This window comes from Streptomyces sp. Pv4-95 (assembly GCF_045782725.1).
Lineage (GTDB): Bacteria > Actinomycetota > Actinomycetes > Streptomycetales > Streptomycetaceae > Streptomyces.
Window position 1 is genome coordinate 2,805,001 of the sequence record NZ_CP127172.1, and the last position, 113,601, is coordinate 2,918,601.

General features: G+C 71.5%; 101 protein-coding genes, 1 tRNA gene, 2 pseudogenes and 1 riboswitch (2 of these 105 cut by a window edge). Of the genes and pseudogenes, 54 read left to right on the forward strand and 50 right to left on the reverse strand.

All coding sequences use genetic code 11. The annotated features are described in order from the left end of the window. From thrB to QOM21_RS12305, 6 genes are all read right to left on the reverse strand, one after another. On the reverse strand, nt 1-569 hold the 5' portion of the coding sequence (gene thrB, locus QOM21_RS12280; protein ID WP_407549946.1) for a homoserine kinase. 349 nt of this gene lie to the left of the window's left edge; only the first 569 of its 918 coding nucleotides appear in the window; it begins with the start codon at nt 567-569; its stop codon lies off the left edge, out of view. A 352-nt stretch (nt 570-921) separates the two neighbouring features. Next, nucleotides 922-2,007 (reverse strand): threonine synthase, encoded by a 1,086-nt coding sequence (thrC, locus tag QOM21_RS12285; protein WP_407549947.1) that lies wholly within the window; start codon nt 2,005-2,007, stop codon nt 922-924. Nucleotides 2,008-2,015: 8 nt separating this feature from the next. Next, a complete protein-coding gene (locus tag QOM21_RS12290) occupies nt 2,016-3,308 on the reverse strand; it encodes a homoserine dehydrogenase (RefSeq protein ID WP_407549948.1) in 1,293 nt (430 codons plus the stop codon). A gap of 139 nt (nt 3,309-3,447) precedes the next feature. Beyond that, on the reverse strand, nt 3,448-4,839 hold the full coding sequence (gene lysA / locus QOM21_RS12295; protein ID WP_407549949.1) for a diaminopimelate decarboxylase: 1,392 nt from the start codon (nt 4,837-4,839) through the stop codon (nt 3,448-3,450). A 24-nt stretch (nt 4,840-4,863) separates the two neighbouring features. Next, nucleotides 4,864-6,069 (reverse strand): ArgS-related anticodon-binding protein NrtL, encoded by a 1,206-nt coding sequence (gene nrtL / locus QOM21_RS12300; protein ID WP_407549950.1) that lies wholly within the window; start codon nt 6,067-6,069, stop codon nt 4,864-4,866. A 312-nt stretch (nt 6,070-6,381) separates the two neighbouring features. Further along, on the reverse strand, nt 6,382-6,873 hold the full coding sequence (locus QOM21_RS12305; protein ID WP_407549951.1) for a response regulator: 492 nt from the start codon (nt 6,871-6,873) through the stop codon (nt 6,382-6,384). Nucleotides 6,874-7,106: 233 nt separating this feature from the next. Here QOM21_RS12305 and QOM21_RS12310 point away from each other — a divergent pair. Continuing rightward, nucleotides 7,107-7,178: transfer RNA gene (locus QOM21_RS12310), tRNA-Arg, on the forward strand. Nucleotides 7,179-7,382: 204 nt separating this feature from the next. On the opposite strand, the gene QOM21_RS12315 is transcribed toward QOM21_RS12310, so the two are convergent. Then, complete coding sequence (locus tag QOM21_RS12315) at nt 7,383-7,730, reverse strand: VOC family protein (RefSeq protein ID WP_407549952.1); 348 nt, start codon at nt 7,728-7,730, stop codon at nt 7,383-7,385. A 242-nt stretch (nt 7,731-7,972) separates the two neighbouring features. Between QOM21_RS12315 and QOM21_RS12320 the strand changes: the two genes are divergently transcribed. After that, nucleotides 7,973-8,341 (forward strand): VOC family protein, encoded by a 369-nt coding sequence (locus tag QOM21_RS12320; RefSeq protein ID WP_407549953.1) that lies wholly within the window; start codon nt 7,973-7,975, stop codon nt 8,339-8,341. 40 nt (nt 8,342-8,381) lie between these two features. On the opposite strand, the gene QOM21_RS12325 is transcribed toward QOM21_RS12320, so the two are convergent. Continuing rightward, on the reverse strand, nt 8,382-9,158 hold the full coding sequence (locus QOM21_RS12325) for an enoyl-CoA hydratase/isomerase family protein (RefSeq protein ID WP_407549954.1): 777 nt from the start codon (nt 9,156-9,158) through the stop codon (nt 8,382-8,384). Then, nucleotides 9,155-10,381: a CaiB/BaiF CoA transferase family protein gene (locus QOM21_RS12330; protein ID WP_407549955.1), complete on the reverse strand. Its 1,227-nt coding sequence runs from the start codon at nt 10,379-10,381 to the stop codon at nt 9,155-9,157. Before QOM21_RS12330 ends, QOM21_RS12325 begins: the two co-directional genes overlap by 4 nt. A gap of 162 nt (nt 10,382-10,543) precedes the next feature. Between QOM21_RS12330 and QOM21_RS12335 the strand changes: the two genes are divergently transcribed. Next, the gene (locus QOM21_RS12335) at nt 10,544-11,257 is read left to right on the forward strand and encodes a FadR/GntR family transcriptional regulator (RefSeq protein WP_407549956.1); all 714 of its coding nucleotides are present in this window, start codon (nt 10,544-10,546) and stop codon (nt 11,255-11,257) included. A 94-nt stretch (nt 11,258-11,351) separates the two neighbouring features. Here the strand turns inward: QOM21_RS12335 and QOM21_RS12340 are convergent, their stop codons facing one another. Continuing rightward, nucleotides 11,352-12,761 (reverse strand): SLC13 family permease, encoded by a 1,410-nt coding sequence (locus QOM21_RS12340; RefSeq protein ID WP_407549957.1) that lies wholly within the window; start codon nt 12,759-12,761, stop codon nt 11,352-11,354. A gap of 620 nt (nt 12,762-13,381) precedes the next feature. Further along, the gene (locus QOM21_RS12345; RefSeq protein WP_407549958.1) at nt 13,382-14,668 is read right to left on the reverse strand and encodes a cytochrome P450; all 1,287 of its coding nucleotides are present in this window, start codon (nt 14,666-14,668) and stop codon (nt 13,382-13,384) included. A gap of 865 nt (nt 14,669-15,533) precedes the next feature. Here QOM21_RS12345 and QOM21_RS12350 point away from each other — a divergent pair. The 5 genes from QOM21_RS12350 to QOM21_RS12370 all read left to right on the forward strand — a co-directional run bounded on the left by QOM21_RS12350 (nt 15,534) and on the right by QOM21_RS12370 (nt 20,651). Beyond that, nucleotides 15,534-15,881, forward strand: coding sequence for an SH3 domain-containing protein (locus QOM21_RS12350; protein ID WP_407549959.1), 348 nt, complete (start codon nt 15,534-15,536; stop codon nt 15,879-15,881). A gap of 229 nt (nt 15,882-16,110) precedes the next feature. Beyond that, nucleotides 16,111-17,634 carry an FtsW/RodA/SpoVE family cell cycle protein gene (locus QOM21_RS12355; protein ID WP_407549960.1) on the forward strand — a complete coding sequence of 508 codons (1,524 nt, stop codon included), beginning with the start codon at nt 16,111-16,113 and terminating at the stop codon, nt 17,632-17,634. Next, the gene (locus QOM21_RS12360; protein ID WP_407549961.1) at nt 17,631-19,103 is read left to right on the forward strand and encodes a penicillin-binding transpeptidase domain-containing protein; all 1,473 of its coding nucleotides are present in this window, start codon (nt 17,631-17,633) and stop codon (nt 19,101-19,103) included. Before QOM21_RS12355 ends, QOM21_RS12360 begins: the two co-directional genes overlap by 4 nt. Before the next feature lie 80 nt (nt 19,104-19,183). Continuing rightward, nucleotides 19,184-19,663 carry an HD domain-containing protein gene (locus QOM21_RS12365; RefSeq protein ID WP_407549962.1) on the forward strand — a complete coding sequence of 160 codons (480 nt, stop codon included), beginning with the start codon at nt 19,184-19,186 and terminating at the stop codon, nt 19,661-19,663. Between the two features lie 205 nt (nt 19,664-19,868). Further along, entirely contained in the window at nt 19,869-20,651 is a 783-nt protein-coding gene (locus QOM21_RS12370) for an ABC transporter ATP-binding protein (RefSeq protein WP_407555643.1), read from the forward strand. Nucleotides 20,652-20,756: 105 nt separating this feature from the next. Here the strand turns inward: QOM21_RS12370 and QOM21_RS12375 are convergent, their stop codons facing one another. After that, nucleotides 20,757-21,866: a ferritin-like domain-containing protein gene (locus tag QOM21_RS12375; RefSeq protein ID WP_407549963.1), complete on the reverse strand. Its 1,110-nt coding sequence runs from the start codon at nt 21,864-21,866 to the stop codon at nt 20,757-20,759. 190 nt (nt 21,867-22,056) lie between these two features. Here QOM21_RS12375 and QOM21_RS12380 point away from each other — a divergent pair, with 190 nt between their 5' ends. The 5 genes and pseudogenes from QOM21_RS12380 to QOM21_RS12400 all read left to right on the forward strand — a co-directional run bounded on the left by QOM21_RS12380 (nt 22,057) and on the right by QOM21_RS12400 (nt 27,183). Next, nucleotides 22,057-22,983, forward strand: a complete 927-nt coding sequence (locus QOM21_RS12380; RefSeq protein WP_407555644.1) for an AurF N-oxygenase family protein — start codon at nt 22,057-22,059, stop codon at nt 22,981-22,983. A 149-nt stretch (nt 22,984-23,132) separates the two neighbouring features. Further along, nucleotides 23,133-23,873: a TetR/AcrR family transcriptional regulator gene (locus QOM21_RS12385; RefSeq protein ID WP_407549964.1), complete on the forward strand. Its 741-nt coding sequence runs from the start codon at nt 23,133-23,135 to the stop codon at nt 23,871-23,873. Between the two features lie 78 nt (nt 23,874-23,951). Beyond that, a complete protein-coding gene (locus QOM21_RS12390; protein ID WP_407549965.1) occupies nt 23,952-24,215 on the forward strand; it encodes a hypothetical protein in 264 nt (87 codons plus the stop codon). Nucleotides 24,216-24,502: 287 nt separating this feature from the next. Beyond that, nucleotides 24,503-25,612, forward strand: a pseudogene (locus QOM21_RS12395) (chitinase); the annotation flags it as partial. A 140-nt stretch (nt 25,613-25,752) separates the two neighbouring features. Next, nucleotides 25,753-27,183 (forward strand): glycoside hydrolase, encoded by a 1,431-nt coding sequence (locus QOM21_RS12400; protein ID WP_407549966.1) that lies wholly within the window; start codon nt 25,753-25,755, stop codon nt 27,181-27,183. A 76-nt stretch (nt 27,184-27,259) separates the two neighbouring features. Here the strand turns inward: QOM21_RS12400 and QOM21_RS12405 are convergent, their stop codons facing one another. The 5 genes from QOM21_RS12405 to QOM21_RS12425 form a co-directional block, all read right to left on the reverse strand. After that, the gene (locus QOM21_RS12405) at nt 27,260-28,513 is read right to left on the reverse strand and encodes a styrene monooxygenase/indole monooxygenase family protein (protein WP_407549967.1); all 1,254 of its coding nucleotides are present in this window, start codon (nt 28,511-28,513) and stop codon (nt 27,260-27,262) included. Between the two features lie 121 nt (nt 28,514-28,634). Continuing rightward, entirely contained in the window at nt 28,635-29,234 is a 600-nt protein-coding gene (locus tag QOM21_RS12410; protein ID WP_407555645.1) for a GTP-binding protein, read from the reverse strand. Nucleotides 29,235-29,289: 55 nt separating this feature from the next. After that, complete coding sequence (locus QOM21_RS12415; RefSeq protein WP_393896579.1) at nt 29,290-29,688, reverse strand: DUF742 domain-containing protein; 399 nt, start codon at nt 29,686-29,688, stop codon at nt 29,290-29,292. Then, nucleotides 29,685-30,179 (reverse strand): roadblock/LC7 domain-containing protein, encoded by a 495-nt coding sequence (locus QOM21_RS12420; RefSeq protein ID WP_407549968.1) that lies wholly within the window; start codon nt 30,177-30,179, stop codon nt 29,685-29,687. Before QOM21_RS12420 ends, QOM21_RS12415 begins: the two co-directional genes overlap by 4 nt. Next, nucleotides 30,176-33,094, reverse strand: a complete 2,919-nt coding sequence (locus QOM21_RS12425) for a nitrate- and nitrite sensing domain-containing protein (RefSeq protein ID WP_407549969.1) — start codon at nt 33,092-33,094, stop codon at nt 30,176-30,178. Before QOM21_RS12425 ends, QOM21_RS12420 begins: the two co-directional genes overlap by 4 nt. Before the next feature lie 596 nt (nt 33,095-33,690). Between QOM21_RS12425 and QOM21_RS12430 the strand changes: the two genes are divergently transcribed. Continuing rightward, the gene (locus QOM21_RS12430; protein ID WP_407549970.1) at nt 33,691-34,536 is read left to right on the forward strand and encodes a hypothetical protein; all 846 of its coding nucleotides are present in this window, start codon (nt 33,691-33,693) and stop codon (nt 34,534-34,536) included. Between the two features lie 69 nt (nt 34,537-34,605). On the opposite strand, the gene QOM21_RS12435 is transcribed toward QOM21_RS12430, so the two are convergent. Then, entirely contained in the window at nt 34,606-35,118 is a 513-nt protein-coding gene (locus QOM21_RS12435; protein WP_407549971.1) for a MarR family winged helix-turn-helix transcriptional regulator, read from the reverse strand. A gap of 333 nt (nt 35,119-35,451) precedes the next feature. Here QOM21_RS12435 and QOM21_RS12440 point away from each other — a divergent pair, with 333 nt between their 5' ends. Next, complete coding sequence (locus tag QOM21_RS12440; protein ID WP_407549972.1) at nt 35,452-36,315, forward strand: lysozyme; 864 nt, start codon at nt 35,452-35,454, stop codon at nt 36,313-36,315. A gap of 102 nt (nt 36,316-36,417) precedes the next feature. On the opposite strand, the gene lon is transcribed toward QOM21_RS12440, so the two are convergent. Beyond that, nucleotides 36,418-38,826 carry an endopeptidase La gene (gene lon / locus QOM21_RS12445; protein WP_407549973.1) on the reverse strand — a complete coding sequence of 803 codons (2,409 nt, stop codon included), beginning with the start codon at nt 38,824-38,826 and terminating at the stop codon, nt 36,418-36,420. A 254-nt stretch (nt 38,827-39,080) separates the two neighbouring features. After that, entirely contained in the window at nt 39,081-39,914 is an 834-nt protein-coding gene (locus tag QOM21_RS12450; protein WP_407549974.1) for a pentapeptide repeat-containing protein, read from the reverse strand. Nucleotides 39,915-40,123: 209 nt separating this feature from the next. Here QOM21_RS12450 and QOM21_RS12455 point away from each other — a divergent pair, with 209 nt between their 5' ends. Then, nucleotides 40,124-40,627 (forward strand): YfbM family protein, encoded by a 504-nt coding sequence (locus tag QOM21_RS12455; protein WP_407549975.1) that lies wholly within the window; start codon nt 40,124-40,126, stop codon nt 40,625-40,627. Nucleotides 40,628-40,961: 334 nt separating this feature from the next. Here the strand turns inward: QOM21_RS12455 and QOM21_RS12460 are convergent, their stop codons facing one another. Continuing rightward, on the reverse strand, nt 40,962-41,747 hold the full coding sequence (locus QOM21_RS12460) for a rhomboid-like protein (protein ID WP_407549976.1): 786 nt from the start codon (nt 41,745-41,747) through the stop codon (nt 40,962-40,964). Nucleotides 41,748-42,294: 547 nt separating this feature from the next. On the opposite strand from QOM21_RS12460, the gene QOM21_RS12465 reads away from it, so the two are divergent. From QOM21_RS12465 to QOM21_RS12500, 8 genes are all read left to right on the forward strand, one after another. Then, nucleotides 42,295-43,041 (forward strand): spermidine synthase, encoded by a 747-nt coding sequence (locus QOM21_RS12465; protein WP_407549977.1) that lies wholly within the window; start codon nt 42,295-42,297, stop codon nt 43,039-43,041. 74 nt (nt 43,042-43,115) lie between these two features. Beyond that, complete coding sequence (locus QOM21_RS12470; RefSeq protein WP_393896589.1) at nt 43,116-43,856, forward strand: response regulator transcription factor; 741 nt, start codon at nt 43,116-43,118, stop codon at nt 43,854-43,856. Beyond that, on the forward strand, nt 43,853-44,977 hold the full coding sequence (locus QOM21_RS12475; protein ID WP_407549978.1) for an ATP-binding protein: 1,125 nt from the start codon (nt 43,853-43,855) through the stop codon (nt 44,975-44,977). The genes QOM21_RS12470 and QOM21_RS12475 overlap by 4 nt, the downstream gene beginning before the upstream one ends. Nucleotides 44,978-45,214: 237 nt before the next feature. Then, complete coding sequence (locus tag QOM21_RS12480; protein WP_407549979.1) at nt 45,215-49,048, forward strand: multifunctional oxoglutarate decarboxylase/oxoglutarate dehydrogenase thiamine pyrophosphate-binding subunit/dihydrolipoyllysine-residue succinyltransferase subunit; 3,834 nt, start codon at nt 45,215-45,217, stop codon at nt 49,046-49,048. Nucleotides 49,049-49,293: 245 nt separating this feature from the next. After that, entirely contained in the window at nt 49,294-49,476 is a 183-nt protein-coding gene (locus QOM21_RS12485; RefSeq protein ID WP_030081126.1) for a DUF6104 family protein, read from the forward strand. Between the two features lie 168 nt (nt 49,477-49,644). Then, nucleotides 49,645-50,565: a DUF4097 family beta strand repeat-containing protein gene (locus QOM21_RS12490; RefSeq protein WP_407549980.1), complete on the forward strand. Its 921-nt coding sequence runs from the start codon at nt 49,645-49,647 to the stop codon at nt 50,563-50,565. Nucleotides 50,566-50,567: 2 nt separating this feature from the next. Then, nucleotides 50,568-51,671 (forward strand): helix-turn-helix transcriptional regulator, encoded by a 1,104-nt coding sequence (locus tag QOM21_RS12495; RefSeq protein WP_407549981.1) that lies wholly within the window; start codon nt 50,568-50,570, stop codon nt 51,669-51,671. A 647-nt stretch (nt 51,672-52,318) separates the two neighbouring features. Then, nucleotides 52,319-53,200, forward strand: a complete 882-nt coding sequence (locus tag QOM21_RS12500) for an SCO6745 family protein (protein ID WP_407549982.1) — start codon at nt 52,319-52,321, stop codon at nt 53,198-53,200. Between the two features lie 5 nt (nt 53,201-53,205). Here QOM21_RS12500 and QOM21_RS12505 read toward each other — a convergent pair whose 3' ends face one another. The 3 genes from QOM21_RS12505 to QOM21_RS12515 form a co-directional block, all read right to left on the reverse strand. After that, nucleotides 53,206-53,856, reverse strand: coding sequence for a HutD family protein (locus QOM21_RS12505; RefSeq protein ID WP_407549983.1), 651 nt, complete (start codon nt 53,854-53,856; stop codon nt 53,206-53,208). Nucleotides 53,857-53,912: 56 nt separating this feature from the next. Next, nucleotides 53,913-54,875: a zinc-binding dehydrogenase gene (locus QOM21_RS12510; RefSeq protein ID WP_407549984.1), complete on the reverse strand. Its 963-nt coding sequence runs from the start codon at nt 54,873-54,875 to the stop codon at nt 53,913-53,915. A gap of 146 nt (nt 54,876-55,021) precedes the next feature. Then, the gene (locus QOM21_RS12515) at nt 55,022-56,245 is read right to left on the reverse strand and encodes an NADP-dependent malic enzyme (protein ID WP_407549985.1); all 1,224 of its coding nucleotides are present in this window, start codon (nt 56,243-56,245) and stop codon (nt 55,022-55,024) included. A gap of 526 nt (nt 56,246-56,771) precedes the next feature. Between QOM21_RS12515 and QOM21_RS12520 the strand changes: the two genes are divergently transcribed. The 3 genes from QOM21_RS12520 to QOM21_RS12530 all read left to right on the forward strand — a co-directional run bounded on the left by QOM21_RS12520 (nt 56,772) and on the right by QOM21_RS12530 (nt 59,555). After that, nucleotides 56,772-57,746 carry an ABC transporter substrate-binding protein gene (locus tag QOM21_RS12520; protein ID WP_407549986.1) on the forward strand — a complete coding sequence of 325 codons (975 nt, stop codon included), beginning with the start codon at nt 56,772-56,774 and terminating at the stop codon, nt 57,744-57,746. Between the two features lie 64 nt (nt 57,747-57,810). After that, nucleotides 57,811-58,755 (forward strand): amino acid ABC transporter permease, encoded by a 945-nt coding sequence (locus tag QOM21_RS12525; RefSeq protein WP_407549987.1) that lies wholly within the window; start codon nt 57,811-57,813, stop codon nt 58,753-58,755. Nucleotides 58,756-58,802: 47 nt separating this feature from the next. Further along, on the forward strand, nt 58,803-59,555 hold the full coding sequence (locus QOM21_RS12530) for an amino acid ABC transporter ATP-binding protein (protein ID WP_393896681.1): 753 nt from the start codon (nt 58,803-58,805) through the stop codon (nt 59,553-59,555). 114 nt (nt 59,556-59,669) lie between these two features. On the opposite strand, the gene QOM21_RS12535 is transcribed toward QOM21_RS12530, so the two are convergent. After that, nucleotides 59,670-60,431, reverse strand: a complete 762-nt coding sequence (locus QOM21_RS12535) for a class I SAM-dependent methyltransferase (RefSeq protein WP_407549988.1) — start codon at nt 60,429-60,431, stop codon at nt 59,670-59,672. Between the two features lie 93 nt (nt 60,432-60,524). Between QOM21_RS12535 and QOM21_RS12540 the strand changes: the two genes are divergently transcribed. Next, nucleotides 60,525-61,154 (forward strand): CGNR zinc finger domain-containing protein, encoded by a 630-nt coding sequence (locus QOM21_RS12540; protein WP_407549989.1) that lies wholly within the window; start codon nt 60,525-60,527, stop codon nt 61,152-61,154. Here QOM21_RS12540 and sodX read toward each other — a convergent pair. Beyond that, nucleotides 61,058-61,534 (reverse strand): nickel-type superoxide dismutase maturation protease, encoded by a 477-nt coding sequence (gene sodX, locus QOM21_RS12545; protein WP_407555646.1) that lies wholly within the window; start codon nt 61,532-61,534, stop codon nt 61,058-61,060. The two genes, QOM21_RS12540 and sodX, sit on opposite strands and share 97 nt — an antisense overlap. Before the next feature lie 156 nt (nt 61,535-61,690). On the opposite strand from sodX, the gene sodN reads away from it, so the two are divergent. After that, nucleotides 61,691-62,086 (forward strand): superoxide dismutase, Ni, encoded by a 396-nt coding sequence (gene sodN, locus QOM21_RS12550; protein ID WP_393896603.1) that lies wholly within the window; start codon nt 61,691-61,693, stop codon nt 62,084-62,086. A 137-nt stretch (nt 62,087-62,223) separates the two neighbouring features. Here sodN and QOM21_RS12555 read toward each other — a convergent pair whose 3' ends face one another. Next, complete coding sequence (locus QOM21_RS12555) at nt 62,224-63,645, reverse strand: hypothetical protein (protein WP_407549990.1); 1,422 nt, start codon at nt 63,643-63,645, stop codon at nt 62,224-62,226. Between the two features lie 57 nt (nt 63,646-63,702). Continuing rightward, a complete protein-coding gene (locus tag QOM21_RS12560) occupies nt 63,703-64,170 on the reverse strand; it encodes a GtrA family protein (RefSeq protein ID WP_407549991.1) in 468 nt (155 codons plus the stop codon). Nucleotides 64,171-64,269: 99 nt separating this feature from the next. Between QOM21_RS12560 and QOM21_RS12565 the strand changes: the two genes are divergently transcribed. Next, the gene (locus QOM21_RS12565; RefSeq protein WP_407549992.1) at nt 64,270-65,313 is read left to right on the forward strand and encodes a glycosyltransferase family 2 protein; all 1,044 of its coding nucleotides are present in this window, start codon (nt 64,270-64,272) and stop codon (nt 65,311-65,313) included. Between the two features lie 98 nt (nt 65,314-65,411). Here the strand turns inward: QOM21_RS12565 and QOM21_RS12570 are convergent, their stop codons facing one another. Beyond that, complete coding sequence (locus QOM21_RS12570; RefSeq protein ID WP_407549993.1) at nt 65,412-65,651, reverse strand: carbohydrate-binding module family 14 protein; 240 nt, start codon at nt 65,649-65,651, stop codon at nt 65,412-65,414. 94 nt (nt 65,652-65,745) lie between these two features. Further along, a complete protein-coding gene (locus QOM21_RS12575) occupies nt 65,746-66,693 on the reverse strand; it encodes a LysR substrate-binding domain-containing protein (RefSeq protein ID WP_407549994.1) in 948 nt (315 codons plus the stop codon). Between the two features lie 229 nt (nt 66,694-66,922). Between QOM21_RS12575 and snpA the strand changes: the two genes are divergently transcribed. Next, nucleotides 66,923-67,588 (forward strand): snapalysin, encoded by a 666-nt coding sequence (gene snpA / locus QOM21_RS12580; RefSeq protein WP_407549995.1) that lies wholly within the window; start codon nt 66,923-66,925, stop codon nt 67,586-67,588. 194 nt (nt 67,589-67,782) lie between these two features. On the opposite strand, the gene QOM21_RS12585 is transcribed toward snpA, so the two are convergent. Both QOM21_RS12585 and QOM21_RS12590 read right to left on the reverse strand, forming a co-directional pair. Beyond that, nucleotides 67,783-68,325: a hypothetical protein gene (locus tag QOM21_RS12585; protein ID WP_407549996.1), complete on the reverse strand. Its 543-nt coding sequence runs from the start codon at nt 68,323-68,325 to the stop codon at nt 67,783-67,785. A 156-nt stretch (nt 68,326-68,481) separates the two neighbouring features. After that, entirely contained in the window at nt 68,482-69,567 is a 1,086-nt protein-coding gene (locus QOM21_RS12590; protein ID WP_407555647.1) for a magnesium and cobalt transport protein CorA, read from the reverse strand. 299 nt (nt 69,568-69,866) lie between these two features. On the opposite strand from QOM21_RS12590, the gene QOM21_RS12595 reads away from it, so the two are divergent. The 4 genes from QOM21_RS12595 (at nt 69,867) to QOM21_RS12610 (ending at nt 74,091) form a co-directional block, all read left to right on the forward strand. Beyond that, nucleotides 69,867-70,067: a hypothetical protein gene (locus QOM21_RS12595; RefSeq protein ID WP_407549997.1), complete on the forward strand. Its 201-nt coding sequence runs from the start codon at nt 69,867-69,869 to the stop codon at nt 70,065-70,067. After that, complete coding sequence (locus QOM21_RS12600; protein ID WP_407549998.1) at nt 70,064-72,385, forward strand: heavy metal translocating P-type ATPase; 2,322 nt, start codon at nt 70,064-70,066, stop codon at nt 72,383-72,385. Before QOM21_RS12595 ends, QOM21_RS12600 begins: the two co-directional genes overlap by 4 nt. Before the next feature lie 252 nt (nt 72,386-72,637). Then, on the forward strand, nt 72,638-73,576 hold the full coding sequence (locus QOM21_RS12605) for a beta-ketoacyl-ACP synthase III (RefSeq protein WP_407549999.1): 939 nt from the start codon (nt 72,638-72,640) through the stop codon (nt 73,574-73,576). Nucleotides 73,577-73,686: 110 nt separating this feature from the next. After that, nucleotides 73,687-74,091: a VOC family protein gene (locus tag QOM21_RS12610; RefSeq protein WP_407550000.1), complete on the forward strand. Its 405-nt coding sequence runs from the start codon at nt 73,687-73,689 to the stop codon at nt 74,089-74,091. Between the two features lie 101 nt (nt 74,092-74,192). Here the strand turns inward: QOM21_RS12610 and QOM21_RS12615 are convergent, their stop codons facing one another. The 3 genes from QOM21_RS12615 to QOM21_RS12625 all read right to left on the reverse strand — a co-directional run bounded on the left by QOM21_RS12615 (nt 74,193) and on the right by QOM21_RS12625 (nt 76,112). Further along, nucleotides 74,193-74,414, reverse strand: a complete 222-nt coding sequence (locus QOM21_RS12615) for a hypothetical protein (RefSeq protein WP_393896614.1) — start codon at nt 74,412-74,414, stop codon at nt 74,193-74,195. 86 nt (nt 74,415-74,500) lie between these two features. Next, the gene (locus QOM21_RS12620) at nt 74,501-75,418 is read right to left on the reverse strand and encodes a glutaminase (RefSeq protein ID WP_407550001.1); all 918 of its coding nucleotides are present in this window, start codon (nt 75,416-75,418) and stop codon (nt 74,501-74,503) included. 10 nt (nt 75,419-75,428) lie between these two features. Continuing rightward, nucleotides 75,429-76,112, reverse strand: a complete 684-nt coding sequence (locus tag QOM21_RS12625; RefSeq protein WP_407555648.1) for a helix-turn-helix domain-containing protein — start codon at nt 76,110-76,112, stop codon at nt 75,429-75,431. A gap of 218 nt (nt 76,113-76,330) precedes the next feature. Between QOM21_RS12625 and QOM21_RS12630 the strand changes: the two genes are divergently transcribed. The 3 genes from QOM21_RS12630 (at nt 76,331) to QOM21_RS12640 (ending at nt 78,392) form a co-directional block, all read left to right on the forward strand. Further along, a complete protein-coding gene (locus QOM21_RS12630) occupies nt 76,331-76,567 on the forward strand; it encodes a hypothetical protein (protein ID WP_407550002.1) in 237 nt (78 codons plus the stop codon). Nucleotides 76,568-76,751: 184 nt separating this feature from the next. Beyond that, a complete protein-coding gene (locus tag QOM21_RS12635) occupies nt 76,752-77,342 on the forward strand; it encodes an N-acetylmuramoyl-L-alanine amidase (protein ID WP_407550003.1) in 591 nt (196 codons plus the stop codon). A 165-nt stretch (nt 77,343-77,507) separates the two neighbouring features. Continuing rightward, nucleotides 77,508-78,392 carry a 1-aminocyclopropane-1-carboxylate deaminase/D-cysteine desulfhydrase gene (locus QOM21_RS12640; RefSeq protein ID WP_407555649.1) on the forward strand — a complete coding sequence of 295 codons (885 nt, stop codon included), beginning with the start codon at nt 77,508-77,510 and terminating at the stop codon, nt 78,390-78,392. Nucleotides 78,393-78,418: 26 nt separating this feature from the next. Here QOM21_RS12640 and QOM21_RS12645 read toward each other — a convergent pair whose 3' ends face one another. Then, nucleotides 78,419-80,020 carry a Na+/H+ antiporter gene (locus QOM21_RS12645; protein ID WP_407550004.1) on the reverse strand — a complete coding sequence of 534 codons (1,602 nt, stop codon included), beginning with the start codon at nt 80,018-80,020 and terminating at the stop codon, nt 78,419-78,421. Between the two features lie 92 nt (nt 80,021-80,112). Here QOM21_RS12645 and QOM21_RS12650 point away from each other — a divergent pair, with 92 nt between their 5' ends. The 4 genes from QOM21_RS12650 (at nt 80,113) to QOM21_RS12665 (ending at nt 82,611) form a co-directional block, all read left to right on the forward strand. After that, complete coding sequence (locus QOM21_RS12650) at nt 80,113-80,373, forward strand: UBP-type zinc finger domain-containing protein (protein ID WP_407550005.1); 261 nt, start codon at nt 80,113-80,115, stop codon at nt 80,371-80,373. Between the two features lie 32 nt (nt 80,374-80,405). Continuing rightward, complete coding sequence (locus QOM21_RS12655) at nt 80,406-80,894, forward strand: GNAT family N-acetyltransferase (protein WP_407550006.1); 489 nt, start codon at nt 80,406-80,408, stop codon at nt 80,892-80,894. A 282-nt stretch (nt 80,895-81,176) separates the two neighbouring features. Then, nucleotides 81,177-81,590, forward strand: a complete 414-nt coding sequence (locus QOM21_RS12660) for an anti-sigma factor (protein WP_003985353.1) — start codon at nt 81,177-81,179, stop codon at nt 81,588-81,590. A gap of 43 nt (nt 81,591-81,633) precedes the next feature. Then, nucleotides 81,634-82,611 (forward strand): RNA polymerase sigma factor SigF, encoded by a 978-nt coding sequence (locus QOM21_RS12665; RefSeq protein WP_407555650.1) that lies wholly within the window; start codon nt 81,634-81,636, stop codon nt 82,609-82,611. A gap of 154 nt (nt 82,612-82,765) precedes the next feature. Here the strand turns inward: QOM21_RS12665 and QOM21_RS12670 are convergent, their stop codons facing one another. Then, on the reverse strand, nt 82,766-83,221 hold the full coding sequence (locus QOM21_RS12670) for a hypothetical protein (RefSeq protein WP_407550007.1): 456 nt from the start codon (nt 83,219-83,221) through the stop codon (nt 82,766-82,768). 96 nt (nt 83,222-83,317) lie between these two features. On the opposite strand from QOM21_RS12670, the gene QOM21_RS12675 reads away from it, so the two are divergent. Both QOM21_RS12675 and QOM21_RS12680 read left to right on the forward strand, forming a co-directional pair. Continuing rightward, nucleotides 83,318-84,301 (forward strand): diacylglycerol/lipid kinase family protein, encoded by a 984-nt coding sequence (locus QOM21_RS12675; protein ID WP_407550008.1) that lies wholly within the window; start codon nt 83,318-83,320, stop codon nt 84,299-84,301. Between the two features lie 319 nt (nt 84,302-84,620). After that, complete coding sequence (locus QOM21_RS12680; protein ID WP_003983230.1) at nt 84,621-84,878, forward strand: WhiB family transcriptional regulator; 258 nt, start codon at nt 84,621-84,623, stop codon at nt 84,876-84,878. 260 nt (nt 84,879-85,138) lie between these two features. On the opposite strand, the gene QOM21_RS12685 is transcribed toward QOM21_RS12680, so the two are convergent. Beyond that, nucleotides 85,139-86,611: a sensor histidine kinase gene (locus QOM21_RS12685; protein ID WP_407555651.1), complete on the reverse strand. Its 1,473-nt coding sequence runs from the start codon at nt 86,609-86,611 to the stop codon at nt 85,139-85,141. Nucleotides 86,612-87,281: 670 nt separating this feature from the next. Here QOM21_RS12685 and nagB point away from each other — a divergent pair. Beyond that, a complete protein-coding gene (gene nagB, locus QOM21_RS12690; protein ID WP_407555652.1) occupies nt 87,282-88,064 on the forward strand; it encodes a glucosamine-6-phosphate deaminase in 783 nt (260 codons plus the stop codon). An 89-nt stretch (nt 88,065-88,153) separates the two neighbouring features. On the opposite strand, the gene QOM21_RS12695 is transcribed toward nagB, so the two are convergent. The 4 genes from QOM21_RS12695 to QOM21_RS12710 all read right to left on the reverse strand — a co-directional run bounded on the left by QOM21_RS12695 (nt 88,154) and on the right by QOM21_RS12710 (nt 92,897). Beyond that, nucleotides 88,154-89,713 (reverse strand): glycoside hydrolase family 3 protein, encoded by a 1,560-nt coding sequence (locus QOM21_RS12695; protein ID WP_407550009.1) that lies wholly within the window; start codon nt 89,711-89,713, stop codon nt 88,154-88,156. A 7-nt stretch (nt 89,714-89,720) separates the two neighbouring features. Continuing rightward, nucleotides 89,721-90,551 (reverse strand): carbohydrate ABC transporter permease, encoded by an 831-nt coding sequence (locus tag QOM21_RS12700; RefSeq protein WP_407550010.1) that lies wholly within the window; start codon nt 90,549-90,551, stop codon nt 89,721-89,723. Next, nucleotides 90,548-91,540 (reverse strand): carbohydrate ABC transporter permease, encoded by a 993-nt coding sequence (locus QOM21_RS12705; protein ID WP_407550011.1) that lies wholly within the window; start codon nt 91,538-91,540, stop codon nt 90,548-90,550. Before QOM21_RS12705 ends, QOM21_RS12700 begins: the two co-directional genes overlap by 4 nt. An 88-nt stretch (nt 91,541-91,628) precedes the next feature. Next, nucleotides 91,629-92,897 (reverse strand): extracellular solute-binding protein, encoded by a 1,269-nt coding sequence (locus QOM21_RS12710; RefSeq protein ID WP_407550012.1) that lies wholly within the window; start codon nt 92,895-92,897, stop codon nt 91,629-91,631. A 242-nt stretch (nt 92,898-93,139) separates the two neighbouring features. Between QOM21_RS12710 and QOM21_RS12715 the strand changes: the two genes are divergently transcribed. From QOM21_RS12715 to QOM21_RS12740, 6 genes are all read left to right on the forward strand, one after another. Continuing rightward, entirely contained in the window at nt 93,140-93,901 is a 762-nt protein-coding gene (locus QOM21_RS12715) for a GntR family transcriptional regulator (RefSeq protein ID WP_393896628.1), read from the forward strand. A 246-nt stretch (nt 93,902-94,147) separates the two neighbouring features. Further along, a complete protein-coding gene (locus QOM21_RS12720) occupies nt 94,148-94,408 on the forward strand; it encodes a DUF3311 domain-containing protein (protein ID WP_407550013.1) in 261 nt (86 codons plus the stop codon). 68 nt (nt 94,409-94,476) lie between these two features. Next, nucleotides 94,477-96,099 carry a monocarboxylate uptake permease MctP gene (mctP, locus tag QOM21_RS12725; RefSeq protein WP_407555653.1) on the forward strand — a complete coding sequence of 541 codons (1,623 nt, stop codon included), beginning with the start codon at nt 94,477-94,479 and terminating at the stop codon, nt 96,097-96,099. A gap of 183 nt (nt 96,100-96,282) precedes the next feature. Then, nucleotides 96,283-96,443: riboswitch (cobalamin riboswitch) on the forward strand. Between the two features lie 160 nt (nt 96,444-96,603). Beyond that, entirely contained in the window at nt 96,604-99,039 is a 2,436-nt protein-coding gene (locus QOM21_RS12730; RefSeq protein ID WP_407550014.1) for a ribonucleoside-diphosphate reductase subunit alpha, read from the forward strand. Further along, a complete protein-coding gene (locus QOM21_RS12735; protein WP_407550015.1) occupies nt 99,039-100,091 on the forward strand; it encodes a ribonucleotide-diphosphate reductase subunit beta in 1,053 nt (350 codons plus the stop codon). Before QOM21_RS12730 ends, QOM21_RS12735 begins: the two co-directional genes overlap by 1 nt. A gap of 110 nt (nt 100,092-100,201) precedes the next feature. Continuing rightward, nucleotides 100,202-102,175, forward strand: a complete 1,974-nt coding sequence (locus QOM21_RS12740) for a transglycosylase domain-containing protein (RefSeq protein ID WP_407550016.1) — start codon at nt 100,202-100,204, stop codon at nt 102,173-102,175. A gap of 64 nt (nt 102,176-102,239) precedes the next feature. Here the strand turns inward: QOM21_RS12740 and def are convergent, their stop codons facing one another. The 8 genes and pseudogenes from def to QOM21_RS12780 form a co-directional block, all read right to left on the reverse strand. Then, nucleotides 102,240-102,884, reverse strand: a complete 645-nt coding sequence (def, locus tag QOM21_RS12745) for a peptide deformylase (RefSeq protein WP_407550017.1) — start codon at nt 102,882-102,884, stop codon at nt 102,240-102,242. A 68-nt stretch (nt 102,885-102,952) separates the two neighbouring features. Then, nucleotides 102,953-103,954, reverse strand: a complete 1,002-nt coding sequence (locus QOM21_RS12750; protein ID WP_393896634.1) for a tetratricopeptide repeat protein — start codon at nt 103,952-103,954, stop codon at nt 102,953-102,955. 560 nt (nt 103,955-104,514) lie between these two features. Continuing rightward, entirely contained in the window at nt 104,515-105,786 is a 1,272-nt protein-coding gene (locus QOM21_RS12755) for an HD-GYP domain-containing protein (RefSeq protein ID WP_407555654.1), read from the reverse strand. Between the two features lie 473 nt (nt 105,787-106,259). Beyond that, nucleotides 106,260-107,561: pseudogene (locus QOM21_RS12760) on the reverse strand (HD-GYP domain-containing protein); the annotation flags it as partial. 157 nt (nt 107,562-107,718) lie between these two features. Further along, nucleotides 107,719-108,129, reverse strand: a complete 411-nt coding sequence (gene rsrA, locus QOM21_RS12765; protein WP_407550018.1) for a mycothiol system anti-sigma-R factor — start codon at nt 108,127-108,129, stop codon at nt 107,719-107,721. Continuing rightward, complete coding sequence (locus QOM21_RS12770; RefSeq protein ID WP_393896636.1) at nt 108,126-108,830, reverse strand: sigma-70 family RNA polymerase sigma factor; 705 nt, start codon at nt 108,828-108,830, stop codon at nt 108,126-108,128. Before QOM21_RS12770 ends, rsrA begins: the two co-directional genes overlap by 4 nt. Nucleotides 108,831-109,153: 323 nt before the next feature. Further along, nucleotides 109,154-109,801, reverse strand: a complete 648-nt coding sequence (locus tag QOM21_RS12775; protein ID WP_407550019.1) for an alpha/beta family hydrolase — start codon at nt 109,799-109,801, stop codon at nt 109,154-109,156. A gap of 58 nt (nt 109,802-109,859) precedes the next feature. Beyond that, nucleotides 109,860-110,705, reverse strand: a complete 846-nt coding sequence (locus QOM21_RS12780) for an SOS response-associated peptidase (RefSeq protein WP_407550020.1) — start codon at nt 110,703-110,705, stop codon at nt 109,860-109,862. A gap of 35 nt (nt 110,706-110,740) precedes the next feature. Between QOM21_RS12780 and QOM21_RS12785 the strand changes: the two genes are divergently transcribed. The 3 genes from QOM21_RS12785 to rsgA form a co-directional block, all read left to right on the forward strand. Next, nucleotides 110,741-111,454 (forward strand): M50 family metallopeptidase, encoded by a 714-nt coding sequence (locus tag QOM21_RS12785; protein WP_407550021.1) that lies wholly within the window; start codon nt 110,741-110,743, stop codon nt 111,452-111,454. Nucleotides 111,455-111,641: 187 nt separating this feature from the next. After that, complete coding sequence (gene aroA / locus QOM21_RS12790) at nt 111,642-113,006, forward strand: 3-phosphoshikimate 1-carboxyvinyltransferase (RefSeq protein ID WP_407550022.1); 1,365 nt, start codon at nt 111,642-111,644, stop codon at nt 113,004-113,006. A gap of 14 nt (nt 113,007-113,020) precedes the next feature. Next, nucleotides 113,021-113,601, forward strand: partial view of a ribosome small subunit-dependent GTPase A gene (rsgA, locus tag QOM21_RS12795; protein ID WP_407550023.1) — the 5' portion only. 427 nt of this gene lie beyond the right edge of the window; 581 of the gene's 1,008 nt are visible here — the first part of the coding sequence; the start codon lies at nt 113,021-113,023; its stop codon lies beyond the right edge, outside the window.

Sequence of the window (113,601 nt, forward strand, 5' to 3'; positions counted from 1 at the left end):
CGGGCGGTCTCGGTGAGCACCGGCTTTCCGGGCACGAAGACCACCGGAACGATGGAATCAGCGGGATCCATCCGGATGGCCCGGGCGGTGCCGGTGTCCATCCAGGCGAGGGTGAATCCGCCCATCAGGCAGGCGGCGACATTGTCGGGGTGGCCCTCGATCTCGGTGGCCAGCTCCAGCAGCGCGGTGTCGTCGAGCTTCTGCTCGCCGCCTATCGTCACGGCGCGGGCGGCGACGATGCCGGCGCAGATGGCGGCCGAGGAGGAGCCCAGGCCGCGGCCGTGCGGGATGCGGTTGGCGCAGACGATCTCCAGGCCGCGCGGCTGCCCGCCGAGCAGCTCGAAGGCGGTGCGCAGGGAGCGTACGAGCAGGTGGCTCTCGTCGCGCGGGAGGGTCTCGGCCCCCTCACCTGCGATGTCGACGTGCAGACCGGAGTCGGCGACGCGCACCACGACATCGTCGTACAGGCCCAGGGAAAGACCCAGGGCATCGAAGCCGGGACCGAGGTTGGCGCTGGTAGCGGGGGTGCGCACCCGGACGGCGGCGGCGCGGAACGCGGGACCGGCCATCGCTCGATGACTCTCCTTGATTGATGCTGCGGTACTGCCCCTGAGCACCGCGGCACCGAGGTGCCCGGCCGGCTCATGGGGTCCGTTCTGACCTGCCCTGCACACCACTGCGTTATGCCGTGGGGAGGGGAGTTGACTGCCAGCCTATCGAAGGAAGGTTCTGTGGCGACATAGGGCGCACAGGAGGCGCACGATGCGTGTCGCGCGCCATCCCATGCCCCGAGGACGCCTTTGCAGCCTTTGCAGTCTTTGCAGGCGCTGCCCGTTGCTCCGCACGGGGGGGGCGACGGGACGATGACCGTCCCGTACGCCGTATCCGTTGCGGCGCACCGGGCGCGCCGGACCGCGTGTGTTACGCGAGGCCGAGCCGCTCGGCGGCGGCGTCGGCGTCGATCGGGACCGTGACCGGCTGCGGCGCTCCGGCCACCGCCCAGTCCGGGTCCTTGAGGCCGTTGCCGGTGACCGTGCAGACGATCCGCTGGCCCGGATCGACCTTGCCCTCCTCGGCCGCCTTGAGCAGACCGGCGACCGAAGCGGCCGACGCGGGCTCCACGAAGACACCCTCCTGGGCGGCCAGAAGGCGGTACGCCGCAAGGATTTGACGGTCCGTCACGTCATCGATGAAGCCGCCCGACTCGTCCCGCGCCTGCTCGGCGAACGACCAGGAGGCGGGGTTGCCGATGCGGATCGCGGTGGCGATGGTGTGCGGGTCCTTGACGATCTCGCCGCGCACGATCGGCGCGCTGCCGGACGCCTGGAAGCCCCACATGCGCGGGGTGCGCGAGGAGATGCCGTCGGCGGCGTACTCCTTGTAGCCCCGCCAGTACGCCGTGATGTTGCCGGCGTTGCCGACCGGCAGCACGTGGATGTCGGGCGCGTCGCGCAGCATGTCGACGATTTCGAAGGCGGCGGTCTTCTGGCCCTCGATGCGCACCGGGTTAACCGAGTTCACAAGTGCGACCGGGTACTTCTCGGAAAGACCCCGGGCGAGCGTCAGGCAGTCGTCGAAATTGCCGTCGATCTGCAGGATCTTCGCGCCGTGGACCAGCGCCTGGCCCATCTTGCCGAGCGCGATCTTGCCCTGCGGGACGAGCACGGCGCAGACCATGCCGGCGCGCACCGCGTAGGCGGCGGCCGAGGCGGAGGTGTTGCCGGTGGAGGCGCAGATGACCGCCTTGGCGCCCTCCTCCTTCGCCCGGGTGATCGCCATCGTCATCCCGCGGTCCTTGAAGGATCCGGTGGGGTTGGCACCCTCGACCTTGAGGTGCACCTCGCAGCCGGTGCGCTCGGAGAGCACCTGGGCCGGCACGAGGGGCGTGCCGCCCTCCCGGAGGGTGACCGCCTCGGTCGTGTCGCTGACCGGCAGCCGGTCACGGTATTCCTCGATGATTCCGCGCCACTGGCTGCTCGCCGTGGTCACAGTGGAATTGGCAGACATGGGTTCCTTTACTCCCCTTCGACCCGCATGATGCTGGCGACACCGCGGACGGTGTCCAGCTCGCGCAGTGCCCCGACGGTCGACGACAGGGCCGCGTCGGCCGCTCGGTGGGTGACGACGACGAGGGATGCCTCGCCGTCCTTGCCCTGCTGACGGACCGTATCGATCGATACGCCGTGTTCGGCGAAGACCGTGGCCACCTGCGCAAGAACGCCGGGCTTGTCGGCCACGTCGAGACTGATGTGGTACCGCGTGACGACCTCGCCCATGGGGCTGACCGGCAGCCGCGTGTATGCGGACTCCCCCGGTCCGGTGGCGCCGGCGAGCTTGTTGCGGCAGACCGCGACGAGGTCGCCGAGAACGGCGGAGGCGGTCGGCGAGCCGCCCGCACCCGGCCCGTAGAACATCAGCTGGCCCGCGGCGTCGGACTCGATGAAGACCGCGTTGTATGCCTCGCGGACCGAGGCCAGCGGGTGGCTGAGCGGGATCATCGCGGGGTGCACGCGGGCGGTGACGGACGCGCCGTCCGCGGCCCGCTCGCAGATGGCGAGCAGCTTGACCGTGCAGCCCATCCGCTGGGCGGACGCGATGTCGGCGGCGGTGACCTCGGTGATGCCCTCGCGGTGCACATCGTCGAGGCGCACACGGGTGTGGAAGGCGATACCGGCCAGGATCGCGGCCTTCGCGGCGGCGTCGAAGCCCTCGACGTCGGCGGTCGGGTCGGCCTCGGCGTATCCGAGCGCGGTGGCCTCGTCCAGCGCCTCGCTGTAGCCGGCCCCGCTGCCGTCCATCTTGTCGAGGATGAAGTTGGTGGTGCCGTTCACGATGCCGAGGACGCGGTTGACCTTGTCGCCGGCCAGCGACTCGCGCAGCGGCCGCACCAGCGGGATCGCCCCGGCGACCGCGGCCTCGTAGTAGAGGTCCGCGTCGTGCTGCTGGGCCGCGGCGTGCAGCGCGGCACCGTCCGCGGCCACCAGGGCCTTGTTGGCGGACACCACGCTGGCGCCGTGCTCGAAGGCGGTGGTGATCAGCCCCCGCGCCGGCTCGATGCCGCCGATGACCTCGACGACGACGTCGATGTCGCCCCGTTTGACCAGGGCCGTCGCGTCGGTGGTGACCAGCTCGGCCGGGACGCCGTCGCGCACCTTGTCGGGGCGGCGGACGGCGATGCCGGCCAGCTCCACCGGCGCACCGATGCGCGCGGCGAGGTCGTCGGCGTGCGTCGTCATGATGCGCGCCACCTCTGAGCCGACAACACCACAGCCCAGCAGCGCCACCTTCAGCGGACGCGTACGCATCATTCGACCTCTGCTTTTCATCGATCCAGCGGTTTTCATGCTTGCTAATGCACCAGTCTCACGCACCGGAAGGCCATTTCCGTCCGTCGTCCAGATGCCGAGACATTTATTTCATCCGGGGCCGTGCCCCGTGGATCCGGCCCTAGCCGACATCCAATCGCAGGAGATCTTCCTCCGTCTCGCGGCGGACGATCACCCTGGCAGCACCGTCCTTGACCGCCACGACCGGCGGCCGCAGCGCGTGGTTGTAGTTGTTCGCCATGGACCGGCAGTACGCCCCCGTGGCCGGCACCGCGAGCAGGTCCCCCGGCGCCACATCGGCCGGCAGGAACGCGTCGCGGACGACGATGTCGCCGCTCTCGCAGTGCTTGCCGACCACCCGCGAGAGCATCGGCTCGGCGTCGGAGGTACGGGAGGCCAGCGTGACGCTGTATTCCGCGTCGTACAAGGCCGTGCGGATGTTGTCCGACATCCCGCCGTCCACGGACACGTACGTCCGCAGCCCCTCCAGCTCCTTGACCGTCCCCACCTCGTACAGCGTGAAGGCCGTCGGACCGACGATCGCACGCCCCGGCTCGACCGAAAGGCGGGGGACGGCCAGCCCGGCGGACTCGCACTCCTTGCGCACGATGTCGCCGAGCGCCTTCGCGATCTCGTGCGGCTCACGCGGGTCGTCGTCGGAGGTGTAGGCGATGCCGAGGCCGCCACCGAGGTCGATCTCCGGCAGCTCGACGCCGTGCTCGTCGCGCACCTCGGTCAGCAGCTGCACGACGCGGCGGGCGGACACCTCGAAACCGGCCATGTCGAAGATCTGCGAGCCGATGTGCGAGTGGATGCCGATGAGCTCCAGGCCGTCCAGCTTCAGCACCCGCCGCACGGCCTCCGCGGCCTGCCCGTCGGCCAGCGCGATACCGAACTTCTGGTCCTCGTGGGCGGTCGCGATGAACTCGTGCGTGTGCGCCTCGACGCCGACCGTGACCCGGATCTGCACCCGCTGCCGCTTGCCCAGCCGGTCGGCGATGTGCGCCACCCGCACGATCTCCTGGAAGGAGTCCAGCACGATCCGCCCGACCCCGGCCTCGACGGCCCGGGTGATCTCTTCGGTGCTCTTGTTGTTGCCGTGCAGCGCGATCCGCTCGGCCGGCATCCCCGCCGCGAGCGCGGTGGCCAGCTCGCCACCGGAGCAGACGTCGAGATTCAGCCCTTCCTCGCTCAGCCAGCGCACGACGGCACGGGAGAGGAACGCCTTGCCCGCGTAGAAAACGTCGGCCCCCGGCCCGAAGGCGTCCTTCCAGGCACGGCAGCGCGCCCGGAAGTCGTCCTCGTCCAGGAAGTAGGCCGGCGTGCCGAACTCCTCGGCGAGCGCGGAGACGTCGAGCCCGCCGACGGTCACCGCGCCGTCGGCGTTGCGCCGGACGGTACGGGACCACACACGCGGGTCGAGAGTGTTGAGGTTCGAGGGCGGACCGGCGTAGTGGCCCTCGGGCAGCACATCGGCGTGACGGGGCCCTGCGGGGTGGGCGGAACGGCTCATGACGGTGAAGATCCCCTCAAGGGTTCAGAGGTGTTCGGGCACGGAGATGCCGAGCAGACGCAGGCCGTTGGCGAGCACCGTCCCGGTGGCCTCGGCAAGGGCCAGACGGGCGCGGTGAACGGCCAAGGGTTTCTGCTCCCCGACCGGCAGCGGCGGACACGCGTCATGCCACCGGAAGAACGCATCGGCCGTCCCCTCCAGATGCCGCACCAGCCGGTCCGGCGCCCGATACCGCGCAGCGGCCTCGACGACGGAGGGATAGGTGGCGAGGAGGGTGTGCAGGGCTTGGGTGGTGGTGGCGGGGGTCGCGGAGGGCGACGCGGCGAGCGGGTGCGGGGCCGTGTGCGAGGCCGTGGCTGGCGACGTGGGTGCGGCGGGCTCCAGCACCTCCCCCGGCTCGCTCCCGAAGCCCAGGTCCCCCGCGTTGCACAGCAGCGCACGCGTTCTGGCGTACGCGTACTGCACCCGGAACCGCGGATTCTCCTCGCGCTGGACCGGCCGCTCGGGCATCCGCACCGGGTCGTGCGCCGCGGGCCGCAGCAGAGCCCAGCGCACCTCATCGGCTCCCAGGCGCGCGACCAGCCCGGCGAACTCGTCCTCATCCGCGGCACCTCGACCGCCGACGACCGCGCCCTCGGGCACCCCTTGCGCGGCGGGCACACGCACCCCGGCAGCAGCCGCAATCCGCTCGCCCGCCTCCGCCACAACAAGCCCACGAGCTCCTGCGCCACCCCGCCCACCGGCCGAGCGCACACCGGGCTCCCGGGGCTCGTACGACTCTCGGGGCTCATGCGCGTCGTGTGGCCCATGCGCGTCGTGGGGACCGTGCGCGTCCTGGGACTCATCGGGCCCATGGGGCTCCCCGGGCATCGCGCCCGGCCGCGGGCCGCGGTCCCCGTACGACGCGCCCTGCGCAAGTACTTCCCGGACGAGCGCGGCCTGCGCCCCGCCGCCCAGGGTGAAGTTCAAAAAGCCGGGCCCTGCGACCTCCACACGGGCGATCCCGGTGCTCCCGACCAGCCGCCTCCGCAGAATCTCGGCGACCTCACGCGCCGGCTTGCCCGCCGGCTTGGCGAGCTGCAACGCGACGTTCGAGGCGTAGTCCCCACACCCGGGCCGCGGCGGCGGCTGCACCACGATCCGTGCCGGCACGGGCACGGAGAGCTCCTGCTCGTCCACCGCGCCACGCACGGAGCGCAGGACGGTACGGGAGAGCTCAGCGGGGGTCACGAGACAAGCGTATGGGAGAAGGGGGGCACCCACGCGACCCGGTTTCGCCCTGTGGACATCCCGCCCCACCGCCACACCCACGGCCCGGACCACCGAGAACGCCCCCAACGCCCCGACGCACTCAAGGCCGTGCCCCGGTCACCCACTACCCACTCGGCCACGAGCACGGGCCGACAGAGACGGCCCCTACTAATCCCGGCACCCCAGAGTCACACCAGGGACGCGGACCACACCAGGGACGCGGGCCACAGGGCCAGAAGGGGCGAGCCCCCTCCCCAGCCCGGCGGCCGCCCCTCCGGGAGGCGGCCCCGCTCAAGCCCCGGGCTGCGGCGCAGGCTCCGCATCGCCGCCGGCGTCGACCATCCCGCTCTCCGTCGCGTCCACGGTCACCTCAGGGGCCCGACCCTCGGAGCCAAGATCCCGGCGACGCCCCTCGGCGGCAAGGGTCCGCACCGTCCGCACGAGCTCACTCGGCTCGAAGGGCTTCGCGAGGAAGGCATCCACCCCCACGGTCTCGCCGCCGTCCACCTCGACCGGGGTGCAGGCACTGACGATGGCGATGGGGATGTCCCACGTCCGCGGGTCGGAGCGCAGCCGCGCCGCGGTGTGCAGACCGTTGAGCCGCGGCATCACGACATCGAGGGTCACCACATCAGGTCTCACGTGGTGCACGACATCCAGACATTCGGCACCATCAGCCGCGGTCACGACCTCGAAGCCCTCCAGCTCGAGGTTGACCCTGATCAACTGCCGGATCACCTTGTTGTCATCGACAACAAGGATCCGACCGGACAAGCCAGGCACACCATGAGACTAGGGGCGCACCTGCGGCTGCGTCCCGGTTTTGCCCACTTCCGCCCCCATGCGAGGGACCTTTCCCCGACCACCGCCGACCCGCTCCCCACATGCGCTAAGGCCACCCCCACGCCCTCCTCACCCACGCCTCATCCGGTCCCGCATCCCCCTCAAAACCCTGTTCATGGACACCCCGTCAGAGCTGGTAGGGTTCTACCCGTCGCCGCACAACACGGCGCAACGCCCCCGTAGCTCAGGGGATAGAGCAACGGCCTCCGGAGCCGTGTGCGCAGGTTCGAATCCTGCCGGGGGCACTCCAGCAAGAACAGCGTGAAATACCCGCTGACCTGCTGAAGTGCCAGACTTTGAGAGCCGGGCCCAGTTCCACTGGGTCCGGCTCTTTGTCGTTGTGTCCTGCCTCGCGCCTCGTAGCCCCGGGGTGCCATTCGCGTTTCCTGGAGGGCCTCAATCCCGTAATCCACGGCGGTGTTGATCGCCGAGTCGTGGCGAGGCCCGGGCTACGACACCGGGTTCTCGATGAGTGTGATGCGGTTGCCGTCGGGGTCGTGGACGGCGGCGAACCGTACGTTCTGGCCGCCCGGCTGGACCTCGCCGGCCGTGATGCCGCGGGCGGCGAGGTCCGTCAAGGTCCGGTCCAGGTCGTCCACCACGAGGTTGAGCAGGGTCGCTCCGGCATGCTCGGCTGACTGGAAGACCTGGACCCAGCCGGACGGTGCGACGTGCCAGTCGGCGAGCCCGGGCATCGGCCTCTTGTCAGCAGGACGTCCCAGGAGCTGCTCGTACCAAGCCACCGCGGAGTCGATGTCACGCACCGGGGCGACCGCGAGAACCTGTGTGAAGCCCATGGCGCCATCCTTTCGCCGGGAACGCTCTGCACGTGCCTCTAGGACTACGCGTATAGGCCCCCCGGCGCGCGGACAACTCATCGCGGCGCCCGTGGTCGTTTGTGGCCTGCCGGACGACCCGGCTGCGGGAGTGTTCGTCCGGGGGGACGATGGCAGTGGTGGTGGCTGGTGCAGCCCACCCGTCGGCACAGCATTCCTGTGGGCGCCGGCAGCTGCGTCCCCTAACTGCGCGAGGCACGGTCATGGTGAGCAAACCGACCTTCTTCGAACTGGGCGTCGCCGATCCCGAGCGTGGTCGGGCCTTCTACGGGGCCTTGTTCGGCTGGGCCTTCGAGCCTGGGCCGACGGGTGGCGGGTTTGCGATCACCACCGATGGCCTGCCGGGCGGCATGCACGGCGGCGACAAGGGCGCCTCGCCCTATCTCTTCTTCCGGGTCGACGACATGGACGCCGCAGTCGCCAGGGTGACCGAGCTGGGCGGCACCGTCGAAGACCTCGGTGAGAAAGGCGAGGAGGACGAGGAGACGGTCGCCCGGTTCGGCCGCTTCAAGCTGTGTCGCGATGACCAGGGCTCGGCCTTTGGCCTGCATCAGCCGCCCGAAGGCCGTTAGTCCTGATGGGGGGGGCGGAGGGTGCGTACCCCCGCCCGGGTCAGCCCAGGAAGGTCGCGATGCCGAGCCGGAAGTCGTCCAGGGAGACCGCCGGCCGGTCGTTGTGCCTGGTGGCGTCCCGTATCGGTGCGAGGGTCGCGGATACAGCGCTCTTCACGGCGCGCACCGCGGCCGGCGGCTGTTCGGCGATACGGCCGACGGTGCGTTGGGTGAACGTGGTCAGCATGGTGCCGGGAAGGTGCCAGTCGGCGAGTCCGGCCTTCACGGCGGCGGGACCGTCCAACAACCGCCCGGTGTAGAGGAGTTGGCGAGTGGTCGACGGTCCTGCCAGGGCGACCATGCGTGCCGCGAAGGACGGGCTGGCCATGATTCCCAGGCGTGCGATCGGCATCCCCAGGCGGGCCGAGTCGGCGATGAAGCGCAGGTCGCAGGCCAGGGCGAGTTGGCAGCCTGCGCCGGCGGCGACGCCGTGGATCTCGGCGACCACGGGAACGGGGCATTCCTCCACGGCGCGGAACGCCGCCTCCATGCGGGCGAAGGAGTCCTCTATCGTCTCCGGCTCCGCGTCCGGCCACTCGGTCATGTCCGACCCGGCGCAGAAGGTGTCGCCCCGCCCCCGGACGATGACCGCCCGTACGGCGTCGTTGTCGCCGAGTTCCCGGATGGAGCGCTCCACCTGCGTCCAGCCCTCGCCGGTCAGGGCGTTGCGCTTGGCTCCGCTGCCGAGGGTGATCTCGGCGATCGGCCCGTCGGCGCGTGCTTCGACGAGCGGGGGCGTGTGCGCGGGCGGATCGGCGTGCTGGAGTTCGGCCGTCATCGTGCCGCTCCCCGCGTCCGCAGGTCGGCGATCCCGGCGGCGTCCACACCCAGCGCGGCCAGGATGTCGTCGGTGTGTTCGCCGTGCCGGGGCGGGGCGGTGCGGACCTGCGGGGGGCTGGCGGACAGTTTGACCGGCGAGGCCACGGTGCGCACGGTGCCTGCGGTGGTGTGCTCGCTCTCGGCGACCATGCCGCGGGCGACGACCTGCGGGTGGGCCAGCGCCTGGTCGACGGTGTTGATGCGGCCTGCCGGCACGCCCGCCTTCGCCAGCACCTCGGTCCACTCGGCTGCGCCGCGGGCCGCGAGGGCTTCCTCGATGAGGGGCAGCAGCTCGTCACGGTGGCGCACGCGATCGGGATTGGTGGCGTACCGGGCGTCCTCCACCAGGTCGCCGAGCCCGACCGCCGGGGCGAATCGGCGCCACAGACCGTCGTTGCCCACCGCGATCATGATGTGGCCGTCGGCGGTGGGGAACGCCTGGTACGGGACGATCGTCGGATGCGCCGAGCCGTAGCGGCCCGGTACCCGGCCGGTGGCGAAGTAGCCGGAGGAGATGTAGGTGAGCCAGGCAATCTGGCCGTCCAGGAGCGAGACGTCCACCCACTGGCCGTGGCCGGTCCGCTTCCGCTCGTGCAGGGCGGCGAGTATCCCGATCGTGGCCCACATCCCGGCGGTCAGGTCCGCGCCGGCGACCCCGAACCGCACGGGAGGCCCGTCCGGCTCACCGGTCACGCTCATCATCCCGGACAGGGCCTGGGCGATCGCGTCGTATCCGGGCTCCTCCCGGTACGGCCCGGTCTGCCCGTAACCGCTGATGGAGGCATAGACGATGCCGGGGTTGCCGGCGGAGACGTCCTCGTAGCCGAGGCCGAGCCGGGCCGCCGTCCCCGGCCGGAAGTTCTCGACGATGACGTCGGCGGTGCGGGCCAGCTCGGCCACCAGCTCCCGGCACTCGGGGTCCTTGAGGTCGACCGCGAGGCTGCGCTTGTTGCGGTTGACGCTGAGGAAGTACGCGGCCTGGTCGCCCTGGTACGGGGGAGCCCATGCGCGGGTGTCGTCCCCGGCCCGGTGGTCCTCGATCTTGATCACGTCCGCACCGAGATCGGCCAGGGTCATCGTGGCGAACGGGCCGGACATGATCCGCGAGAGATCGAGTACGCGGAGCCCGGACAGGGCACCGTCGTGCGCCAGCCAGCTCGCGGGCCGTGCTGATGTGTCCATGAGGGTTCTGCCTCCAGGTACCGGAAGGGGATGAGCGGCCCGAAAGGGGTGGACTGGATAATTGGCTGGGTGGCTCACTGGAAAAGTGGATAGGCCACTTAGCCATTAGGCCGCTCGCGGCGCATCCTGTTATGTTTGCCGTTGGCCTGTCAAGGGGGTTGGGTGTCCACTTCTGATTCGCTGCGTCCGGTAACCCGGTCACGCCTGTACGAGCAAGTGGTCGCCCAGTTGCGGGAGTACGCCGAGACGGCCGGGCTCAAGCGCGGGGACCGGCTCCCGTCCGAGCGGGACCTCGCCGAGCGGCTGGGCGTCAGCCGGGCGTCGATCAAGCAGGCCATCGTGGTGCTCGAAGTGCAGCAGCTGGTGGAGATCCGCCACGGCGGCGGGACCTTCCTGCGCCGGGACAGCCTCAGTGCCGAACCGGTCGACGTCCTGGTCGAGCGGCGTCGCCGGCTGCCCGATGTTCTCGACGCCCGCGAGGCACTGGAGACGAAGCTGGCCGAGCTCGCCGCGCGACGCCGGACCGCGGACGACCTCGCCGCCATCGATGCCGCTCTGGAGACCATGCGCGCCGAGGTCGAGAGCGGCACCCTGGGCGAGGAGGGCGACCGGCTGTTCCATGCCGCCGTGACGGCCGCCGCGCACAGCGACCTCCTGGCCGAATTCATGCGCGAGATCGCCGAGCAGATCGCCGAGAGCCGCCACGAGTCGCTGCAGCAGCCCGACCGCCCCGCGCAGTCGCTCGCCCAGCACGCGCGGATCGCCGATGCCATCCACACGGAGGACCCCGAGGCGGCCGTGGCCGCCATGCGCGACCACCTGGAGACGGTGCGCACGGTGCGGCTGCTGAACTGGAAGCCTGACGCGGACAGTTGAGGGCAGGGGCCTGCTCGCGTGACGCGCGCGAGGTCGCGGCCGCGTTGCCAGGGTGCCGACCGGCCGGTCCGCGCCGGGCTCCGAAGAGGAGCCGTCAGCCCAGGTTCGGGACCACGAAGGCGAGCCACATGGCCAGAGGCACCACGGCCACGATCACGCCGCCGTAAGCGAGCAACCGCCGGTAGAACACCTCCCGGTCGACCCCCTTTGCGTTGGCCATGACGATCGCGCCGTTCGTGGAGAACGGGCTGACGTCGACCACCGTGGCTGACACGGCCAGTGCGGTGACCATGCCGATCGCTCCGATACTGCCCTGCAGAAGGAAGGGCACGGACAGGGGGATGAGGGCCCCCATCAGAGCGGTGGAGGAGGCGAAGGCCGACACGATGGCGCCGATGTAGCACAGCAGCAGCGCCGCCAGCAGTGGGATGCCGACGCCCGCGACCGCCTTGCCCGCGTAGTCGATGGTGCCCATCTCTTCAAGCACACCGACGTACGTCAGCACGCCGCAGATGAGCAGCACGGTGGGCCAGGCGACTTCGGAAGGGGCCTTGCGGCCGGCCTTCGGCGAGATCACGCTCAGGACGACGGCGACGGTGATCGCCACCAGGCCGACGTTCAGGTCGAAGGCCAGGGTGCTCACGGCCAACGCCGCCAGGCCGAGCAGTGTCAGGCCCCGGTCCCGGTCGAGGGTCACGGCTTCGGGCTCGCGGACGGCAGCATCGGAATCTTCGGCAGCTTCGATGGCTGCGTCGGCTCCCTCGACTTCTGACCGCGCCGGGATGACACCACCGGGGCCTCCCGCCCTCCCCTGCGTCCCACCCGCACCGCCAAGGGACACGGCACCTGCCGAGGACATCTCGCGGTCGCGGATCTCGGCCGCCGTGCTCCGGCCGGCGCGCGCCAGCCGCAGACCGCCGAGGAGGACGAACACGACACCGGCGATCAGGGTGTTGACCACGAGGCTTCCGAGGAAGAGCACCAGCGGGCTGCCGGGCAGGTGGTACTTGTCGACGACGCCGTTGACGATCGTGCCGTAGATGCTGATCGGCGAGAAGGACCCGGCCTGGGTGCCGTGCACCACCATCGTGCCCATCAGCAACGGGTTGATCCGGTAACGGGCCGCGAGGCCGAGGGCGATGGGCGCCACGATCGCGCAGGCGGCCGGGCTGACCGCGCCGATCGCGGTGAGCAGCGCACCGATGCCGAACATCATCCAGGGGATGAGCGCGATCCGGCCCCCGACCAGCCGCACCGCGCGGTGCACCAGCCAATCCGTCGTGCCGTTGGCCCGGGCGATGGCGAAGAGATACGTGACGCCGACGAGCACCACGAACAGGTCACCGGGGAACCCCGCGAAGATGTCGTCCTCGGAGAGGCCGCCCACCAGTCTCCCGACCAGGAAGGCGGCGGCGAACGCCAGCACGCCCATGTTGATCGACAGCAGCGTGGCGACCGCGAAGGCGATCGCCAGTACCGCGATGGACATCAACTCGGGTGACATCTTGCCTCCTTGAACTCCCCTGCGGGCCGCTCCTTCGGGCGGCCCGCAGCAGGCATACAGAGCGGCTCCCCGTGGACGTCCTCCACGGATTGGCCCAGTGGCCTGACCACATTGATGTCGCGGAAGGGTGAAGTCAATGGGTGGGGAACGGCGGAGTCGACGGGGCGAAGGGCCTGCTCCTCGTGGCTCCCGCCGCCGGACTTGGCCGCGTTGTGCGCCTGCCACGTACCGCTCTCGCTTACCCGACCAGGGCAAGGGGTCGGCTCCTCACCACGGCGAGCGGGTCCGTTCCTCACCGCAGATCGGCCGTCAGGCCGTCCTTGGTCACGGCAATGCCCTTCGGCACCTCGACCCTGAACTCGGCGCCGCAAAAGCGATACCGCTGCATCCGGGCTCGATGTCGAGGGTGTCGCCGCTGAGGTCGGCGGACCCCGAGCTGCGGCTACGCGGCCTGGGTGATCGTCCGTTGCTGGTCGGATTGCGCTGTACGGCAGCGTCGTTGGAGTGTGCTCCCGGCCCTCGCGGCGCCTGCGCCCAGATCCCCTCGCCCCACAAACGAAGACCGGGCACTCGGCCGGATGGCCAGGTGCCCGGTCAGGGGGTGAGGGGGCTGGGGGTGGTCAGCCGTCGAGGCGGACCGGCAGGGAATCGATTCCGTAGACGATCGACAGCTTTCGGAATTCCAGCTCCTCCGGTTCGACGACCAGCCGCATATTGGGGAACCTTCGCACAAGTGCCGGATAGGCGGCCCGCAGTTCCATGCGGGCCAACTCCGCGCCGACGCAACGATGTATTCCGTAGCCGAACGCGAGGTGCGAGGGGACATTGCGCGCGGGGTCGAACTGCTCCATCTCCGGCCCCAGTTTGCCGTCCCGGTCCGCGCCGCTCAGAGAGCACAGCACCACATCCCCGGTGGCGATGTGCACGCCCCCGATCTCCAGGTCCTCGCGCGCGAAGCGCGGGAACGCGACCTGCACGACGGTGAGGTAGCGCAGCAGCTCCTCGACATAGCGGTCGACGACCTCGTCGCCGTCGTTCAGGGCCGCGAAATGCTTCGGGTCCTGAAGGAGGACCAGGGTGCCGAGGGCCAGCATGCTGGCCGTGGTCTCGAAGCCGCCGGTCAGCACGCCGTCGGCCAGGCCGGCGAGCTCCTCGTCGCTGACCGACTCGCCGTGCTCCTTGACGATCATGCCGAGCAGGCCGTCACCGGGGTTCTCGCGCTGCTTCTTGACGATGTCCCGGAAATAGGAAAGGGATTCCGATATGGCGCCGAAGGATGCGTTGGCCCCGCTGAAAAGGTCGAAACGTGCGGCGCTGAGCCGCTCGAAATCCGCCCGGTCCTCATAGGGCACGCCGAGCAGTTCACAAATAACCAAAGAAGGAATGGGCAGCGCAAAGGAGTGGACAATGTCCACCGGGTCGCCGTTCTTTCCGGCCTCTTCCATCGCGTCGAGGCGCTCCTCGACGATCTCGTGAATGCGCGGCGTCAGCCGGCCGAGCCGGCGCATGGTGAATTCGGGGGTGAGCAGGCGGCGCAGGCGGGTGTGCACGGGCGGGTCGGCGAACCCGAGGCCGCCGGGATTCTGCTCCGCACCGGCCCCCGCCTTGCCGACGAGATTGGTGAAGTCGGAGCTGAAGGCGTGGGCCTTGCCGAGTACCGCCTTGACCTCGTCGTAGCCGGTGACCAGCCAGACGTTGGCGGCTATGGGTACGGGAAGCCGGCTGATGGGCTCCTTCTCCCGGACGGTCGCCAGGTCGTCCACAGGGTCGAGTCCCTCGCGCCGCAGCGGCATCAGGACAGACTCGGGCAAGAAAGACATTCGAGACAGGTCGAAGCCTTTCTTCTGTGTTCTCGCCAGATACAAACGGCCGGCCCAGGCGATGATCCGGGAACGGAGAGTCGTCATGACGCTAATACTGCCTTTCGTCGAGGGGGACGGTCCCCCGCGCTCGGCGGCCCCAGAGGGCCGAGAGCAGCACGGGACCTCCACTCGGCGTGCACGGATGTGACATACGCCATAGCCCCTCGCTCGCGGCGGTCATGGCTCAGGTCCATGCCATCGACCGGTGTTCGGTCGTCCGCTTCTGCGTGACGAGCTCGGCCTTCTTCCTTTTGTTCGGACCGAGTTTACAAACTGCCATTGACCTCGTTCGCAGAACAACCCTGGACCGCCCCTGGGAAGACCCTGAAGCTGCCCTGACAGCGCCCTACGACTTGGCCGCCGGGCCGCATACCGCCCGGCACTTCCCCCGCGCCCCTTCCCGCGCTTCCCCCGTAACACCGCGCACCACCGCGCCGTCGCGGCGGTGCAGTTGCGCCGCACCGGCCGCCTCGGCCCCCCACTGACGGCCGCGACCCTCGGTCCGCAGGCGCTGCCGTCCCCTCGGGATCGCGGGTGGCGAATGTCTCTCGCCTATATCTCGCCCACGGACCCCGCGGCAGTTCCGCCCGGACGGCCGCAATTTCGCGACCGCGGGGGCCGGCGGGCGCACCGCCCCCCGCCGGTAAGCGGCACCCCTCCCGCCCGCCTCCCCCTCACCCCGTCCCGTCATTGCGGAAAGTGACGAGTTGCAGACCCTCCGCAGCCTCCTTAGCGTGAGGTCAGCGAGCCAGGCAAAACGCAACAAAGCGTCACAAGAGCCGCACTCGCAGCCGGGCTGGGGCGCTGGCATCGCGCTCACGCACCACGCAGCTCCCTCACCGTCCGTCCTTCGACACCCGGCGCCCCCACTCTCATTCCACAGGGATTCTCCCTTCGCAGGAGGAAGCACATGTTCCCGAAGTCGACGTCCGGCAAGCTCACCCTCTGCGTCCTGACGGGCGCCCTGACCACTGCCGTCGCGGCCGGCCCGGCTCTCGCCGCCGACAGTGGTGGCGGACACGCCCCTTACAAGGGCCGCGTCATCGCCAAGACGGGCCTGCTGGTCCGCTCCGGCCCGAGCACTCACCACAGGGTGGTCGGCTCCAACCCGTACGGCAAGATCGTGCACATCGTGTGCAAGGTGAACGGCGAGAACGTCAACGGCAACCCCCGTTGGTACAAGCTCAGCGACGGTTCGTGGGCCTGGTCCTCCGCGCGCTACATCGTGAACATCGGGAAGGCTCCCCGCTGGTGCTGATCCGGGCGGCAGGAGGGTGACCCACGCCCGTACGCCCCGGCCACCGCGCGTGGTCCGGGGCGTACGGGTATACGTGTCCGCGGCGGCGGGGCCGGACGGACGGGCGCGGAGCGGACCCCTCCGGGACTCCGCCGGGGCCCTCGAAGGCCGTGCGCCGCCACGTCTCCAGCCCCGAATACCGTATCCGGCATAACGGAAATATGGTCCGCTGCTTGCTACGTTGCCAGGCATGACGGCAACGGCAACGGCGGCCACCGCGCGCCCGGCGGACACTCCCCCACCCCAGCCGCTGTCACCGAAGCGACGAGGCATCGAACTGGCCCTGCTCGTGGGCGCCGTACTGCTGAGCGTCTGCGGATACGTCGCCGTGGGATTCGCCAGGACCCATACCGTCCCCAGCGGCGTGGCCGGCTATGGCGCCGGGCTCGGCGGTCTCGCGCTGCTCGCCCATCTCGCGGTCCGCTTCCGTGCCCCCTACGCCGATCCGCTGCTGCTGCCCATCGCCGTACTCCTGAACGGACTCGGCCTGGTACTGATCTTCCGGCTCGATCTGGAGACCCCGCAGGACCAGGCCGCGCCCATCCAACTCATCTGGTCCACGGTCGGCGTGCTGCTGTTCACGGCGGTGGTGGTGCTGCTGCGCGATCACCGCATGCTCCAGCGCTACGCGTACGTCTGCGCCGCGCTGGCCCTGCTCCTCATGATCGTTCCCATCCTCTTCCCCGCGGTCAACGGCGCCCGGATCTGGATCCGCGTGGCCGGCTTCTCCATTCAGCCCGGCGAGTTCGCCAAGGTGCTGATCACCGTCTTCTTCGCGGCCTGTCTCGCCGCCAACCGCACCGCGCTCGCCCACACCGGCCGCGTCCTGGGCAGGCTGCGGCTGCCCACCGGCCGGGTGCTCGGCCCGATCGTGGCGGTCTGGCTGATCAGCGTGGGGGTGCTGATCCTGGAACGCGATCTGGGCACCTCGCTCCTCTTCTTCGGAATCTTCGTCGTTCTGCTGTACGTGGCGACCGGGCGCCTCGGCTGGATCGCGGTCGGCCTGCTGCTCGCGGGCATCGGGGCAGCCGCCGTCGGCACCCTGGAGCCGCATGTCCACAGCCGCGTCGAGGACTGGCTGCACCCGTTCGCCGGTATCGAGGCGGGCGAGGGCCCCGGCCAGCTCGCCCAGTCGCTGTTCGCCTTCGCCGCGGGCGGAATGCTCGGCACCGGCCTCGGCCAGGGCCATTCCCACCTGATCGGCTTCGCCATGAAGTCCGACTTCATCCTGGCGACCTGCGGCGAGGAGCTGGGCTTTGCGGGGCTCTCGGCGCTCTTCGTGCTCTACGCCCTGCTGGTGGCGGGCGGCTTTCGCGCCGCCCTCGGCCTGGGGGACGCCTTCGGCAGCCTGCTGGCCGTCGGACTCGCCGTGCTGCCCGCCATCCAGGTCTTCGTCATCGCCGGCGGGGTGATGGGGCTGATCCCGCTGACCGGCATGGCGATGCCCTTCCTCGCGCAGGGCGGCTCCTCCGTCGTCACCAACTGGATCATCATCGCGCTGCTCCTGCGCCTCAGCGACCGGGCCCGCGCACCGCGGCCGGAGCAGACAGGGGCGGCGGCTGACGGTGGGGTGCCGCCCCCGTCAGCCCCCAGCGGCCCTGGCAGTCCCGGAAGCCCCGGCAGCCCTGCTGTCACCTTCGGCCCCGGCCGGCCCGGTGCCGCCCTCGGCTCCGCGGCCACCCGGCCCCCCACCGCCCCGGAGCCCGGCCGGTGATCCGCGGCATCCGGCACACTGCCGCCTTCTCCTTCCTCCTGCTCGTCGCCCTTCTGGGCAACGCCGCCCGGGTGCAGCTCATCGAGGCCGACACCTACACCGGCAATGACGCCAACCGCCGTGCGCCGATGGCGCGTTACGGGCAGCCACGGGGTGCGATCCTCGTCGCGGGCGAGCCCGTCACCGGCTCCCGTGACAGCCGCGGCCGGCTGCGCTACGAGCGGACCTACGCCGAAGGCCCGCTCTACGCGCCCGTCACCGGCTACTCCTCGCAGCTCTACGGCACTTCCCAGCTCGAAGGCGCCGAGGACGGCATCCTCTCCGGTACCGACCACCGGCTGGCCACCTTCCCCTGGTGGGACGACCTGACCCGCGGCCGCCGGCCGGGCGGCCGCGTCGTCACCACCATCGACCCCGAGGTGCAACACGCCGCGTTCGACGGGCTCGGGCACCGCAAGGGCGCGGTGGCCGCCGTCGAGCCGCGCACCGGCCGCATCCTGGCGCTGGCCAGCACGCCGTCGTACGACCCGGCCGAACTGTCGGGGAACGGGACGTCGGTCGGGGCCGCATGGCAGCGGCTCAACGCGGCGGCCGACCGCCCGATGCTCAACCGGGCCATCGGGCAGACGTATCCGCCCGGCTCGGTCTTCAAGGTCGTCACCGCGGCCGCCGCGCTGGAGAGCGGCACCGTGACCGACATCGAGGCACCCACGGACTCCCCGGACCCCTACACCCTGCCCGGGACCGGCACCCGCCTCGGCAACGCGACGCCCGGTTGCCGGGACGCCGGCCTCAAGGACGCCTTCCGGGTCTCCTGCAACACCGTCTTCGCGCGGCTGGGCGCCGAGGTCGGGCTGCACGGCATGGTTGAGGCGGCCCGCCGGTTCGGCTTCAACGACCGGCATCTGCGCATCCCGTCACCGGTTGCGCCGAGCCGGTTCGACCCCCGGATGGACCCGGCGGAGGTCGCGCTCTCCGCCATCGGGCAGTACGACACCACCGCCACTCCGCTGCAGATGGCGATGGTCGCGGCGGCGGTGGCCAACAGCGGGGTGCTGACGCCGCCGTATCTCGTCGACAGGCTGACCGACGCGAGAGGCAACACCGTCTCGGCCGGACCGCGCCGTTCCGCGTGGCAGGCGGTCGGCCCGGTCGCCGCGCAGCAGCTCCAGGACATGATGGTCGACGTCGTCGAGCACGGCAGCGGCCGGCACGCCGCCCTCAAGGACACCCTCGTCGGCGGCAAGACCGGTACCGCGCAGCACGGGGTGCGCAACGCGGGCACGCCGTATGCCTGGTTCATCTCGTGGGCCCGGGCGAAGGGCGCCAACGAACCCGCGGTGGCGGTGGCCGTCGTCGTCGAGGACGCGGCCGCCGACCGCGCCGACATCAGCGGCGGCGGCAGTGCGGCGCCCATCGCCCGCGCGGTGATGGACGCCGCGCTGCACGGAGGCCGCGCGGGCCGGTGAGCGACGGGAACGAGGCCGAGAGGAACCGAGGGGAACCGAGGGGCAGCTGTGACGGGCGCCGGCGCCGCCACAATGGCGGTATGGCTGACACCGAACCGTCCCCGCGTCCGGCTTCGTCCCCGCTCATGACTCTCGCCGAGGTGGAGGCCCTGGCCCGGCAGGCGCACTCCGGGCAGACCGACAAGGCGGGGCGCCCGTACGCCGAGCATCTGGCCGCGGTCGCGGAGGGCGTTCGTGTCCGGGGCGGCAGCGACGAGCAGATCGCCGCGGCCTGGCTCCACGACGCCGTGGAGGACGACGCGCTGTCCCGCATCGGGCTCGACGACGCGGCGCTCACCCCCGCCACCAAGGACATGGTTCTGGCGGTCACCAAGCGTCCCGGCGAGCCGGTCGAGGCGTACACCGCTCGCATCCTGGCCACGCCCGGCGCGCTGCTGATCAAGGAGGCGGATCTCGCGCACAACGCCGATCCGGCGCGGCTGGCCGTGCTGGACGCCGCCACGCGGGACCGGCTGACGGCGAAGTACGCACGGGTGCGGACCCTGCTGGGCCTGGCCTGACCGCCGTCCAGGAGCCGGGCGCCGCCGCCCCGGTTCCGCACCCCGGACACCCGCCCAAGAACATGCATGAGGCAGCTAGTCTGCGTCGATGACCGTTCCGCAGCCTTCGCAGTCGCCGCCGTCGCCCCGGCGGACGCCGCCACAGCAGCAGTTGCCGTCAGCGCTCGCCCGGCCGGCAGCGGCCCCGGACGCCGGAGCGGGCCGCGTGATCGTCGCGCTGGACGGTGTCGGCGTCCGCCGCTTCACCACCGGCCAGGTCATCCTCGACTCCGTCGACTGGACCGTGCGGTCCGGTGAGCACTGGGCGCTGCTCGGCGCGAACGGTGCCGGGAAGACCACTGTCCTGCGCCTCGTCGGCGCGCTGATGTTCCCCACCGTCGGCACCGTCGAGGTGCTCGGCCACCGGCTCGGCTCGGTGGACGTCCGCGAACTGCGCGCCGTCATCGGCATGGTCTCCGGCGCACAGAAGGTCCCGCAGGACGCGACCGGGCACACCGTCGTGCTGACCGGCGCCACCGGCACCGTGCAGCCGCTGTGGCGCAAGTACGACGACGCCACCCGGGAGCGTGCGCACGAGCTGCTCGCCGAACTCGACTGCAAGGAGCTGGCGGACCGCCCGTTCGGGGTCTGCTCCGGCGGCCAGCGGGCCCGGATCATGATCGCCCGCGCCCTGATGGCCGACCCCTCCCTGCTGCTGCTCGACGAGCCGTTCAACGCGCTCGACCTGCCGTCCCGCGAGGACCTGATCGACGCGCTGCACCGACTCGCCCTCGTGCGGCCCGAGTTGGCGACCGTCACGGTCACCCATCACCTGGAGGAACTCTCCCCCGCCATCGGCCACGCACTGCTGCTGCGCGACGGCCGGGCGCAGGCGAGCGGCCCGGTGGACGAGGTGCTGACCGGCGAACGGATGACGGCCTGCTTCGGCCGTCCGATCGAGGTGTCCCGGCACGAGGGCCGCTGGCTGGCCCGGTCGGGCAAGCGCTGACAACAGGGGGCGGACACCCCGCGGGCCCGGTCGTCGCGGGGCTCCCCCGAGCCGTCCGGCCGCGCGCCCGACCGGTCCGACCTGGGCCGGGTCGCGTGCCCGCGGTCAGCTCTCCGCGCCTCCTTGCGCGATGGCCTCCGCCACCTCCGCCGTACGCGCCTCCTCCTCGGCGGCGAAGCGCTCCGCGTCCAGCTGCTCGGCCACCTCCTCGTCCTGGGCCATCAGCAGGTCCAGGTTGGCGTCGCCCATCTCGAAGACGCCCATGTCCACGTACGCGCGCTGCAGGCGTTCGCCCCAGAGGCCGATGTCCTTCACGCACGGCACGATGCGGCTGAACAGCAGCTTGCGGAAGAGGTGGAGGAACTCGGAGCGCTCGGTGATCTCCGCCGCCTCCTGCCGGGGAACGCCGAAGTTCTCCAGCACCTCCAGGCCGCGCAGCCGGTCGCGCATCAAGTAACAGCCCTCGATGACGAACTCCTCGCGCTCGCGCAGTTCGGCGTCGGAGAGCTGCCGGTAGTAGTCGCGCAGCGCCATCCGGCCGAAGGCGACGTGCCGCGCCTCGTCCTGCATGATGTAGGCGAGGATCTGTTTGGGCAGCGGCTTGGTGGTCGTATCGCGGATCATCCCGAAGGCGGCCAGCGCGAGGCCCTCGATCAGCACCTGCATGCCGAGGTAGGGCATGTCCCACCGCGCGTCGCGGAGGGTGTCGGCCAGCAGCGCCTGCAGGTTGTCGTTGACCGGATAGAGCATCCCGATCTTGTCCTGGAGGAAGCGGCTGTAGATCTCCGCGTGCCGCGCCTCGTCCATGGTCTGGGTGGCGGAGTAGAACTTCGCGTCGAGATCGGGGACGGACTCCACGATCCGCGCCGCGCACACCATCGCCCCCTGCTCGCCGTGCAGGAACTGGCTGAACTGCCAGGAGGTGTAGTGCTGACGGAGGTCCCCGCGGTCCTTTTCCGTCATCTTGTCCCAGTACTTGGTCCCGTAGAGGGACAGGGACTCGTCCGGGGTGCCGAGCGGGTCCTTGGGGTCCACCTCCAGGTCCCAGTCGATGCGCGAGGTCGCGTCCCACTGCTTGCCCTTGCCCTTCTGGTAGAGGGCGAGCAGCCGGTCGCGACCGTCGTCGTACTCCCAGCTGAAGCGCGCCGCACCGGTGGCGGGCACCTTCCAGAGGGGGTCGCCGGGGTCTTGGACATAGAGGTCTCGGGTCGACACGGGTGCCTCCTCGGTTCACCTAACCCCTTGGCGTAGGGGGGTGGTTGGCAGGCTCACACGTTTCTTACCGACGGGTCAATAAGTCGTGCACGGGGGATTGACGCCCTTGCTGACACGCAGTCTCATAAAACGAGACAGCGGGTAACCCACGAGCGAGGTAGCCACAGCCATGACGAGTGCGCCCACCGCAATGACCGTGACGGATAGCGAAGTCCTGCGGGACGCCCTCGGGCTCCTCAAGGACCGGGAACAGGTGGCCGAGCGACTGCTCGACTCCTCCGCCAAGCACTCCTTCGACCCCGACACCGAACTCGACTGGGACGCGCCGCTCGAAGACGGCAAGTGGTTCTGGCCGCCGGAGCTGGTCTCGCTCTACGACACCCCGCTGTGGAAGCGGATGTCGCCGGAGCAGCAGCGCGACCTCTCCCGGCACGAGGCCGCCTCGCTCGCCTCGCTGGGCATCTGGTTCGAGATCATCCTGATGCAGCTCCTGGTGCGCCACATCTACGACAAGCCGGTGACCAGCGCCCATGTCCGCTACGCGCTCACCGAGATCGCCGATGAGTGCCGGCACTCCAAGATGTTCGCCCGCATGATCCACAAGGGCGGCGCACCGACGTACCCGGTCTCCCGCCTCAACCACAATCTCGCCCGGGTCCTCAAGACGGTCTCCACCACGCCCGGTTCGTTCGCCTGCACCCTGCTCGGCGAGGAGATCCTCGACTGGATGCAGCGGCTGACGTTTCCGGACGAGCGGGTGCAGGGCATCGTGCGCGGCGTGACCCGCATCCATGTCGTCGAGGAGGCCCGGCACGTCCGCTACGCCCGCGAGGAGCTGCGCCGCCAGATGGTCACCGCGCCGCGCTGGGAGCAGGAGTTGACCCGCATCAGCTCCGGCGAGGCCGCCCGGGTCTTCGCCGTCGCCTTCGTCAATCCGGACGTCTACACCAACGTCGGACTGGACAGGCGTGAGGCGGTGGCCCAGGTCAAGGCCAGTGGGCACCGCCGGGAGGTCATGCAGACCGGTGCCCGGCGGCTGACCGATTTCCTCGACGAGATCGGCGTACTGCGGGGCGTGGGGCGCAGGTTGTGGAAGAGCTCCGGGCTGCTGGCCTGACCGGCGCCGGTCGGTGCCGCCGGGCGGCCGCACCCGCGCAGGCCGGGGGCCCGGAGCCGGTTGACCGGGCGCGGGTGCCCACCGCCCCTTGCCGGCACCTGTGCGAGCACCTGTGCGACACCGAATCGGGGGCGGTTACGCTGCTCTGCATGAACGGCAGCGGCACCGCCCCAGCAGTACCACGACCCGCCTATCGCAGGCTGAGCGTCGAGCAGCGCCGCAGCCAACTGCTGGCCGCCGCACTGGGCCTGTTCGCGCAGCGGGCGCCCGAGGACGTCTCGCTGGACGATGTCGCGACCGCGGCCGAGGTCTCCCGCCCGCTCGTCTACCGCTACTTCCCCGGCGGCAAGCAGCAGTTGTACGAGGCGGCGCTGCGCAGTGCCGCCGACATCCTCGAACGCTGCTTCGCCGAACCGGAGACCGGCCCGCTCACCCAGCGGCTCGCCCACGCCCTGGACCGCTATCTCGCGTTCGTCGACGAGCACGACGCGGGGTTCAGCGCTCTGCTCCAGGGCGGCAGCGTCGTGGAGACCTCCCGTACGTCCGCGATCGTGGACGAGGTGCGGCGCGCCGCGGCCGATCAGATCCTGCGGCATCTGGGGGAGCCGAACCCGGGGCTGCGGCTGCGTATGACGGTCCGCATGTGGATCACCGCGGTCGAGGCCGCCTCGCTGATCTGGCTCGACGAGGACAAGCAGCCCGCCCTGGACGAGCTGCGCGACTGGCTGGTCGACCACTTCATCGCGCTGCTCACCGCGACCGCGGCCCGCGACGAGCAGACCGCGCGGGTGACCCGGGCGGCCCTTGCGCTGGAGACCGCGGAGGGCCCGATCGGCGATCTGGCCCGCCGCATCCTGCCCGTCGTGAGCGACGCGGCCCACCTGCTGTGAGCCGCGCCGGGCGCCCGGCGCCCGGCATCCGCCGGTGCGCGAGGGCCCCGCGGCGCCCCTTGGTGTGACACTGAGGGAGTGAGAAGCGAGAACACCCCCTTCGTCGGCGGGCCCCTCGACGGCCGCGTTCTGCCGGTCCTCCTCGGCGCGACCGGCCGGCCGCCGAAGTTCTACCGCGTCCCGGTGCCGCAGGACGAAGGGCGGCCCCCGGTCGTGCACGTCTACCGGCGGGTCCCCGGGCGGGTGGGCCGGCTGGGGCTGCCGAACGGCTGGGCGTACGAGTACGAGCCGGAGGGCGATCCGTCGGGTGGCCCCAAGTGGCCCTGGAAGAAGTCCGGTTGAGCGGACCGGTGCGGCGCGCCACCCCTACCCGCACGTCTGGTACGGACCATTGACTCTGCTGGTCCGGTCCTGTTTGCTGCCTGTCCGGGGGAGCCGCCCCGCGCCTCCCTGATCGGCCCCACACCGCAGGGCGGCCCCTCCCCCTCGACCCACGCGCGCCGTCCGCGGCCGCCGTCGACCCAAGGAGCAGCCCCATGCGACTGCGTTCCCCCCGCCCCAGGCCCGCAGCCCGCACCCCGCTCGGCCTCCACCGGCGCTCCCGGCTGTTACCGGCCGCGCTCGCCGCCGTCACCGCGGCCCTGCTCCTCGGTGGTGCCGCCCGGGCGAGCACCGCCCACGCCGCCCCCTCCCCGGCCGCCCACGGGTCGCGGACCGCGGACCTCCCGCCGCACGCACTCGTCGGCTATCTCCACGCGAGCTTCGCCAACGGCTCCGGCTACACCCGGCTCGCCGACGTTCCCGACAGCTGGGACATCATCGACCTGGCCTTCGGCGAACCGACGTCGGTCACCTCGGGCGACATCCGCTTCTCACTCTGCCCGCCGAGCGAATGCCCGGGAGTCGAGAGCGAGGAGGAGTTCAAGGCCGCGGTGCAGGCCAAGCAGGCGGCCGGCAAGAAGGTGCTGATCTCCATCGGCGGCCAGAACGGCCAGGTGCGGCTGAACACCGCCGCGGCCCGCGACGCCTTCGTGACCTCGGTCAGCGCGATCATCGACCGCTACGGACTCGACGGCCTGGACATCGACTTCGAGGGCCACTCGCTCTCCCTGGACAACGGCGACACCGACTTCAAGAACCCCACCACCCCGGCCGTCGTCCACCTCATCTCCGCGGTGCGCAGCCTGAAGGCCCGGTACGGCGAGGCATTCACGCTGACCATGGCGCCGGAGACCTTCTTCGTCCAGCTCGGCTACCAGTTCTACGGCTCGGGCCCCTTCGGCGGCCAGGATCCGCGGGCCGGCGCCTACCTCCCCGTCCTGTACGCACTGCGCGACGACCTCACCCTGCTGCACGTCCAGAACTACAACTCGGGCCCGATCATGGGCCTCGACGGGCAGTACCACACCATGGGCGGCGCGGACTTCCCCGTCGCGATGACGGACATGCTGCTGACCGGCTTCCCGGTGGCGGGCAACAAGGACAACGTCTTCCCGCCGCTCAAGCCCTCCCAGGTGGCCATCGGCCTGCCGGCCTCCTCCCAGGCGGGCAACGGGCACCTTCCGGCCGCCGAGGTCACCAGGACGCTCAACTGCCTCACCAAGAACACCGACTGCGGCAGCTACCGGCCGCACGGCACCCACCCCGACCTGGGCGGCCTGATGACCTGGTCGGTCAACTGGGACCGCTACAACGGCTGGGAGTTCCAGAAGAACTTCGACGCGTACTTCGGTAGCTGATCGAGTGACAGAAATGCCGTAAATCAGCCTTATTCACCGGAATCCACCCGGCTGCGTGTCACGATCCGAAGCCTACGGACGGTCAGTGGAGCGGCCGGGCGGACGCGGGCCCGGCCGCCGCGGGTGGGAGAGGTGGAGCGATGTCCGGACGGTTGGTGCGGTCGGCCTGCACGCTGGCACTCGTCGGCGCCGCAGCCCTGGCCCTGCCCTCACCGCAGGTCCTCGCCGACCCCGGTGGCGAGACCCCGCCCGGCGCCTCGTCGCCCGGCGCCTCGTCGGACGGCGCCTCGTCGGACGGCGCCTCGTCGGACGGCGCCTCGTCGGACGGCGCCTCGTCGGACGGCGCCTCGTCGGACGGCGGGACATCCGGCGGCTCGCCGGACACCGGCGAGGGCGGACTCGGGCGGCTCACCGAAGGCGCCGACTCCGGTGGCACGGGTGCCGACGGGCCCGACGGCACCGACACCGCGTCCTCGTCCGCCGGGCTCGGCACCAGCGCGCTCCTGCGCAAACTGCGGTCCCTCTACCGCGAGACGGAGAAGGCCGCCGACGCGTACCGCGCGACGCAGAAGGACCTCCGGAAGGCCCGGAAGAAGGCCACCGTCCTCAACGCCCGGCTCGTGAAGGCCCGTACGCGGCTGGCCGGCGGCCGGGCCGACACCGGGCGGCTGGCCCGGCTGCAATACCAGGGCTCGCCCGAGACGGGGCTCTCGTCGTATCTGCGCATCCTGCTGTCCAAGGACCCGGAGCAGGCCATGGAGCGCAGCCACTTCCTCAAGGAGATGGCCGGCGGGCAGGCCGCGACCATCGCCCGGCTCACCGCAGGCGAGAAGAAGGCGGACGCCCTGGCCACGAAGGCCCGCGGCGCGCTCAGGAAACAGCAGAAGCTGACCGCTCGGCGTCTGCAGCAGCGCGCCGCCTTCCGCGAGAGGCTCACCGGGGTCGAGGAGATGCTCGCCTCGCTCACCGAGGACCAGCTGACCGCCCTGAGCCGCCTGGAGGACGAGGACCCGGGCAGCACACCGAACGCACCGCTGGCGGACGGCAAGGGCGGCGCCTCGGACCCGTCGCCCGTCGGCGGCCCCGCGCTCCGTCACGGCCTCGAACGCGCCTCCGAACCGCCCGTGCACGGCGCGCCCGCCGGTCCGCAATCGGCCGGCCCGCCTGGGCCGCTCCCCGAGGCGCCGCAGTACGCCGGACAGCCGGCGCCGCACACCGGACCGGAGCGGTGGGACCGGCTGCCGCAGGTGCCGCTGGACCGGCTGCGCCCCGGGGATCTGGTGCTGTACTCCCCCGACGGAACACGGGCGGCGCGATACCTCGGTCACGGCAAGGTCCTCGAACTGCCCCGGCCGGGCGCGGACGTCAGGATCTCCCCGCTCGCCGCCCGCCCGCCGCTGGCCGCCGTACGGCCGGAGCGGGACGCGGCACCGGCGTGGCAGGGCCCGCCGCGCGCGCCCCAGGCCCCAGCGGCCCCGGACCGTCCGCTGTTCTTCGACGTGGACCCGGAACCACCGCTCGACGCGGACCCGGGACCGCCGGACTCCCCCGACGCCCCCGACGTCGGGTAGCCGCTCCAGCACGCGGCCGGCCGGCGGATCGCCGCGTGGGCGTCCGCCGGCCGGCCGGCGCGAGGCGGGACGTCGCTCAGCTGGTGAGCGACGCGAGGTAGGCGTTGGCCTTGTCCGGGTCGTAGAAGAAGTTCTCGAAGTCGGACGGGTCGTTGAAGCCGTTCGCGAACCGGTCGGCGGCCGGCTGCAGCTGACCGGCCGCGCCGATGACGTTGAGCACGTGCTCCGGCGGCGGGCCCAGCATCGCGTTGGTCCACTTCGTGACGTGCTGGGCGGTGTTCCAGTACCGGTCGAAGGCGCTCTGCATCCACTCCTCGTCGAACGGCTGGTCGCCGCGCTCGACGATGGCGGAGAGGTAGGCGGCGGCGCACTTGGAGGCCGAGTTGGAGCCCTGGCCGGTGATCGGGTCGTTGGCCACGACGACGTCGGCGACACCGAGGACCAGGCCGCCGGAGGGCAGCCGGCCGATGGGGTTGCGCACGGTCGGGGCGTAGCGGCCGGCCAGCGTGCCGTTGGCGTCGGTCAGCTCGACCTTGGTGGAGCGGGCGTACTCCCAGGGCACGAACTGCTCCATCAGCTCCAGCGTCTTGGCGAGGTGCTCGCCGGGGTCCTTGACACCCTCGAAGGCGTCCAGCGGGCCGCCGGGGATGCCCTCCCAGAAGAGGATGTCGGCGCGGCCGGAGGTGGTCAGCGTCGGCATGACGAAGAGTTCGCCGACCCCGGGGACGAGGTTGCAGCGCACCGCGTCGAACTCGGGGTGTTCCGGGCGCGGGCCCATGCCGTGGACGTAGGCGACGGCGAGGGCGCGCTGCGGGGCGTCGTAGGGGGAGCGGGCGGCGTCCCGGCCGAACATCGACACCAGCTCGCCCTTGCCGGCCGAGACCAGCGTCAGGTCGTAGCGGCTCGCGAAGAAGTCCAGGTCGGAGACTGCCGCGCCGTGGATGACGAGCTGGCCGCCACGCTGCGCGAAGGTCTCCATCCAGCCGGCCATCTTCACGCGCTGGTCGACGGACTGGGCGTAGCCGTCGAGCTTGCCGACCCAGTCGATGGCGCGCTGGGAGCCGCCGGGCTCGGCGTGGCTGCCGGGCGCGGCGACCGAGACGCCCAGGCCCTCGATGCGCGGGGCCTGGCTCTCCCAGAAGTTGATCTGGAGGTCGCGCTCGTGCTGGAGGGCGGTGTCGAACATGCACTGCGTCGACATGACCCGGCCGGAGCGGATCTCGTCGGCGGTGCGGTTGGACATGAGGGTGACCTCGTAGCCCTGGGACTGGAGGCCGAGGGCGAGTTGGAGACCGGACTGACCGGCCCCGACGATGAGTATCTTCCGCATGGCGGCGCTCTTTTCCGTTACTGCTGCTGTTCGGGGGGTGAGGGCGGGGGTGGCCCACGGGCGGCGGAGCCCGGCCGGTCCGTGCAGGCGGTGGCCTGTCCGGACGGGTGGCCCGGTCCGGCTATTCCGGTGCGGTCTGCAAGGCGTGGCCGACCAGCGCCAGCAACGACTCGATCACGGTGACCCGCTGACGGGCGTCCATGATCACGACGGGTACGTGCGGGGGCACGGTCAGCGCGTCGCGGACGTCGTCCACGGCGTACGCGGCGGTCCCCTCGAAGTGGTTGACCGCGACGACGTACGGCAGCCCGCAGCTCTCGAAGTAGTCCAGCGCGGGGAAGCAGTCCTCCAGCCGCCGGGTGTCCGCCATCACGATCGCACCGATCGCGCCGCGCACCAGGTCATCCCACATGAACCAGAAGCGCTGCTGGCCGGGCGTGCCGAACAGGTAGAGCACCAGGTCCTGGTCGAGGGTGATCCGCCCGAAGTCCATCGCGACCGTGGTCGTGGTCTTCTCCGGGGTGGACGTCAGATCGTCCGTATCGGCGCTGGCCTGCGTCATCACCGCTTCGGTCTGGAGCGGGGTGATCTCCGAGACCGATCCGACGAACGTGGTCTTGCCGACACCGAAGCCGCCCGCCACCACGATCTTGGTGGCGACCGGGGCCCGCGACGCGTCCGTCTGCCAGCTCTGCAGACCCTCGTCGGCGGCCACGGCCACCGCGTCGGCCTCGCCCGCACGACCGGCGGACGCCGTCGGCCCGGCCGCTATCGTGTCAGAGCCTGTGAAGTCCACTCAGCACCCTTTCGAGCAGCGCGCGGTCCGGCCGGCCGGTGCCGTGTCCGGTGCCGTAGACGCGAATCTTTCCCTGGTCGGCGAGGTCGCTGAGGAGGACGCGGACCACGCCCAGCGGCATCTTGAGCAGCGCGGAGATCTCCGCGACGGAGCGCATGCGGCGGCACAGCTCGACGATCGCCCGCATCTCCGGCATCACCCGGTCGCCCCAGCCGCCCGACGTCAGCTCGCGACGCTCCTCGGGGGCCTCCAGCGCGGCCACGAACGTCTCGACGAGCAGCACGTGCCCGAATCGCGTCCGGCCGCCGGTGAGCGAATACGGCCGTACGCGCGCGGGTTTCCTGTCCCCGCCGCGTACGGGGAGTTTGGGACTACTCACAGGACGTTCTCCATCGACTTGCGCAGTTCGGTGCGGAGTTCGGGGGTGAGGACATGGCCGGCCCGGCCGACGAACAGCGCCATGTGGTAGGCGACGATGCTCATGTCGCAGTCCGGGGTGGCGTGCACACCGAGCAGTGAACCGTCACTGATCGACATGACGAAGAGGCTGCCCTCGTCCATGGTGACCATCGTCTGCTTGACGCCGCCGCCGTCCATCAGCTTTGCGGCACCGAGCGTCAGACTGCCGAGCCCGGAGACGATGGTGGCGAGGTCGGCGCTGGACCCCTTGGGTCCGTTGCTCTCACCGGGCTGCGCCGTCTCGTCCGTCCTGGCGGGGTCGGAGGAGAGCAGCATCAGCCCGTCGGAGGAGACCACCGCCACCGAGCGGATGCCCGGCACCTCGTCGACCAGGTTGGTCAGGAGCCAGTGCAGGTTTCTCGCCTGGCTGCTCAATCCGCGTCCCTGCGCACTGGGCGCTTGCGCGTTCAATCGCGTGCCTCCTCGACAATGTCGCTCTCTCCCGGGGCCCCCGCTCCGTCGGTGTCCGTCTGTGGGATGGTCCGCTCCGGCGTGGGGTCCGAGATCTCGGCCTCGACCTCACGCCGCCCCTCGCGCGCGCCTTGCTGGAAGCCGCCGAGCCGGCGCCGCAGCGCTTCGGCGTTGACCCCGCCGCTCTTGCGCGGTCCGGCGGGCGACTGCTGCGACACGATCTTGGGCGTCCGCTTGGGCAGCCCGGTGACGGTCGTCCGGCGCGCCCCGAGGGGTGCGTCGTCCGGCACGCCGTCCTGTGTGTGGTCCTGGGTGTGGTCCTGTGCAGGGGCCGTCGCCTCGGCGCCGGTGGGCGCGACGTCGGCGGCGGGCCGGGTGTGCTCGTCCGGGCCGATGGCGTACGGGTCGGCGGATGCGACCGGCGCGGCGTGCCGGCCGGAGCCGGGCGCCGCCGGGGTGACCGCGTCCGTGGCCGGGTCGGCGGGGTCGTCGGACCGTGCGTGCTCGCCGCCGGCCGTGGCGTACGGGCCGGAGGACTGCGGACCGTACGGGCTCCGGTCGGGCCCGGTGCCCGTGGTGGGGCCGGACGGCTGGGCGGGGGAGGCGGGTTCGGCCGGGCCGCCCACACCTGCCTCGTCGATCGCGCGCTCCGCGGCGGCGACGAAGGGGTCGGAGCCGGGGGCCGCCTCCGCGGCGGGGGCTCCGGCATCGGCGGGCCGCGCGGCGAGCGGCTCGTCGGCGAGCGGCTCGTCGGCGAGCGCGGCGGACTCGGCGGCCTGCGCGGTCGGCGCGGCGGTTTCCTCGGCGGGCGCCGCGGCCGGCGGGGCCGTGGGCACGCTTCGCGGGGACCGCGTCTGGAGGGTGTTGGAGTTCGCCTCGGCGACCGAGCCGGGCAGGCTCGGCGTGTGCGGCACGTCGTGCGTGGCCACCGACGGCAGACCGGAGGGGTCCGGGCGGGTGGGCAGTATCGAGCCGGGGAGCACCACGACGGCGGTCACGCCGCCCTGCTTGCTGTCGCGCAACTGGACCCGGACGCCGTGCCGGGCGGCCAGCCGCACCACGACGTACAGCCCGAGGCCCAGCGCCTCGTCGATGGTCTCGGAGGACGAGGCGGCCTCGGCGTCCGAGAGCCGGTCGTTGAGCTCGGCCAGCCGGTCCCCGGTCATCCCTATGCCCTCGTCCTGGACGGAGAGCATGATCTCGCCGCTCTCCAGCAGCCAGCCGGACAGCTCGACATGCGCGTCCGGCGGCGAGAACGCGGTGGCGTTCTCCAGGAGTTCCGCGACGAGGTGGCTGAGGTCGTCCGCGGCGAACCCGGCGACCTGGGAGTGCGGCGGCAGCGACTGGATGCGCACCCGCTCGTACCGTTCGATCTCGCTGACCGAGGCGCGCAGCACGTCCAGCAGCGGCACAGGGCCGCTGTGGCCGGTGCCGTGTTCCGCGCCGGCCAGCACCAGGAGGTTCTCGCTGTTGCGGCGCATCCGCGCGGCGAAGTGGTCCAGCTTGAACAGCGTCTCCAGCCGCTCCGGGTCCTGCTCGCTCTCCTCCAGCGCCTCGATGACGCCGAGCTGGCGCTCCACCAGGCCCAGGGTGCGCAGCGAGAGGTTGACGAACCGGCCGTGCACACCGGCGCGCAGGGCGGCCAGCCGCTCGGTGAGTTCGGCGACCTCCTGCTGGAAGCCGGCCGCCTGGTCCTGGAGCACCTCGCGCTCGGCGACCATCCGCTGCCGGCCGCTGACCAGCCGCTTGCGCTCGCCCTCCAGCTCGGCCGTCCGCCGGGCGAGTGCGCCGACCTGGGCGTGCAGCGAGTTGACGGAGCGGACCGCGGCGGCGAACTCGTCGTCGCGGCCCGTGAAGGTGATGGGCTCCTCGGCGCCGGGGTCGGCGGCCACGCGCTGGGCACCGAGCCGCAGGGCGGCCAGCGGCCGGGTCATGGAGCGGGCTCCGGAGATGCCCGCGCCGACGGCGAGCAGCAGGCAGAGGGCCTCCAGCCCGATGCGGATCTCCAGCGCCGTCACATCGTCGTCGCGCAGTGCGCCCAGCCGCTGGATCTCGGCGGTGGCCATGGCGGACTCGACGCCGCGCATCAGCCCCACCCGGGAGGTGAGGGTGGCGCGCACCCGCTCCCGGTCGAGGCGCAGATCGGTGCCGCTCAGCCGGGGCTGGTCGGTCAGGCGGGTCAGATAGCGCTCGGCGGTGGCGACGTCCGTGCCGTTGACGGTCCGGTCGTAGCGGTCCCGGGCGCCCTCGCTCGCCGACTGGGCGAAGTCCTCCAGCGCACCCTGTTCACGCAGGTGCGCGAGCTGTGCCGCGGCGGTCAGACGGGGCTGCGAGCCACCGGCGTTGAGCGCGGACAGCAGCAGCCCGCGGGTGCCCGCGGCCTGGTCGACGGCGCGGCCGAGGGCGGGCAGCGCACGGGTGTCGGCGTCCGCGGCGTCGGCGCGGGCGGGAAGTCCCCGGGCGATGTCGTCGCTGATGGCGCCGAGCGCCTGGACGGCCCGGGTGTACGCCTCGAAGGTCTGCTCGGCGGTGCTCGTCCCGCCCAACGCCTGACTGCGGGTCTCCGGCAGGGCGGTGAGGAGCTTGTTCGCGGCGCGGTACACCGCGGTCTCGCCGGCGGCGCCGTGGGCCTCGCTCCGCAGTTCGCGGATCTGCCGGTCGACGCGGGCGCGCTGCGGCTGCGCGGACTCCGCGCCACCGCGGGCACCGCGCCCGGCGGCCACGAAGTCGGTCATGGTGTCGCGCTCGTCGGCGAGGGAGTGCGCGAGCGCGAGGGCGTGCGCGTCCAACTCGGCGAGGTCGACGAGCTGCTGACTCTGCTGCGCGTTGTCCGCGGCGGTGGCGATGGCGGGCGCGCCGGCTCCCAGGACGGCGACGGCCACGACGGCCACCGCCCCGACAAGTCGGTTGCGCACCCGCGCGGGACGCCGTTGGGTACCGTCCCCGTCACCCGTCGCACCCGGACCGTTGGCCGGTCGGGAGACCGAACCGGCCGGTGATCCCGGCTTCCCTGCGCCGCCCCGAAGCCGCTTCTTCCGCACCGCTGCTCGCAATCCTGTCTCGCCTGCCCACGCCGTGTGGCGTCGCGGACCCGACTCGCTCCGCTCGCGGGGCGGACCTGCGCGAAGACCGCAGCAGCGCACACTTCCGCGAAGGGGAACAGCCCGGCTCTGCGCGTCGCGACGGACGTCCTGGCCCCACCCGGTGATCCGGGAGCGACCATTCCACCGGCGCCGCGCAGTGGCTCGGCAACACATGCCCGGCCACCTGAAGGAGTGAACATCAATCAGAGTTTGGCCATCAACTTCCGTGCACCCACGACGTGGGCCGCCACCCCGGCCCGCCCCCGAACGGGTTTGGAGAACCGTCCCGGTCCTGGCAAGATGCGCGCCCGCAGCGCCCCGGGCCCCTGGTCCGGACTTTCCGTACGGCGCTGACCTGGCGGTACGCCAACACCCCGGAGCGGCCCGATCGCCGGAGTGAAAGGGCCGTCTCCGGCAGACTTGCCGGCATGCACAGCGCTCTCGCCACCGACCCCGGCGACCCCCAACACCCAAACGAGGACTACGCGTCCGTCGCTCTCCCGGCCTCCGGTCAGGGCGGAGCCCTGGTCCTGCTGGACGGCGTGACGCCACCGGAGGGGGACTACGGCTGTGTGCACCCGGTCTCGTGGTTCACCGCGCGCCTCGGGGGCGCAATGCTCGAACTGTCGGGTTCGCACCCGGATATGACGCTCCCTGAGGCACTGTCCGCGGCCATCTCCCGTACGGCGGCAATTCACCGGGGCGGCTGTGACCTTTCTCACGTCCGTACGCCGCAGGCAACCGTGGTCGCCGTGCGCTGGTCGCAAGACACCGTCGAACACCTCGTACTGTCCGATTCCGCCCTCTTGTTGGAGCGGGCGGACGGATCGGTGCAACCGGTGCTGGACCGCCGGCTGGACGAACTGCCGCCGGGGATCCGCGCGCAGCGGGACGCCGTGCGGGCACTGCCCCGCGGCTCCGCCGAACGCGCTGCCGCGGGCCGGGAGTACGGCCGCGCCGTCGAGGCGCTGCGCAACGCCGAGGGGGGCTTCTTCACCGCGGCCGCCGATCCCGCCGTGGCCGCCCGCGCGGTCACCGGCACCACCCCGCGCGCCGAGGTCCGCTCCCTGACCGCGCTGAGCGACGGCGCGGGCCGCTGGGTGGAGGTCTTCCACCAGGGCTCGTGGGCCGACTGCGCGCAACTGGTGGCACAACAGGGCCCGCAGGCCCTCATCGACAGGGTGCGGGCGGCGGAGGCGGCGGACCCGGAGGGCACCGCCCACCCGCGCGGCAAGGCCCGGGACGACGCGGCGGTGATCCACGTCGTGCCGTGACCGGCGAGACGGCGTCGGACGGGTGACCCGGACCGCGGGGCGAGGCGCGTGGGCGCGGAACCCGCGCCCTCAGGGGGCGTCGCCCCCCTCCTGCCCTTCCTGCCCCTCCTGTCCCGCATTGAGCTGGTGGAGCAGGCGGGCCAGTTCGGCGACCTCCGTGCGGTCCCACGCAGCGAGGCGGCGGGCGTACTGGGCGCGGCGGGCGGTGCGGACGCGGGTGAAGCGTTCCCGCCCCTCGTCGGTGATCCGCACCAGGACCGCCCGGCCGTCGGCCGGATCGGGCTCCCGGGCGACGAGACCGAGTCCCTCCAGGGCGTGCAACTGGCGGCTCATCGTGGCCTTGCCGACGCCGAAGAACCCCGCCAGGTCGGTGGCGCGCTGCGCGCCCGCGTCGGCGAGCCGGACGAGCAGACCGTAGGCGGCGGGCTCCAGATCGGGGTGGACCTCACGCGCCAGTTCGCCGGACGAGGCGCGGGCACGGCGGAGGAATACCGCCAACTCGCGTTCGAGGGCGAGGAATTCGTGGTCCACACCATTCGGCGCGCCGTCCGCCGTCATACCGTCGGCTCCGGTGTTGTGCACGTCAGCGCCCTTTCCCACTTCTCCTGCGATTTCTGCGTTTTCCGGGTGCCCCGGGTCTTTCCGGTCCCTCCGGGTTTCCCGGCCGTGAAAGTTTCTTTCAGCCGCGGCCGTAACCCCAGCTCGGCCAGTATTTCGCAGGATTAGACCAACGGCAGCCCCGTAGCCCTCTTTTATCCCACCGATCTACGCGCGTATCGTCATTTCTGGCATGGCCACAGCAAGCGTCGAAGGTTCCACCGCACACCCCCACCCGTGAAATCCGTGCCCGCACGCCTGCGCCGTGCCGCTCGCTCGCCCCCCTCAGGTCCCTCACCGAGATCTTCGGAGGCACGTATGCCCGTGCTCAGATCCGGCTCCCCCCACCGCCGATCGCGCTCCCTGGCGACCGCGGCCGGGATCCTTCTGGCGATCCTCTCCCTCCTCCTCGGCCTCCCCGGCACCGCCGGCGCCGCTGCCACCAAGTACGCACCGGAACCCACCCACCCGGGCCAGGACTGGGCCGGGTCGCAGATCGCCGCGCACGAGGGCCGGTCACCGGCCGCCCCGGACGCCCCACCGCCGTCCGCCGCCGCGTCCGTCGAAGGCGTGGACGTCAGCGGCCACCAGGGCAATGTCGCCTGGTCGACCCTCTGGAACAGCGGCGTCCGCTTCGCCTACGTCAAGGCGACGGAGTCCACCAGCTACACCAACCCCTCCTTCGCGCAGCAGTACAACGGCTCCTACAACAGCGGCATGATCCGCGGGGCCTACCACTTCGCCACGCCGAACACCTCCAGCGGCGCGGCCCAGGCCAACTACTTCGTCGACCACGGCGGCGGCTGGTCCCGGGACGGCAAGACCCTGCCCGGCGCACTCGACATGGAGTACAACCCCTACGGGGCGACCTGCTACGGCCTGAGCGCGGCCGGGCTGGTCAACTGGATGAAGGACTGGTTCGCCACCTACAAGGCGCGTACCGGACGGGACGCCGTCATCTACACCTCCACCAGCTGGTGGAAGCAGTGCACCGGCAACTACGCGGGATTCGGCGGCATCAACCCCCTGTGGGTCCCGCGCTACGGCTCCTCGGTGGGCGAACTCCCGGGCGGCTGGGGCTTCCACACCATCTGGCAGTACACCTCGACCGGGCCGACGGTCGGCGACCACAACCGCTTCAACGGCGCGATGGACCGTCTCCAGGCACTCGCCAACGGCTGAGCCGCCCCCCCCCCCCCCGCTCCACCGTCCGCACCGCCGGGCACACGACAGGGCCCCTTCCGCACACCTGGTGCGAAAGGGGCCCTCGCCCGGTCACGCCCGTCACGCCGCGACCGGGACCTCCGGTGCGGCACCGGCCGAGGCCGGTGTCAGCGCCAGCTCGAGTACCTGGCGGACGTCTGCCACCGGGTGGACCTGGAGCGTGTCGAGGATCTCGGCGGGCACCTCGTCCAGATCCGGCTCGTTGCGCTTGGGGATGATCACGGTGGTGATCCCGGCCCGGTGCGCGGCGAGCAGCTTCTGCTTGACGCCGCCGATCGGCAGGACCCGCCCGGTCAGCGAGATCTCACCCGTCATCGCGACGTCCGGCCGGACCTGGCGGCCCGACAGCAGCGAGGCCAGCGCGGTCGTCATGGTCACCCCCGCGCTCGGGCCGTCCTTGGGGACGGCGCCGGCCGGGACGTGCAGGTGCACTCCGCGCTCCTTCAGGTCAGCGACCGGAAGCTCCAGTTCCGCTCCGTGCGAGCGCAGGAACGACAGCGCGATGTGCGCCGACTCCTTCATCACATCGCCCAGCTGACCGGTCAGCTGCAGCCCGGACGCACCGGTCTCCGGATCGGCCAGCGATGCCTCGACGTACAGCACATCGCCGCCGGCGCCGGTCACCGCCAGTCCGGTGACGACACCGGGCACCGCGGTCCGCCGCTCGGCCGGGTCCTGCGCGGACTCGGGGGTGTGGTGCGGGCGCCCGATCAGCGGACGCAGCTCCTGCGCGCCGACCGTGAACGGCAGCTCCCGCTCACCCAGTTCGTGCTGGGCCGCGACCTTGCGCAGCAGCCGGGCCACCGACCGCTCCAGATTCCGTACGCCCGCCTCACGGGTGTACTCACCCGCGAGCTTGCGCAGCGCCCCGTCCTCCAGGACGACCTCGCCGGGCTCCAGACCGGCCCGCTCCAGCTGCCGGGGCAGCAGGTGCTCCCGTGCGATGACGACCTTCTCGTCCTCGGTGTACCCGTCGAGCCTGACCAGTTCCATCCGGTCCAGCAGCGGCTCGGGGATGGCTTCGAGGACGTTGGCCGTGGCCAGGAAGACCACGTCGCTGAGGTCCAGTTCGACCTCCAGGTAGTGATCGCGGAAGGTGTGGTTCTGCGCCGGGTCCAGGACCTCCAGGAGGGCGGCGGCCGGGTCGCCCCGGAAGTCCGAACCCACCTTGTCGATCTCGTCGAGCAGCACCACCGGGTTCATCGACCCGGCCTCCTTGACGGCCCGCACGATCCGGCCGGGCAGCGCGCCGACATAGGTGCGCCGGTGGCCGCGGATCTCCGCCTCGTCCCGGACGCCGCCGAGCGCGACCCGGACGAACTCGCGCCCCATGGCCCGTGCGACGGACTCGCCGAGCGAGGTCTTTCCGACGCCCGGCGGGCCCACCAGTGCCAGCACCGCGCCGCCGCGCCGCCCGCCGACGAGCCCCAGACCGCGCTCGGTCCGGCGCTTGCGGACGGCGAGGTACTCGGTGATCCGCTCCTTGACGTCCTCCAGGCCCGCGTGGTCGGCGTCCAGGATCTCCTTGGCGCCTGCGATGTCGTACGCGTCCTCGGTCCGCTCGTTCCACGGCAGTTCCAGGACGGTGTCCAGCCAGGTGCGGATCCAGGAGCCCTCGGGGTTCTGGTCGCTGGACCGCTCCAGCTTGTCGACCTCCTTGAGGGCGGCCTTGCGGACCTCCTCGGGCAGTTCGGCGGCCTCGACGCGGGCGCGGTAGTCGTCGCCCTCGTCCTCGGGGTCGCCGTTGATCCCGGCGAGTTCCTTGCGGACCGCTTCCAGCTGACGGCGCAGCAGGAATTCCCGCTGCTGCTTGTCGACGCCCTCCTGGACGTCCTTGGCGATCGACTCGGCGACGTCCTGTTCCGCGAGGTGCTCGCGCAGGGTCTCGGTGGCGAACTTCAGACGGGCCACCGGGTCGGCGGTCTCCAGCAGCCGGACCTTCTGCTCGGTGGTCAGGAAGGGCGAGTAGCCGGAGTTGTCGGCGAGCGTCGGCACGTCCTCGATCTGCTGGACGCGGTCGACGACCTGCCAGGCACCGCGCTTGCGCAGCCAGCTGGTGGCCAGCGCCTTGTATTCGGTGACGAGTTCCGTCACCGCGCCGGGCAGCGGGTCGGGCACCGTCTCCTCGACGGTGGTGCCCTCCACCCAGAGGGCGGCCCCCGGGCCGGTCGTACCCGACCCGATGCGCACCCGGCCCAGGCCCCTGATCAGGGCCCCGGGGTCGCCGTCGGAGAGCCGCCCGACCTGCTCGATCCGCCCGAGCGTGCCGATCCCGGCGTAGCTGCCGTCGAGCCGGGGCACAAGCAGCACCTGCGGCTTGTTACCCGACGGGGCGGCGGCCTGTGCGGCCTCCACGGCTGCCCGGACGTCGGTGTCGGACAGGTCGAGAGGCACCACCATGCCGGGCAGAACGACCTCGTCATCGAGGGGCAGCACGGGCAGGGTGAGCGATGTGGGCGTCGAAGCCATGATCTCCCCTTCGGCAGGCAAGTTGAGCTGTACTCACTCAATGCCGCGGTAGGGGGAGATGTTCCCCGGGGCGCGTTCGCTGTGAGCGATCAGGGATGGGCAGCGTGCGGCGGCGGATCGGCGGAGGTGTCTCCGCTCCGCGTCGGTGGGCGGGTGGTGCCGTACGAAGACGCACGAAGACGGGGGAACTCGGATCGTCGGCGTCGGTCACCGGCGGGCGGCCGCGGATGTGCCGTGCCCGGTGCGGCGGGTGACTACCAGTGAGCCGGGCGGCCGAGCTCCGGCGGCAGCGTGGTGCGGTCGTCCCCCTTGGCCGCGCTGAGCTGGGCCCGGGTGAGGAAGAGGCTGCCGGTGAGGTCGGCGCCGCTCAGATCGGCGTCCCGCAGATCGGCACCGATCAGGTCGGCCAGCCGCAGGTCGGCGCCCGTGAGGTCGGCGGCGATGAGGTAGGCCCCGCGGAGGTTGGCGCCCCGCAGGTCGGCGCGCCGCAACCGGGCGCCCATGAGATCCGCGCCCCGCCGCTCCTTCTTACGGCCCGGCACCTCGGCCCGCACCAGCTCGCTGGTGCGCAGCAGCAGAGCGTTGACCTCGCCCCGGTGGGCGGCGACATCCAGGCCGGCCAATTCCTCGGGAGTGCCGTACGTGAGGGCTTCGGTCTCGTCGAGCGCGCGCCGCAGCTCGTCGTGGATCGGGCGGGCAGCAGGCCGGGCGAGGGCCTCGGCGAGGTACTGAAGGAGTTCGTGGAGCTGCCGCATGACGGGGAAGACGTCGAACATGCTGCGGGCTGTGCGCGGGGCCTGCCGCCAGTCCTCGCCGCCGAAGGTGACCTGTGAGACCTTCTGCCCGGCACCGAAGCAGTCGAAGACGGTGCATCCGGAGAAGCCGCGCTCACGCAGCTCGGCATGGATTCCGCAGCGGAAGTCGCTCCGCAGGTTGCCGCAGGGCCGCCCGGCGTCCTTGTCGACCGCGAAATCCGCCGACGCGGCGAACGGCAGGGCGACGCAGCAGAGCCCGAAGCAACTGCCGCAGTCGGAGACGAGCCCGAGGCGAGTGGCGTCGGGGTTCGGCCGGGTGGGGTCCTGGGACACGGGCGTGCACTCCTGCTACCGGTGAGCACCGCGTACCGCCGCGCTCGCAAGAACGCCATTCTCCCAGGAGCCGACGGATGATCCGGCCACAGGTGGCGACGGGACCTGACCGGGCGCGCGGCGCGGCGCCGGACGGATTCCCGGCGGGGGGCGGTCGGCATCCGGGCCCTCGCGGCGGGTTGTCAGTGGCCGCGCCTAGCATCCGGACCATGAGCATGATCGGACAGTACGCACGTGTCACGGCGGCCGAACTCCAGCGCGCCGTCAGCGATCCCGAGTGGGCGCTGGAGATGGTGGGCGAGCGCATGGACGAGGAGGCGGACACCGAGCCGGAGCCGGCGAAGGCCCGCTGCCTGGACATCGGCACGGCGTGGGACGCCCTCGGCTTCCTGCTCCGCCGCCAGGGCTTCCCCGTGGACATCGTGCACGGCGAGGAGCCGTTGGCGGACGCCGAGGACTGGGGCTACGGGCCGCCCCGCTGTCTCACCCCGGAGCGGGTGCGCACGGCGGCCGAGGAAATGGCGCGGTTGTCCGCCCCGAGCCTGACCGCCGGGGTCGCACCGGACGAACTCGCCGCGTCGAAGGTCTATCCGGCCATCGTCTGGGAGCGCGGCGAACCGCTGGACCACGTCGGCGAGCACTACGCCGCACTGCAGCCGTTCTTCCGGGCCGCGGCGGACGAGGGCGACGGGATGCTGATCTGGTTGGGCTAGGCCGTGCCCGCCAAGTCCCGCCGTCCGCCCCGAGGGCGGGCACCGCGGCGTCCAGTGCGTGTTCTCGGGCGGCAGGGTGCACGTCCTCGTACCGGATGTACTTGGGCTTGCGCCTGGTGCGGCGAGAGTGCGTGCCAGGCGTCGCGGGGCGGACAGGACTCCGCGGACACGGCCCGGTGCCCTTGTGGATCAGGCCGCATCAGCGAGCGGGGTCCGGTGCGTGCAGTTGCGACGCGGAGCGTCGGATGGTGACCACGACGCGGCAGTTGGGCGTACCGGCCCCCGCGCGCCCGGCCTGATCCGGACGAGGCCCTGCGTGGCACCTCGGCGGCGCCTACTCCTGTGCCAGGAAGGGCCGGGTGCCCCGTAGCGCCGGGTGCCCCAGGTCGCCGAGGAGCGGCGGGAAGGCGCGCCGGTCGCGCCAGCGGCGCAGCAGCGGCAGGCTCGCCACGCCCAGGGCGAGGGAGAGCAGATGCCCCCAGTCGGTCAGCGGGTCGGCATAGGTGAGCAGGTCGGTGACGGCCACATAGCCGACGCCGGCCAGCAGCGGCCACCGGCACCAGGCGGGCAACAGCCCCGCGAGGGCTCCGGTGCAGGTCATCACGCCGAAGCTGATGCCGTAGTCGAGGCGGTGCAGCGAACTCTCCGGCAGCTGTCCGACGGCGACCGAGAACCCGACGGGCAGTTCGGTGGCGAGGGTGGCCAGCACATGCCCGCCGAAGAACACCGCGGCGGCCCGCAGTCCACCGATCCGCCGCTCCAGTGCCGTCAGCACGAAGAGGAAGCCGATGGCGTGGGCGGAGGTGAGGCCGCCGGCGACCCACAGGGCGCTGGCGACGAGCACCAGCAGCGGGGTGCGGGCGAGATGGACGACGTCCGTGCTGGAGCCGCGCAACAGCTCGGACACCAGCTGTGGATCGGCGTGCTCGGCGAAGAGCGAGGTCGCCACGAGGAGAGCGGCGTAGGCGAAGGTGAAGGGAGTGCCGGTCGGTGTCGGCAGCAGCCGCAAGGCCCGCCGCAGGCCGCCGGTCCGTCGTGTCGCGGCCGCATCGGCGCCCGTGCCAGCCGCCGACCGGGCTGCCTCCGGGCCGGGAGCCGCCCCCGGAAGCGGAGCAGCCACCGCGGTGATGTCCTTCGCACCGTCCCGCTGTCCACCGCGTTGCCGAGGAACCCCGGCGAGGCCGCCCGGCCCCCCGGTGTCGCAACTCCCGATACCGGCAGTCGCGATGCCAACCGACGGGATGCCGTCAAGCGCGCTCCCGCCAGGCACCCTCCCGACCGGCGTGGTCCCGGCAGGCATGCCCGCGACCGCCCTGCTGTCGGCGGATCCGACCCCACTCACCGTCCCGTGCCCTTTCTGTCCCTTGCCACGCAACCCACCCGCGGCCGCCTCCCCGACCGTCCGCCCCGACTGTCCGTCGCGGGCTGTTCCTCCACGGCACATGCACCGCGCCCGCACCCTCCGCGGCGCTCACGTCGCACATTCCGCCACGCCCCCGCCACGCCTTTCTCTACGTCCGCGACCAGCCTGCACGCTCAACCAATGAGCCGGCTGTGAGGGTGAGATCCATCACGTCAGGCAACCTTGATGAGATCTCTCACCTCCGCGCAGGTCCGGGCTTCGGACACGGTGGACCGACGGTCCCGCGGTTGGCCAAGATGGCGGCATGGCTCCCGTTTCCTTCCCGCCCTCGACGGCCGGCCTCCAGGAGGCCCCGCGCACCCTCGACCGCCGCGAAGGCCCGTACGGAGAGGTGGTGTTGCGGCAGCGCGGCGGCATCTCCGGGCCCGGCGCCACCGAGACCCCCGCGGTCTGCGAGATCATCGCCAACGGCTGCTTCCTGATGGACACCTCCGACGGACGCTCCGAGCGACTGCTGATCGACGCCGCGCTGGCCGAGCTCCCCGAAGGACGGCGGCGGCCCGCCGTCCTGATCGGCGGTCTCGGCGTCGGATTCTCACTGGCGCGGGCGTCGGCCGAGCCACGCTGGGGCCGGATCGCGGTCGCTGAGCGTGAGCAGGCCGTCATCGACTGGCATCGCGAAGGACCGCTGTCCGCCGTCTCGGCGGACGCGCTGACCGACCCGCGAACCGAGATCCTGCACACCGATCTGGTCGGATATATCAGCACGGAAGCGGGCCGGGACACCTTCGACGCGCTGTGCCTGGACATCGACAACGGGCCGGACTGGACCGTCACGGAGGACAACAACAGCCTCTACTCCCCCACCGGCCTCGCCGCCTGCCGCGACCGGCTGACCCCCGGCGGCGTCCTCGCCGTCTGGTCCGCACAGCCGTCCCCGGCGTTCGAACTGGCCCTGCGAAATGCCGGATTCGAGGGCGTACGGACGGAAGAGATCACCGTTGTCCGAGGCGTCCCTGACGTGGTGCACCTCGCCCGCAAGGGCGCGTAGCCGACAGTCACACCATGCCCTTACGCTGCTGCCCAGCAATACGCGACCACGCAGGGGACATGCAGGGGCGGGCGATGGACCAGATTCAGACAACCCAGGGCGGCACCGCCGCGGCCACGCCGGGCGCCCAGCGCCGGGTGCTGGTCGTGGAGGACGACCCGACGATCGTCGACGCCATCGCGGCCCGGCTGCGCGCCGAGGGATTCCAGGTGCAGACGGCCACCGACGGCCCTGCCGCCGTCGACACCGCCGAGGCGTGGCAGCCCGATCTGCTGGTCCTCGACGTGATGCTGCCGGGCTTCGACGGCCTGGAGGTCTGCCGCCGCGTGCAGGCGCAGCGCCCGGTGCCGGTGATGATGCTCACCGCCCGGGACGACGAGACGGACATGCTGGTCGGCCTCGGCGTCGGCGCCGACGACTACATGACCAAACCGTTCTCCATGCGTGAGCTGGCCGCACGGGTGCACGTCCTGCTGCGCCGGGTCGAGCGCGCCACCCTGGCCGCGCACACCCCGCGCAGCGGTATCCTGCGGCTGGGCGAGCTGGAGATCGACCACGCGCAGCGCCGGGTGCGGGTGCGCGCGGACGACGTCCACCTCACCCCCACCGAGTTCGACCTGCTGGTCTGCCTGGCCAACACGCCGCGGGCGGTGCTCTCCCGCGAGCAGCTGCTGGCCGAGGTCTGGGACTGGGCGGACGCCTCCGGGACGCGCACGGTCGACAGCCACATCAAGGCCCTGCGCCGGAAGATCGGCGCCGAGCGCATCCGCACGGTCCACGGCGTCGGCTACGCCCTGGAGACCCCGCCCGCATGAGGCGGGGGTGGCGCGCGCCCGCTCACGGCCTGTGGGAGCGGATCTGGGAGGGCCTGCGGCCGCTGGACCCCTACCGCTCGGTCAAGGCCGCGCTGGGCGCGCTGGTCAGCGTCTCGGTGATCATCACCACACTGCTCGTGTTCGTCGCCACCCACTCGGCGACCGAGCTGCGGGTGATCACCATTTTCTCGATCATCGCCTCGCTGCTGCTCACCCAGTTCGTCGCGAACAGCCTGACCGCTCCGCTCGGCGAGATGACCGACGTGACCCGGTCGATGGCGGGAGGCGACTACACCCGCCGGGTGCGCTCCGGGCGCCGTGACGAGTTCGGGGACCTGGCCACCGCGTTCAACCGGATGGCGGCGGACCTGGAAGCGGTGGACACCCACCGCAAGGAGCTGGTCGCCAACGTCTCGCACGAGCTGCGCACGCCCATCGCGGCGCTGCGCGCGGTGCTGGAGAACGTCGTGGACGGCGTCTCGGACCCCGATCCGGAGACCATGCGTACGGCGCTGAAGCAGACCGAGCGGCTCGGCCGGCTGGTCGAGCACCTCCTGGACCTCTCCCGGCTGGACAACGGCGTGGTCCCGCTGCACGCCCGGCGCTTCGAGGTGTGGCCGTATCTGTCCGGGGTGCTCAAGGAGGCCAACATGAGCCGCGGCGCCTCGACGCTGTCCGGCATGGCCGGCTCCGGCACGCACACCCGAACGGACGTCCATCTGCATCTCGATGTCTCGCCGCCCGAGCTGACCGCGCACGCCGACGCCGAACGGCTGCACCAGGTCGTCGCCAATCTCATCGACAACGCCATCAAGCACAGCCCCCGGCACGGCCGGGTCACCGTCCACGCCCGGCGCGGCGAAGGGCCGCAGAGCCTGGTGCTGGAGGTGCAGGACGAGGGGCCCGGGATCCCCGAGTCGGAGCGCTACCGGGTCTTCGAACGCTTCAACCGCGGCGGGCCGGGCCCGTCCGGCCCGAAGACCGACGGCGGCACGGGGCTCGGCCTGGCCATCGCCCGGTGGGCGGTGGATCTGCACGGCGGACGCATCGGTGTGGCCGAATCCCCACGTGGATGCCGCATTCGCGTCACCCTTCCGGGCAAGGAGTCAGCTCGAGGTTGACGGCCTGTGCCGTAGGGTCGGTGGTGGGAGCACTGATCCAGGGGTGCCTCGGCGATGAGTTCTACCCTCACGCGGGCAAACTCCGTGTGTTTCCCGCCAAGTCATGCCCTGAAACCCATCGGTGAATGTGACGTGCGCGACGACTGACCCTCCCGGACTGCACCAGGGGTGCAGGGAGGCGTAGCCTTTATTCCCGCTGTCCACCACCTTAGGAAGCGGAAGAGGGCGGTTGCCGCCGTGTCGCTACAGTCCCCCAACAGCTCGAGCATCTCGACCGACCAAGAGGGGCAGGGGAAGAACCCTGCCGCTGCGTTCGGTCCCAATGAGTGGCTCGTCGACGAGATCTACCAGCAGTACCTCCAGGACCCGAACTCGGTAGACCGAGCCTGGTGGGACTTCTTCGCCGACTACAAGCCGGGCGGTGCCACGGCGCCGAGCCAGCCTGCGGAGGGCTCCACGGGAGCGGCTGACGCCGCGCAGCCCGCTGCGCCGGCCGCCCCGGCCACACCTGCCGCCGCGAGCGCTCCGGCAGGCTCCCCGGCCCAGGAGACCGCGGCCCCCGCCGCGGCCCCGCAGAAGCCCGCGCCGGCCCCGGCCAAGCCCGCCGCGAGCGCTCCGGCGCCCGCGAAGCAGGCCGCCCCGGCCAAGTCCGCGGCACCGGCCAAGGCGAAGGCCAAGGCCGATGACGCCGCCGAGGCGCCGGCCGGACCGGAGCTGGTCACCCTGCGCGGCCCCTCGGCCGCGGTGGCGAAGAACATGAACGCCTCGCTGGACCTGCCGACGGCCACGTCCGTCCGCGCGGTGCCGGTGAAGCTCCTGTTCGACAACCGCATCGTGATCAACAACCACCTCAAGCGCGCCCGCGGTGGGAAGGTCTCCTTCACCCACCTCATCGGGTACGCGATGGTGCAGGCCCTCAAGGCCATGCCGTCGATGAACTACTCCTTCGCGGAGAAGGACGGCAAGCCGACGCTGGTCAAGCCCCAGCACGTCAACCTCGGTCTGGCCATCGACCTGGTGAAGCCCAACGGCGACCGCCAGCTCGTCGTCGCGGCCATCAAGAAGGCCGAGACGCTGACCTTCTTCGAGTTCTGGCAGGCCTACGAGGACATCGTCCGCCGGGCCCGCGACAACAAGCTGACGATGGAGGACTTCACCGGAGTCACCGCGTCGCTGACGAACCCGGGCGGCATCGGCACCGTCCACTCCGTGCCCCGCCTGATGCCCGGACAGGGCCTCATCCTCGGCGTCGGCGCGATGGACTACCCGGCCGAGTTCCAGGGCACGTCCCAGGACACGCTGAACAAGCTCGGCGTCGCCAAGGTCATGACGCTGACCAGCACGTACGACCACCGCGTGATCCAGGGCGCCGCCTCCGGCGAGTTCCTGCGCATCATGAGCCAGCTGCTGCTCGGCGAGAACGACTTCTTCGACGACATCTTCAAGTCGCTGCGGATTCCGTACGAGCCGGTCCGCTGGCTGCGCGACATCGACGTCTCGCACGACGACGACGTCACCAAGGCCGCGCGGGTCTTCGACCTGATCCACTCCTACCGGGTCCGCGGCCACGTCATGGCCGACACCGACCCGCTGGAGTACCACCAGCGCAAGCACCCCGACCTCGACATCATCGAGCACGGCCTCACCCTGTGGGACCTGGAGCGCGAGTTCGCGGTCGGCGGCTTCTCGGGCAAGTCCATGATGAAGCTGCGCGACATCCTGGGCGTGCTGCGCGACTCGTACTGCCGCACCACCGGCATCGAGTTCATGCACATCCAGGACCCCAAGCAGCGCAAGTGGATCCAGGACCGCGTCGAGCGCAGCCACAAGTCGCCCGAGCGCGAGGAGCAGCTGCGCATCCTGCGGCGGCTGAACTCCGCCGAGGCGTTCGAGACCTTCCTTCAGACGAAGTACGTCGGCCAGAAGCGCTTCTCGCTGGAGGGCGGCGAGTCCGTCATCCCGCTGCTGGACGCGGTCATCGACTCCGCGGCCGAGTCGCGGCTCGACGAGGTCGTCATCGGCATGGCCCACCGCGGCCGGCTGAACGTCCTCGCCAACATCGTCGGCAAGTCCTACGCGCAGATCTTCCGGGAGTTCGAGGGCAACCTCGACCCGAAGTCGATGCACGGCTCCGGCGACGTGAAGTACCACCTGGGCGCCGAGGGCACCTTCACCGGTCTGGACGGCGAGCAGATCACCGTCTCGCTGGCCGCCAACCCCTCGCACCTGGAGGCCGTCGACCCGATCGTCGAGGGCATCTCGCGCGCCAAGCAGGACATCATCAACAAGGGCGGCACGGACTTCACCGTCCTGCCCGTCCAGCTGCACGGTGACGCGGCCTTCGCCGGCCAGGGCGTGGTGGCCGAGACGCTCAACATGTCGCAGCTGCGGGGTTACCGCACCGGCGGCACGGTCCACATCGTCATCAACAACCAGGTCGGCTTCACCGCCGCGCCGGAGTCGGCCCGCTCCTCCATGTACGCCACCGACGTGGCCCGCATGATCGAGGCGCCGATCTTCCACGTGAACGGTGACGACCCGGAGGCCGTGGTGCGTGTCGCGCGCCTCGCCTTCGAGTTCCGCCAGGCGTTCAACAAGGACGTCGTCATCGACCTGATCTGCTACCGCCGTCGCGGCCACAACGAGTCCGACAACCCGGCCTTCACACAGCCGCTGATGTACGACCTGATCGACAAGAAGCGCTCGGTGCGCAAGCTCTACACCGAGTCCCTCATCGGTCGCGGCGACATCACGCTGGAAGAGGCCGAGCAGGCGCTGCAGGACTTCCAGGGACAGCTGGAGAAGGTCTTCACCGAGGTCCGTGACGCGACCACGACGCCGGCCTCCCCCGAGGTGCCGCAGCCGCAGGCCGAGTTCCCGGTCTTCGTCGACACAGCGATCTCCCAGGAGGTCGTCAAGCGGATCGCCGAGTCGCAGGTCAACATCCCCGACCGGGTCACCGTCCACCCGCGTCTGCTGCCGCAGCTGCAGCGCCGGGCGGCCCAGGTCGAGGACAACACCATCGACTGGGGCATGGGCGAGACCCTCGCCATCGGCTCGCTGCTGATGGAGGGCACCCCGGTCCGGCTCGCCGGCCAGGACTCCCGCCGCGGCACCTTCGGCCAGCGCCACGCGGTGCTGATCGACCGGGAGACCGGCGAGGACTACACCCCGCTGCTCTACCTCTCCGAGGACCAGGCCCGCTTCAACGTCTACGACTCGCTGCTGAGCGAGTACGCGGCGATGGGCTTCGAGTACGGCTACTCGCTGGCCCGCCCGGAGTCGCTGGTCATGTGGGAGGCGCAGTTCGGTGACTTCGTCAACGGCGCCCAGACGATCGTGGACGAGTTCATCTCCTCCGCCGAGCAGAAGTGGGGCCAGACCTCCGGCGTCACCCTCCTGCTGCCGCACGGCTACGAGGGCCAGGGCCCGGACCACTCCTCGGCCCGGATCGAGCGCTTCCTCCAGCTCTGCGCGCAGAACAACATGACGGTCGCCATGCCGACCCTGCCGTCGAACTACTTCCACCTGCTGCGCTGGCAGGTCCACAACCCGCACCACAAGCCGCTGGTCGTCTTCACCCCGAAGTCGATGCTGCGTCTGAAGGCGGCGGCGTCGAAGACGGAAGAGTTCACGACGGGCGGCTTCCGCCCCGTCATCGGCGACTCCACCGTCAAGGCCGAGGACGTCCGCAAGGTCGTCTTCTGCTCCGGCAAGGTCTACTACGACATCGAGGCGGAGCGCGAGAAGCGCGGTGCGAACGACACCGCGATCATCCGCATCGAGCGTCTCTACCCGCTGCCCGGCAAGGAGCTTCAGGCGGAGATCGCCAAGTTCCCGAACGCCGAGAAGTACCTGTGGGCTCAGGAAGAGCCGGCGAACCAGGGTGCCTGGCCGTTCCTCGGCCTCAACCTGATCGACCACCTCGACCTGGCCGTCGGCGCGGACATCCCGCACGGCGAGCGCCTGCGCCGCATCTCGCGGCCGCACGGCTCCTCGCCGGCCGTCGGCTCCGCCAAGCGCCACCAGGCGGAGCAGGCCCAGCTGGTCGCGGAGGTCTTCGACGCGTAGGCGTCGAGGCCACCGGTAGCACCGAGCGCACCGAAGGGCCCGCTCCCCGCTTTCCGCGGGGGGACGGGCCCTTCGGGCTGTTCGGCGGTCCGGATGGCCCCGGCGCATGGCCAAGGGCCCGGGCCCGGCCTCCTCGCACGACCGCTGACGGGTCATCACGCCGGCCCTCGGGTGCTGTGGCGCGAGAGGTCCGTGAGCCTGCCTATCCTTTCCCGGAACGACCCATGACCCCTGGTGGAGAGCGCGTGTATTTCACTGACCGAGGTATCGAGGAACTGGAGAACCGGCGCGGCGAGGAGGAGGTCACCCTCGGGTGGGTGGCCGACCAGCTGCGGACGTTCGTCGACCTCAATCCGGACTTCGAGGTCCCGGTGGAGCGGCTGGCCACCTGGCTGGCCCGGCTCGACGACGAGGACGAGGACGAGTAGGGGGCACCCGGGAACGACCACGAGCGGGCGCGCCGTCCTGCACCTTCCGTGCCGCGGCGCCCCGCTCCCTGTCTTGACTTCCCCGATCCGCGATATATCGTGTTATCGAAGACACGATATGTTGCGTTGCCTGCCTGCCCGGGTGGCGCCGATCCTGGGAGGCCGGCGATGCCAGCCCGGACCGAGTGGTCGATCTCCGCACCACGCACGCTGGAGATCGAAGAGCCCGTCAGCACGCTGAACGTCCGCCTCGTCGGCGGCACCGTCAATGTCGTCGGCACCTCCGACGGCAGCACGCCCCGGCTGGAGATCAGCGAGATCCAGGGCCCGCCGCTGACCGTCGAATATCTCGACGGCACCCTCTCCCTCGCCTACCAGGACCTCCCCTGGAAGGGCCTGCTGGCGTTCCGTGAACGCAAGAGGTGGCACCGCAGTGCGGTGGTCTCGGTGACCGTGCCGGCCACCACCCGCGTCGAGGTGGGCGTCGTCGGCGCACACGCGGTGATCTCCGGCATCTCCGGGCGTACGGACCTGCGCGGTGTGAGCGGCGACAGCACGCTGGTCGGGCTGACCGGCGAGGTCCGAGCCGACACCGTCTCGGGCAGGGTCGAGGCGCAGGCCGTCACCGGCGACCTGCGGTTCCACTCCGTCTCGGGGGACCTGACGGTCATCGACGGAGCCGGCGGCGCGGTACACGCCGACTCGGTGAGCGGCGACATGGTGCTCGACCTGGACCACACCGCCAGGGGCGCGGACGTCCGCCTGACGACGGTCTCCGGGGAGGTCGCCATACGGCTCCCCGACCCGGCCGACGCCAGGGTCGACGCCAACACCACCAGCGGCGCGGTCGCCAACGCCTTCGACGATCTGCGTGTCAGCGGCCAGTGGGGCGCCAAGAGGATCACCGGCGCGCTCGGCGCGGGCACCGGCACCCTCAAGGTCACCACCGTCTCCGGCGGTCTGACGCTGCTGCGCCGCCCCGCCTTCGAGGACGCCAGAGCAGCAGCAGCCGGCGGCGGCGCCCGCCCGGACTCCGGCCCCCGGGGCGCCGCCCCCACCGACAGCCCCGCAGAGAAGAAGGTGCTCTGAGCATGCCCCCCGTCTTCGCCCACGGCCGCCTCCGTCTCTACCTCCTCAAGCTGCTGGACGAGTCCCCGCGTCACGGCTACGAGGTCATCCGCCTCCTGGAGGAGCGCTTCCAGGGGCTCTACGCCCCGTCCGCCGGCACGGTCTATCCGCGGCTGGCCAAGCTGGAGGCCGAGGGCCTGGTCACGCACGCCACCGAGGGCGGCCGCAAGGTCTACTCCCTCACGGAGGCAGGTCGGCGTGAACTGGCCGACCGCAGCGGGGAGTTGGCGGATCTGGAGCTGGAGATCCGGGAGTCGGTCGCCGCGCTCGCCTCCGACATCCGGGCCGATGTCAGCGGCTCCGCGAGCGAGCTGCGCCGGGAGATCCGGGAGGCCGCGCAGCAGACCCGCTCCGAGGCGGGTGGCCCCGGCCGGGCCGGTGGCGCGCGAGGACGGGGGCCGGACGCCGCGGACCTCTTCGACGGTTCGCTCGGCGACAAGGAGTCCTGGCGGCAGGCGAAGGAGGAGTTCCGGCGCGCGAAGGACGAGTGGAAGGAACAGGCGCGGCGGGCGAAGGAGGAGAGCCGGCGGGCCCGGCAGGACGCGCAGCGGGCCCGTAAGCAGGCCAAGGACGCCCAGACGTTCGCCCGCGAGGAGGTCCAGCGGGTCATCCAGCGCGTACAGGAGCAGACCCAGGGGCACGTGCGGTCCGGCGACTGGTCGGGGGCGGTGCGCGAGGCGCTGTCCGAGGTCTCCCGTGAGGTCGGCCGCTTCACTGCGGGTACGGCCTCGTCCCGTGGCGCCGAGCAGGCAGCCGCCGCACAGGGCGGCGAGGACCGGGCGCCGGCCGGTCCTCCCGGTCCGGCGGAGGATTCGGCGCGGACAGCCGCTCCACCGGCCCCTGAGTGGGCGGGCGAGCCGGCGAGCGGCGACCCGGCCCGCGATTTCGACCGGCTGCTGGACCGCTTCCGCGACGACCTGCGGGACGCGGCGCGCGACCACGGCGTCACGGCGGAGCAGCTCAAGGAGTCCCGGCGACGGCTTTCGACCACCGCCGCGCACATCGGCGCCCTGCTGCGCGATCCGGAGCGGCACGCGTCCCTGACCGACCCGGACGGCACTCCGTAGGACCGGCGGACGGGGCGGGGCCGGTCGCGGAGCTGCCGAGGCCGGATCAACCGCCCAACCGTCCCGCGTCGCCGTTCGCCGGCCATCCGGTCAGCGGGTCGAACCGGGGCCGAGCCGGGAACTCATCGCCTCCATAAGCCAGTTGGCCGCCTGAGCCCTGTCCGGCGAAGCCACGCGGGCCAAGCAGGCGGCGCAGCCGCCGAGTCGGTCGCGAGCCCCGCAGCGAGACCGCGGGAACCCTCAACTACATGACATACAGGGTTCGTTGGATCGACCGGAACATCCTCGGCTTCCCCGAGGCGTCGACCCCGCGCACACCGGCCGCTCCGGCCGTCGAGCCGGAGCGGGCGCGCGCCGGAAGCCATCATCGGAGCGGATTTCCGTGCCCGCACCCGCCGGCCTCCCCCTCCCGTGAAGCGGTCGCCCGGAGGCGGAATCCCCAACCCGGTTTCCCTTACCCAGAGTTACCCATCGCGGTCCGAGATTCACCGCCCGTAATCGGGGAAATCAGTTCTTCGCACGGTTCTTCGTCCGGGACCGGGAGCCGGCGCCCCTGGCCCCTCGATTCCGCCCACCGACGGCCGCGTTCCGGTCTACGGTCAACTCTCCCTGTCTGCACACATCGTGAAGGCCATGAGGTATCAGCGATGTCGGATTACCCGCCGGTCGCCCGTCGGATGTGGCACCAGCTCGAACCCCTGCACGCCACGCTCTACTTCGCCCCCGAGGCCCGCCAGGTCGCCTCGGACCTCGGCTTCGACGTGGCCTCCCGGTGGCCGAGCTATTTCGCCTGGCGTACCGCCCCGCTGGGCGCCGCCGGGCCCGAGCTGGTGGCCGCGACCTACTACAGCTTCAGCCCGCGGATGATCGCCCGGTACGTTCCGGGGATCTGGACCACCGCCGACCCGGCCAAGGTGCTCGACGCCCGGTTGGTCGCGGTGGACCGCACCCTGACCGCCCTCATCGGGGACCGGCTGACCACCGCGCAGCTGGTCGAGGCGGCGCGGCTGGCACGCCAGGCCGCCGAGAACGCCGGGACCGCGGCCCGGCCGCTGGCGGCCGCCAACCGTGACCTGCCCTGGCCCGACTCGCCCCACCTGGTGCTCTGGCAGGCCGCGACGGTGCTGCGCGAGCACCGCGGCGACGGTCATCTGGCGGCGCTGCTGACCTGCGGCCTCGACCCGTGCGAGGCGCTGGTGTCGTTCGCGGCGATCGGCGCCGCCCCGGCCGCCGGCTTCGCCGGGCGCGGCTGGAGCGCGCAGGAGTGGACCGACGCCCGGCACCGCCTGGCCGCCCGCGGCTGGATCGCCCCGGACGGCAGCGCGACCGACCGCGCCCACAAGGAGCGCGAGGAGATCGAGCGCATGACGGACCGGCTGGCGGCCGCGCCGTGGCGGGCCCTGGGGCACTCCCGGGCCGAGCGGCTGGCGCAGCTCCTCCAGCCCGTCCTGAGCGCGGTCTTCGAGGCCGGCTATCTGCCGCGGCACAGCACCCTGGGGATCGGCGCGGTGAAGGTCGGCTATCCGTAGCGGTGTCAGCGCTGTGCGGCCGGAGTCAGCGTGATCAACGCCGCGACGCCGTCCGTGTGCAGCTCCCACGGTGCCGGGCACGGACCGCTTCCGTCCGCGCCCTCGCCGGCGAACAGGGCCGCGTCGAACCGCTCCAGCCGCGCCGGCTCCGCGGCCCCGGCGAGCCGCGTGGGGCCCTCCAGCGCGACAACGAGGACGACGGGGCCGCCACGTCGGGCGTCCGGGCCGTTCCCCGGCGCAGCGGGCACCGGCCGCGTTCCCCGCACCGTCTCCACCGTCGCCGCCGCACGTCCGTCGCGGAGCATCACATTGAGATTGACGATCGGGCCGGCAGTCAGCCGCCCCTCGGTGACCGCGTCGCCGGGGAAGGAGAACGGGCGCAAGCGGCCGGTGAGCAGGTGGGTGCGGCCGTCCACCGTCAGCTCCGTACCGGCGCCTTCGACGACGGTGAGGATCCGCCGCACCCCGGTCAGCGGCGAGTAGGGCCCGTCGCGGGTCACGTCGGCGAGGCTGACCCGCCAGTCGAACCCGTCCCAGCCGGACCCCGGCGGGTGGACGGCGACCTCACGGGTCACCCCGCCGCCGTTGCTCCACGGCGCGGCGGTCCGCTCGGCCGCCCGCAGGATCCGCGGCCGACCCGTCCGCGTCTCGGTCATGCCCGCCACCCGTCCCCTTCACCACACCGGACCGCCGGACCGTTGAACCGCCGGCGTCAGACCGTCAGCACGACCTTGCCGAACAGATCGCCCTGGGCCATCTTCTCGAAGCCCTCGCGCGCCCGGTCCAGCGGCAGCGTCGAGTCGATGACCGGCCGGATGCCCTTGGCCGCGCAGAAGCTCAGCAGCGACGCCAGCTCCTCCTTGCTGCCCATCGTGGAGCCCACGACCTTCAGCTCCAGGAAGAAGATCCGGTTCAGCTCGGTGCGCTCGGGGTGGTAGCCGCTGGTGGCGCCCGAGATGACGAGACTGCCGCCGGGGCGCAGCGACTTGACGGAGTGCGACCAGGTGGCCGCGCCGACCGTCTCGATCACGGCGTCCACCCGCTGCGGCAGCCGCTCGCCGCTGGGGAACGCGGCTTCCGCGCCCAGCTCCTCGGCCCGCTTGCGCTTGGCCTCGTCCCGGCTGGTGGCGAAGACCCGCAGCCCGGCCGCGGCGCCCAGCACGATGGCGGCGGTGGCCACGCCGCCGCCCGCGCCCTGCACGAGCACGCTGTCGCCGGGCCGTACCCCGGCGTTGGTGAACAGCATCCGGTACGCCGTCAGCCAGGCCGTGGGCAGACAGGCGGCCTCGGTGAAGGACAGCTCCTTCGGCTTGGGCAGCACGTTCCAGGTGGGGACGGTGACCTGCTCGGCGAAGGAGCCCTGGTAGCGCTCGGTGAGGATGGAGGGCTTCTCCTTGGGGCCGACGCCGTGGCCGGTCTGCCCGATGACGGAGTGCAGGACGACCTCGTTGCCGTCCGCGTCGGTTCCGGCGGCGTCGCAGCCGAGGATCATCGGCAGCGACTCCTCGCCGATCCCCACCCCGCGCAGCGACCAGAGGTCGTGGTGGTTCAGGGAGGCGGCTTTGACGTTGACGGTCGTCCAGCCGGGGCGCTCCTCGGGGGCGGGGCGCTCCCCCAATTCGAGGCCGTTGAGGGGCTGGTCGCGGTCGATGCGGGCGGCGTAGGCAGCAAACATGATCCCAAACTAGGCCGCGGCCGCGCGCTGCGGTACCACGCACGGGTGTGACACGCACCGCGCCCCGATGGGCCCTCGGCACACAGCGGGCCGGGCCCGCACCTGTGAGAGGTGCGGGCCCGGCCCGTCGGTCGCTGTGCCGCGGATCAGCGGCGGGCGACGCCCTCGGCGCGTGCGGCGGCCGCCACGGCGGCCGTCACGGCCGGCGCGACGCGCTCGTCGAACGGCGAGGGGATGACGCAGTCGGCGCTGAGCTCGTCGGCGACGACGGCGGCCAGCGCCTCGGCCGCGGCGAGCTTCATGCCCTCCGAGATCTGCGAGGCACGCACCTGGAGCGCACCGGCGAAGATGCCGGGGAAGGCGAGCACGTTGTTGATCTGGTTCGGGTAGTCGCTGCGCCCGGTGGCGACCACGGCCGCGTACTTGTGCGCGACGTCCGGGTGGATCTCCGGGTTCGGGTTGGCCATCGCGAAGATCATCGAGTTCTTCGCCATGGTGGCCACCGCGGACTCCGGGACCGTGCCGCCGGAGACCCCGATGAAGACATCGGCGCCCTCCAGCGCGCTCTCCAGCGAACCGGTCAGCTCGGCCTTGTTGGTGAAGCCGGTGACATCGCGCTTGACGTCCGTGAGGTCGTCACGGTCGGCGGAGACGACGCCCTTGCGGTCGCAGACCGCCACGTCGCCGATGCCCGCCTCGACGAGGATCTTGGCGATGGCGACGCCGGCCGCACCGGCACCGGAGATGACCGCGCGCAGCTGGCCGAGCGAACGGTCGGTGAGCTTGGCGGCGTTGCGCAGGGCGGCCAGGGTGACCACGGCGGTGCCGTGCTGGTCGTCGTGGAAGACCGGGATGTCCAGCCGCTCCTTGAGCTTGCGCTCGATCTCGAAGCACCGGGGAGCGGAGATGTCCTCCAGGTTGATGCCGCCGAACGACGGCGCCATCCGGACGACGGTCTCGACGATCTCGTCGGCGTCGGTCGTACCGAGGGCGATCGGCACCGCGTCCACGCCGCCGAACTGCTTGAAGAGAATGGCCTTGCCCTCCATCACCGGGAGGGAGGCTTCCGGACCGATGTCGCCCAGTCCGAGCACCGCTGTGCCGTCCGTGACCACGGCCACGACCTGGGACTTCCAGGTGTAGTCGTGCACCAGATCCGGCTGGTCGGCGATGGCGCTGCACACCTTGGCGACGCCCGGTGTGTACGCGAGGGACAGATCGTCCCTGTCGCGCACCGGAACGGTCGCCTGGATGGCCATCTTGCCGCCGCGATGCAGCGCGAAGGCCGGGTCGAAGTACTCGTCGGGAGCACCGCCCGAGCCCGCGCCCGTATTGCTGTCGCTGCGAGGATTGACGATCTCCGCTGCCACTTGTCCAACCCCTTTAATCGTAAATCAGTTGAGGGTGACCACTCCCTGGTTAAGGGGTGGGCGGGCACCGCGTCCGCGCCCGGCGAGGCGGATGGCCGCCGCGCGGGGGGAGGTGCGGACACCGGGCGCGCCGCACACGCGCCCTGAGCCCCGGATGAGGGGTGTAACGAACCTTTCTACCGGACGGGCGCGGGGCTCGACGAGTCAGATTCATTACCCTCCGGTTCAGGGCTCTGACAATAACGGCGAAATGCGCAAAAACGCAGAGGAGTCGCCCTCTGGTTGTCCGAATTCCGAGACGCCGGGGCGATACGGACCACCTTTGGCACCCCCGCGAGGGGGCCTCGCCCTTGCGCCATCTGGGCCACGCGACACCCCGCGCGTCCGTTATGCGATTTTGACCTGGCGACCAGTCCGCATTCCGGATTACGGATGGCAAGATTCCGTAACCAACCGAGGTCGCGACGCTCAATGGGGTGTGCCCGACCCCTGCCCGTCGGCTACTCCCATCCGCTGGAGGATCAGCATGACCGCACGCTCCACCCGTCGCTCGGCCGCCGGCAGGTCTCGTTCAGCCGTGGCCGCCGCGACCGCGGTCGCCGCCTCGCTGCTGCTGCTCAGCGCCTGCGGTGACCAGACGGATGCGGCCATCGCCAAGCGCGAGGCGCACAAGAACCGCAACACGCACGCGCCGCTCTTCAAGATGCTCCCCAAGGACGTCCAGGAGAAGGCGATGCTCCAGGTCGGTTCGGACATCACGTACAAGCCGGTGGAGTTCCGCAGGAACGGCGCGGTCGTGGGCATCGACCCGGATCTGGCGGAGGCGATGAGCAAGGAGCTGGGCATCAAGCTCAACTTCAACAACGCCACCTTCGACACCCTCATGGGCGGCCTGAAGTCCAAGCGCTACGACATAGCCATGTCCGCGATGACGGACACCAAGGAGCGCCAGCAGGGCATCGACAGCAGCACCGGCAACAAGATCGGTGAGGGCGTCGACTTCGTCGACTACCTCAACGTCGGCGTCTCCCTCTACACGCAGAAGGGCAAGACCCAGGGCATCGACAGCTGGGAAGCCCTCTGCGGCAAGAAGCTCGCGGTGCAGCGCGGCACCGTCTCGCACGACCTGGCCAAGGACAAGTCCAAGAAGTGCGGGTCGAGCGGCGAGCCGGCCATCGAGATCGAGGCCTTCGACAACGACTCCGAGGCCCAGACCCGGCTGCGGACCGGCGGCGTGGACGCCGTCTCCAGCGACTACCCGGTCGCCGCGTACGCGGTGAAGGTCTCCGGCAACGGCAAGGACTTCCAGATGGTCGGCGGCGAACCGCTCAAGGCGGCGCCGTACGGCATCGCGGTGCCCAAGGGCAAGGAGCGGCTGCGCGACGCGCTCTCCGCGGCCCTGGAGAACGCGATCAAGAACGGCTCGTACGCCAAGGTCCTCAAGAAGTGGGACGTCAAGGACGCCGCGGTCGAGGAAGTGAAGCTCAACGCCGGCTCCTGAGCCCGCCGCGAGTCCCGCTCACCGCTCACCGCGCAACCCCGCCGAACGCTGAAAGGCAACACCCGTGTCAGTTGACGTCGACAAGTCGGCACAGCCGCCGGCGGACGCTCCGCCGCCCCAGCCCGAGCCCATCAAGGCCATACCCGTGCGCCACTACGGGCGCTGGGTGGCGGCGGTCGCCGTGCTCACGGTGCTCGCACTGCTGGGCCGTGCCTTCGCCTCCGGGAACGTCAACTGGGACGCCATTCCCCAGTACCTGTTCAACGGGGACATCCTCAAGGGCCTGCGCAACACCCTGCTGATAACCGTGCTCTCGATGATCATAGGCATCGTCGGGGGTGTGATCCTGGCCGTGATGCGCCAGTCCAAGAACCCGGTGACCTCGACCGTCGCGTGGTTCTACGTCTGGTTCTTCCGCGGCACGCCGGTCTACGTCCAGTTGTTCCTGTGGTTCAACCTCGGCCTGGTGTTCCAGTACATCGACGTCATGCCGATCTACAAGGACGAGTGGTCGGACTTCATGACCCCGTTCCTGTGCGCGCTGCTGGGCCTCGGGCTCAACGAGGCGGCGTACATGGCGGAGATCTGCCGGGCCGGTCTGAACGCCGTCGACGAGGGCCAGACCGAGGCGGCGCACGCGCTGGGCATGAGCCAGGGCAAGACGCTGCGCCGGATCATCGTGCCCCAGGCGATGCGGGTGATCGTGCCGCCGACCGGCAACGAGGTCATCAACATGCTCAAGACCTCCTCGCTGGTCATCGCCGTCCAGTACTACGACCTGCTGCAGGCCGCGCAGAACGTCGGACGCGACTCCGGTGTCGTCGTCGAGATGCTGATCCTCGCCGCGGCCTGGTACCTGATCGCCACCACCGTCCTGAGCATCGGCCAGTACTACCTGGAGCGCTACTACGCCCGCGGCTCCAGCCGCCAGCTCCCGCCCACCCCGCTCCAGCGCGCCAAGGCGCAGCTGTCCGGCGGCTTCAACCGCTCCGCCGGAGGTGCCGGATGACCAGCAAGAACAGCCTCAGCAAGACGGCCGGCAAGCCCGGCGTCCCGATGGTGAAGGCCGAGGGCGTCCACAAGTCCTTCGGCGCGGCCCACATCCTCAAGGGCATCGACCTCGAAGTGGCGCCCAAGGAGGTCTTCTGCCTGATCGGCCCGTCCGGCTCCGGCAAGTCGACGTTCCTGCGCTGCATCAACCACCTGGAGAAGGTCAACGCCGGCCGGCTGTCCGTCGACGGCGAGCTGGTGGGCTACCGCGAGCACAACGGCAAGCTCTACGAGCTGCGCGACCGCGAGGTCGCCGCCCGCCGCCGCGACATCGGCATGGTCTTCCAGCGCTTCAACCTCTTCCCGCACATGACCGCGGTGGAGAACATCATGGAGGCGCCGATCCAGGTCAAGGGCGAGTCCCGGTCCGCAGCCCGGCAGCGCGCGACCAAGCTCCTGGACCGCGTCGGCCTCGCCGACAAGGCCGGCAACTACCCCTCGCAGCTCTCCGGCGGTCAGCAGCAGCGGGTCGCCATCGCCCGTGCGCTGGCGATGGAGCCGAAGCTGATGCTCTTCGACGAGCCCACCTCGGCGCTCGACCCGGAGCTGGTCGGTGACGTCCTGGACGTCATGAAGGACCTGGCCGCGGACGGCATGACGATGATCGTCGTCACCCATGAGATGGGCTTCGCCCGCGAGGTCGGCGACTCGCTGGTCTTCATGGACGACGGCGTGGTCGTGGAGACCGGCCACCCGCGCGATGTGCTCGGCAACCCCCAGCACGAGCGCACCAAGTCGTTCCTGTCCAAGGTGCTCTGAGGACCGGGCGCCCCGGCGCACGAAAAAGAGGCGGTACGCGTCCCGGAAGGGTCCGCGTACCGCCTTCGTGCTTCCCGGCCCGGCCGGATCACGCCGCTCCCAGCCGTCTCCGGATCACTTCAGGCCGATCACCAGCGCGTCGGACGGGGAGCTCCACACCGCCCGCGCCTCGGCGAAACCGGAGTCCCGCAACGCCTGGGCGTGCCACCGCGCGGAGGGGGTGTCGCCGTCGGCGTGCTCGCCGTAGATCTCGAAGCGTTCGGCGGTCGGGCCCGCAAGCCGCGGGTCGGCGGCGGCCAGCCGCCACCAGGCGGCCCAGTCGACCGCGCCGGCCTCCTTGGCCCGGTCCATCCGCGCGTGCCGGAAGGCCCGCTCCGCGGCGTTGATCCGTGGGGTGGCCTCCTCCGGCATGTGGTCGGCGTTCATGAAGACGCCGCCGTCCCGCACCAGCCCGCCGAGCTGCCCGTACAGCCCGCGCAGGTCCTCGGAGTGCAGCCAGTGCAGCGCGGTGGCGGTGAGCACCGCGTCGTAGGAGTCGTGCGGCAGCCGGGCCGTCCACTCCGGGTCCTTCAGGTCGGCCCGCACGAAGCGGACCCGCGGCTCGCCCTCGAAGTAGCCCTCCGCGATGGCCAGCAGCGCCGGATCCAGATCGACGCCCACACTTTCCGCCTTCGGGAACCGCTTGAGGAGGCGGTCGGAGATACTGCCCGTACCGCAGGCGAGATCCAGAACCCTGGGCGCGGGGCCCACCAGTGCCTCGACCATGTCGAGCATCACCCGGAACCGCTCCTCGCGGTCGGGCATGTACCACTCCTGCTGACGGTCCCAACTGTTCTGCCACGCCTGCCAGTCGGCGCCGACAATGGTCTCGGTCATCGCATCCCCTTCAGCCCGTAATACCCTCGTAGCTAAACCACCCATTACGAACACGCACTCCGCACCATAGACCGCCCCTGGTAAGGACTACAAGTGGAACTGGCCTATTACTCGGACTTTGCCGTGCGGCTGGTCAACACCGAGCAGCCCGAGCGCGGTGGCGACGGCCTCACCTCGGTCGAGGCCGTACGCGACCTCTTCGGCCCGGCACAGCAGGCGGCCAGGCGCGCGACGGACAGCGACGTCACGCGGCTGCGCGCGGTCCGCTCCCGGTTGCGCGCCGTCTTCGAGGCCGCCGACGGCGGCGACGAGGTGCTCGCCGTCGACCTGCTCAACGCGCTGATGATGGAGTTCCCGGTCAGCCCGCAGATCTCCGGCCACGAGTTCCGCGACGACGACGGCCGCCCCAAGTGGCACCTGCACATCGCCGACCACGCCGCCAACGCCACCGCCGGCTACACCGCGACCGCCTGCATGGGCCTGGCCTTCCACCTCACCGAGCTGGGCGTCGACCGGCTGGGCATCTGCGAGGCGCGGCCGTGCCGCAACGCCTACCTCGACACCTCCACCAACCGCTCCCGGCGGTACTGCTCCGACCGCTGCGCGACCCGCGCCAACGTCGCCGCCTACCGCGCCCGCAAGCGCCTGGAGAGCGACCGGTCCGCCCGTACCGGCCGGACCGCCGAGACGGCCCAGGAGAGCAGCGCCCTCGGCGACCGCTGAATCCCCCGCGGCGGCCGGACCCGGGCCCAGGCCCGCGCGATGACCAGCTCGTCCGGAACGGCACCGAATTCGCGGCTGTCGTTCCGGACGTACGGATTGTCGCCCTGCACCCACCAGCCGCCCTCGTCCCGCCGGACGGCACGTTTGACGATCAGCAGGTCCTGGCGGAACGGATGCCGCAGCACCACCACGTCACCGGGCCGCACCGTCGCCCCGTACTGCACCACCAGCTGGTCGCCCGGCCGCAGCGTCGGCACCATCGAGGGGTTGTAGACCTCGGCAAGCCCGAACGCGCTCAGCAGCCCGCCCCGTCCGCCGGCCTGCCCCGTACCCTCGGCGCGCTCCCGCTCCGGCCCGCGCTCTTCCACCCGCTCCGGCATCCCGTCCCTCCGGTCCGACCCGCTCACCGGTCCATCCTCCATCCGCCCCACCTTGGCACTGGACTTTTGCCCTAAGACCCACGGGGCACCCGCGAAAAGGCTTCCCCCACCGAGTAATCTCGCACCTGAGAAGACGATCACGAGGAAGGACTGAACATGCTTTCCCGCCTGTTCGCCCCCAAGGTCAAGGTCAGCGCCCACTGCGACCTTCCCTGCGGCGTGTACGACCCCGCCCAGGCCCGTATCGAGGCCGAGTCGGTCAAGGCCGTCCAGGAGAAGTACCAGGGCAACGAGGATGCGGACTTCCGCACCCGCGCCGTCCTGATCAAGGAGCAGCGCGCCGAGCTGGCCAAGCACCACGTCTCGGTGCTGTGGAGCGACTACTTCAAGCCGCCGCACTTCGAGAAGTACCCGCAGCTGCACCAGCTGGTCAACGACACCCTCAAGGCACTCAGCGCCGCCAAGGGTTCGAACGACCCGGCAACCGGCCAGAAGGCGCTGGACCTGATTGCCGAGATCGACAAGATCTTCTGGGAGACCAAGAAGGCCTGATCTGCCATCAGGCGATCCGACCTGCGGTTACCTGCTCCGCAGAGTCCGAATGTCCGCACCCGGCCCGCCGGACGCCCCACAGGGAGTCCACGGTGGTCCGGGTGCGGCCGTTCGGGCGGCCGTCCCCGCGAGCGGGGTCAGTTGGGCAGCGGCTCGCTCTCGGAGTCCGCCGACCGGTAGGGCTCCTCCCGCCGGTCGTCGCCGGTCCGTGAGCCGGCCGGGGACGCGGGCGGCGGGGTGCCGCGGCCGACCCACACCAGCAGAACGCCGAGCGTGCCCGCGATCGCCGGCCAGTAGATGTAGCGGAAGTCCGTCGCCGGCATGATCGGCAGATATCCGACCACATAGGCCACCGAGCTGACGGCCAGCGCCCGGACGGGCATCGCGAAGCTCCCCCGGCCCGGCCGGAACACGAGCACCAGCCCGACGCCGAGCCAGAACCACCCCGCGAACAGGAACGACAGATCCCGGACCGCGGCGTCGATGTAGTTCTGGAGGGTGGCCTCCAGCCGGGGGTTCGTCACCCGCAGTCCGAGATCGTTGGGCATGACCCCGTTCTGGTACTCGTAGCGCCCCTTGAAGAGCAGCTCCGAGAAGACCTGCAGGCGGTACTGGAGGTACAGCGGCACATCGCCGCTCATCTTGCTGATCCACAAGGACGTCAGCTGGTCCGCGTCCGCGGCGAGCCCCTTCGGCCCCGGGTCGTAGCAGGTGAAGTAGGAGTTGGACAGGGACTTGATGCGGTGGCACTCCTCGGCCGCGGCCACCAGCCGGCCCCGCAGCTCCGGCGACACGTCCGCCGTCCGCAGCTCGCGCACGGGCACGACGTGGATGAGGTCGTCCAGCAGGATCTGCGAGCCCTGGCTCAGTTGCACCGGCCGCGCGAAGGCCGAGACGGCGGCCGAGGGCAGCACGAGGGCGACGACGAGGACCGCCGAGGACATCAGCCACGTCCGGCGCCCGGGACGGCCGCCCCACAGCGCGAGGACGAGCAGCACGAAGACCGGAATCGCCGCGAACACGGCGTTCTTGCGCACCAGGATGGCGTAGACGAGGAAGAGCACTCCGAGCCCCAGGAGGGCCCACCGCAGGGCCGGACGGCCCGCCGGCAGGCGCCGCCCGACCAGCGCGACCGCGCAGGTGGCCAGGAGCGCGATCGCCATGTGGACGTCTTTCCACACCACACCGACGAACGTCAGCACCTGGGGAGTCAGCCCGACGCCGAGCACAGCGAGGGACTTCGGCCGGCTCCCGGTCGCCTCCCACACGCACCAGGCGATCGTCCCGAGCGCCGCCCAGAAGAGGACGGACTGCACGATGGCCAGGGCCGCGGGGAGGCCCGTCACCGCGATGAGCCCCTGCCACACCAGGCTCATGACGGGCGGGTGCCAGTCGCTCAGCGGCTCCCGGCCCAGGGCCTGTCGGAGCTGGGACAGGGTGTCCGCGCTCACGAACCCGGGGGAGAAAACGGCGGTGGTGGCCAGGCAACAGGCCGTGGCGATGAGCGCCAGAGCCCAGGACCAGCGCCGTTCACGCCGAATCCATCGCAGATGTCCCATATGCCCGGATGCTAACAGCGGCTGCCGGACCGCGCCCGGCGTGTCCGCCCGGCCGGATCAGGGCGCGACGAAGACATAGCGCCGGTAGGTGACGAAGCGGAACAGCGTGGCGAGGACCCAGCCGAAGATGCGGGCGACGTTGTCGGCGAGCGCGGAGTCGAGCCCGATCAGGTGCCGGGAGAGGAAGACGGTGCCCGCGGTGATGACGAGGCCGATGACGTTCACGATCAGGAACAGCGTCAGCTCCTGGGAGACCTTCTCGCGGCGCTGGTGACGGTAGGTCCAGTAGCGGTTGCCGACCCAGCTGAAGATCGTCGCCGCACCCGTCGCGAGGACGGACGCCTGGACCGGCGCGGCCGCCATCGGCCCGTCACCGCCCCCCGGGAGGCCGAAGACCAGCAGGTTGTAACCCCCGTTGTCCAGCACGAAGGCGAGCGCCCCGACGATCCCGAACTTGGCCGCCTCGCGCCAGATGCTCCGCAGGGCGTCCCCCACACGCAGCGTCAAGGACCCGGGAAACGACACGGAACAGACGGTAACAGCCCGCGTTCACCTCGCCGATGATCCACCGCTATGTCATATTTTGACCACTACGGCCGGTGTCGATTCATCCGAGGAGAGACTGTGAGTCCCACGATCGCCTGCGTCGTGCCGTGCCATAACGAAGAGGCGGCCATCGGCAAGGTGGTGCGCGATCTGAGGGCCGCGCTCCCCGAAGCGGAGATCTACGTCTACGACAACGCCTCCACCGACCGGACGGTGGAGGTCGCCCGTGCGGCGGGCGCCATCATCCGCGAGGAGCGCCGCAAGGGAAAAGGCAACGTCATCCGGCGCGCCTTCGCCGATGTCGACGCCGACGCGCTGCTCATCATCGACGGCGACGACACCTACGACGCGTCCCGGGCGCGCGAGATGGTGGACCTGCTCTTCGAGGGGCCCTACGACCAGGTCCTCGGCGTCCGCCGCGAGACGGTCGACGGCGCCTACCGGACGGGCCACGCCGTCGGGAACAAGCTGCTCACCGGGGCGGTGCGGTCCCTCTTCGGCAATGACGTGACCGACATGCTGAGCGGATACCGGGTCTTCTCCCGACGCTTCGTCAAGTCCTTCCCGGCGCTCTCCAGACAGTTCGAGACCGAGACCGAGATGACGGTCCACGCGCTCATCCTGCGGCTCCCCACGGCCGAGATCCCCGTCGACTTCAAGGACCGCCCGGCCGGCAGCGAGAGCAAACTGCGCACCTACCGGGACGGGTGGCGCATCCTGCGCGTCATCCTCAACCTGGCACGGCGCGAGCGGCCTTCGCTGGTGCACACCGCCGTCGCGGGCCTGCTCGCCCTGCTGGCGATCGTTCTCGGCATCCCGGTGATCCTGGACTACGTCAGCACCGGCACCGTGCCGCGCTTCCCCACCGCGATCCTCGCGGCCGCCATCATGAGCACCGCGGCCCTGGTCCTGCTCGTCGGCTACATCCTCGAATCGCTCATGTACATGCGTCAGGAACAATCGCGGCTGGTGCATCTCGCGTATCCGGCACCGGAGCGCTCACCCCGCCGCATCGAGCCTGCCCCCGCACCCGTCTCCCCCGCCCCGGCCCCCTCCGCCACCCCGGGCCCCGATGCCGACGGCGGCCCCGTACCGACCCCGGAGATTTCGACCAGTACCTGACCCCGCGGCCGGAGGGTGCCGCCGGGCAGATCGGGGTGTGCCCGGCGGCACACCCCCTCGGGGCTGCCCGGCGGAGGCGGTAAGCGGAACCCTCCGGGCTATCCCTGGGGCCAGTCGCAGACCTGCTCGCGGTAGTGGAATTCCAGGCCGTCCGGGCACGGCATCACATAGGGGACGCCGTTGGAACACTGGATGAACATGTCGAGGTGGCCCGGATAGGGCAGAAGCCGGTCGGTGGAACAACGGGCACCCGGCAACGGGTCATCCGCCCTCGCGCCGGCGGCCGGGAGCAGGGCCACCAGGAGCGCCAGGGTGGCGGCAGCAGTGATCTTCTTCATGTCCTGGCCAACGACCGGCGCGTACGCGAGTCACCTGCACGGCCGGTAGTCCACGGCCCAGCGACCGGAGTGACCCGCCGGGCCCACCGGGCAGCTAGGTGCCGACCGGCAGCGGCCCGTCATGCCGGACGAGCCAGTCGCGATACGCCGCGCTGGACCAGGCGATCTCCATGTAGGACGAGGTCAGGTCGGCGAAGAGGGCATCGGCGGGGGCAGCCGGGCTGCCGTCCGGGCGGCAGGCCATGAACAGGCGCACCGCCAGCGGGTCGCCGTGCAGCGGGCGGATGGCCATGCCCTGGCGGGGCCGCGCGGTCGGCTGGCAGGGGGTGACCACCTCGCCGGCGGTGACGAGATCCACCGCAGTGAGGTAATCGCCGTGCACCACCCGGGGCTTGACGCCCGCGGCGGCCCAGACGCGCCGCAGCCCGGCCCACTCACCGTCCACCGTCGGGTCGACCATCCACTGGTCGTCGGCCAGGTCCTCGACCCGTACCACCGTCCGCGCCGCCGCCGGGTGACCGTCGGACATCGCGATGAACTGCGGTTCCCTGGCGATGAGTTCGTGCTCCACCAGCCCTTCGGGCACCCGTAGCGGAGCCCCCTCGACCTCGTGCACGAACGCCACGTCGAGCTGGCCCATCACCACCATCTGCAGCAGCGCATTGGCGGACACATCGGTCCTTATCGTGGTGTCGGTCTCCGGGAGCCGCACCCGCAGTCTGCGCAGCCAGCCGGCGACGGCACGGCTGTTGGTGCTGCCGATGTGCAGCCGCGCCCCCTTCTCGCGCACCGACACCGTGGCGATCTCCTCGACCAGCGCCCGCATCTCGGCCACTATCGGCCGGGCCCGGCAGAGCACGGAGTACCCCAGCGGGGTGGGGCGGCTGCCGCTCGCCTCGCGGAAGAACAGCTGGCCGCCCAGGGCTTTCTCGATGCGGTGGAGCTGGGTCGTCAAGGAGGGCTGGGTCATGCCCAGCTGCCTGGCCGCCTTGCGTACGCTGCCGGAGTCGGCGATGGCGCACACTGCGCGAAGATGCCTCACCTCAAGCTCCACATCGGGAGCATATCGACGTCTGCATCCGTCACACCAGACTCTTCACCTGCGCCAAGTGCCATTTTCCCGCGGGGTATTGCCTCGTCCTATCACCACCTGGCATCTCCGCCCGACGGGTGAACTCCCCCCAGACTCGGCGGCACCAAGAAATCCGCAGGGCCCCGGTCGCCGCCCCACACGGCGACCGTACGGCCCTCGGAAATAAAGGAGCCCCCACATGAGATCTCCCAAGACGGCGCTGTCGGCGGCGCTCGGCCTGGGCCTCGTTGCCGCGCTCGCAGCAGCGGCACCGGTTTCGGCAGCCTCCCCCTCCCCCTCCTCCCCCTCCCACAGCACGCGGGCCTCGATCGCCGCGTACACCGGCTCGGCCGCCGAGAAGGCCGACACCAAGGCGTTCTTCGAGGCCGTGATGAAGTCGGCCAAGGCCAAGATGAAGGCGCACCCGAACGCGGCCTCGGTCACCGTGACCTACGACGCCAGCGCCGCCCCGACCTTCGCAAGTCAGATATCGCAGAGCGCGTCGATCTGGAACAGCGCCGTGTCGAACGTGAAGCTGCAGGCAGGCAGCGGCGGCGACTTCCAGTACCGCGAGGGCAACGACCCGCGTGGTTCCTACGCCAGCACCGACGGCCACGGCCGGGGTTATGTGTTCCTGGACTACCAGCAGAACCAGGAGTACAACTCCACCCGCGTGACCGCGCACGAGACCGGCCATGTGCTGGGTCTGCCGGACCACTACGAGGGTCCCTGCAGCGAGCTGATGTCCGGTGGCGGCCCCGGCACCTCGTGCCAGAACGCCCAGCCGGACGCCAACGAGCGTGCCCAGGTGAACCAGCTGTGGGCCAACGGACTGGCGGGCCTGCACTTCGGCAAGGCCTCCTGATAAACGGCGACCGCCCGCGCCGCCCTGACCCTTCGACCACGGTCAGGACACGCTGACGGCCGGTGGCTGACGAGGGCCGGTACCTGGCGGCCGGCCCTCTCCAACCCGCATGCGGCGGGGCCCTTCCCGGGCCCCGCCGCTCGCGTGTGCCCGCGCGCCGCACCGCCCGGCGGCCGGTGCGGCGCGCTCGGGGGCTACCGCAGCGCCCGGCTCCACACCTCGCGTCCCACGGCCTCCGCGGGCTGCCCCGGCCGCTCCACCGGATCCCAGCCCCACGAACGGAACGCGGCCCTGGCCGGGGCGTTGTCCGAGCCGAGGAGGACGACCGCCCGCGCGGCGCTGCTGCGCATCAGCAGCGTCTCCTGGAGGCGGGTGGCCACCCGGGTGCGCCGGTGGACGGGCAGCACCAGCAGTTCGGCGACGAGGAACAGCCCGCCCGCCGTGCCCTGTTCGCGCAGTGCGTCCGGCAACTCGCCGGTCAGCTCCCGGTGCCGGTCGTCCGCGCTGTCGAGGGGATAGCCGTAGCAGCATCCGGCGAGCGCGGGGTCGCTGCCGATGACCATCTCGAAGCCGGGGCGCTGGACGTCGTGCTCGGCGAACCGGCGCAGGAAGTCCTCCCGCCCGGGGGCCTGCCCGGACACCGGATCGCGGTGGGCCGCGGCGTACAGATCGGCGACGGACTCCCGCTGGGTCTCCGCCTGCCACCTGGTCAACCGCCGTAGGAACACCTCTGCCATGGGCCCTCCCGTTTCTGCCGGTCAGACGCTTCCGTCCTTACCGCGCAACCCGTGGCGCGGCGGTGCCGGAGACTGATCGAATCCTACGCGGCCGGGCGATCTCCGGACCGGTCGATGCGGGGGCCGGGGCGCAGCGGCCCGGCGGCAACTACCTGCCTACAGCCAGCCGTTGCGCTTGAATCCGCGGTGGATCACCAAGCACGCCACCACGGTCACCGCCATCACCAGGGGATAGCCGTATATCCAGTGCTGTCCCGGCATGTAGTCGAAATTCATGCCGTAGACGCCACAGACCATGGTCGGCACGGCCAGGATCGCCACCCAGGCACTGATCCGGCGCATGTCCTCGTTCTGGGCGACGGTGACCTGGGCGAGATGCGCCTGGAGTATGGAGTTGAGCAGCTCGTCGAACGCGGTGATCTGCTCGGTGACCCGGTCGAGGTGGTCGGCGACGTCCCGGAAGTAGGTCTGGATCCGCGGGTCGACCGGCGACATCGGCTGGGTGGCCAGCGCCTGCATCGGCCGGTCCAACGGGGCCACCGCCCGCTTCAGTTCCAGCAGTTCGCGCTTGAGCTGGTAGATCCGGCCGGCTCCGCCGCCGCCCCGGACCGAGAAGACCTCGCTCTCGACGTCGTCGATGTCGTCCTGCACGGCGGCCGTGACGTCCAGATAGTCGTCCACGACCAGGTCGGCGATGGCGTGCAGGACGGCGGACGGGCCGAGGGCCAGCTGCTCGGGGACGCTCTCCAGCTGCTCACGGAGCGGGCCGAGCGAGCCATGGCCGCCGTGCCGCACCGTGATCACGAAGTCGGCGCCGGTGAAGACCATGATCTCGCCGGTGTCCACCACTTCGCTGGTGTCGGTGAGCTGGTCGTGTTCCACATAGCGGACGGTCTTGAAGACCGTGAACAGCGACTGGTCGTAGCGCTCCAGCTTGGGCCGCTGGTGGGCGTCGACCGCGTCCTCGACGGCGAGCGGGTGCAGCCCGAACAGCTCGACGATTCCGGCGAACTCCTTCTCGGTGGGCTCGTGCAGGCCGATCCAGACAAAACCGTCGCCGGACTTCCTGACCCGGCGGATCGCCTCGTCGGCCGGGTGGTCGCCGCTCTGCCGTATGCCGGAGACGTAGACCGCGCAGTTCACGACGGCGGTACCCAACGGCGACCGGGCCGGGTGGCTGAGGTCGACCCCATGGCTGCGCGGCTGCGGCAGCCGGACGGCCTTGCGGAGGTTGCTGATCATCGACACCCCGCCAGTATGGCGCGCCGGGGCCCGCCTGCGGTACGGCGGAGCCCCGGTTTTTACGTCCTGGGATCCTGATATGGGCGCAGATAAGGAGCGAAGAACGACGCCGAACAGGCGGGCTCGGCGGTGGCTCGTCGGGCGGCCGTGAGCCTCGCCACTCCCTCCCCGGTACGACGGTCGCATCTCGGGGTCCGCCGGTCGCGGAATACCCCTAGGGGGTATATGGTTCTGCACAGTGGACGCCGGCCGCCGCCGTCGTCCCCGGCATTCGGGAGGCTCGCGATGAGGAGTACGCCATGAGGGCCCTGACCACCCCGGCCAAGCTCGGCGGCTACGCACTGATCCTGCTCGTCGTCCTCGCCGGCGGTTTCGGCCTCGGCCGCGCGATCGGCGACGATGGGGACGGGCGGCAGGCCCCCGCACCGCACGGGCCGGCCACGCCCGCCCCGGCCACCGAGCACGGACGGCACCCGCAGCAGACGGAGGAGCAGTCATGACCACCGCGATCGGCGAGCAGCGCGTCGAGCTGGAGATCGGCGGGATGACCTGCGCGTCGTGCGCGGCCCGGGTAGAGAAGAAGCTCAACCGCATGGAGGGCGTCACCGCGAGCGTCAACTACGCCACCGAGAAGGCGAAGGTGGCGGTCGCCGCGGGCAGCGGCGTCGAGACCTCCGACCTGATCGCCACCGTCGAGAAGACCGGCTACACCGCCGCGGTGCCCGCTCCGCCGGCCCCGGCACCGCCGCCGGTGGACGCGTCCCGCGACGCATCCGGCGCACCGGCCGCCCCCCAGGAGGCCGACTCCCTCGCCGGACTGCGTCAACGCCTCCTCGTCTCCCTCACCCTCAGCGTTCCGGTGATCTTGATGGCGATGGTGCCGGCGCTGCAGTTCACCAACTGGCAGTGGCTCTCGCTGACCCTGGCCGCCCCGGTCGTCGCCTACGGGGCGCTGCCCTTCCACCGGGCCGCCTGGACGAACCTGCGGCACGGCGCGGCCACCATGGACACCCTGATCTCGATGGGCACCCTCGCGGCGCTCGGCTGGTCGCTGTGGGCGCTGTTCTTCGGCACGGCGGGCATGCCCGGTATGACCCACCCCTTCGAGCTGACCATCGCCCGCACCGACGGCAGCGGCAGCATCTACCTGGAGGCGGCGGCCGGGGTCACCACCTTCATCCTGGCGGGCCGGTACTTCGAGGCCCGCTCGAAGCGGAAGGCCGGCGCGGCCCTGCGGGCGCTGATGGAGCTGGGTGCCAAGGACGCCGTCGTCCTGCGTGACGGCCGCGAGGTACGCGTCCCGGTGGCCGAGCTGTCCGTCGGCGACCACTTCGTCGTACGCCCCGGGGAGACCATCGCCACCGACGGCCGGGTGGTGGACGGCGCATCCGCCGTGGACGCCTCGATGCTCACCGGTGAGTCCGTCCCCGTCGAGGTCTCCCCCGGTGACACCGTCACCGGCGCCACCGTCAACGCCGGCGGCCGGCTCGTCGTGGAGGCCACCCGCGTCGGCTCCGACACCCAGCTCGCCCGGATGGCGCGCCTGGTGGAGGACGCGCAGAACGGCAAGGCCGCGGCCCAGCGCCTCGCCGACCGGATCTCCGCGGTCTTCGTCCCCGTCGTCATCGCGCTCGCCGTCGGCACCTTGGGGTACTGGCTCGGCAGCGGCGCCGGGGCGGTGGCCGCCTTCACCGCGGCCGTGGCGGTCCTGATCATCGCCTGCCCGTGCGCCCTCGGGCTCGCCACCCCCACCGCGCTGATGGTCGGGACCGGCCGGGGCGCCCAGCTCGGCATCCTGCTCAAGGGCCCCGAGGTCCTGGAATCCACGCGCCGGGTGGACACCATCGTGCTGGACAAGACCGGCACGGTCACCACCGGCGTGATGACCCTGACCGGGGTGCACCTCGCCGACGGCGAGACCCGCCAGGAGGCACTGCGCCTGGCCGGCGCGCTGGAGCACGCCTCGGAGCACCCGATCGCCCGTGCCATCGCCACCGCGGCGGAGACCGAGACGGCCAGGGGCGGTGCGCTGCCGGCCCCCCAGGACTTCACGAACCTTCCCGGGCTCGGGGTGCGGGGCGTCGTCGACGGGCACACCGTCCTCGTCGGCCGCCGGCGGCTGCTGCGGGAGCAGGGCCAGGAGCTGCCGCCCGAGCTGGCGGCCGCCACGTCCGAGGCGGAGGCGGCCGGCCGGACCGCGGTCGCCGTCGGCTGGGACGGCCGGGCCCGTGCGGTGCTGGTGGTCTCGGACGCGGTGAAGCCGACCAGCGCAGAGGCCGTCCGCGGCCTGCGCGCCCTGGGCCTGACCCCCGTGCTGCTCACCGGCGACAACGAGGCCGTCGCCCGCGCCGTCGCCGCGGAGGTGGGCATCGAAGAGGTCATCGCGGGCGTCCTCCCCGAGGACAAGGTCGCGGTCATCACCCGCCTGCGGAGCGAGGGCCGGACCGTCGCCATGGTCGGCGACGGCATCAACGACGCCGCCGCTCTCGCCACCGCCGATCTCGGCCTCGCCATGGGCACCGGCACCGACGCCGCCATCGAGGCCGGCGACCTCACCCTCGTCCGCGGCGATCTGCGCACCGCGGCCGACGCCATCCGCCTCGCCCGCGCCACCCTCAACACCATCCGCGCCAATCTCTTCTGGGCCTTCGGCTACAACGTCGCGGCCCTTCCCCTCGCCGCCGCCGGGCTCCTCAACCCGATGATCGCCGGTGCCGCGATGGCCTTCTCCTCGGTCTTCGTCGTCGGCAACAGCCTGCGACTGCGCCGCTTCCGGTCCCTGGTACCGGCCCCGGCGGGGGCCCGTACGCGGCCCTGACCTGCGGATACCTGGAAATCGAGGAGGCCCCGGCGGTGATCACCGCCGGGGCCCGCCGGCCTCTGCGGGCGCGTCTCCCGAACGGGCCCGGCGCCGCGTGCCCCATACACGCCGCGCGACGCCCATAAGGGGCGAACGCCGGTCGGATGTCTCCAGTTATGGCGGCGGAACATTGGCGGATCACGCAACCGCCGCCCGGCGCGGACCGGCGAGACTGGTCGTATACCGCCCGCCCACGCACAGGGGGAACTCATGACGGGGTCACGCATCCTGGCTCTCGGCCATTACCAGCCCTCCGCCGTGCTCACCAACGACGATCTGGCCAAGATCGTCGAGACGGACGACGCCTGGATCCGCAGCCGGGTCGGTATCCGCACCCGCCATGTCGCGGCGGCGGACGAGACCGTCGACGCCATGGCGTCCGCCGCGGCCGCCAAGGCGCTCGCCGCGAGCGGTCTGGCCGCGGACGACATCGATCTGGTGCTCGTCGCCACCTGCACCGCCGTCGACCGCAGCCCCAACGCCGCCGCCCGCGTCGCGGCCACGCTCGGCCTGCCGGCCCCGGCGACGATGGACATCAACGTCGTCTGCTCCGGCTTCACCCACGCGCTGGCCACCGCCGACCACGCCATCCAGGCCGGGGCCGCAAGGAACGCCCTGGTCATCGGCGCGGAGAAGTTCACCTCCGTGGTCGACTGGACGGACCGGTCGACCTGCGTCCTGGTCGGCGACGGGGCGGGCGCCGCGGTGGTCACCACCGCGCAGGACCCGCAGATCGGTCCCGTGCTGTGGGGCTCGGTCCCGCAGATGGGCGGCGCGGTGCGCATCGAGGGCGACCCCTCGCGGTTCTCCCAGGAGGGCCAGACCGTCTACCGCTGGGCGACCACCCAGCTGCCCGCCATCGCCCGCAAGGTGTGCGAGCGCTCCGGCGTACGGCCCGAGGACCTGGCGGGAGTCGTACTGCACCAGGCCAATCTGCGCATCATCGAGCCGGTCGCGGAGCGCATCGGCGCGGTCAACGCCGTCGTCGCCCGGGACGTCGTCGACTCCGGGAACACCTCGGCCGCCTCCGTGCCGCTCGCCCTGTCCAAGATGGTCGAACGCCGCGAGATCGCCTCCGGCGACCCGGTGCTGCTGTTCGCCTTCGGCGGCAACCTCTCCTACGCGGGCCAGGTCATCCGCTGCCCGTGAGGCGCGCGGCGGATGCCGCGTCCGCGGGCCCACGGCCTCGGCCCGTACCGTCCGGAAGGACGTCCGATGCGTTCAAGACCGCGGCCCGCGCCGCTGCCTAGGCTCGAAACATGACTACCTCGACCCCCCGTTTCGCAGCCATCGGCATGACCGTCGCCGACATGGCCGCCTCCCTCGCCTTCTACCGCCGCCTCGGCCTGGACATCCCCGCCGACGCGGACTCCGCCCCGCACGCCGAGGCCCCGCTCCCCGGTGGTCTGCGGCTGATGTGGGACACCTACGACACCGCCCGTGCCATCGACCCGGACTGGACTCCGCCGCAGGGCGGCGCGCCCACCGGGCTCGCCTTCGCCTGCGCCGACCCCGCCGAGGTCGACAAGGTCTACGCCGCGCTCACCGACGCCGGCTACCAGGGCGACAAGGCCCCTTGGGAGGCGTTCTGGGGTCAGCGCTACGCCGTCGTACGCGACCCGGACGGCCACGGCGTGGACCTCTTCGCACCGCTGGACCGGTGACCGTACGGACCGGTGCCCCAGGGAACCGGTGACCTGGGCGCCCCTCTGCGGAGTCGTCCCCCTCCGAGGCCCCACCCGGGACACTCCCGGGCCCCGGCCCGCTACGGCACCTCGCGCAGGTACATGGCCCCGCAGGTGTGGCAGAACGGCTCCGCCTTCGGCGTGCCCCAGGCGTCGGCCGTTTGGGTGGCGGAAGCCGGTGCCAGCTCACGGCCGCACATCGCCGACGTCCCCTCCAGCCGGACCATGTGCCAGAGCTTGACCGGAACGTCCGCCCGGGGCAGGACGCCTTCCTCGTACTCCGCGCGCATCTCGTGCTCCATGGCGGTGCACCTCCCTACGCCCCACGATGCGCCGACCGGCCGGTGCCCACAACGGCAACCGGGGCGGGCCGCGGGCGGCGGACCGGTCAGAACACCGACCAGCCGGTCAGCGTCGTGAACTGGTCCAGGGCCGCGGCACCCGCGACGGAGTTGCCGCGGGCGTCCAGCCCCGGACTCCACACGCACAGCGTGCAGCGGCCGGGGACCACCGCGACGATGCCGCCGCCCACACCGCTCTTGGCCGGCAGCCCCACCCGGTAGGCGAACTCCCCCGCCGCGTCGTACGTCCCGCAGGTCAGCATCACCGCGTTGATGCGCTTGGCCTGGCGCGCCCCCAGCAGCCGACTGCCGTCGGCACGCAGCCCGTGGCGGGCCAGGAAGCCGCCGGCGACGGCCAGGTCGCGGCAGCTCATCTCGATCGAGCACTGCCAGAAGTAGTGCTCGATGACGCTGGGGACGGGGTTCTCCAGGTTGCCGAAGGACGCCATGAAGTGGGCGAGCGCCGCGTTGCGGTCGCCGTGGTCGGCCTCGGAGTCGGCCACGCCCTGGTCGAAGGCGAGGTCCTTGTTGCCGCTCTCCTCGCGCAGGAAGTGCAGCATCGAGGTGCTGGCGTCGCCGGTGAGGGTCTGCAGCCGGTCGGTGACCACCAGCGCGCCCGCGTTGATGAACGGATTGCGCGGGATGCCGTTCTCCCACTCCAGCTGGACCAACGAGTTGAACGGCGTACCGGACGGCTCCCGCCCGACCCGCTTCCAGATGTCCTCGGGGTCCTGCGAGCCGGCCATCACCAGGGCGAGGGAGAACGCCTTGGAAATGGACTGCACGGAGAAGGGGACCTCCCAGTCGCCGACGCCGTACACATCGCCGTTGATGTCCGCCAGCGCGATCCCGAAACAGCCGGGATCCACCCGCTCCAGCGCCGGAATGTAGTCGGCGACCTGGCCCCGCCCCACATAGGGCCGGGCAAAGGCGGCCACCTCCTCGAGAACGGCCTGGTAGTCCATGCCGGACACGCTAACCCGGCCCGAGGAGCACCCCCAACGGAGCCCCCGCCAGGGACTTCACCTCGCGCGCGAGGTGCGCCTGGTCCGCGTATCCGGCGCGGGCCGCGACCTGTGCGTACGGCATCCCGGAGCGGGCGAGGCCGAGGGCGCGCACGAGCCGCAGCACCCGCGTCAGGGTCTGTGGGCCGTAGCCGAACGCGTCCAGACTGCGGCGGTGGAGCTGGCGCTCGCTCAGGGCCACCGAGCGGGCGACATCGGCGACCGGCAGGCCCCGGGCCAGCGCCGCGGCGATCGCGGCGGTCCGTCCGGGACGGCCGTCCCGGTCGACCGGACCGGCGGCCTCCCGCAGCCGGGCCGCGGCGGCCTCCTCCAGGACACGGCCCGGCGCCGCGGCCCCGCTCACCCGCTCGGCCAGCTCCCGCACCCGCTCCGCCGGCCACAGATCGGCCAACGGCACCCGCCGGTCGCGCAGTTCATACGCCGGTACGCCGAAGAACGCCGGGCCCTGCCCCGGGGCGAAGCGCAGCCCCACGTAGCGGGAGCCGGGCGCCACGTCGTCCAGGAGGTGCGGGCCGGTGTCCGGACCGGCCACCAGCAGGTGTCCGTCCCCCCAGATCAGGTCCGTGCAGCCGTCGGGCAGGACGGTGCCGGGCGAGGGCTGCGTGGTGTTCGTCCACAGCACCGCACCCGGCAGCCGGGACGCGCGCTCGCGGTACCCGCCGGAGATCTCCGCGCCGGCGTCGGGCCCGGGCCCGGCGGTGTCCCTCGCGCCGGGCCCGCCCGGTGCGTGCACTGCGCCGTGCGGCTCACCCGTGTCGCGCTTGTCGCTCACGTACTCCAGCCTGGCACGGGAACCCTTCGGCCGTCCGCGCCGTTGATCCCTTACGACACCGACCTTCACGGAGGCAGCACATGGCAGGGTTTCTCGACCGCGCCAAGGAGCAGGCACAGCGCGGGCTGGCGCAGGGCAAGCAGAAGGTCGACGAGGTACAGCAGCAGAGGGCCGGCAGCGACCTGCTGAAGAAGCTGGGCACGGCGTATTACGCCGAGCGCAACGGCAGCGGCACCCCGGAAGCGACCCAGAACGCGCTGCGTGCCCTGGAGGCCCACATCGCCACCCATGGGGACGCCTTCCTGCACGGCGCGTAGCGGCGGCGGGCCCGCCGCTACGGGCGGCGACGCCGACGGTCCGGGCGGCCGGAACCGCTCGTACAGATGTCGAACGCCTGGTCCTTTTTATGGCGTTCCGCTCCCCCGCCGGCGGGCCGTCCCGTACAAGCGAGGCATGAGGCGGTGCGCGGTCGGCGGCCGCCGCGCACCGATCGGAGACGGCATGCCCGCACCGCTGTCCGCCGCCCGCTTCCTCGACGTCCTCAAGGACGAGGGATTGCGCGTCGTCGAGGTCGACGACTGGCAGACCCACCACCGCAACGACAAGGGCCCGTGGGGCACGGTGCACGGCGTGATGGTGCACCACACCGCCACGTCCGGCGCCGACCGCACCGTCCGGCTCTGCTACGACGGCCGCCCCGACCTGCCAGGACCGCTGTGCCACGGTGTGATCACCAAGGACGGCACGGTGCATCTGGTCGGCGGCGGCCGCGCCAACCACGCGGGCCTGGGCGACGGCGAGGTCCTGCGCGCGGTGATCGCCGAGAAGCGGCTGCCGCCGGACAACGAGGCCGACACCGACGGCAACCGCCACTTCTACGGCTTCGAGTGCGAGAACCTCGGCGACGGCGCGGACCCCTGGCCGCCGGCCCAGGTGGAGGCACTGGAGAAGGCCGCGGCGGCCCTGTGCAGGACCCACGGCTGGACCGCGCGCTCGGTCATCGGACACCTGGAGTGGCAGCCGGGCAAGAGCGACCCCCGCGGCTTCACCATGGACGACCTCCGCGAGCGCATCGCCGACCGCCTGAAGTAGCGGGCGGCGGAGGACGGCGGGGCCCGGGCCAGGCCCGCCCCGCCCCTCGCCGGGAAGCGCGGGACAATAGGGCCTGTGACCAGCCCAGTCCCCGATCCGCCCGGTCCGGCGGATCCCGAGGCGCCGCAGCCGCCCGCAGCCCCCGCCGAGCCGTTCGGCCCCGGCGTGCTGCGCCCCCGTCTGCCGTCCCCGGTGCAGGAGGTCGAGGACGAGACGTTCGCGCGCCACGGCGTACGGCTGCTGCTCAAGCGGGACGATCTGATCCACCCCGACCTGCCGGGCAACAAGTGGCGCAAGCTGGCGCCCAATCTGCGGGCCGCCGCCGCGGCCGGCGAGCGTGCCCTGCTCACTTTCGGCGGCGCGTACTCCAACCATCTGCGCGCCACCGCGGCGGCCGGCCGGCTGCTGGGCTTCGCCACCATCGGCGTGGTGCGCGGCGACGAACTGGCCGGGGCGCCGCTCAACCCGTCCCTGGCCCGCTGCGCGGCCGACGGCATGCGGCTGCACTTCGTCGACCGCGGCACCTACCGCCGTAAGACCGAACCGGATGTCCTCGCCGCGCTGCACGACCGTTTCGGCTCCTTCGCGGTGATACCCGAGGGCGGCAGCAACTCCCTTGCCGCACAGGGCTGCGCGGAGCTGGGCAGGGAGCTGCGCGGCGTCGCGGACACGGCCGCGGTGGCCTGCGGAACCGGCGGCACCCTCGCCGGACTTGCCGCCGGACTCGGGCCCGGGCAGCGGGCCATCGGCGTCGCCGTCCTCAAGGGCGGGAGCCCGCATTTCCTCCGGGGGACGGTCGAGGACCTCCAGCGCGCGGCGTTCGGCGCACCGTGCGGTCACTGGCGGCTGGAGGACCGCTTCCACTGCGGCGGATACGCCAGGCGCACCCCCGAACTCGACGCGTTCGCCGACGCCTTCGAGGCGCGGCACGGTCTTCCGCTGGAGCGTGTCTACGTGGCGAAGCTGCTGCTCGGGCTGACGGCCCTTGCCGAGGAGGGCACCTTCGCGCCCGGCAGCACCGTCGCCGCCGTGATCACCGGCATGCCCTGAACCGCCGGGTCCGCCACGGACACGACCTAGGAAGCGCCCTCCCGGTACGCGGCCGCCTCCTCCAGGTCCAGCCTGCGCAGCAGTGTCCGCAGCATCTCGTCGTCGATCCGGCGGCTGTCGCGCAGCTCGACGAAGACCCGCCGCTCGGCGTCGATCATCTCCCGCGCCAGCCGCCGGTAGGTGTCGTCGGCGGACTCCCCGGTGACCTCGTTGACCGTGCCGAGCCGCTCCCACACCGCGTTGCGGCGCCGTTCCATGACCGTGCGCAGCCGGTCCGCCAGCGGCCCCGGCAGTGCGTTGCGCTCGTCCGCCAGCAGCTCCTCCAGGCGCCCCTCGGCCGCCTGCGACGCCTCGTTCTGCGCCTGGGCCTCGATGAGCGTCTCGGCCTGGACGTCCCGTCCTGGCACCTTCAGCGCGCGGATCAACGGCGGCAGCGTCAGCCCCTGGATGACGAGGGTACCGATCACCGTGGTGAAGGTCAGGAAGAGCACGAGGTTGCGTGCCGGGAAGCTGTCGCCGTCGTGCACGGTGGCCGGGATGGCGAAGGCGAGGGCCAGCGACACCACGCCGCGCATCCCGGCCCAGCCCACGATCGAGGTCGCCGGCCAGGGCATCTCCGGCTCCTTCAGGCGGACCCGGGCGGACAGGGCGCGCGGCAGGTACGTGGCCGGCACGACCCACACGAACCGCGCCACGACGACCACCGTGAACACCACCACCGCGTACCAGAGCGCCTCTTGGCCGCTGAACTCCCCCAGGCCGCGCAGGACGACCGGCAGCTGCAGGCCGATCAGCGCGAAGACGCTGGACTCCAGGATGAAGGAGACCATCTTCCAGACGGCCTCCTCCTGCAGCCGGGTCTCGAAGTCGACCTGCCAGGAGCGGTGGCCCAGATAGAGGCCGACCACGACGACGGCGAGCACGCCGGAGGCCCCGACCTGCTCCGCGGCCGCGTACGCGAAAAAGGGGATGAGCAGCGACAGGGTGTTCTCCAGCAGCGCGGAGTCCCGCAGCCGGCGTCGCAGCCAGTGCAGAGGCACCATCAGCACCACGCCGACCCCGATGCCTCCCAGGGCCGCGATGGCGAACTCCCTGAGGCCCTCCCCCCACGTCGCGCCCACGCCGACGGCCGCGCCGAGGGCCACCTTGTACGCGGTGATCGCGGTGGCGTCGTTGAACAGCGACTCGCCCTGGAGGATCGTCGTGACCCGGCTCGGCAGCCCGAGCTTGCGGGCGATGGCGGTGGCCGCGATGGCGTCCGGAGGCGCGACCACGGCGCCCAGGACCAGCGCCGCGGCCAGCGGCAGGTCCGGGATCACGAGATAGGCGACGTAGCCGACCGCGAGGGTGGCGAAGAGGACATAGCCCACCGACAGCAGCGCCACCGGCCGCAGATTGGCGCGGAGATCCAGATACGAGCTCTCCAGGGCCGCCGTGTGCAGCAGCGGCGGGAGCAGCAGGGGCAGCACGATGTGCGGATCGAGCGTGTAGTCCGGGATGCCGGGGACATAGCCGACCAGGAGCCCGGCGGCGACGAGCAGCAGCGGCGCCGGGACGGGCGTGCGGCGTGCCAGTCCGGCGACCGCGGCGCTCCCCGCGACCAGCAACAACAGCGGCATCACAGCCATCGGTCCGTCCCGTCCCCGTGTTCGTCTCGTCCCCAGGCCCCCGGGCCGGGGACACTCTTCGCCACCCGTTGCGGCGATCTAACCTGGCCATCATGAGCGAGTGCACGCACGTATCAGAACTGCCGCGCGCCGAGCCGGCCGCGCGCAGTGCCACCTGCCTGGAGTGCCTGGCCGTCGGCAGCCATCCCGTGCAGCTGCGGCTGTGCCTGGTCTGCGGCAATGTCGCGTGCTGCGACTCGTCGCCGTACCGGCACGCGACCGCGCACTACGCGGAGACCGGCCACCCGGTGATGCGGTCCTTCGAGCCCGGTGAGTCCTGGCGCTGGTGCTTCACCGACCAGCTCCTGGTGTGAGGGATGCCCCGGGTCCCCTTTAGCCTTTCCGCATGATCCGCGAAGCGGCCCCCGCCGACGTCCCCGTCATCCTCGCCATGATCGGCGAGCTGGCCGCCTACGAACGCGAACCGGACGCCGCCCGGGCCACCGAGCCGCAGCTCCGGGAGGCCCTCTTCGGCCCCCAGCCGGCGGCCTTCGCGTTCCTGGCGGAGGCGGACGGCGCCCCCGTGGGCTTTGCCCTGTGGTTCCGGAACTTCTCGACGTGGACGGGCACGCACGGTGTCTATCTGGAGGACCTGTACGTCCGGCCGGAAGCGCGCGGTGACGGCCACGGCAAGGCGCTGCTGGCGGCCCTCGCGGAGGTGTGCGTGACCCGCGGCTATGAGCGTTTCGAGTGGTCAGTCCTGGATTGGAACGAACCGTCCATCGGCCTTTACCGGTCGATCGGCGCTCAGCCCATGGACGAATGGACGGTCTTCCGGCTCACTGGAGAGGCACTGCACAACCTTGCGGGCTCCTCGCGCGTCAACAGAGCGTAATCGGTATGGATTTGGCAGTGCAGACCCCTAGCCACTGTGCGTACCCGTAGCCTTACAATGAGTGACAGTGATGGCGCCGGGCGACCGGGGTCGGAATCGCCGTCCGGAGGGCAGCCGTGCTCCTTCCGGGCGACATCGGCCCGCAGATCGCGATAGCGTCGCAGCCGAACCATGTGCTGCGCCGGATCGTTCTCCTTTCACCGAGGGGAGAGACGTCCGGCGTGGATATCTCGTATATCCAGCATTCCAGCTCAACCAGCTTGTGCCACCTTGGAGGTGAGGGTGTCCCAGATCGCAGGCGAGCCCGGGACTCAGGACTTCGTGGAAGTCCGTCTGCCCGCTGCGGGTGCCTACCTGTCCGTGCTGCGTACGGCCACAGCCGGCCTGGCAGCCCGTTTGGACTTCACCCTCGACGAGATCGAGGATCTGCGCATCGCGGTCGACGAAGCGTGCGCGATCCTGCTGCAACAGGCCGTGCCCGGCAGCGTGCTGAGCTGCGTCTTCCGCCTCATCGATGACGCACTTCAGGTGACCGTCTCGGCCCCGACGACCGACGGCCGCGCGCCCGAGCGCGACACCTTCGCCTGGACGGTGCTCTCCGCACTCGCCGGCAAGGTCGACTCCACCGTCGCCGAGGACCGTACGGTCACCATCAGCCTGTACAAGGAGCGCGGCGCCGGTCCCGGACCGTCATGACCGAACAGGGGGCCCCGTGAAAGATCTCGAACGCGGCGCGCGGATGGCACCCGGGGTGACCATCCCTGATCAGCAGGCACGGCCGCATCCGGTGAGCGTGGACGACCAGGGCGGCCCGTTGGACGCGTCGGAGCAGGCAGAGCGGGCGGACCACATGGACCAGAGCGAGCAGCAGGGGAAGCAGGCGCATCCGCACGACGCGCCCGCCCCCGACCAGAAGCCCCAGGAATCCGAGCATGCCCACGAGCCGCAGCATGCTCATGATCCGCACGACCGCAGCGGCGCGCGGGCGATGTTCTACCGGCTGCGCGAACTCCCCGACGGCTCCCCCGAGCGCGCGGAGCTGCGCAACACCCTGGTCCGCATGCATCTGCCGCTCGTGGAGCATCTGGCGCGGCGGTTCCGCAACCGCGGCGAGCCGCTGGACGACCTGACCCAGGTCGCCACCATCGGCCTGATCAAGTCCGTGGACCGCTTCGACCCGGACCGCGGCGTGGAGTTCTCCACCTACGCCACCCCCACGGTCGTCGGGGAGATCAAGCGGCACTTCCGCGACAAGGGCTGGGCGGTGCGTGTTCCGCGCCGCCTCCAGGAGCTGCGGCTGTCCCTGACCACCGCGACGGCCGAGCTCTCCCAGCGGCACGGCCGGGCACCCACCGTCCATGAACTCGCCGAGCAGATCGGGATTTCCGAGGAAGAGGTCCTGGAGGGGCTGGAGTCGGCCAACGCCTACAGCACTCTCTCCCTGGACGTCCCCGACACCGACGACGAGTCCCCGGCGGTCGCCGACACCCTCGGCGCCGAGGACGAGGCGCTGGAGGGCGTGGAGTACCGCGAGTCCCTCAAGCCCCTGCTCGAAGATCTGCCGCCCCGCGAGAAGAAGATCCTTCTGCTGCGGTTCTTCGGCAACATGACCCAGTCGCAGATCGCCCAGGAGGTCGGCATCTCCCAGATGCACGTCTCGCGTCTGCTGGCCCGCACCCTCGCCCAGCTGCGCGACAAGCTCCTCGTCGAGGAGTAGGACACCAGCGGGATCGTGACCGGCGGGGCTCTTCAGGGCCCCGCCTCTTGTTCGTCCGGGGAGCTTCCTCGGGCCCGGTACGCGCATGCGCCTCGTTCGCCAGGCCCCGCGGCTCGGCGCCTGCGACGTCCGTACGAACGATCCGTCCGGCCCGCTACTCCCGCGGGCCGATACCCAGGGCCTCGGTGGCCGTCGGATTGACCAGCAGCGCCAGTACGACGAGTGCCGCCACCGCGAGCCCGACACCGGCGGCGATCAGCGCGCCACCGCCGTTGACGAGCGTCCAGGCCACCGGCAGCGCCACGATCTGGGTGATCAGCGACGGGCCGCGGCTCCACCGCCGGCGCAGCCACAGCCCCCGCGCGGCCACCAGCGGAAGCACCGCGAGGGCCAGCACCGTCAAGCCGCCCGTCTCCGCCTGGCGCGCACTGTCGGGGGAACCTGCGAGACCCATGATCAGCATGTAGCCGCCCAGCGCGGCCAGCGCCAGGCCCTCGACCGCGGTGAGCGCCGCAGCGGCGCTCAGCCGGGCGGGCCGGGGGCCGGTCGGCTCGGGCACGGCGGAGGTGCCGGCGGCTCGGTTCGCGGACTGCTTCTGCTGACTGCTCACCCCAGCAGGGTAGCGCCGGTGGCCGACGGCTCCCGTGGCCCCCGGGGACGGACGGGGACGGAAAGGAGCAACCAGCGGGTAGGTACGCTGCTACATATGCGCGCACTTCTCGTGGTCAATCCCGCAGCAACCACCACCAGTGCCCGCACCCGTGATGTGCTCGCCCACGCCCTCGCCAGCGACCTCCGGCTGGAGGTCGCCGAGACGCGCTACCGCGGGCACGCCCGGGATCTGGCCCGGCAGGCGGCCGAGGGCGGGGAGATCGAACTGGTCGTGGCCCTCGGCGGCGACGGCACGGTCAACGAGGTCGTCAATGGCCTGCTGACCCACGGCCCCGATCCCGACTCCCATCCCCGCCTGGCGGTGGTCCCCGGCGGCTCCACCAATGTCTTCGCCCGCGCGCTCGGACTCCCCAACGACGCCGTGGAAGCCACCGGCGCCCTGCTGGACGCCCTGCGTGACGGCAGTGAACGCACCATCGGCCTGGGCCTGGCCGCCGGCACCCCGGGGAGCGAGGACGAAGGGGCGCCGCCCCGCTGGTTCACCTTCTGCGCCGGCTTCGGCTTCGACGCGGGTGTCGTCGGCCGTGTGGAGCAGCAGCGCGAACGCGGCAAACGTTCGACGCATGCCCTGTACGTGCGGCAGGTCGTACGCCAGTTCATGGGGGAGGCGAACCGCCGTGAGGGCTCCATCACTCTCGAACGCCCCGGCGCCACCGAGGGCTCCACGGAGGTCGTCGAGGGCCTCGCGATGTCCATAATCTGCAACACCGCCCCCTGGACCTACCTGGGCAATCGCCCGGTCTACCCGTCCCCGCGGGCGTCCTTCGACTCGGCGCTCGACCTGTTCGCACTGAGCAAGCTCTCGGCCCCCGCGGTGACCCGGTACGCCACCCAGCTGCTCGCGTCAACACCACAGCGCGGCCCCCACGGCAAGCACGCGGTGTCCCTTCATGACCTCACGGACTTCACCTTGCATTCGCAGGCGCCACTGCCCTTCCAGATGGACGGTGACCACCTGGGGCTGCGTACGAGTGTGACGTTCACAGGCGTTCGCCGTGCACTGCGTGTGATTGTGTGAGCAGCAGGGCCTAAAGTCCTTTCACTCGAACGTTTAGGCTGACCTCCACCCCCTGGAAGTACGGCTGTGAGCTAGGCGACACCAAGGAATCAAAAAAAACTTTCCAGAAGGGGTTGTATCCGTCGCCGAGGTTTGCGAGTCTCTTCATGGCGATCGGGACGGCCGCTCAACCGGCCCCCTTGAGAGTCCGAATCCTCCTCCTCATCCACAGGACCGCACCAGTTCACAACTGGAATTCGGCCCTTCCCTTGTGGAGGGATTCGTGAAAGCGTTCACATTCACAAGCAACGTTCCCGTCACACGAGGAGATGGAGCAGCCATGGACTGGCGTCACCGCGCCGTTTGCCGCGAGGAAGACCCCGAGCTCTTCTTCCCCATCGGCAACACCGGTCCTGCGCTCCTGCAGATCGAGGAAGCCAAGGCCGTCTGCCGCCGCTGCCCCGTCATGGAGCAGTGTCTGCAGTGGGCGCTCGAGTCCGGCCAGGACTCCGGCGTCTGGGGTGGTCTGAGCGAGGACGAGCGCCGCGCAATGAAGCGCCGTGCAGCTCGTAACCGGGCGCGCAACGCCAGCGCCTGAGCCAGACGCCCCGTGGCCCCCGAGCCGCAGCGCGCAGTAACACCGATGCTCCCCCAGAGCTGAAAGCCTGGCGGTCACGCATCGCGATATGAGCTTTGAGCCCCGGACCGGATGGTCCGGGGCTTGCTGCTGTTCGGGGTCCGGCTGCTGCGGGAGACGTGAGCCACATCGGTCCGGCCGGTCGCGCGGCCGGTAGCAGGGTGCGCAACGGCCCCGAGGAACCGGCGCGTTCCCCGGTCCCCCTCCTCAGCGCCTCCGCGTCAGTGCTGCTTCTCGGGGCGGACCGGCACATCGAGGATGACCTGGGTACCCCGTTCGGGTGCGCGCACCATGTCGAACGTGCCTCCCAACTCTCCCTCGACCAGGGTGCGTACGATCTGCAGCCCCAGATTTCCCGCGCGGTGCGGGTCGAAGCCCTCCGGCAGGCCGCGGCCGTCGTCCTGCACGGTGACCAGCAGGCGCGGCTCGGCGCGGGTGCCGCCACGCACCGCACCGACCTCGACCGTGCCGTGTTCCCCCTGGTCGAAGGCGTGTTCCAGGGCGTTCTGCAGGATTTCGGTGAGCACCATCGACAGCGGCGTGGCGACCTCGGCGTCCAGGATGCCGAAGCGCCCGGTGCGGCGGGTGGTCACCTTGCCGGGGGAGATCTCCGCCACCATGGCGAGCACCCGGTCGGCGATCTCGTCGAACTCGACCCGCTCGTCGAGGTTCTGGGACAGCGTTTCGTGCACGATGGCGATCGAACCGACCCTGCGGACCGCTTCGTTGAGCGCGTCGCGGCCCTGGGCGGAGTCCATCCGGCGGGACTGCAGCCGCAAGAGCGCCGCCACGGTCTGGAGATTGTTCTTCACCCGGTGGTGGATCTCCCGGATGGTGGCGTCCTTGGTGATCAGTTCGCGTTCGCGGCGGCGCAGTTCGGTCACATCGCGCAGCAGCACGAGCGAACCGATGTGCGTGCCCTTGGGCTTGAGGGGGATGGCGCGCAGCTGGATCACGCCCTCGTCGCCCTCGACCTCGAACTCCCGCGGGGCCCATCCGCTGGCGAGCTTGACCAGGGCCTCGTCCACCGGGCCGCGGGCCGGGGCGAGTTCGGCGGTGGCGCGGCCGAGGTGGTGGCCCACCAGGTCGGCGGCGAGGCCGAGACGGTGGTAGGCGGAGAGTGCGTTGGGGCTGGCGTACTGGACGACGCCGTCGGCATCGAGCCGGATCAGACCGTCGCCGGCCCGCGGCGATGCGTCCATGTCGACCTGCTGCCCGGGGAAGGGAAACGATCCGGCAGCGATCATCTGGGCGAGGTCGGAAGCGCTCTGGAGGTAGGTGAGCTCCAGCCGGCTGGGGGTGCGCACGGTCAGCAGGTTGGTGTTGCGGGCGATCACGCCCAGCACTCGTCCATCCCGGCGCACCGGGATGGACTCGACGCGTACCGGCACCTCCTCCCGCCACTCCGGGTCGCCCTCCCGCACGATCCGGCCCTCGTCCAGGGCGGAGTCCAGCATCGGGCGACGGCCCCGCGGGACGAGATGGCCGACCATGTCGTCCTGGTAGGACGTGGGGCCCGTATTGGGGCGCATCTGGGCAACCGACACATAGCGGGTGCCGTCCAGGGTGGGGACCCACAGGACGAGATCGGCGAAGGACAAATCGGAGAGCAGCTGCCACTCCGAGACCAACAGGTGCAGCCACTCGAGGTCGGAGTCACTCAGAGCGGTGTGCTGGCGGACGAGATCGTTCATGGAGGGCACGTCTTGGAGCCTACCGGCGTACGGTGTATGTGTTGTCCTTGCACGACCATGGACAACCAAGAATGGTCTAGTCCACAATTTGCACAGACCTCCGCTCTCCCCGCACAGGAGAGCGGAACGAGGCCCGAGACGCTCTCTGCCCTGACTGCGTCCCGGCCTCCGATCGACCGGTCCCGGGACGGGGCCGTACCCCTACCGCACATTGGGGTACCTCCCGCCCGAAAAGCGGGGCCGGCCGATGTCAGCTCCGGGCTGCGGTGCCGGACAGGTTGAGGGTCCTGTCCCGGCGCCGCGGCCCGCGGGTGCTTCAGGGCTCCGCGCGCCGCCCCCGGCCCCGAACTGGGCCCCCGGCGCCCCCGCGCCCCGCCCGCCTCATTCGCCCCAGCGGCAGCGCTTCCCCTTCTCCCACGTGGCGTTCTTGCGGTGATCCTGCGGCGATCACCTCACGCACCCACGGCGTTCCGGGCCACGGCGGCGCCCTCGCGACCCCATCTCCCCCAGGGCGACGGCGACTTCCGCCGGTACGGGACCGGTACGCGGCGCGGCCACGCGAAGCCGGCCGCCAGCGCCCGGAACCCCTGAAAGCCACCGGGCCCGGCGGGCCGCCCTCTGGTAGATTGGTCTATACCACATGCCCATTCTCCAGAACGGCAGGCCAAGCGTGGAAGTTGTCATCGTCCCGGACGCCTCGGCAGGCGGCGAGCTCATCGCGGAGGCCATCGCGACTCTGGTGCGCCGCAAGCCCGACGCTCTGCTCGGTGTCGCCACCGGCTCGACCCCGCTGCCCGTCTACCAGGCGCTCTCGGGCAAGGTCCGCGCCGGCGCCGTGGACGCCTCGGGTGTCCGCATCTGCCAGCTCGACGAGTACGTCGGCCTGCCGCCCGGCCACCCGGAGTCCTACCGTTCGGTGGTGCTGCGCGAGGTCGTCGAGCCACTCGGGCTGCGCGAGGACGCGTTCATGGGCCCTGACGGCTCGGCCGAGGACGTCCAGGCCGCCTGCGAGGAGTACGACCGCGCCCTCAGCGCGGCCGGCGGGGTGGATCTGCAACTCCTCGGCATCGGCACCGACGGGCACATCGGCTTCAACGAGCCGTGCTCCTCGCTCGCCTCCCGCACCCGCATCAAGACGCTGACCCGGCAGACCCGGGCGGACAACGCCCGGTTCTTCGACAGTCCCGCCGAGGTCCCGCACCACGTCATCACCCAGGGCATCGGGACCATCCTGGAAGCCCGCCACCTGGTGCTGCTCGCCACCGGAGAGGGCAAGGCCGACGCCGTCGCCCAGTCCGTCGAGGGCCCGGTGGCCGCGCTGGTGCCCGCCTCGGCGCTGCAGCTCCACCCGCACGCGACGGTCGTCGTCGACGAAGCCGCCGCCTCCAAGCTCAAGCTCGCCGACTACTTCCGCGACACCTACGCCGCCAAGCCGGAGTGGCAGGGCATCTGAGCCGCGAGGCCGTCCCCGACGTGGCCGGGCCGCCCCACGCGGTGCCCCGGCCACGCCGTATCCCTCCCCCGGCGGCGCCGCGATCGGCGTCACCGCCTCCGGGCGGGTCCTTGACCGGTGAGGGTCTCGGCGGCCGCCTGACCGCAGACCCGCGCGGCGCCGTGCGTGGCGAGGTGCGGGGCACCCAGAGGCGGTGACTGCGGGACGCCCATCTCGACCACGGCGGTGTCGGGGCGGGCGCCGAGGAGTGCGCGCAGCGCGTCGGCCATCCAGGGGTGGCGGTGGACATCGCGTACGACGGCCACTATGCGGCGGCCGGCGGCGGCGTCGAGGAGGCCGCCGATCATGGCGGGGGTGCCGGCCGTGGCGGCGGCTTCGCCGGTGTAGGTGGCGGTGGCGGTACCGGGCAGCAGCCGGCTCAGTTCCGCGGCGACACCCCAGGGCGTCTCGTCCCCCACGGCGATGTTCGCGAGCGGCGTGAAGGCGGCGACGTAGGCCGGGGCGGTCAGCGGCGCGTAGGGGCCGTCGGCGGTGAGGCGCAGCGCACGGCGGGCGGCGGCGAGGCCGATCCCGGGTGCGGGTGTGACTGCCTCGGCCGCGCCCGCGTTCCGTGCCCAGCGCGCCAGGGCGCGCACCCGGCCCGCCGCCTCGGTCAGCCGCTCCTCCGGCAGCTCGCCGTCGCGTACCGCCCTCACCAGGGCGTCGCGCAGCCGCAGCACCGTGGCCTCGTCGGCCAGCCCGCCGCCCACGCAGATGGCGTCGGCGCCGGCCGCGATGGCCAGGACGCTGCCGCGCTCCAGGCCGTAGGTGGCGGAGATGGCCTGCATCTCCATCCCGTCGGTGACGATCAGCCCGTCGAAGCCGAGCCCGCCCTCGTCGGCCGGGGCGCGCAGCAGGCCGTGCAGCGCTGCCGGGCTCAGGGTGGCGGGGCGGCTGCCGTCCAGGGCCGGCAGCAGGATGTGGGCGCTCATCACGGCTCTGGTGCCGGCCGCGATGGCCGCGCGGAACGGCACGAGTTCACGTTCCTGGAGGGTGGGCAGGTCGGCGGCGATGTGCGGCAGGTCGTGGTGGGAGTCGACGGCGGTGTCGCCGTGGCCGGGGAAGTGCTTGGTGCAGGCGGCGACGCCGGCGGACTGCAGGCCCTCGACGTAGGCGGCGGTGTGCCGGGCGACCAGCTGCGGGTCGGCGCCGAAGGAGCGGACACCGATGACGGGGTTGGACGGGTTGGAGTTGACGTCGGCCGAGGGCGCCCAGTTGAGGGTGACGCCGCATTCGGCGAGACGGCGGCCGAGTTCCCGGGCGACGTCGCGGGTCAGGTCGGTGTCGTCGACGGCGCCGAGCGCGAGGTTTCCGGGAAAGGAGGAACCGCCGCGCACCTCCAGGCGGGTGACGTCGCCACCCTCCTCGTCGACGGCGACCAGGACGTCCTCGCATGCGCCCCGCAACTGCGCGGTGAGGGAGGCGAGTTGCGTGGGGGTGGCGACGTTGCGGCCGAACAGGCCCACCGAGGTGAGTCCTTCGCCGAGGCGCCGCAGCAGCCATTCGGGGGCGGTGGTGCCGGTGAAGCCCGGCTGGAGGACGGCCAGGGCGTCGCGGGTGAGGGTGTCGGCGGAGCGTACGGAGCTGCCGGAACGAACGAGAGGAGTCATGTCGGCGTTATCCCTTCACTGCGCCGGAGGTGAGACCGCCGACCGCCTTGCGTTGCAGGAACAGGAAGAGGACGAGGATCGGGACGGCGAAGATCGACGCGGCGGCCATGGTGGCACCCCAATCGTCCCCGAACTGGCTCTGGAACTGTGAGAGCCACAGCGGCAGGGTGCCCGCCTCCGGTTCCTTGTTGAGGACCAGGACGAGGGGGAACTCGTTCCACGCGGTGATGAATCCGAAGAGGGAGGTGGCCATCAGGCCGGGGGCGAGGAGCGGGAAGACCACCTTGGTGAACGCCTGTCTGCGGGAGCAGCCGTCGACCATCGCGGACTCCTCCAGCTCCTTGGGCACCGCCGCGACATAGCCGCGCAGCGTCAGGAGGGTGAAGGGCAGCACCATCAGCGTGTAGAAGCAGATGAGCGGCAGCAGGCTGTTGAGCAGGTCGGCATCCCGGACGATCATGTAGTTCGCGATCACCATGACCTCCCAGGGCGCCATCTGGGCGACCATGAACGTCAGCAGCACGCCCCTGCGGCCCTTGAAGCGCATCCGTGCGACGGCGAACGCCCCGCAGAGCGCGATGAGCAGAGACAGTCCCACCGCGACGACCGTCACCAGGATCGAGTTCCCGGCCAGGGTCCAGAAGTTCGGGGCGTTCACCGCCGCCTCGAAATGCGCGAGCGTGCCGTGGAACGGGAGCCACACCGGGTCCTCGGTGATGATGTCCTGGGTGGGCTTGAAGGCCGTGTTGAACATCCAGTACACGGGGAAGACGAAGCCGATGGCGAGCACGATCGCCGTGGCATTGGGCCAGATCCGGCCGGCGAGGGAGTGCTTCACAGCTCGTTCTCCTCCTGCTGTTCCTGCTTGAGCGTCAGACGCAGGTAGTACGCGGTCATGGCCAGCAGCACGGCGATCGTCAGCAGCGAGATCGCGGCTCCCATGCCGAAGTGGAGGTTGCCGACGCCCTCGGTGAAGGCGTAGAGCGGCAGGGTCTCGGTGAGCCGGTCCGGGCCGCCCTCGTTGATCGCGAAGACCTGCGGGAACGCCTTGAAGACCCAGATGACCTCAAGAAACGTGGTGGCGAGGAAGAAGGGCTTGAGGAAGGGGAAGGTCACCGACGTGAAGACCTGCCAGGTGCCGGCGCCGTCCATCCGGGCCGCCTCGTAGAGCTCCTTGGGGATGGTCGTGGTGGCCGCGTAGAGGTTCAGGGCCACGAAGGGCAGCGACTGCCACACGATCAGGACGGTGATCACGAAGAAGGTCGACAGCTGGGTGCCGACCCAGTCGTAGTGGGCCATGGAGTGCCAGCCGAGCCTGTCCAGCATCCAGTTGACGACGCCGAAGCGGGAGTCGAACAGCCACTGGAAGACGGTGGTCGCGGCGATCACGGGCATGGCCCAGGCGAGTACCAGCGCGGCGGACAGGGTCAGCCGCATCTTCGTGCCGAGCCGGGCCAGCAGCAGGCCGATCAGCACCCCGATCACCATGATCAGGGTGACGTTGACGGCGGTGAAGACGAGAGTGCGGAGGGTGACCCGCCAGAACTGCTCGCTGCCCAGGATCTCCTGGTAGTTGCCGATGCCGCGCCAGTCGGTGAGGTGCTGGATCAACTCCTTCATGTTGAGGTTCTGGAAGGAGAGCAGCAGGTTGCGCACCATCGGCCAGCCCAGGAAGACCGCGGTCGCGGCCAGGGCCGGGAGGAGCAGGAGATACGGGGTGCCGCGGGCGGCCCGCCGGCGGCCGGGTCCGCGGCGGGCGGGCGGCGATCCCCCCGTGCCGAGGGGCGGCGCGGTCGTCTCCACCGCGTCGTCGAGCTGCACTGCCATGACCGCCTTCTCCCCATCGGACCGGTGTTGCGCGTGCGGTGGTTCCGTACGGGCCGGGGGCGGCCGGCCCGTACGGAAGCGGGTGCGGCTACTGCTTGGCGAGCCGCGCGTTGATCTCGGACTCGACGTCCTGGGCGGCGTCGGCCGGCGCCTTGCCGTTCAGGACCGCCGTCATATAGCTCTTGATCGGGTTCGGCACGTTCTCCACCGCGGCCCACTGCGGGATGGGCGGCGTGGTGCCGGCCGACTTCTGTGCGGCGGGCGCGGCGGCCTCGGCGGCCGGGTTGCCCTTCGCGGCGTCGGCCAGGTCGGGGGACTTGGGCGTCCAGCCGACCTCCTTGACCATCTGTCCGTCGTTCTTCTTGGACAGGGCGATCCTCAGGAATTCCTTGGCGAGTTCCTGCTTGCCGCCCATACCGGCGACGGCGAAGTTGGAGCCACCGAGGAATACGCCCTCGGGCTTGTCGGCGGTCTCCCCGGGGATGGTGAAGAAGCCGATGTCGTCCTTGATCTTCGGGTTGGCGGCGATGGCGGTGTTCGCCTCGTAGCCCATGGCGATGACCGCGCCGGTCCTGCCCTTGGAGAAGATCTCCGCCTGCTGCGGGGTGGCCTCGTCCTTGTTCTTCGGGGCGGTGCTGAAGGACTGGTACTGCTTGTAGATGTCCATGGCCTTGGAGACCTTGGGGTCACCGAGGTTGGAGACCCACTTGCCGCCGGACTTCTTCACCAGGTCCGCGCCGGTGCCGATGGTCAGCCCGTCGAAGAAGTACCAGTTCTGGCCGGGGAGATACAGCGGTTCGGCATCGGTCTTCTTCTTGATGGTGTCGAATGCCTTGAAGAGTTCGTTGCGGGTCTTGGGAGTTCCCTTGATGCCCGCCTCGGCCCAGATCTTCTTGTTGTACATGACCACGCGGTTGCCGGCGTACCACGGAAGCGCGTACTGCTTTCCGTCCACGAGCGCGCTCTTGTTGAAGGAGTCGTTCCAGTCGGAGCCGATCTCCTTCTTCACGTCGCCGAGGTCGGCCAGCGCACCTGCCTTGGCATAGGCGGCGGTCTGCGTGTTGCCGATCTCGACGACGTCCGGCGGCGTGTCCTCGGAGAGGGCCGTGCTCAGCTTCTGCTGAATGCCGTTCCACTGCTGGACCTTGAACTCGACCGTGGCGCCGGTCTTCTTCTCGAACTGCTCGGAGACCTGTTTCGTCCACTGTGCCGGGTTGGACCCGTCCATCACCCAAACGGTGAGCTTCTGGCCCTTGAAGCCGTCCGCTCCCGCCTTGCTGTCGTCGCTGGACCCACAGGCAGCGACACTCACCAGCATTCCCGCGACCGCCGTCGCTGCTATGAGCCCACGCTTCATCGCGCTCTCCCCCAAAGGCCGGGTGTGGTCTTTAATGGTTTAGACCAGTGCTCGCAGCTTGGCCTAGACCTTTTGGGGTGTCAAGGGGTGTATAAGAGTCGCTGTCGGCTCCGTTACCGGACCGACATCCGGCGGGCCGGGACCTGCGAGGAAGCATGGGAACCCCACTCATGCCACGATGTGAGCCGCTACGTACGGAGGAGCCGGTGACGGCAGCGCGACAGGAGTCGGAGAGGCGGGTCATGGACACCGAAGGGGGCAGCGCCGAGAACGGCGGCGGCGCCACACGCACCGCTCGCGTGCCCAAGTACTACCGCCTCAAGCGGCACTTGCTGGAGATCACCGAGACTCTGCCGCCGGGGACCCCGGTACCGCCCGAGCGCACCCTCGCCGCGGAGTTCGACACCTCCCGCACGACGGTGCGCCAGGCCCTCCAGGAGCTGGTCGTCGAGGGCCGCCTGGAGCGCATCCAGGGCAAGGGCACCTTCGTGGCCAAGCCCAAGGTCTCCCAGGCGCTGCAACTGACTTCCTACACCGAGGACATGCGCGCCCAGGGGCTGGAACCGACGTCCCAGCTACTGGACATCGGCTATGTCACCGCGGACGACCAGCTGGCCGGCCTGCTGGACATCGCCACCGGCGGCAGGGTGCTGCGCATCGAGCGGCTGCGGCTGGCCAGCGGCGAGCCGATGGCCATCGAGATCACCCACCTGTCCGCCAAGCGGTTCCCCTCGCTGCGCCGCAACCTCGTCAAGTACACATCCCTCTACACCGCGCTGGCCGAGGTCTACGACGTCCGCCTGGCGGAGGCCGAGGAGACCATCGAGACCTCCCTCGCCACCCCGCGCGAGGCCGGTCTGCTGGGCACCGATGTCGGCCTGCCCATGCTGATGCTCTCCCGGCACTCCCTCGACGCGCAGGGGCAGCCGGTGGAGTGGGTGCGCTCGGTCTACCGGGGCGACCGCTACAAGTTCGTCGCCAGGCTGCAGCGCCCCACGGACTGAACGCCCGGCGCCGGGCCCCGTAACCGCCCCGTGCGGTGCCCGGCTCCGCCACCCCCCGGAGAGCCGCTCCCGCACCGGCTCCCGGGGCTTCCGGACCTCACTGGCGCACCCGGCGCGTGGGCCGGTGCACCGGCCGCAATGAAATCTCTTCCATACCGATATGCGGACAGCTAGTGACGCGCGCCACGGCCCTGCCATAGATTTCCAGCCGATTACACAGGAGATCGCCAGGGACGGAGCCCGCCCATGCCAGAGCCAGCCGAAACGCCAGGCACCAGAAAGGTCGTCACGCCCGCGCGTGTGGTGATCGGGCTGTGCCTGCTCGCTCCGTTCGTGGCGATGCTGTGGGTGAACTCCTACGCCAGGATCGAGCCGACGTTCATCGGGATCCCGTTCTTCTACTGGTACCAGATGGCGTGGGTGCTCATCTCGACCGCGCTGACGATGACCGCGTACAAGCTCGTGCAGCGTGAGCAGCGCGCGCGTAAGGCGGGTGCGGCACAGTGACTCTCCTGACGATCGCCTCGGCGGCCCCGGCCGCACCGGTCCGGCTGGCCGCCTCGGCCACCGACGGCGTGAACGGCACCGCGCTGGCCGTCTTCGTGTTCTTCTTCCTGGCCGTGACGGTCATGGGCTTCCTCGCCGCCCGCTGGCGCAAGGCCGAGCAGTCCGCGAACCTCGACGAATGGGGCCTGGGCGGCCGGAGCTTCGGCACCTGGGTGACGTGGTTCCTGCTCGGCGGCGACCTCTACACCGCGTACACCTTCGTCGCCGTCCCGGCGGCCATCTACGCGGCGGGCGCGGCCGGCTTCTTCGCGGTGCCCTACACGATCCTCGTCTATCCGCTGATCTTCACCTTCCTGCCCCGGCTCTGGTCGGTCTCGCACAAGCACGGCTACGTCACCACCTCCGACTTCGTGCGCGGCCGGTTCGGCTCCAAGGGCCTGTCGCTGGCGGTGGCGCTCACCGGCATCCTCGCCACCATGCCCTACATCGCGCTCCAACTGGTCGGCATCCAGGCCGTCCTGGACGTGCTGGGGATCGGCGGCGGCGAGACCACCAACTGGTTCGTCAAGGACCTGCCGCTGCTGATCGCCTTCGCCGTCCTGGCGGCCTACACCTACTCGTCCGGACTGCGGGCGCCCGCGCTCATCGCGTTCGTCAAGGACGGGCTGATCTACCTCGTCATCGCGGTGGCGATCATCTACATCCCGATCAAGCTGGGCGGCTTCGACGCGATCTTCGACTCGGCCGGGAAGGCGTTCGCGGAGCCGGGACCGACCGGTAAGCCGCGCGGCGAGCTGGCGAGCGGCCCCAACGCCCAGTGGGCCTACGCCACGCTGGCGCTGGGCTCGGCGCTCGCGCTGTTCATGTACCCGCACTCGATCACCGCGACGCTGTCCTCGCGCAGCCGCAACGTGATCCGCCGCAACACCACGATCCTGCCGCTGTACTCCCTGATGCTGGGCCTGCTCGCGCTGCTGGGCTTCATGGCGATCAAGGCCGGCACGGAGATCCACGGCAACCCGCAGCTGGCGATTCCGCAGCTCTTCGAGGACATGTTCCCGAGCTGGTTCGCCGGCGTCGCGTTCGCCGCGATCGGCATCGGCGCCCTGGTGCCGGCGGCCATCATGTCGATCGCCGCGGCCAACCTCTTCACCCGCAACGTCTACAAGGACTTCCTGAAGCCGGACGCCACCCCGGCCCAGGAGCACAAGGTCGCCAAGCTCGTCTCGCTGCTGGTGAAGGTCGGCGCCCTCGCCTTCGTCCTGACCATGGACAAGACGGTCGCCATCAACTTCCAGCTGCTGGGCGGCATCTGGATCCTGCAGACCATGCCGTCCCTCGTCGGCGGCCTGTTCACCCGCTGGTTCCACCGCTGGGCGCTGCTCGCCGGCTGGGCGGTCGGCATGGCGTACGGCACGCTCGCGGCGTACGGCGTGGCCAGCCCCACCCAGGCGCACTTCGGCGGCTCCAGCAGGGAGATCCCGGGTATCGGCGAGATCGGCTACATCGGCCTGACCGCGTTCGTGCTGAACGTCGTGGTCACGGTCGTGCTGACCTTCGCCCTGAAGGCCGCGAAGGCGCCGGAGGGCGTCGACGAGACCAGCCCGGGCGACTACACCGCGGACGTCGGCGACAAGGGCGTCAGCCCCGACCTGCCGCCCGCCACCGCGGAGGCCCCCGTCGGCCACTGAGCCACCGCACCGCCCCCGGCCACGGGCCGTCGCACCTCAGGGTGCGGCGGCCCGTTCGCGTGCCCGGCGCGGTGCGGTAAGCCGGGAGACCCCTTGCCCTGGTGCACGGTCAGACACCCACGGGTGCACGGACAGACACGACTCGATCACTCGCGACGCACAAGATATGGGGGTGCACACGAGAAGGCACCCCCACATGTATGCTCGTGCTCGCTGTCGCCGCAGGGGAATCCGGTGCGAATCCGGAACTGTCCCGCAACGGTGTACGAGTGCGCCCATAAGGCCCCAAAGCCTTGCCGCGCGCCCGTGGAGTCCGAGGACCTGCCGACGGTACGCCCGCACCGCCATCGGTGCGAGCGTCGATACGTCCGGGCCCCGTGGGATGGGCCGGTGGACGCCGCGCGGTGTGCCCGCGCACCCCGAACGACTCCGGGGTGCCCCACGCCCGCGCGCGCCCGTCGCGCCCCTCCCTCCTGGCCCCCGCCGAGTGAGGGAGAGCAGCACGTGACCATCGCGCCAACGGAGCCCGCGTCAGACGCCGAGGTCGTGCGGTCCGCGCCGCCCGCCCCCGCCGACCGGGTCGAGGACGGCCCCGGCGTCGCCCTGCTGCGCACGCTGACCGAGCTGACCGAGGACCTGACCGCGACCGACCCCGGCAAGGTGGCCGCCGCCGCCCTCCGAGGCCGCCACGCGGGCTCCGACGAGGCGGAGTTGCGCTCCCTGGCGATCGAGGCCGCGGCCGGTCTGATCGGTGACGAGCCGCAGTACTCCCGCCTCGCCGCGCGGCTGCTCACCCTCGCCATCGCCGAGGAGGCCGCGGGCCAGGGCGCCACCTCCTTCTCGGCCTCGGTGGACACCGGCCACCGCGAGGGTCTGATCGCCGACGCGACCGCCGCGTTCGTGCGCACCCACGCCGCCCGCCTGGACGCCGCCGTCGACAAGGCACTCGCCGACGGCGCCGACGACCGCTTCGGCTACTTCGGCCTGCGCACCCTGCACTCCCGCTACCTGCTGCGGCACCCCACCACCCGTCAGGTCATCGAGACGCCGCAGCACTTCCTGCTCCGGGTGGCCTGCGGTCTCGCCGAGAACGACTCCGGCGCCGCGCTGGACGACGTCGCCGAGCTGTACCGCCTCACCAGCTCGCTGTCCTATCTGCCCTCCTCCCCCACCCTGTTCAACTCCGGCACCCGCCACCCGCAGATGTCCTCCTGCTATCTGCTGGACTCCCCGCTGGACGAACTCGACTCGATCTACGACCGGTACCACCAGGTCGCCCGGCTCTCCAAGCACGCCGGCGGTATCGGTCTGTCCTACTCCCGGATCCGCGCACGGGGGTCGCTGATCCGGGGCACCAACGGCCACTCCAACGGCATCGTGCCGTTCCTGCGCACCCTGGACGCCTCGGTCGCGGCGGTGAACCAGGGAGGCCGCCGCAAGGGCGCCGCCTGCGTCTACCTGGAGACCTGGCACGCCGACATCGAGGAGTTCCTGGAGCTGCGCGACAACACCGGCGAGGAGGCCCGCCGTACGCACAACCTCAACATCGCGCACTGGATCCCGGACGAGTTCATGCGCCGCGTCGAGGCGGACGCCGACTGGTCGCTGTTCTCGCCGTCCGACACCCCGGAGCTGGTGGACCTGTGGGGCGCGGAGTTCGACGCCGCCTACCGCAGGGCCGAGGCCGAGGGCAAGGCGCTCAAGCAGATCCCGGCCCGGCTGCTGTACTCGCGGATGATGCGGACCCTGGCGCAGACCGGCAACGGCTGGATGACGTTCAAGGACGCCGCCAACCGCACCGCCAACCAGACCGCCGAGCCCGGCAAGGTCGTCCACTCGTCCAACCTGTGCACCGAGATCCTGGAGGTCACGGACGACGGCGAAACCGCGGTCTGCAACCTCGGGTCGGTCAACCTCGCCGCGCATCTCGGCGACGAGACGGCCGGCTGGGAGGACGCGATGGACTGGGAGCGGCTGGACGCGACGGTCCGCACCGCCGTCACCTTCCTCGACCGCGTCGTGGACATCAACTTCTACCCGACCGACCAGGCCGGCGCCTCCAACTCCCGCTGGCGGCCGGTGGGTCTGGGTCTGATGGGGCTGCAGGACGTCTTCTTCCGGCTGCGGCTGCCCTTCGACTCCCCCGAGGCGCGGGAGCTGTCGACCCGCATCTCCGAGCGGATCATGCTCGCCGCGTACGAGGCGTCCGCCGACCTCGCGGAGCGGCACGGCCCGCACCCGGCCTGGTCCTCGACCCGCACCGCCCGCGGTGTGCTGCACCCCGACCACTACCCGAACGCCGAGCCCCGCTGGGCGGACCGGTGGGCTGCGCTGCGGAACCGGATCGCGGCGACCGGGATGCGCAACTCCCTGCTCCTGGCCATCGCGCCGACCGCGACGATCGCCTCCATCGCCGGTGTCTACGAGTGCATCGAGCCGCAGGTCTCCAACCTCTTCAAGCGCGAGACGCTGTCCGGCGAGTTCCTCCAGGTCAACGCCTATCTGATCGAGGAGCTCAAGGCGCTGGGGCTGTGGGACGCGCGGACCCGTGACGCCCTGCGCGAGGCCAACGGCAGCGTGCAGGACGTCGAGTGGATCCCCGAGGAGGTCCGGGCGCTCTATCGCACCGCCTGGGAGATCCCGCAGCGCGCGCTGATCGACATGGCCGCGGCCCGTACGCCGTACCTCGACCAGAGCCAGTCGCTGAACCTCTTCATGGCGTCGCCGACCATCGGCAAGCTCAGCTCGATGTACGCCTACGCCTGGAAGCGCGGCATCAAGACCACGTACTACCTGCGCTCGCGTCCGGCCACCCGCATCGCGCAGTCGGCGCGCGGCACGGCGGCCGCCGCCCCCGTACCCGTCCCCCAGCAGGCCACCGACCCCGACGCGGTCGCCTGCTCCCTGGAAAACCCCGAGTCCTGCGAGGCCTGCCAGTAATGACCACCGAAGCCACCACCGCGTCCGCGGCACACACCGCCACCACCGGCACCAAGAACCTCCTGGACCCGGGCTTCGAGCTGACGCTGCGCCCCATGCGGTACCCGGACTTCTACGACCGCTACCGCGACGCGATCAAGAACACCTGGACCGTGGAGGAGGTCGACCTCCACTCCGACGTCACCGACCTCGCCAAGCTCTCGCCGGGCGAACAGCACATGATCGGCCGGCTCGTCGCGTTCTTCGCGACCGGCGACTCGATCGTGGCCAACAACCTGGTCCTGACGCTCTACAAGCACATCAACTCCCCCGAGGCGCGGCTGTACCTGAGCCGGCAGCTCTTCGAGGAGGCGGTGCACGTCCAGTTCTATCTGACGCTGCTGGACACCTACCTCCCCGACCCGGACGACCGCGCCGCGGCCTTCGCGGCCGTGGAGAACATCCCGTCCATCCGCGAGAAGGCCGAGTTCTGCTTCAAGTGGATGGACTCGGTCGAGAGCATCGACCGGCTGGAGTCCCGGGCCGACCGCCGCCGGTTCCTGCTCAACCTGATCTGCTTCGCGGCCTGCATCGAGGGGCTGTTCTTCTACGGCGCCTTCGCCTACGTCTACTGGTTCCGCTCGCGCGGCCTGCTGCACGGCCTGGCCACCGGCACCAACTGGGTGTTCCGCGACGAGTCCATGCACATGGAGTTCGCGTTCTCGGTGGTGGACACGGTCCGCCAGGAGGAGCCCGACCTCTTCGACGACAAGCTGGAGCAGCAGGTCGTCGAGATGCTCAAGGAGGCGGTCGAGGCGGAGCTGCAGTTCGGCCGTGACCTGTGCGGCGAGGGCCTGCCGGGCATGAACACCGAGTCGATGCGCGAGTACCTCCAGTGCGTCGCCGACCAGCGGTTGCAGCGGCTGGGCTTCCCGCCCGTGTACGGCTCGGAGAACCCGTTCTCCTTCATGGAGCTGCAGAACGTCCAGGAGCTGACGAACTTCTTCGAGCGCCGGGCCTCGGCCTACCAGGTCGCCGTCGAGGGCTCGGTCTCCTTCGACGACGAGTTCTGATCCGCGCGTTCACCACCGAGCCTGCCGCGACGCCCCTTCGCCCCGCCCGCCGATTGTGAGCATTCGGTTAGCCGGCAAACCGGCCCGGCTCCCGCCTCGTCTACGGGAGCATGAAGGGAACGAAGGGGCGTCGCAGGTTCATCGACTATCCGCGCCGGGGGCGGGAGGGGCCGCGCCGCTGGCTGCCCTCCTGGCGCCTGGTGGCCGGCACCTTCGGCGCCGGCCTCGCGGGCGTCGCCGGCCTGTTCGCACTCGTCTACGTCAACGTCGGCATCCCGAACGAGAACGACCTGGCCGGGCGGGAAGCCACCGTCTACTACTGGGCGGACGGCAGCCAGATGGTGAGCGTCGGGCCGGTCAACCGGCAGAACATTTCGCTCGACAAGGTGCCCGACTCCGTGGAGAGCGCCGTCATCGCCGCGGAGAACGCCACCTTCTACAGCGACTCGGGCGTCTCGTTGAAAGGCATCGCCCGCGCCGTCGTGAACATGGTTTCCGGCGAGGACGCGCAGGGCGGTTCCACCATCACCCAGCAATACGTGAAGAACACCTATCTCTCGCAGGACCAGACGGTCACCCGCAAGGTCAGGGAATTCATCATCTCCCTGAAGGTGAACAACCAGAAGTCCAAGCAGGAGATCCTTCGGGGCTACCTCAACACCAGCTGGTTCGGCCGGGGTTCGTACGGCATCCAGGCCGCCGCGCACGCGTATTACGGCATCGACGCCCAGCGGCTGAACCCTGGACAGGCCGCCCTGCTGGCCGCCCTGCTGAAGGGGGCGGACCAGTACGATCCGGGCCTGGGCAAGGCATCCCACGAGCGCGCCGTGGCACGCTGGAAATGGATTCTGGACCGGCAGGTCGAAACCGGCGTCATGAGCGAGGCCGAGCGGGCGAAGTACCGCGTCTTCCCCGAGCCCCGGGCCTTGGAGAAGCCCACCAGCCAGGCCGGGCAGACCGGTTATCTGGTCGATGTGGCCAACAAGTTCATCAAGAGCGGCAGCGGCCTGACCGACAAGGACCTGGCGCGCGGCGGCTACCGGATTTACACCACCTTCGACAAACAGCGCACCCGGCGGCTGGAAAAGGCGGTCTCCGCGGTCCGCAAACGCGACCTCGATCCGAAGAAGCGGAAGTCCGACGCCTTCGTGGAATTCGGCGCGGCGTCGGTCCGCCCCCGCGACGGCGCGATCGTCGCCCTCTACGGCGGCACGGACGCCACCCGGCACTTCAACAACAACGCGGACACCACGGCCGTCCCCGCGGGCTCGGCCTTCAAGCCGTTCGTCCTCGCCGCCGCGCTGCAACAGCAGGCCGAGGAGCTCGGCACGAAACCGGTGCCGGCGGGCCGGGAGACCTCCCCCTCCAGCGATCTCTTCGGGGCCCTGATGCAGGGCGAGAACCCGCCGTTCGTCAAGGCCGGGCAGCAGATCGGACTGGGCCGCATCCGCCAACTCGCGCTGGCCGCGGGCCTGCACAAGGAGAGCCTGGCGCGCCTGGAGCCGACCTTCCCGCTGGGCACCTCGGCTCCCAGCGCGATCCGACTGGCGAGCGCGTACACCACCTTCGCCAACGGCGGCGAGCACGCCGACCCGTACGCGGTCTCCCGGGTCACCCACGACGGCAGGCCGCTCGACGGCTTCGACCGGCCGGCACCGGAGCAGGTCCTCACACCCGACGTCGCCCAGCAGGTGACCGGCGCCCTGGAGGGCTGGGGCTGGCGCACCCTCGGGCCGGACCTGGGCCGCTCCACCGACGGCAAGGGCCACGACGGGCCGGACGGCACCGGCGGGCAGGTCTATCGGCCGGTCGCGGCCGGCGGCAGCGAGCCGGGCGACCGGTTGAAATCGGCGTGGTTCATCGGCACCGCGGCGGGCGCCGGTGGCGGCACGGGCCCCGGGATCCGGCCGGACCGCGCGCCGGGAGCCGGTGACGGCAGCGAGCCGACCACCGCCGTCACGGTGTTCCGCAACAAGCCGGGAGCGCCGGAGCTGCTGCCGATGCAGGGCGTGGGCGGCTCCGGGACCGGTCTGGGCACGTCCCTCCCGCCCCGGGTCTGGACGGCCTACCAGGACGCCTCATGACCCTGCGGCGCCCGCACGGCCCCGCACCTCGCGCCGGCACCCCTCGGTGCCGGCGCGGCGGAGGTCAGTCGTTGGCGACGACGGGGTAGCGCGGCTCGACCTCGGCCATCTGCTTCAGCGCGTCCTTGCGGTCACGCTTGGAGAGCCGGTCGATGTAGAGGTAGCCGTTGAGGTGGTCGGTCTCGTGCTGGAGGCAGCGCGCGAAGTAGCCGGTACCCCGGATCGCGATCGGGTTGCCCTCGGCGTCCTGGCCCCGCACCACGGAGTAGTCGGGACGGGCCAGCTCGGCGTACGCGCCCGGCACCGACAGGCAGCCCTCGTTGGAGTCGTCCAGCACCCGCCGCTCGACCGGCAGCTCGTCGAGAACCGGGTTGCAGACCGCGCCGACGTGCCGCACACCGGAGTCGTCGAGGCAGTCGTAGACGAAGACCTTCAGGTCCACACCGATCTGGTTCGCGGCCAGCCCCACGCCCTCGGCGGTCCGCTGGCTGGCGAACATGTCATCGATGAGCCGGCCGAGCTCGTCACCGAACTCCGTGACGTCCTTGCACTCCTTGTGGAGCACCGGGTTGCCGACGACCGTGATCGGCCGCGACGTGCCACGCTCACGGTGGGCGGCCTCCCGCTGCGCCGCGTCCGTCGTGTCGTCGATGAACTCTTCGTCCACGCGCTGCTCACCGTCTTGATCAAACACAGGCTGCTGGGCCATTTCCGCCGTACGCCTTCCTGAAAACCCTGATTAGTCGCCCTACAGACTACGGGGGCACCACCGGGCGCTCAGCAGACCTCTTCGAGATCCCGCCATTCCCGGGTGTCCGGGCTGTCGGCGACCCAGCCGTCCAGCAGCCCGCGCACCAGGGCGGAGGGCGCGGCGATACCGCATTCGCGCTCCGGCACCCACAGGGAGCCCGAGCCCGCCGTACGGTGCCCCAGCGGACCGGGGTGACCCGGCTCACTGTGGTCGTGCGGGTCCATGTGCTCGCCGTCGCCCTCGTCGCTGGGCATCCGGCTCTCCGAGCACGTACGGCACAGCAGCCGCACGGACGACGACCAGTCCTCCGCGGCAAAGCCCGCATCGGCCGCCAGGCGCTCCAGGGCGTCCCGGTCGTCCTCGGTGGCGGCCTCCAGCAGCACCACCCAGGTCGGGACGGGGGACGGCGCCCACAGCTCGATCTCGTCGAAGACCGGGAAGGCCCGCGTGGCGCCGTCGGCGCCGGCGGCGGTGATCCGCTCGCCGTGCGGGACGCCGTCGTGCAGCACGACCTCGCCCCAGCGCCGCCCGGAGGACGGCAGCGGGATCGACAGCACCTCGATACGGGCCGGGTCCAGCCTCCGGCCCCAGACCACCTCCGCCTCGCCCTCGGGCGAGAGACGGACGGCGGCGCTGCCCAGGGCCATCCCGCTCGGCTCCGCGGAGGGCGAGCCCTCGGTGGGCACCTTGAGGCCGTATGCCTGCCAGGCGCGGCGGGCCAGCGGCCAGTCCTGCAGGGCGGTGGCGGCGATACCGACGTTCCACCAGTCGGGCGCCCCGGTCTCGCGGTCGAGCAGCGCGACGGCCCGCAGTCCCGCGGCCCTGGCCTGCTCCCAGTCGTGCCGGAACTTGTGCAGCAGGGCGAGGTTGAACCACGACTCCGAGAGCCACGGCTCCATGTCCGCGGCACGCGTCAGCAGCGCCCCCGCGTCCTCGTAACGGCCGTCGCCGATCAGCGTGAAAGCGCGGTCGGTCGCCTGCCGCCACGAGGCGGAGGGCCGGTGCCGTACCTTGCCGAAGATCCTCACGATTCCCGCCTGCTGGTTGCTCCTGATGCCGCTGCCGGAAGTGCTCCGAGCGGCTGCCGGGCCTCTGGGGGCCTACTCGACAACCTGCCACAGATTGCCGTCCGGCTCAGCCCGGTTCTGCTGCGCCCCCCTGCGGCTCCTTGCCCTTGGCCGACCCCCTGAACCCCCTGTGAGGGGCTCTCTTCGCATCCAACCATGCCCATCTCGCGGGGCGCTCATTACCCATCGGTTCCATGACATGTGTGAGCAACCGGGCCCGGGAAGCTGCTATGTGCCGTCCGTGGCCGCCCGAGCGCCGTGCCGGTGTCCGGGCCGCCCGTGAGCCGCTGCGGCACCGCACCCGGGCCCCGGAGCCCGCTCCGGGCCAGGCGCTGCCTGCGTGCCCTGGCTGCCCTGCGCCGCGATCGCGCCCGGTGTCCCGCGACGCCGCGTCCGGCCCGCTCCGCGCGGGAGAGCCGCCCGAGAGCCCGCGGGCGGCCGCAGCCGCTCGGTTGCGCCTCCGGCGAACACCCCCCGGAACCGGCCATGTCCTCGCCTGCCGGCCCGGCGCGGGGCGGCCGTCACCCCGTCCGGCCACCTCGCGCGAGGACCCGTGCGAGCGCCTCGACCACCCTGGGTTCGTGGTCCTGGGCGGTGGCCAGCCGCAGCCGCTCCATGGCGCGCAGCGCGCCCCCGGGCCCCCCGGACTCCCCCGCCAGGTCGTCGTAGGCGTTGACCGTGCGGACGATACGCGCGGTGACCGGCTGGTCCCGGTACGGATCCGCCTGCCGCTCGACGATCACGGCGACCTCCGCGGGCACCCCGGTCTGCCGCACCACCGCACCGCCCAGCAGCGCGATCCGGCGCTGCTCGGCGGGCGCCAGCACGGCGGTCGCGCCCGCGGGGACCGGGTCGAGCAGCGACAGCTGGCCGATGTCGTGCATCAGCGCGGCGTATTCCAGCACATCCAAATCCGGTTCGCTCAGGCCCAGTTCACGCCCGACGGCACGGCTGAGCCCGGCCACCCGGCGGGCGTGTCCGTGCGGGGTGTAGCCGGCGATCTCGGTGGAGCGCGCCAACGAGGCGATGGTCTGCCGGTAGGTGGTGCGGACCGCCGCGAACCGGCGGAAGGCGAACTGGGTCAGCAGCAGCGGCACGCAGAAGACCGGCAGCGCCCACAGCCCGGCGACCGCGGTGGCGAGCGAGATGACCACTCCGGTGGCGCAGATGGCGGAGCCGATACCGATCAGCGCGCGCAACTCGTCGCGCAGCAGCGGGCCGTACGGCCAGCCGGTCCGGGCGCGGGCGAGCGCGGCGGCCAGTACCGCGTCGCAGAGGGCGGTGAGCGCCAGCAGTCCGATCAGGAACAGCGGATAGACCGGCCCCTTGGCCACCCACTGCGTCAACCGGCCGGAGTTGTAGAGGGGTTGGAAGCAGGTGGCCGCGAAGCCCACGGTCAGGACGCGGCGGGCGAGGTGGTCGAGTGCCGGGCCCCGGCCGAACGCGACATGCGGGACGAGCCCCACCAGCCCGGCCGCCACGACCACCGTGACGGACTGCGGGACGCCGTGGGTGCTCGGCCGCCCGCCGACCTCGCCGAGCAGGGCGTAGGCGAGGGCGCAGGCGGCGCCGAGCGGTGCGCTCTCCCGCTCGCCGGGCCCCCGGCCGCGCCCGCCGCTCCGCGCCGGCCCCCAGCGCACGAGCTCGCCGACCGCGATCAGTACCCCGAAGGCCAGCGCGACACCGGGCTCGCCCAGGCCCTCCCACAGCGTCCGGCCCAGTGCCCAGCACGCCAGCGCGGCGGCGGCCGCGTGGACACCGACCACGACGCCGTAGGAGTGACGGGCGGGCACGCCGTACCCCAGGCCGGTGTGGTGACCGTCCGCGCGGCCGACCGACGTGGCATCGGCCGCCCCGCGTGCGTGTGCGCCGTGCGGCCTGCGTCCCGCGCCGCGGGGCGCCACCGGTCCGCCGCTCACCGCCCGCCGTCCCGCCAGGGCCGTCCGGCCCGTCCCGACCGGCGCACGGACCCGACAGCCGTACGCTCCGGCTCCCCCTCGCCCGCGCAGCAGCCGGCGCCGCCGTCACGGCCTGCACCGCCCGCGTCACCACGGGCCGCGTCACCACCGGCAGCGCGGCCGCCGGCGGGGGCCGCCCGTCCGGCGACCGGCCGTTCCGTGTCCGCACCGGCCTTACGCGCGCCCGTCCGCCCCGCTTCCGCTGCTCCGTCCCGCCCCGGTGGCGGGACGTTTCCTCTCCCCGCCTGCGCCACGCCCCGCTCCCCCGCGAGCGGCGCCGTCGCGGCGCCGCCGTCCACCGCCACGACCGGCGGGACCACGGTCCCGGGGTCGGCGTCCGCCGCAGTCACCAGGTCCGGGTGCCAGCCGTACCGCTCCAGCGCCGCAGCGAGCGCCCGGACCATCCGCGGATCGAACTGCGCACCGGCGCACTTGCGCAGCTCGGCCACCGCGGTGGGCACCGGCCGGGCCCGGCGGTAGGAGCGGGTGGAGGTCATCGCGTCGAAGGCGTCGGCGACGGCCACCACCCGGGCGAACTCCGGAATGCGGTGCCCCGACAGGCCGTAGGGATACCCCCGGCCGTCCAGCCGCTCGTGGTGGTGCAGGATCGCGGCCCGCGCCTCGCCCAGGAATCCGATGCCGCGCACGATCTCGTGCCCGTACTCCGGGTGCAGCTCGATGACGCGGCGCTCCTCGGGGGTCAGCGGCCCGTCCTTGCGCAACAGGCGGGTGGGGACGCCGAGTTTGCCGACGTCGTGCAGGATCCCGGCGAACCGCAGCGCCTCCAGCCGGTCCTCCGCCATACCGAGTTCCCGGGCGATCATCACCGACGCCCGGCCGACCCGCTCGCTGTGCCCGCGGGTGTAGCGGTCCTTGATGTCCACCGCCTGGACGAGGGCGCGGATGGTGGCCTGGTGGGCGGCGCGTTCCTGGTGGCACTGGGCGAAGATCCAGCAGGAGACGTACATCGGCAGCAGCACCAGCAGCGCCGCGAGCGGACCGTAGGAGCTGCGCCACAGCACCGCCATCATCAACCCGGCGAGACCGTGGACGAGATGCGGCCCCAGGGACCGGGTCAGCAGACCCCGCCAGGCGCTGCGCACCGGGTGCCGCTCGGCGGCGACCAGCACCCCGCCGTCGAGAGCGGCGAGCACCACGCAGAAGGTGACCGCGGCGGCCGCCCCGGGGAGCAGCACCACCGGGAACTGCGGTGCGGACAGCGGGCGGTGGCCGATGGCGTCGAAGATCTCGGAGGCGGCGCCGCAGGCCAGCGCGAGCTGCGCGGCGTGCCACACCTTGCGGGCGCCGGTCCAGCGCACCTCGGCCTGCGCGACGAGCGCGCCCGGTACGGCGACCAGTGCGGCCAGTGGCGCGGGGAGGAGGAAGACGCCGGCCAGCAGCACGGGGAAGAACGAGCCGACGCCGAGGGGCCCCCGGCTGTCCGACATCGGCCGCTTGCGCAGCTGTTCGCAGAGTGCGTAGAGGGCCGCGAGGGCGAGAGCCCCGGCCCAGTCGGCGACGCCGCAACGTATCGCGGGGACGAGGCACAGTGCCGCCGCCAACGCGGCGCATCCGATGTACCACCGCGCGGCAACCGGAAGTCCCCGCATCGCGCCTCCTCCTACGCCCACCGCTCGCCCCCGCGGCCGCATTCGCGGCGCGAGGAATTCGGTGAGAATAGAGGGGCTGCGGCCCCGGAGAGGGGGCGTTAGCGGATCGGGCGGGACGAATCGCCCCGCCCCTCACCCCTTAGGGTGACGCGTCGCCTTATTCGGCCCGCGCGGCCTCGGCCCGTGCATCGCCCGGGTCGGCGGAGGGCGAACCGCCCGCGGTGCCGGAGTCGGCCGCCTCGGCGTCCGCCTGCTCCCGCTGGGCCTGTTCGTGCTTGGCCTGCTCCAGCACGCTCAGCTCCGGCACGGTCTCCCCGGCCCGGATCAGGTCGATCCGGCCCATGACCTTGGAGCGCAGGTCGGTGGGGACGTCGTCATGGCCGCAGCAGCGCTTGACGAGCTTCTTGACGGCCTGCTCCAGGCCGTACTTCTCCAGGCACGGCGAGCATTCGTCGAGGTGCACCTGGAACTCCGCGCACTCCCCGGCCGGCATCTCCCGGTCGAGATACTCGTAGAGGTGATCAAGAACCTCTGAGCAGTCCTTCTCGTGCGGCTCTCCGCAGCTCATGATCCCGAGCCTTTCCGGTCGTGCGACCCCGACGTCGGCGTGGCCTGCGCATCCGCGGCCGCGGCCCCCGCCGGGACCAGCCCGCGCTCACGGGCGTAATCCTCAAGCATGCCGCGCAGTTGGCGCCGGCCGCGGTGCAGACGGGACATCACCGTGCCGATGGGCGTCCCCATGATGTCCGCGATCTCCTTGTACGCAAAGCCCTCGACGTCCGCGAGATAGACCGCGATGCGGAACTCCTCGGGAATCGCCTGCAGAGCGGCCTTGACGTCGGAGTCGGGCAGGTGATCGAGCGCCTGGGACTCGGCCGAGCGCAGTCCGGTGGACATGTGCGACTCGGCGCGCGCGAGCTGCCAGTCCTCGATCTCCTCGGCGGCGCTGCGCTGCGGCTCCCGCTGCTTCTTGCGGTAGGAGTTGATGAACGTGTTCGTCAGGATGCGGTACAGCCACGCCTTGAGGTTGGTGCCCTCCCGGAACTGGTGGAAGGACGCGTACGCCTTCGCGTACGTCTCCTGCACCAGGTCCTCCGCGTCGGCCGGATTGCGCGTCATGCGCAGCGCGGCGGAGTACATCTGGTCCAGGAAGGTGAGCGCATCCCGCTCGAAGCGCGCGTTGCGCTCGGCGTCGCTCTCCTTCCGGCTCGCAGCCTTGTCCTCAGCCGTGCCGTCGGTCCCTGCGTCGGTCCCAGTGAACGGACCCACCTCCTCCAACACCGTGACGGATCCGGATGCGGACCCACTCGATTCGGAGAATAGACGACGATCAGGGGCCGCCGCCGCTCCAGCCACGGCGGGCTGCGTCACCTGCATCTGCGACCACTGCAGGTCGGCGGCCGGGCGGGCCGGGCAAGCGATTCCCATGCGGCGCACTCCATTCCTCGAGCTTCAGGTGGTACTCGCTGTTACGACACGCACAACATCGGCACCCCGCGGCACATTCCCGCCCCGCCCGCGCTTCCTCGCCCGCCCGGGCCGGCCGTCCCACCGCCCCGCCCCCGTGGGACCGGCTCCGGCAGGGCCCGCCGTCAGCCGAACAGGCCGTCCAGCCACTCCAGCACCGCGCCGGTGAGCACCGCCATCGACTCCGCCTCGCCGGTGCCCGCCTTCTTGGGCACCGCGAATCCGTGGTCGCCGTACGCCACCTCGGTGATCTGCGTGCCCTCCGGGAATTCCTCGGGCCGGCCGAACGGGTCCCGGCCGCCCTGGACGATCAGCGTCGGCACCCCGGCGCCGGTCAGCTCCTCCACCCGGGACTTCTCCGGCTTGCCCGGGGGATGCAGCGGGAAGCTCAGCGCCAGGACCGCGTGCGCACCCAGCTCCCGGGCCGTACGGCACGCCACCCGGGCGCCCGCGCTGCGGCCCCCGGCGACGACGGGCAGCCCCGGCTTGGCGAGAGCCGGCCACAGCGCCGTCCACCCGGCGTCCAGCGTCTTGGGCGCCGGCGCCACCTTCTTGCCCGCCACCCGCCACGGCTGCTCGACCAGCGCCACGGTGTAGCCGCGGGCCGGCAGCGCCGCGGCCAGGGCACGCAGATCCCGCGCCTCGATGCCGCCGCCGGCGCCGTGGCTGACCGCCACCACCGCCCGTGCGGGCACCGGATCGCGGTACCAGGTGATCCGGGCGTCGCCCCCGGGCGTCCCGACCGTCTCGCGCTCACTCGCCGCTGTGCTCATGCCCCTATCCTGCCCGGGCCGGCAGCCGATTCAGAGGCGGCAGCGCGGCGCGGCCGCCTCAGAAGAGGGTGCCGACCTCCGGCCCGTCGAGCTCGGCGACCAGCTCCGGCCCGTTGTTGCGGACGTTGCTGACGCCGGTGGGGACGGGGTGGGCGCGCATCAGCCCGGCCGGCGGCGGCGTCAGCAGCTCACGCAGCTCGTCGGGGTCGGTGCGCGCGGGGTCGAGCCAGGCGTCCCAGCGGTCCGGGGGCAGGACCAGCGGCATGCGGGGGTGGATGTCGGCGAGCGACTGCGGCCCCTCGCCGCCCGTGGCGCCGGCCAGCGGTGTGGTCTCCGCCTCGGTCGTGACCACGGTGCAGGTGACCCACCACGCCTGCGGGTGGTCGGCGGGCAGCGTCCCGTCGCGCCAGAACTCGAAGAGCCCGGCCATCGCCATCACGGAGCCGTCCGCGGGCGTCACGAAGTACGGCTGCTTCCGGCTCCGCTTCTTCTTCCCCTGCTCCTCCAGCTCGCGCTCGGCCGCGTCGGTGACCCACTCGAAATACCCGTCGCCGGGCAGCAGGCAGCGGCGGGTGGCGAACGCCTGCCGGTAGGAGGGCTTCTCGTGCACCGTCTCGGCCCGCGCATTGATCATCTTCACGCCGACGTCGGGTGATTTCGACCACGACGGGACCAGCCCCCAGCGCAGCGTCCGCAACTGGCGCACCGGGCCGCTCGGCGCATGGCCTACTCCGCCGCCCGCGGACGCCGCGCCCTTCAGGGGACGTTCGAGCACCGCGTACACGTTCTTCGTCGGGGCGACGTTCCAGTCGGGCGCCAGGGTCTCCGCCGGCTCCCACCGCTGGACGCCGAACGCTCCCACCAGGTCCTCGGGCCTGCGACTCGCTGCATACCTACCGCACATGCGTGCCAGACTGCCATGCCACACGAAGGGGAGACATGGACACCGATCACCTCACCGATGTATGGAGCCGCGTCTTCGGGACCCAGCCGGACCCCTCGTTCTGGCTGGTGATCGTCACGGGGGTGCTCGCGCTGGGCGCCGTCGTCCCGCACACCGCCTGGCGGCTGTCCCGCAACGCCGTCACCATCGCGCACGAGGGCGGGCACGGGCTGATCGCGCTGCTGACCGGCCGGCGCCTGGACGGCATACGACTGCACTCGGACACCTCCGGACTGACCGTCTCCCGCGGCAAGCCGACCGGGATCGGCATGATCCTGACCGCCGCGGCCGGCTACACCGCGCCGTCCCTGCTGGGCCTCGCGGGCGCCGCGCTGCTGGCCTCGGGCCACATCACGGCCCTGCTGTGGGGCGCCACCGCCCTGCTTCTGGCGATGCTCGTCATGATCCGCAACGCCTACGGCGTGCTCACCGTCGTCCTGGCCGGCGCCGCCTTCCTCCTCGTCTCCTGGCTGACGACGCCGGACGTCCAGGCGGCGTTCGCGTACGCGGTGGTGTGGTTCCTGCTGCTGGGCGGCGTGCGGCCGGCCTTCGAACTGCAGGGCAAGCGGCGGCGGGGCGGGGCGACGGACTCCGACCCCGACCAGCTGGCCCGGCTGACGCACGTGCCCGCGGCCCTCTGGCTCGGCCTCTTCCACGTCGTGTCGCTGTGCTGCCTGATGGGCGGCGGGCGCTGGCTGCTGGACGTCTGAGCCGCCGAGGCGCCCTCAGGTGACCGCTGCGGGCCGCCGGACCACCGATGACCCGGGCATCGGCCCCATCGGCACCCACCGCGTGCGCCTGCGTGACGCGCGGGCGCGTTACCAGGGTCGTGTTTCGTATACGTTGCGCCATTTTTGATCAAGATCGGCACCCTTGCCCAGCCATTAAAGTAAGGGCATGACCGAGAGCCCCGCACACCTCGCCCTGTGGCCCGCCCCCCTCGCCTCCGGGGCCGTCGATGCAACCGTCACCGTGCCCGGCTCCAAATCGGTCACCAACCGCGGCCTGGTCCTGGCCGCCCTCTCCTCCGAGCCCGGCTGGCTGCGCCGGCCCCTGCGCTCCCGCGACACCCTCCTGATGGCCGAGGCGCTGCGCACCATGGGCGTCGGCATCGAGGAGACCGCCTCCTCCAGCTCCGTGGGCGCCGCGGGCCAGACCTCCGGCGGCGAGGCATGGCGGGTCATCCCGGCCGGCCTGCACGGCCCGGCCACCGTCGCCGTCGGCAACGCCGGCACCGTCATGCGCTTCCTCCCGCCGGTCGCCGCCCTCGCCGACGGCCCGATCCGCTTCGACGGCGACCCCCGCTCCTACGAACGCCCCCTGGACGGCGTCATCGGCGCCCTGCGCGCCCTCGGCGCCCGCATCGACGACGACAACCGCGGCGCGCTGCCCATGACGGTGCACGGCGGCGGCGCCCTGGACGGCGGCCCCGTCGAGATCGACGCCTCCTCGTCCTCCCAGTTCGTCAGCGCCCTGCTGCTGTCCGCGCCGCGCTTCAACCAGGGCGTCGAGGTCCGGCACACCGGCTCCGCCCTGCCCTCGCTGCCGCACATCCGGATGACCGTCGACATGCTCCGCAGCGTCGGCGCCCAGGTCGACACCCCGGAGGCGGGCGGCGAGCCGAACGTGTGGCGGGTGACCCCCGGCGCCCTGCTGGGCCGCGACCTGGTCGTCGAGCCCGACCTCTCCAACGCCCAGCCGTTCCTGGCCGCCGCCCTGGTCACCGGCGGCCGGGTCACCATCCCCGACTGGCCCGAGCACACCACCCAGCCCGGTGACGCGCTGCGCGAGATCTTCACCACCATGGGTGGCTCCTGCGAGCTGACCGACCGCGGCCTGACCTTCACCGGCAGCGGCCGGATCCACGGCATCGACGTCGACCTGAGCGAGGTCGGCGAGCTGACTCCGGGCATCGCGGCCGTCGCCGCCCTCGCCGACTCCCCCTCCACCCTGCGCGGCGTCGCCCACCTGCGGCTGCACGAGACCGACCGGCTGGCCGCGCTCACCAAGGAGCTCAACGAGCTGGGCGGCGACGTCACCGAGACCGCCGACGGCCTGCACATCCGGCCCCGGCCCCTGCACGGCGGGATCTTCCACACCTACGAGGACCACCGGCTGGCCACCGCCGCCGCGATCATCGGCCTGGCCGTCGAGGGCGTGGAGGTGGAGAACGTCGCCACCACCGCCAAGACCCTGCCCGACTTCCCCGCGATGTGGACGGACATGCTCGATCCGGCCGCCGTCCCCGCCCGGAGAGTCTGAGGTCTGCCGCCGCCATGCGCCGCTACCGCAAGAACCCCGACGAGGACGACATCCGCGTCCGCCCCAACCCCAAGGGCAACCGTCCGCGCACCAACATCCGCCCCAAGCACGAGGACGCCAGCGAGGGCCTGGTCCTGACCGTCGACCGCGGCCGCCTGACCTGCCTGATCGACGGCCGCACGGTCCACGCCATGAAGGCCCGCGAACTCGGGCGCAAGAGCGCGGTGGTCGGGGACCGGGTCGCCGTCGTCGGCGACCTGACCGGCGACAAGGACACCCTCGCGCGGATCGTCCGGGTCCGGCCGCGCACCTCGACGCTGCGCCGTACGGCCGATGACGACGACCCGTTCGAGCGCGTGGTGGTCGCCAACGCCGACCAGCTCGCCATCGTCACCGCGCTCGCCGACCCCGAGCCGCGCCCCCGCCTCATCGACCGCTGTCTGGTCGCCGCCTACGACGCGGGGCTCGACCCGCTGCTGGTGCTGACGAAGTCCGATCTGGCGTCCGCCGACGCCCTCCTGGAGTCCTACGGCACGCTGGGCGTCCCCTACTTCGTCACCAACCGCGACGAACTCGCCGACGGCAGCGCGGCCGA

What these genes read in the sequence shown, in the direction of transcription:
- QOM21_RS12340 (WP_407549957.1), bottom strand. Translation starts at nt 12,761, where the DNA reads ATGTCACCCGAGTTGATGTCCATCGCGGTACTGGCGATCGCCTTCGCG.
- QOM21_RS12635 (WP_407550003.1), top strand. Translation starts at nt 76,752, where the DNA reads ATGCCCGCACCGCTGTCCGCCGCCCGCTTCCTCGACGTCCTCAAGGAC.
- QOM21_RS12530 (WP_393896681.1), top strand. Translation starts at nt 58,803, where the DNA reads ATGGTGAAGGCCGAGGGCGTCCACAAGTCCTTCGGCGCGGCCCACATC.
- QOM21_RS12675 (WP_407550008.1), top strand. Translation starts at nt 83,318, where the DNA reads ATGCGCGCACTTCTCGTGGTCAATCCCGCAGCAACCACCACCAGTGCC.
- snpA (WP_407549995.1), top strand. Translation starts at nt 66,923, where the DNA reads ATGAGATCTCCCAAGACGGCGCTGTCGGCGGCGCTCGGCCTGGGCCTC.
- QOM21_RS12365 (WP_407549962.1), top strand. Translation starts at nt 19,184, where the DNA reads ATGGCTGACACCGAACCGTCCCCGCGTCCGGCTTCGTCCCCGCTCATG.
- QOM21_RS12780 (WP_407550020.1), bottom strand. Translation starts at nt 110,705, where the DNA reads ATGTGCGGTAGGTATGCAGCGAGTCGCAGGCCCGAGGACCTGGTGGGA.
- QOM21_RS12385 (WP_407549964.1), top strand. Translation starts at nt 23,133, where the DNA reads ATGAACGGCAGCGGCACCGCCCCAGCAGTACCACGACCCGCCTATCGC.
- QOM21_RS12615 (WP_393896614.1), bottom strand. Translation starts at nt 74,414, where the DNA reads ATGGAGCACGAGATGCGCGCGGAGTACGAGGAAGGCGTCCTGCCCCGG.
- lysA (WP_407549949.1), bottom strand. Translation starts at nt 4,839, where the DNA reads ATGAGCCGTTCCGCCCACCCCGCAGGGCCCCGTCACGCCGATGTGCTG.
- QOM21_RS12645 (WP_407550004.1), bottom strand. Translation starts at nt 80,020, where the DNA reads ATGGCTGTGATGCCGCTGTTGTTGCTGGTCGCGGGGAGCGCCGCGGTC.
- QOM21_RS12735 (WP_407550015.1), top strand. Translation starts at nt 99,039, where the DNA reads ATGACCACCGAAGCCACCACCGCGTCCGCGGCACACACCGCCACCACC.
- QOM21_RS12350 (WP_407549959.1), top strand. Translation starts at nt 15,534, where the DNA reads ATGTTCCCGAAGTCGACGTCCGGCAAGCTCACCCTCTGCGTCCTGACG.
- QOM21_RS12685 (WP_407555651.1), bottom strand. Translation starts at nt 86,611, where the DNA reads ATGAACGATCTCGTCCGCCAGCACACCGCTCTGAGTGACTCCGACCTC.
- QOM21_RS12600 (WP_407549998.1), top strand. Translation starts at nt 70,064, where the DNA reads ATGACCACCGCGATCGGCGAGCAGCGCGTCGAGCTGGAGATCGGCGGG.
- QOM21_RS12345 (WP_407549958.1), bottom strand. Translation starts at nt 14,668, where the DNA reads ATGACGACTCTCCGTTCCCGGATCATCGCCTGGGCCGGCCGTTTGTAT.
- QOM21_RS12500 (WP_407549982.1), top strand. Translation starts at nt 52,319, where the DNA reads ATGTCGGATTACCCGCCGGTCGCCCGTCGGATGTGGCACCAGCTCGAA.
- QOM21_RS12380 (WP_407555644.1), top strand. Translation starts at nt 22,057, where the DNA reads ATGACCGTGACGGATAGCGAAGTCCTGCGGGACGCCCTCGGGCTCCTC.
- QOM21_RS12650 (WP_407550005.1), top strand. Translation starts at nt 80,113, where the DNA reads ATGAGCGAGTGCACGCACGTATCAGAACTGCCGCGCGCCGAGCCGGCC.
- QOM21_RS12555 (WP_407549990.1), bottom strand. Translation starts at nt 63,645, where the DNA reads ATGGGACATCTGCGATGGATTCGGCGTGAACGGCGCTGGTCCTGGGCT.
- QOM21_RS12695 (WP_407550009.1), bottom strand. Translation starts at nt 89,713, where the DNA reads ATGACTCCTCTCGTTCGTTCCGGCAGCTCCGTACGCTCCGCCGACACC.
- aroA (WP_407550022.1), top strand. Translation starts at nt 111,642, where the DNA reads ATGACCGAGAGCCCCGCACACCTCGCCCTGTGGCCCGCCCCCCTCGCC.
- lon (WP_407549973.1), bottom strand. Translation starts at nt 38,826, where the DNA reads ATGGCTTCGACGCCCACATCGCTCACCCTGCCCGTGCTGCCCCTCGAT.
- QOM21_RS12325 (WP_407549954.1), bottom strand. Translation starts at nt 9,158, where the DNA reads ATGACGGCCGAACTCCAGCACGCCGATCCGCCCGCGCACACGCCCCCG.
- QOM21_RS12320 (WP_407549953.1), top strand. Translation starts at nt 7,973, where the DNA reads ATGGTGAGCAAACCGACCTTCTTCGAACTGGGCGTCGCCGATCCCGAG.
- QOM21_RS12475 (WP_407549978.1), top strand. Translation starts at nt 43,853, where the DNA reads ATGAGGCGGGGGTGGCGCGCGCCCGCTCACGGCCTGTGGGAGCGGATC.
- QOM21_RS12315 (WP_407549952.1), bottom strand. Translation starts at nt 7,730, where the DNA reads ATGGGCTTCACACAGGTTCTCGCGGTCGCCCCGGTGCGTGACATCGAC.
- QOM21_RS12570 (WP_407549993.1), bottom strand. Translation starts at nt 65,651, where the DNA reads ATGAAGAAGATCACTGCTGCCGCCACCCTGGCGCTCCTGGTGGCCCTG.
- QOM21_RS12405 (WP_407549967.1), bottom strand. Translation starts at nt 28,513, where the DNA reads ATGCGGAAGATACTCATCGTCGGGGCCGGTCAGTCCGGTCTCCAACTC.
- QOM21_RS12470 (WP_393896589.1), top strand. Translation starts at nt 43,116, where the DNA reads ATGGACCAGATTCAGACAACCCAGGGCGGCACCGCCGCGGCCACGCCG.
- thrC (WP_407549947.1), bottom strand. Translation starts at nt 2,007, where the DNA reads ATGTCTGCCAATTCCACTGTGACCACGGCGAGCAGCCAGTGGCGCGGA.
- QOM21_RS12665 (WP_407555650.1), top strand. Translation starts at nt 81,634, where the DNA reads ATGGCACCCGGGGTGACCATCCCTGATCAGCAGGCACGGCCGCATCCG.
- QOM21_RS12775 (WP_407550019.1), bottom strand. Translation starts at nt 109,801, where the DNA reads ATGAGCACAGCGGCGAGTGAGCGCGAGACGGTCGGGACGCCCGGGGGC.
- QOM21_RS12510 (WP_407549984.1), bottom strand. Translation starts at nt 54,875, where the DNA reads ATGTTTGCTGCCTACGCCGCCCGCATCGACCGCGACCAGCCCCTCAAC.
- def (WP_407550017.1), bottom strand. Translation starts at nt 102,884, where the DNA reads ATGGCCCAGCAGCCTGTGTTTGATCAAGACGGTGAGCAGCGCGTGGAC.
- QOM21_RS12505 (WP_407549983.1), bottom strand. Translation starts at nt 53,856, where the DNA reads ATGACCGAGACGCGGACGGGTCGGCCGCGGATCCTGCGGGCGGCCGAG.
- QOM21_RS12290 (WP_407549948.1), bottom strand. Translation starts at nt 3,308, where the DNA reads ATGATGCGTACGCGTCCGCTGAAGGTGGCGCTGCTGGGCTGTGGTGTT.
- sodX (WP_407555646.1), bottom strand. Translation starts at nt 61,534, where the DNA reads ATGCCGGAGCGGGTGGAAGAGCGCGGGCCGGAGCGGGAGCGCGCCGAG.
- QOM21_RS12455 (WP_407549975.1), top strand. Translation starts at nt 40,124, where the DNA reads ATGAGCATGATCGGACAGTACGCACGTGTCACGGCGGCCGAACTCCAG.
- QOM21_RS12495 (WP_407549981.1), top strand. Translation starts at nt 50,568, where the DNA reads ATGCCCCCCGTCTTCGCCCACGGCCGCCTCCGTCTCTACCTCCTCAAG.
- QOM21_RS12595 (WP_407549997.1), top strand. Translation starts at nt 69,867, where the DNA reads ATGAGGGCCCTGACCACCCCGGCCAAGCTCGGCGGCTACGCACTGATC.
- QOM21_RS12430 (WP_407549970.1), top strand. Translation starts at nt 33,691, where the DNA reads ATGCACAGCGCTCTCGCCACCGACCCCGGCGACCCCCAACACCCAAAC.
- QOM21_RS12740 (WP_407550016.1), top strand. Translation starts at nt 100,202, where the DNA reads ATGAAGGGAACGAAGGGGCGTCGCAGGTTCATCGACTATCCGCGCCGG.
- rsrA (WP_407550018.1), bottom strand. Translation starts at nt 108,129, where the DNA reads ATGAGCTGCGGAGAGCCGCACGAGAAGGACTGCTCAGAGGTTCTTGAT.
- QOM21_RS12535 (WP_407549988.1), bottom strand. Translation starts at nt 60,431, where the DNA reads ATGACCGAGACCATTGTCGGCGCCGACTGGCAGGCGTGGCAGAACAGT.
- QOM21_RS12400 (WP_407549966.1), top strand. Translation starts at nt 25,753, where the DNA reads ATGTCCGGACGGTTGGTGCGGTCGGCCTGCACGCTGGCACTCGTCGGC.
- QOM21_RS12715 (WP_393896628.1), top strand. Translation starts at nt 93,140, where the DNA reads ATGGACACCGAAGGGGGCAGCGCCGAGAACGGCGGCGGCGCCACACGC.
- QOM21_RS12355 (WP_407549960.1), top strand. Translation starts at nt 16,111, where the DNA reads ATGACGGCAACGGCAACGGCGGCCACCGCGCGCCCGGCGGACACTCCC.
- QOM21_RS12620 (WP_407550001.1), bottom strand. Translation starts at nt 75,418, where the DNA reads ATGGACTACCAGGCCGTTCTCGAGGAGGTGGCCGCCTTTGCCCGGCCC.
- QOM21_RS12710 (WP_407550012.1), bottom strand. Translation starts at nt 92,897, where the DNA reads ATGAAGCGTGGGCTCATAGCAGCGACGGCGGTCGCGGGAATGCTGGTG.
- QOM21_RS12785 (WP_407550021.1), top strand. Translation starts at nt 110,741, where the DNA reads ATGGACACCGATCACCTCACCGATGTATGGAGCCGCGTCTTCGGGACC.
- QOM21_RS12520 (WP_407549986.1), top strand. Translation starts at nt 56,772, where the DNA reads ATGACCGCACGCTCCACCCGTCGCTCGGCCGCCGGCAGGTCTCGTTCA.
- QOM21_RS12720 (WP_407550013.1), top strand. Translation starts at nt 94,148, where the DNA reads ATGCCAGAGCCAGCCGAAACGCCAGGCACCAGAAAGGTCGTCACGCCC.
- QOM21_RS12590 (WP_407555647.1), bottom strand. Translation starts at nt 69,567, where the DNA reads ATGATCAGCAACCTCCGCAAGGCCGTCCGGCTGCCGCAGCCGCGCAGC.
- QOM21_RS12330 (WP_407549955.1), bottom strand. Translation starts at nt 10,381, where the DNA reads ATGGACACATCAGCACGGCCCGCGAGCTGGCTGGCGCACGACGGTGCC.
- QOM21_RS12630 (WP_407550002.1), top strand. Translation starts at nt 76,331, where the DNA reads ATGGCAGGGTTTCTCGACCGCGCCAAGGAGCAGGCACAGCGCGGGCTG.
- QOM21_RS12490 (WP_407549980.1), top strand. Translation starts at nt 49,645, where the DNA reads ATGCCAGCCCGGACCGAGTGGTCGATCTCCGCACCACGCACGCTGGAG.
- QOM21_RS12605 (WP_407549999.1), top strand. Translation starts at nt 72,638, where the DNA reads ATGACGGGGTCACGCATCCTGGCTCTCGGCCATTACCAGCCCTCCGCC.
- QOM21_RS12585 (WP_407549996.1), bottom strand. Translation starts at nt 68,325, where the DNA reads ATGGCAGAGGTGTTCCTACGGCGGTTGACCAGGTGGCAGGCGGAGACC.
- QOM21_RS12680 (WP_003983230.1), top strand. Translation starts at nt 84,621, where the DNA reads ATGGACTGGCGTCACCGCGCCGTTTGCCGCGAGGAAGACCCCGAGCTC.
- QOM21_RS12465 (WP_407549977.1), top strand. Translation starts at nt 42,295, where the DNA reads ATGGCTCCCGTTTCCTTCCCGCCCTCGACGGCCGGCCTCCAGGAGGCC.
- sodN (WP_393896603.1), top strand. Translation starts at nt 61,691, where the DNA reads ATGCTTTCCCGCCTGTTCGCCCCCAAGGTCAAGGTCAGCGCCCACTGC.
- QOM21_RS12610 (WP_407550000.1), top strand. Translation starts at nt 73,687, where the DNA reads ATGACTACCTCGACCCCCCGTTTCGCAGCCATCGGCATGACCGTCGCC.
- QOM21_RS12440 (WP_407549972.1), top strand. Translation starts at nt 35,452, where the DNA reads ATGCCCGTGCTCAGATCCGGCTCCCCCCACCGCCGATCGCGCTCCCTG.
- QOM21_RS12655 (WP_407550006.1), top strand. Translation starts at nt 80,406, where the DNA reads ATGATCCGCGAAGCGGCCCCCGCCGACGTCCCCGTCATCCTCGCCATG.
- QOM21_RS12705 (WP_407550011.1), bottom strand. Translation starts at nt 91,540, where the DNA reads ATGGCAGTGCAGCTCGACGACGCGGTGGAGACGACCGCGCCGCCCCTC.